This window comes from Rubrivivax sp. A210 (assembly GCF_904426505.1).
Lineage (GTDB): Bacteria > Pseudomonadota > Gammaproteobacteria > Burkholderiales > Burkholderiaceae_C > Rubrivivax.
Map to the genome: position 1 here is coordinate 55,524 of NZ_CAJGBN010000012.1, position 108,054 is coordinate 163,577.

General features: G+C 70.2%; 117 protein-coding genes, 2 tRNA genes, 1 pseudogene and 1 riboswitch (2 of these 121 running past the window's edge). Of the genes and pseudogenes, 57 read left to right on the forward strand and 63 right to left on the reverse strand.

Features of this window, described 5'->3' with window-relative positions; genetic code table 11:
* Both JMV16_RS08905 and JMV16_RS08910 read right to left on the reverse strand, forming a co-directional pair.
* A protein-coding gene (locus JMV16_RS08905; RefSeq protein WP_236580423.1) for an ABC transporter ATP-binding protein crosses the window boundary here: on the reverse strand, window positions 1–1,498 show its 5' portion. Its footprint begins 362 nt before the window's first position; 1,498 of the gene's 1,860 nt are visible here — the first part of the coding sequence; its start codon is at window positions 1,496–1,498; its stop codon lies off the left edge, out of view.
* A 355-nt stretch (window positions 1,499–1,853) separates the two neighbouring features.
* Window positions 1,854–3,410, reverse strand: a complete 1,557-nt coding sequence (locus JMV16_RS08910; RefSeq protein ID WP_201493901.1) for a UbiD family decarboxylase — start codon at window positions 3,408–3,410, stop codon at window positions 1,854–1,856.
* A 255-nt stretch (window positions 3,411–3,665) separates the two neighbouring features.
* On the opposite strand from JMV16_RS08910, the gene JMV16_RS08915 reads away from it, so the two are divergent.
* From JMV16_RS08915 to tolA, 21 genes are all read left to right on the forward strand, one after another.
* On the forward strand, window positions 3,666–4,526 hold the full coding sequence (locus tag JMV16_RS08915; protein WP_201493902.1) for a transglycosylase SLT domain-containing protein: 861 nt from the start codon (window positions 3,666–3,668) through the stop codon (window positions 4,524–4,526).
* A gap of 14 nt (window positions 4,527–4,540) precedes the next feature.
* Window positions 4,541–4,653: riboswitch (ZMP/ZTP riboswitch) on the forward strand.
* A gap of 80 nt (window positions 4,654–4,733) precedes the next feature.
* Window positions 4,734–5,984, forward strand: a complete 1,251-nt coding sequence (gene glyA, locus JMV16_RS08920) for a serine hydroxymethyltransferase (protein ID WP_201493903.1) — start codon at window positions 4,734–4,736, stop codon at window positions 5,982–5,984.
* A 13-nt stretch (window positions 5,985–5,997) separates the two neighbouring features.
* A complete protein-coding gene (gene nrdR / locus JMV16_RS08925) occupies window positions 5,998–6,441 on the forward strand; it encodes a transcriptional regulator NrdR (RefSeq protein WP_201493904.1) in 444 nt (147 codons plus the stop codon).
* A gap of 148 nt (window positions 6,442–6,589) precedes the next feature.
* The gene (locus tag JMV16_RS08930; protein WP_201493905.1) at window positions 6,590–7,141 is read left to right on the forward strand and encodes a GspH/FimT family pseudopilin; all 552 of its coding nucleotides are present in this window, start codon (window positions 6,590–6,592) and stop codon (window positions 7,139–7,141) included.
* Between the two features lie 118 nt (window positions 7,142–7,259).
* Entirely contained in the window at window positions 7,260–7,727 is a 468-nt protein-coding gene (locus tag JMV16_RS08935; RefSeq protein WP_201493906.1) for a type IV pilin protein, read from the forward strand.
* Window positions 7,728–7,729: 2 nt separating this feature from the next.
* Window positions 7,730–8,314 carry a Tfp pilus assembly protein FimT/FimU gene (locus tag JMV16_RS08940; RefSeq protein WP_201493907.1) on the forward strand — a complete coding sequence of 195 codons (585 nt, stop codon included), beginning with the start codon at window positions 7,730–7,732 and terminating at the stop codon, window positions 8,312–8,314.
* 32 nt (window positions 8,315–8,346) lie between these two features.
* Window positions 8,347–9,057: a PilW family protein gene (locus JMV16_RS08945; RefSeq protein ID WP_201493908.1), complete on the forward strand. Its 711-nt coding sequence runs from the start codon at window positions 8,347–8,349 to the stop codon at window positions 9,055–9,057.
* 13 nt (window positions 9,058–9,070) lie between these two features.
* On the forward strand, window positions 9,071–10,525 hold the full coding sequence (locus JMV16_RS08950; protein WP_201493909.1) for a PilX N-terminal domain-containing pilus assembly protein: 1,455 nt from the start codon (window positions 9,071–9,073) through the stop codon (window positions 10,523–10,525).
* A gap of 62 nt (window positions 10,526–10,587) precedes the next feature.
* Entirely contained in the window at window positions 10,588–11,790 is a 1,203-nt protein-coding gene (locus JMV16_RS08955) for a prepilin-type N-terminal cleavage/methylation domain-containing protein (RefSeq protein WP_201493910.1), read from the forward strand.
* Window positions 11,791–11,814: 24 nt separating this feature from the next.
* Entirely contained in the window at window positions 11,815–12,984 is a 1,170-nt protein-coding gene (gene ribD, locus JMV16_RS08960) for a bifunctional diaminohydroxyphosphoribosylaminopyrimidine deaminase/5-amino-6-(5-phosphoribosylamino)uracil reductase RibD (RefSeq protein ID WP_201493911.1), read from the forward strand.
* 121 nt (window positions 12,985–13,105) lie between these two features.
* A complete protein-coding gene (locus JMV16_RS08965) occupies window positions 13,106–13,912 on the forward strand; it encodes a PEP-CTERM sorting domain-containing protein (RefSeq protein WP_201493912.1) in 807 nt (268 codons plus the stop codon).
* Between the two features lie 83 nt (window positions 13,913–13,995).
* Window positions 13,996–15,093 carry a bifunctional 3,4-dihydroxy-2-butanone-4-phosphate synthase/GTP cyclohydrolase II gene (gene ribBA, locus JMV16_RS08970; RefSeq protein ID WP_201493913.1) on the forward strand — a complete coding sequence of 366 codons (1,098 nt, stop codon included), beginning with the start codon at window positions 13,996–13,998 and terminating at the stop codon, window positions 15,091–15,093.
* Between the two features lie 14 nt (window positions 15,094–15,107).
* Window positions 15,108–15,572: a 6,7-dimethyl-8-ribityllumazine synthase gene (gene ribH / locus JMV16_RS08975; protein ID WP_201493914.1), complete on the forward strand. Its 465-nt coding sequence runs from the start codon at window positions 15,108–15,110 to the stop codon at window positions 15,570–15,572.
* Window positions 15,569–16,084 carry a transcription antitermination factor NusB gene (gene nusB, locus JMV16_RS08980; RefSeq protein WP_201493915.1) on the forward strand — a complete coding sequence of 172 codons (516 nt, stop codon included), beginning with the start codon at window positions 15,569–15,571 and terminating at the stop codon, window positions 16,082–16,084. The genes ribH and nusB overlap by 4 nt, the downstream gene beginning before the upstream one ends.
* A 19-nt stretch (window positions 16,085–16,103) precedes the next feature.
* On the forward strand, window positions 16,104–17,306 hold the full coding sequence (locus JMV16_RS08985) for a pyridoxal phosphate-dependent aminotransferase (protein ID WP_201494392.1): 1,203 nt from the start codon (window positions 16,104–16,106) through the stop codon (window positions 17,304–17,306).
* A gap of 100 nt (window positions 17,307–17,406) precedes the next feature.
* Window positions 17,407–19,110, forward strand: coding sequence for a serine/threonine-protein kinase (locus tag JMV16_RS08990; protein ID WP_201493916.1), 1,704 nt, complete (start codon window positions 17,407–17,409; stop codon window positions 19,108–19,110).
* Window positions 19,107–19,499 (forward strand): TssQ family T6SS-associated lipoprotein, encoded by a 393-nt coding sequence (locus JMV16_RS08995; RefSeq protein WP_201493917.1) that lies wholly within the window; start codon window positions 19,107–19,109, stop codon window positions 19,497–19,499. Before JMV16_RS08990 ends, JMV16_RS08995 begins: the two co-directional genes overlap by 4 nt.
* Window positions 19,500–19,537: 38 nt before the next feature.
* Window positions 19,538–20,032 (forward strand): tol-pal system-associated acyl-CoA thioesterase, encoded by a 495-nt coding sequence (gene ybgC / locus JMV16_RS09000; RefSeq protein ID WP_201493918.1) that lies wholly within the window; start codon window positions 19,538–19,540, stop codon window positions 20,030–20,032.
* Window positions 20,029–20,739 (forward strand): protein TolQ, encoded by a 711-nt coding sequence (gene tolQ, locus JMV16_RS09005; protein WP_201493919.1) that lies wholly within the window; start codon window positions 20,029–20,031, stop codon window positions 20,737–20,739. The genes ybgC and tolQ overlap by 4 nt, the downstream gene beginning before the upstream one ends.
* A complete protein-coding gene (gene tolR, locus JMV16_RS09010; RefSeq protein ID WP_201493920.1) occupies window positions 20,739–21,167 on the forward strand; it encodes a protein TolR in 429 nt (142 codons plus the stop codon). Before tolQ ends, tolR begins: the two co-directional genes overlap by 1 nt.
* On the forward strand, window positions 21,160–22,032 hold the full coding sequence (gene tolA, locus JMV16_RS09015; protein WP_201493921.1) for a cell envelope integrity protein TolA: 873 nt from the start codon (window positions 21,160–21,162) through the stop codon (window positions 22,030–22,032). The genes tolR and tolA overlap by 8 nt, the downstream gene beginning before the upstream one ends.
* Window positions 22,033–22,059: 27 nt before the next feature.
* On the opposite strand, the gene JMV16_RS09020 is transcribed toward tolA, so the two are convergent.
* The 6 genes from JMV16_RS09020 to JMV16_RS09045 all read right to left on the reverse strand — a co-directional run bounded on the left by JMV16_RS09020 (window position 22,060) and on the right by JMV16_RS09045 (window position 27,424).
* Entirely contained in the window at window positions 22,060–22,941 is an 882-nt protein-coding gene (locus JMV16_RS09020; RefSeq protein ID WP_201493922.1) for a DUF4399 domain-containing protein, read from the reverse strand.
* 57 nt (window positions 22,942–22,998) lie between these two features.
* Window positions 22,999–23,457: a DoxX family protein gene (locus JMV16_RS09025; protein WP_201493923.1), complete on the reverse strand. Its 459-nt coding sequence runs from the start codon at window positions 23,455–23,457 to the stop codon at window positions 22,999–23,001.
* Complete coding sequence (locus tag JMV16_RS09030) at window positions 23,454–24,245, reverse strand: putative DNA-binding domain-containing protein (RefSeq protein ID WP_201493924.1); 792 nt, start codon at window positions 24,243–24,245, stop codon at window positions 23,454–23,456. The genes JMV16_RS09025 and JMV16_RS09030 overlap by 4 nt, the downstream gene beginning before the upstream one ends.
* The gene (locus JMV16_RS09035) at window positions 24,245–25,105 is read right to left on the reverse strand and encodes a DUF692 domain-containing protein (RefSeq protein ID WP_201493925.1); all 861 of its coding nucleotides are present in this window, start codon (window positions 25,103–25,105) and stop codon (window positions 24,245–24,247) included. The genes JMV16_RS09030 and JMV16_RS09035 overlap by 1 nt, the downstream gene beginning before the upstream one ends.
* A 38-nt stretch (window positions 25,106–25,143) precedes the next feature.
* The gene (locus JMV16_RS09040; RefSeq protein ID WP_201493926.1) at window positions 25,144–25,431 is read right to left on the reverse strand and encodes a DUF2282 domain-containing protein; all 288 of its coding nucleotides are present in this window, start codon (window positions 25,429–25,431) and stop codon (window positions 25,144–25,146) included.
* 160 nt (window positions 25,432–25,591) lie between these two features.
* Window positions 25,592–27,424 (reverse strand): ABCB family ABC transporter ATP-binding protein/permease, encoded by a 1,833-nt coding sequence (locus tag JMV16_RS09045; protein ID WP_201493927.1) that lies wholly within the window; start codon window positions 27,422–27,424, stop codon window positions 25,592–25,594.
* Window positions 27,425–27,529: 105 nt separating this feature from the next.
* On the opposite strand from JMV16_RS09045, the gene JMV16_RS09050 reads away from it, so the two are divergent.
* The gene (locus JMV16_RS09050) at window positions 27,530–27,949 is read left to right on the forward strand and encodes an acyl-CoA thioesterase (protein WP_411565019.1); all 420 of its coding nucleotides are present in this window, start codon (window positions 27,530–27,532) and stop codon (window positions 27,947–27,949) included.
* A 13-nt stretch (window positions 27,950–27,962) separates the two neighbouring features.
* Window positions 27,963–29,006 (forward strand): zinc ribbon domain-containing protein, encoded by a 1,044-nt coding sequence (locus JMV16_RS09055; protein ID WP_201493928.1) that lies wholly within the window; start codon window positions 27,963–27,965, stop codon window positions 29,004–29,006.
* 24 nt (window positions 29,007–29,030) lie between these two features.
* Here the strand turns inward: JMV16_RS09055 and JMV16_RS09060 are convergent, their stop codons facing one another.
* From JMV16_RS09060 to JMV16_RS09095, 8 genes are read right to left on the reverse strand one after another with little or no spacing between them, the layout of a single operon-like run.
* Window positions 29,031–29,867 (reverse strand): SDR family oxidoreductase, encoded by an 837-nt coding sequence (locus JMV16_RS09060; protein ID WP_201493929.1) that lies wholly within the window; start codon window positions 29,865–29,867, stop codon window positions 29,031–29,033.
* Window positions 29,864–30,610, reverse strand: a complete 747-nt coding sequence (locus tag JMV16_RS09065) for an SGNH/GDSL hydrolase family protein (protein WP_201493930.1) — start codon at window positions 30,608–30,610, stop codon at window positions 29,864–29,866. The genes JMV16_RS09060 and JMV16_RS09065 overlap by 4 nt, the downstream gene beginning before the upstream one ends.
* Window positions 30,610–31,383, reverse strand: coding sequence for an enoyl-CoA hydratase (locus tag JMV16_RS09070; protein ID WP_201493931.1), 774 nt, complete (start codon window positions 31,381–31,383; stop codon window positions 30,610–30,612). Before JMV16_RS09070 ends, JMV16_RS09065 begins: the two co-directional genes overlap by 1 nt.
* 25 nt (window positions 31,384–31,408) lie before the next feature.
* The gene (locus tag JMV16_RS09075) at window positions 31,409–32,608 is read right to left on the reverse strand and encodes an acetyl-CoA C-acyltransferase (RefSeq protein ID WP_201493932.1); all 1,200 of its coding nucleotides are present in this window, start codon (window positions 32,606–32,608) and stop codon (window positions 31,409–31,411) included.
* Window positions 32,609–32,622: 14 nt separating this feature from the next.
* The gene (locus JMV16_RS09080) at window positions 32,623–35,019 is read right to left on the reverse strand and encodes a 3-hydroxyacyl-CoA dehydrogenase/enoyl-CoA hydratase family protein (protein WP_201493933.1); all 2,397 of its coding nucleotides are present in this window, start codon (window positions 35,017–35,019) and stop codon (window positions 32,623–32,625) included.
* Between the two features lie 27 nt (window positions 35,020–35,046).
* Window positions 35,047–35,475 (reverse strand): DUF2147 domain-containing protein, encoded by a 429-nt coding sequence (locus tag JMV16_RS09085; protein ID WP_201493934.1) that lies wholly within the window; start codon window positions 35,473–35,475, stop codon window positions 35,047–35,049.
* Between the two features lie 43 nt (window positions 35,476–35,518).
* Window positions 35,519–37,309: an acyl-CoA dehydrogenase C-terminal domain-containing protein gene (locus JMV16_RS09090; protein ID WP_201493935.1), complete on the reverse strand. Its 1,791-nt coding sequence runs from the start codon at window positions 37,307–37,309 to the stop codon at window positions 35,519–35,521.
* A gap of 38 nt (window positions 37,310–37,347) precedes the next feature.
* A complete protein-coding gene (locus JMV16_RS09095) occupies window positions 37,348–38,073 on the reverse strand; it encodes a TetR/AcrR family transcriptional regulator (protein ID WP_201493936.1) in 726 nt (241 codons plus the stop codon).
* A gap of 196 nt (window positions 38,074–38,269) precedes the next feature.
* Here JMV16_RS09095 and JMV16_RS09100 point away from each other — a divergent pair, with 196 nt between their 5' ends.
* Window positions 38,270–38,827 (forward strand): HNH endonuclease, encoded by a 558-nt coding sequence (locus tag JMV16_RS09100; RefSeq protein ID WP_201493937.1) that lies wholly within the window; start codon window positions 38,270–38,272, stop codon window positions 38,825–38,827.
* Window positions 38,828–38,932: 105 nt separating this feature from the next.
* The gene (locus JMV16_RS09105; RefSeq protein ID WP_201493938.1) at window positions 38,933–39,424 is read left to right on the forward strand and encodes a glycine zipper 2TM domain-containing protein; all 492 of its coding nucleotides are present in this window, start codon (window positions 38,933–38,935) and stop codon (window positions 39,422–39,424) included.
* Between the two features lie 7 nt (window positions 39,425–39,431).
* Here JMV16_RS09105 and JMV16_RS09110 read toward each other — a convergent pair whose 3' ends face one another.
* From JMV16_RS09110 to hrcA, 3 genes are all read right to left on the reverse strand, one after another.
* Entirely contained in the window at window positions 39,432–40,994 is a 1,563-nt protein-coding gene (locus JMV16_RS09110; RefSeq protein ID WP_201493939.1) for a methyl-accepting chemotaxis protein, read from the reverse strand.
* A 268-nt stretch (window positions 40,995–41,262) separates the two neighbouring features.
* Window positions 41,263–41,339: transfer RNA gene (locus tag JMV16_RS09115), tRNA-Ile, on the reverse strand.
* A 37-nt stretch (window positions 41,340–41,376) separates the two neighbouring features.
* Entirely contained in the window at window positions 41,377–42,408 is a 1,032-nt protein-coding gene (gene hrcA / locus JMV16_RS09120; RefSeq protein ID WP_201493940.1) for a heat-inducible transcriptional repressor HrcA, read from the reverse strand.
* A 67-nt stretch (window positions 42,409–42,475) separates the two neighbouring features.
* Here hrcA and JMV16_RS09125 point away from each other — a divergent pair, with 67 nt between their 5' ends.
* The 4 genes from JMV16_RS09125 to JMV16_RS09140 are packed head-to-tail and all read left to right on the forward strand — an operon-like array spanning window position 42,476 to window position 46,566.
* Complete coding sequence (locus tag JMV16_RS09125; RefSeq protein WP_201493941.1) at window positions 42,476–43,351, forward strand: NAD kinase; 876 nt, start codon at window positions 42,476–42,478, stop codon at window positions 43,349–43,351.
* A 2-nt stretch (window positions 43,352–43,353) separates the two neighbouring features.
* Window positions 43,354–45,012: a DNA repair protein RecN gene (gene recN / locus JMV16_RS09130; RefSeq protein ID WP_201493942.1), complete on the forward strand. Its 1,659-nt coding sequence runs from the start codon at window positions 43,354–43,356 to the stop codon at window positions 45,010–45,012.
* On the forward strand, window positions 45,009–45,908 hold the full coding sequence (gene rapZ / locus JMV16_RS09135; protein ID WP_236580425.1) for an RNase adapter RapZ: 900 nt from the start codon (window positions 45,009–45,011) through the stop codon (window positions 45,906–45,908). The genes recN and rapZ overlap by 4 nt, the downstream gene beginning before the upstream one ends.
* Window positions 45,909–45,912: 4 nt before the next feature.
* Complete coding sequence (locus tag JMV16_RS09140) at window positions 45,913–46,566, forward strand: LON peptidase substrate-binding domain-containing protein (protein ID WP_236580426.1); 654 nt, start codon at window positions 45,913–45,915, stop codon at window positions 46,564–46,566.
* Here the strand turns inward: JMV16_RS09140 and mutY are convergent, their stop codons facing one another.
* The 3 genes from mutY to mutM all read right to left on the reverse strand — a co-directional run bounded on the left by mutY (window position 46,567) and on the right by mutM (window position 50,559).
* Window positions 46,567–47,625, reverse strand: a complete 1,059-nt coding sequence (gene mutY, locus JMV16_RS09145; protein WP_201493944.1) for an A/G-specific adenine glycosylase — start codon at window positions 47,623–47,625, stop codon at window positions 46,567–46,569. It lies immediately after the preceding gene.
* Entirely contained in the window at window positions 47,622–49,613 is a 1,992-nt protein-coding gene (locus JMV16_RS09150) for a dynamin family protein (RefSeq protein ID WP_201493945.1), read from the reverse strand. Before JMV16_RS09150 ends, mutY begins: the two co-directional genes overlap by 4 nt.
* 100 nt (window positions 49,614–49,713) lie before the next feature.
* Window positions 49,714–50,559, reverse strand: a complete 846-nt coding sequence (gene mutM, locus JMV16_RS09155) for a bifunctional DNA-formamidopyrimidine glycosylase/DNA-(apurinic or apyrimidinic site) lyase (protein ID WP_201493946.1) — start codon at window positions 50,557–50,559, stop codon at window positions 49,714–49,716.
* A 44-nt stretch (window positions 50,560–50,603) separates the two neighbouring features.
* Between mutM and JMV16_RS09160 the strand changes: the two genes are divergently transcribed.
* The 6 genes from JMV16_RS09160 to JMV16_RS09185 all read left to right on the forward strand — a co-directional run bounded on the left by JMV16_RS09160 (window position 50,604) and on the right by JMV16_RS09185 (window position 55,743).
* Window positions 50,604–52,412 carry a tetratricopeptide repeat protein gene (locus JMV16_RS09160; protein WP_201493947.1) on the forward strand — a complete coding sequence of 603 codons (1,809 nt, stop codon included), beginning with the start codon at window positions 50,604–50,606 and terminating at the stop codon, window positions 52,410–52,412.
* A complete protein-coding gene (locus tag JMV16_RS09165; protein ID WP_236580427.1) occupies window positions 52,409–52,933 on the forward strand; it encodes an outer membrane lipoprotein LolB in 525 nt (174 codons plus the stop codon). The genes JMV16_RS09160 and JMV16_RS09165 overlap by 4 nt, the downstream gene beginning before the upstream one ends.
* Window positions 52,934–52,937: 4 nt before the next feature.
* Window positions 52,938–53,855 carry a 4-(cytidine 5'-diphospho)-2-C-methyl-D-erythritol kinase gene (ispE, locus tag JMV16_RS09170; protein ID WP_201493948.1) on the forward strand — a complete coding sequence of 306 codons (918 nt, stop codon included), beginning with the start codon at window positions 52,938–52,940 and terminating at the stop codon, window positions 53,853–53,855.
* Between the two features lie 39 nt (window positions 53,856–53,894).
* A tRNA-Gln gene (locus JMV16_RS09175) sits at window positions 53,895–53,971 on the forward strand.
* A 59-nt stretch (window positions 53,972–54,030) separates the two neighbouring features.
* Window positions 54,031–54,993: a ribose-phosphate pyrophosphokinase gene (locus JMV16_RS09180; protein WP_310737083.1), complete on the forward strand. Its 963-nt coding sequence runs from the start codon at window positions 54,031–54,033 to the stop codon at window positions 54,991–54,993.
* Between the two features lie 99 nt (window positions 54,994–55,092).
* Window positions 55,093–55,743, forward strand: a complete 651-nt coding sequence (locus JMV16_RS09185; RefSeq protein WP_201493949.1) for a 50S ribosomal protein L25/general stress protein Ctc — start codon at window positions 55,093–55,095, stop codon at window positions 55,741–55,743.
* Window positions 55,744–55,784: 41 nt separating this feature from the next.
* On the opposite strand, the gene JMV16_RS09190 is transcribed toward JMV16_RS09185, so the two are convergent.
* The 6 genes from JMV16_RS09190 to JMV16_RS09215 are packed head-to-tail and all read right to left on the reverse strand — an operon-like array spanning window position 55,785 to window position 61,159.
* Window positions 55,785–56,822, reverse strand: a complete 1,038-nt coding sequence (locus tag JMV16_RS09190; RefSeq protein ID WP_201493950.1) for a VWA domain-containing protein — start codon at window positions 56,820–56,822, stop codon at window positions 55,785–55,787.
* A complete protein-coding gene (locus JMV16_RS09195; RefSeq protein ID WP_201493951.1) occupies window positions 56,819–57,385 on the reverse strand; it encodes an MxaK protein in 567 nt (188 codons plus the stop codon). Before JMV16_RS09195 ends, JMV16_RS09190 begins: the two co-directional genes overlap by 4 nt.
* The gene (locus tag JMV16_RS09200) at window positions 57,382–58,416 is read right to left on the reverse strand and encodes a vWA domain-containing protein (protein WP_201493952.1); all 1,035 of its coding nucleotides are present in this window, start codon (window positions 58,414–58,416) and stop codon (window positions 57,382–57,384) included. The genes JMV16_RS09195 and JMV16_RS09200 overlap by 4 nt, the downstream gene beginning before the upstream one ends.
* A complete protein-coding gene (locus tag JMV16_RS09205) occupies window positions 58,413–59,288 on the reverse strand; it encodes a hypothetical protein (protein WP_201493953.1) in 876 nt (291 codons plus the stop codon). The genes JMV16_RS09200 and JMV16_RS09205 overlap by 4 nt, the downstream gene beginning before the upstream one ends.
* Window positions 59,289–59,291: 3 nt before the next feature.
* On the reverse strand, window positions 59,292–60,140 hold the full coding sequence (locus JMV16_RS09210; protein ID WP_201493954.1) for a DUF58 domain-containing protein: 849 nt from the start codon (window positions 60,138–60,140) through the stop codon (window positions 59,292–59,294).
* Entirely contained in the window at window positions 60,137–61,159 is a 1,023-nt protein-coding gene (locus tag JMV16_RS09215; RefSeq protein WP_201493955.1) for an AAA family ATPase, read from the reverse strand. Before JMV16_RS09215 ends, JMV16_RS09210 begins: the two co-directional genes overlap by 4 nt.
* Before the next feature lie 650 nt (window positions 61,160–61,809).
* Between JMV16_RS09215 and JMV16_RS09220 the strand changes: the two genes are divergently transcribed.
* The 15 genes from JMV16_RS09220 (at window position 61,810) to JMV16_RS09290 (ending at window position 73,991) form a co-directional block, all read left to right on the forward strand.
* Complete coding sequence (locus tag JMV16_RS09220) at window positions 61,810–63,552, forward strand: methanol/ethanol family PQQ-dependent dehydrogenase (RefSeq protein ID WP_411565028.1); 1,743 nt, start codon at window positions 61,810–61,812, stop codon at window positions 63,550–63,552.
* Window positions 63,553–63,670: 118 nt separating this feature from the next.
* Window positions 63,671–64,075 (forward strand): c-type cytochrome, encoded by a 405-nt coding sequence (locus JMV16_RS09225; RefSeq protein WP_201493957.1) that lies wholly within the window; start codon window positions 63,671–63,673, stop codon window positions 64,073–64,075.
* Window positions 64,072–64,938, forward strand: coding sequence for a substrate-binding domain-containing protein (locus JMV16_RS09230; RefSeq protein WP_201493958.1), 867 nt, complete (start codon window positions 64,072–64,074; stop codon window positions 64,936–64,938). The genes JMV16_RS09225 and JMV16_RS09230 overlap by 4 nt, the downstream gene beginning before the upstream one ends.
* A 13-nt stretch (window positions 64,939–64,951) precedes the next feature.
* On the forward strand, window positions 64,952–65,974 hold the full coding sequence (locus tag JMV16_RS09235) for a serine protease (protein ID WP_201493959.1): 1,023 nt from the start codon (window positions 64,952–64,954) through the stop codon (window positions 65,972–65,974).
* An 11-nt stretch (window positions 65,975–65,985) separates the two neighbouring features.
* Window positions 65,986–66,714, forward strand: coding sequence for a hypothetical protein (locus JMV16_RS09240; protein WP_236580428.1), 729 nt, complete (start codon window positions 65,986–65,988; stop codon window positions 66,712–66,714).
* Window positions 66,715–66,743: 29 nt separating this feature from the next.
* A complete protein-coding gene (locus JMV16_RS09245; RefSeq protein WP_201493960.1) occupies window positions 66,744–67,118 on the forward strand; it encodes a hypothetical protein in 375 nt (124 codons plus the stop codon).
* Window positions 67,119–67,123: 5 nt separating this feature from the next.
* Entirely contained in the window at window positions 67,124–68,068 is a 945-nt protein-coding gene (locus JMV16_RS09250) for a quinoprotein relay system zinc metallohydrolase 2 (RefSeq protein WP_201493961.1), read from the forward strand.
* A gap of 5 nt (window positions 68,069–68,073) precedes the next feature.
* Window positions 68,074–68,922, forward strand: a complete 849-nt coding sequence (locus JMV16_RS09255; protein ID WP_236580429.1) for a quinoprotein dehydrogenase-associated SoxYZ-like carrier — start codon at window positions 68,074–68,076, stop codon at window positions 68,920–68,922.
* The gene (locus JMV16_RS09260; RefSeq protein WP_201493962.1) at window positions 68,922–69,899 is read left to right on the forward strand and encodes a YncE family protein; all 978 of its coding nucleotides are present in this window, start codon (window positions 68,922–68,924) and stop codon (window positions 69,897–69,899) included. Before JMV16_RS09255 ends, JMV16_RS09260 begins: the two co-directional genes overlap by 1 nt.
* 24 nt (window positions 69,900–69,923) lie before the next feature.
* Window positions 69,924–70,445, forward strand: a complete 522-nt coding sequence (locus JMV16_RS09265; RefSeq protein WP_201493963.1) for an SRPBCC family protein — start codon at window positions 69,924–69,926, stop codon at window positions 70,443–70,445.
* A gap of 7 nt (window positions 70,446–70,452) precedes the next feature.
* The gene (locus tag JMV16_RS09270) at window positions 70,453–71,439 is read left to right on the forward strand and encodes an MBL fold metallo-hydrolase (RefSeq protein WP_201493964.1); all 987 of its coding nucleotides are present in this window, start codon (window positions 70,453–70,455) and stop codon (window positions 71,437–71,439) included.
* Window positions 71,436–72,260 carry a quinoprotein dehydrogenase-associated SoxYZ-like carrier gene (locus tag JMV16_RS09275; protein WP_201493965.1) on the forward strand — a complete coding sequence of 275 codons (825 nt, stop codon included), beginning with the start codon at window positions 71,436–71,438 and terminating at the stop codon, window positions 72,258–72,260. The genes JMV16_RS09270 and JMV16_RS09275 overlap by 4 nt, the downstream gene beginning before the upstream one ends.
* Before the next feature lies 1 nt (window position 72,261).
* A complete protein-coding gene (locus tag JMV16_RS09280; RefSeq protein ID WP_201493966.1) occupies window positions 72,262–72,798 on the forward strand; it encodes a thioredoxin family protein in 537 nt (178 codons plus the stop codon).
* A gap of 11 nt (window positions 72,799–72,809) precedes the next feature.
* Window positions 72,810–73,172, forward strand: a complete 363-nt coding sequence (locus tag JMV16_RS09285) for a hypothetical protein (RefSeq protein ID WP_201493967.1) — start codon at window positions 72,810–72,812, stop codon at window positions 73,170–73,172.
* Between the two features lie 192 nt (window positions 73,173–73,364).
* Window positions 73,365–73,991, forward strand: a complete 627-nt coding sequence (locus JMV16_RS09290) for a M48 family metalloprotease (protein WP_201493968.1) — start codon at window positions 73,365–73,367, stop codon at window positions 73,989–73,991.
* Between the two features lie 9 nt (window positions 73,992–74,000).
* Here JMV16_RS09290 and fae (JMV16_RS09295) read toward each other — a convergent pair whose 3' ends face one another.
* The 6 genes from fae (JMV16_RS09295) to JMV16_RS09320 all read right to left on the reverse strand — a co-directional run bounded on the left by fae (JMV16_RS09295) (window position 74,001) and on the right by JMV16_RS09320 (window position 80,086).
* The gene (gene fae / locus JMV16_RS09295; protein ID WP_201493969.1) at window positions 74,001–74,534 is read right to left on the reverse strand and encodes a formaldehyde-activating enzyme; all 534 of its coding nucleotides are present in this window, start codon (window positions 74,532–74,534) and stop codon (window positions 74,001–74,003) included.
* Window positions 74,535–74,570: 36 nt separating this feature from the next.
* Entirely contained in the window at window positions 74,571–75,383 is an 813-nt protein-coding gene (locus JMV16_RS09300; protein WP_201493970.1) for a formylmethanofuran dehydrogenase subunit C, read from the reverse strand.
* Complete coding sequence (fhcD, locus tag JMV16_RS09305) at window positions 75,380–76,288, reverse strand: formylmethanofuran--tetrahydromethanopterin N-formyltransferase (protein ID WP_201493971.1); 909 nt, start codon at window positions 76,286–76,288, stop codon at window positions 75,380–75,382. Before fhcD ends, JMV16_RS09300 begins: the two co-directional genes overlap by 4 nt.
* Window positions 76,285–77,952 (reverse strand): formylmethanofuran dehydrogenase subunit A, encoded by a 1,668-nt coding sequence (locus JMV16_RS09310; RefSeq protein WP_201493972.1) that lies wholly within the window; start codon window positions 77,950–77,952, stop codon window positions 76,285–76,287. Before JMV16_RS09310 ends, fhcD begins: the two co-directional genes overlap by 4 nt.
* Window positions 77,949–79,133, reverse strand: a complete 1,185-nt coding sequence (locus tag JMV16_RS09315; RefSeq protein WP_201493973.1) for a formylmethanofuran dehydrogenase — start codon at window positions 79,131–79,133, stop codon at window positions 77,949–77,951. The genes JMV16_RS09310 and JMV16_RS09315 overlap by 4 nt, the downstream gene beginning before the upstream one ends.
* Window positions 79,134–79,348: 215 nt before the next feature.
* Window positions 79,349–80,086: a HisA/HisF-related TIM barrel protein gene (locus tag JMV16_RS09320; RefSeq protein ID WP_236580430.1), complete on the reverse strand. Its 738-nt coding sequence runs from the start codon at window positions 80,084–80,086 to the stop codon at window positions 79,349–79,351.
* A 68-nt stretch (window positions 80,087–80,154) separates the two neighbouring features.
* On the opposite strand from JMV16_RS09320, the gene JMV16_RS09325 reads away from it, so the two are divergent.
* Window positions 80,155–81,225, forward strand: a complete 1,071-nt coding sequence (locus JMV16_RS09325) for a hydantoinase/oxoprolinase family protein (RefSeq protein WP_201493974.1) — start codon at window positions 80,155–80,157, stop codon at window positions 81,223–81,225.
* Window positions 81,225–81,824, forward strand: a complete 600-nt coding sequence (locus tag JMV16_RS09330) for an aspartate kinase (protein WP_201493975.1) — start codon at window positions 81,225–81,227, stop codon at window positions 81,822–81,824. The genes JMV16_RS09325 and JMV16_RS09330 overlap by 1 nt, the downstream gene beginning before the upstream one ends.
* Here JMV16_RS09330 and JMV16_RS09335 read toward each other — a convergent pair whose 3' ends face one another.
* From JMV16_RS09335 to JMV16_RS09355, 5 genes are read right to left on the reverse strand one after another with little or no spacing between them, the layout of a single operon-like run.
* Entirely contained in the window at window positions 81,825–82,541 is a 717-nt protein-coding gene (locus JMV16_RS09335) for a (5-formylfuran-3-yl)methyl phosphate synthase (RefSeq protein WP_236580467.1), read from the reverse strand.
* Window positions 82,542–82,543: 2 nt separating this feature from the next.
* Window positions 82,544–83,113 (reverse strand): DUF447 domain-containing protein, encoded by a 570-nt coding sequence (locus tag JMV16_RS09340; RefSeq protein WP_201493977.1) that lies wholly within the window; start codon window positions 83,111–83,113, stop codon window positions 82,544–82,546.
* Window positions 83,106–84,530: a DUF6513 domain-containing protein gene (locus JMV16_RS09345; protein WP_201493978.1), complete on the reverse strand. Its 1,425-nt coding sequence runs from the start codon at window positions 84,528–84,530 to the stop codon at window positions 83,106–83,108. Before JMV16_RS09345 ends, JMV16_RS09340 begins: the two co-directional genes overlap by 8 nt.
* Entirely contained in the window at window positions 84,509–85,093 is a 585-nt protein-coding gene (locus JMV16_RS09350; RefSeq protein WP_201494400.1) for a flavoprotein, read from the reverse strand. Before JMV16_RS09350 ends, JMV16_RS09345 begins: the two co-directional genes overlap by 22 nt.
* Window positions 85,083–87,083, reverse strand: a complete 2,001-nt coding sequence (locus tag JMV16_RS09355) for a sigma-54-dependent Fis family transcriptional regulator (RefSeq protein ID WP_201493979.1) — start codon at window positions 87,081–87,083, stop codon at window positions 85,083–85,085. The genes JMV16_RS09350 and JMV16_RS09355 overlap by 11 nt, the downstream gene beginning before the upstream one ends.
* Window positions 87,084–87,316: 233 nt before the next feature.
* Between JMV16_RS09355 and JMV16_RS09360 the strand changes: the two genes are divergently transcribed.
* Window positions 87,317–87,790: a dihydroneopterin aldolase gene (locus JMV16_RS09360; RefSeq protein WP_201493980.1), complete on the forward strand. Its 474-nt coding sequence runs from the start codon at window positions 87,317–87,319 to the stop codon at window positions 87,788–87,790.
* An 83-nt stretch (window positions 87,791–87,873) separates the two neighbouring features.
* Here the strand turns inward: JMV16_RS09360 and fae (JMV16_RS09365) are convergent, their stop codons facing one another.
* From fae (JMV16_RS09365) to JMV16_RS09400, 8 genes are all read right to left on the reverse strand, one after another.
* Window positions 87,874–88,383 carry a formaldehyde-activating enzyme gene (gene fae, locus JMV16_RS09365; protein ID WP_201493981.1) on the reverse strand — a complete coding sequence of 170 codons (510 nt, stop codon included), beginning with the start codon at window positions 88,381–88,383 and terminating at the stop codon, window positions 87,874–87,876.
* A gap of 110 nt (window positions 88,384–88,493) precedes the next feature.
* The gene (locus JMV16_RS09370; RefSeq protein WP_201493982.1) at window positions 88,494–89,366 is read right to left on the reverse strand and encodes a triphosphoribosyl-dephospho-CoA synthase; all 873 of its coding nucleotides are present in this window, start codon (window positions 89,364–89,366) and stop codon (window positions 88,494–88,496) included.
* Window positions 89,367–89,373: 7 nt separating this feature from the next.
* Complete coding sequence (locus JMV16_RS09375; RefSeq protein ID WP_201493983.1) at window positions 89,374–90,306, reverse strand: RimK family alpha-L-glutamate ligase; 933 nt, start codon at window positions 90,304–90,306, stop codon at window positions 89,374–89,376.
* A 7-nt stretch (window positions 90,307–90,313) separates the two neighbouring features.
* Window positions 90,314–91,306, reverse strand: a complete 993-nt coding sequence (gene mch, locus JMV16_RS09380) for a methenyltetrahydromethanopterin cyclohydrolase (protein ID WP_201493984.1) — start codon at window positions 91,304–91,306, stop codon at window positions 90,314–90,316.
* The gene (locus tag JMV16_RS09385) at window positions 91,303–92,439 is read right to left on the reverse strand and encodes an ATP-grasp domain-containing protein (protein WP_201493985.1); all 1,137 of its coding nucleotides are present in this window, start codon (window positions 92,437–92,439) and stop codon (window positions 91,303–91,305) included. The genes mch and JMV16_RS09385 overlap by 4 nt, the downstream gene beginning before the upstream one ends.
* A 12-nt stretch (window positions 92,440–92,451) precedes the next feature.
* On the reverse strand, window positions 92,452–93,354 hold the full coding sequence (locus JMV16_RS09390; RefSeq protein WP_201493986.1) for an NAD(P)-dependent methylenetetrahydromethanopterin dehydrogenase: 903 nt from the start codon (window positions 93,352–93,354) through the stop codon (window positions 92,452–92,454).
* Between the two features lie 32 nt (window positions 93,355–93,386).
* Window positions 93,387–94,415, reverse strand: coding sequence for a beta-ribofuranosylaminobenzene 5'-phosphate synthase family protein (locus JMV16_RS09395; RefSeq protein ID WP_201493987.1), 1,029 nt, complete (start codon window positions 94,413–94,415; stop codon window positions 93,387–93,389).
* Between the two features lie 148 nt (window positions 94,416–94,563).
* Window positions 94,564–94,953 carry a 4a-hydroxytetrahydrobiopterin dehydratase gene (locus JMV16_RS09400; RefSeq protein WP_201493988.1) on the reverse strand — a complete coding sequence of 130 codons (390 nt, stop codon included), beginning with the start codon at window positions 94,951–94,953 and terminating at the stop codon, window positions 94,564–94,566.
* A gap of 85 nt (window positions 94,954–95,038) precedes the next feature.
* Here JMV16_RS09400 and folP point away from each other — a divergent pair, with 85 nt between their 5' ends.
* The 3 genes from folP (at window position 95,039) to JMV16_RS09415 (ending at window position 97,016) form a co-directional block, all read left to right on the forward strand.
* Window positions 95,039–95,827, forward strand: coding sequence for a dihydropteroate synthase (folP, locus tag JMV16_RS09405; protein WP_201493989.1), 789 nt, complete (start codon window positions 95,039–95,041; stop codon window positions 95,825–95,827).
* A gap of 89 nt (window positions 95,828–95,916) precedes the next feature.
* Entirely contained in the window at window positions 95,917–96,582 is a 666-nt protein-coding gene (gene pth, locus JMV16_RS09410) for an aminoacyl-tRNA hydrolase (protein WP_201493990.1), read from the forward strand.
* Entirely contained in the window at window positions 96,579–97,016 is a 438-nt protein-coding gene (locus JMV16_RS09415; RefSeq protein ID WP_201493991.1) for a hypothetical protein, read from the forward strand. The genes pth and JMV16_RS09415 overlap by 4 nt, the downstream gene beginning before the upstream one ends.
* Here JMV16_RS09415 and JMV16_RS09420 read toward each other — a convergent pair.
* Genes JMV16_RS09420 through hisF form a run of 4 tightly spaced genes read right to left on the reverse strand, consistent with a single transcriptional unit; the run spans window position 96,916 to window position 99,121 of the window.
* Entirely contained in the window at window positions 96,916–97,197 is a 282-nt protein-coding gene (locus JMV16_RS09420) for a YfhL family 4Fe-4S dicluster ferredoxin (RefSeq protein WP_201493992.1), read from the reverse strand. The genes JMV16_RS09415 and JMV16_RS09420 overlap by 101 nt on opposite strands.
* Before the next feature lie 5 nt (window positions 97,198–97,202).
* On the reverse strand, window positions 97,203–97,712 hold the full coding sequence (gene coaD / locus JMV16_RS09425; RefSeq protein ID WP_201493993.1) for a pantetheine-phosphate adenylyltransferase: 510 nt from the start codon (window positions 97,710–97,712) through the stop codon (window positions 97,203–97,205).
* Between the two features lie 48 nt (window positions 97,713–97,760).
* Window positions 97,761–98,366, reverse strand: a complete 606-nt coding sequence (rsmD, locus tag JMV16_RS09430) for a 16S rRNA (guanine(966)-N(2))-methyltransferase RsmD (protein ID WP_411565020.1) — start codon at window positions 98,364–98,366, stop codon at window positions 97,761–97,763.
* On the reverse strand, window positions 98,363–99,121 hold the full coding sequence (gene hisF / locus JMV16_RS09435) for an imidazole glycerol phosphate synthase subunit HisF (RefSeq protein WP_201493994.1): 759 nt from the start codon (window positions 99,119–99,121) through the stop codon (window positions 98,363–98,365). The genes rsmD and hisF overlap by 4 nt, the downstream gene beginning before the upstream one ends.
* Window positions 99,122–99,274: 153 nt before the next feature.
* On the opposite strand from hisF, the gene JMV16_RS24180 reads away from it, so the two are divergent.
* The gene (locus tag JMV16_RS24180) at window positions 99,275–99,841 is read left to right on the forward strand and encodes a CHRD domain-containing protein (RefSeq protein ID WP_236580431.1); all 567 of its coding nucleotides are present in this window, start codon (window positions 99,275–99,277) and stop codon (window positions 99,839–99,841) included.
* Window positions 99,842–99,881: 40 nt separating this feature from the next.
* On the opposite strand, the gene hisA is transcribed toward JMV16_RS24180, so the two are convergent.
* From hisA to JMV16_RS09495, 12 genes and pseudogenes are all read right to left on the reverse strand, one after another.
* Window positions 99,882–100,622, reverse strand: coding sequence for a 1-(5-phosphoribosyl)-5-[(5-phosphoribosylamino)methylideneamino]imidazole-4-carboxamide isomerase (hisA, locus tag JMV16_RS09445; RefSeq protein WP_201493995.1), 741 nt, complete (start codon window positions 100,620–100,622; stop codon window positions 99,882–99,884).
* 69 nt (window positions 100,623–100,691) lie between these two features.
* A complete protein-coding gene (gene hisH, locus JMV16_RS09450; RefSeq protein ID WP_201493996.1) occupies window positions 100,692–101,333 on the reverse strand; it encodes an imidazole glycerol phosphate synthase subunit HisH in 642 nt (213 codons plus the stop codon).
* A gap of 2 nt (window positions 101,334–101,335) precedes the next feature.
* Window positions 101,336–101,932, reverse strand: a complete 597-nt coding sequence (gene hisB / locus JMV16_RS09455) for an imidazoleglycerol-phosphate dehydratase HisB (RefSeq protein WP_201493997.1) — start codon at window positions 101,930–101,932, stop codon at window positions 101,336–101,338.
* Window positions 101,929–103,014, reverse strand: a complete 1,086-nt coding sequence (hisC, locus tag JMV16_RS09460) for a histidinol-phosphate transaminase (RefSeq protein WP_201493998.1) — start codon at window positions 103,012–103,014, stop codon at window positions 101,929–101,931. The genes hisB and hisC overlap by 4 nt, the downstream gene beginning before the upstream one ends.
* Window positions 103,011–103,463, reverse strand: a complete 453-nt coding sequence (locus JMV16_RS09465; RefSeq protein ID WP_201493999.1) for a PIN domain-containing protein — start codon at window positions 103,461–103,463, stop codon at window positions 103,011–103,013. Before JMV16_RS09465 ends, hisC begins: the two co-directional genes overlap by 4 nt.
* Window positions 103,435–103,674 carry a CopG family transcriptional regulator gene (locus JMV16_RS09470; protein ID WP_201494000.1) on the reverse strand — a complete coding sequence of 80 codons (240 nt, stop codon included), beginning with the start codon at window positions 103,672–103,674 and terminating at the stop codon, window positions 103,435–103,437. Before JMV16_RS09470 ends, JMV16_RS09465 begins: the two co-directional genes overlap by 29 nt.
* A 64-nt stretch (window positions 103,675–103,738) precedes the next feature.
* Window positions 103,739–104,212, reverse strand: coding sequence for a GNAT family N-acetyltransferase (locus JMV16_RS24185; RefSeq protein WP_236580469.1), 474 nt, complete (start codon window positions 104,210–104,212; stop codon window positions 103,739–103,741).
* Window positions 104,213–104,224: 12 nt separating this feature from the next.
* Window positions 104,225–105,529: pseudogene (gene hisD, locus JMV16_RS09475) on the reverse strand (histidinol dehydrogenase); the annotation flags it as partial.
* Complete coding sequence (hisG, locus tag JMV16_RS09480; protein WP_201494002.1) at window positions 105,526–106,188, reverse strand: ATP phosphoribosyltransferase; 663 nt, start codon at window positions 106,186–106,188, stop codon at window positions 105,526–105,528. The pseudogene hisD and the gene hisG, both read right to left, overlap by 4 nt.
* A gap of 76 nt (window positions 106,189–106,264) precedes the next feature.
* Complete coding sequence (locus tag JMV16_RS09485) at window positions 106,265–106,537, reverse strand: BolA family protein (RefSeq protein ID WP_201494003.1); 273 nt, start codon at window positions 106,535–106,537, stop codon at window positions 106,265–106,267.
* A gap of 35 nt (window positions 106,538–106,572) precedes the next feature.
* A complete protein-coding gene (locus JMV16_RS09490; protein WP_201494004.1) occupies window positions 106,573–107,340 on the reverse strand; it encodes an ABC transporter permease in 768 nt (255 codons plus the stop codon).
* Window positions 107,337–108,054, reverse strand: the 3' portion of a protein-coding gene (locus JMV16_RS09495; protein WP_201494005.1) for an ABC transporter ATP-binding protein. Its footprint extends 212 nt past the window's final position; only the last 718 of its 930 coding nucleotides appear in the window; the start codon falls outside the window, past its right edge — the gene reads right to left on this strand; it ends in the stop codon at window positions 107,337–107,339. The genes JMV16_RS09490 and JMV16_RS09495 overlap by 4 nt, the downstream gene beginning before the upstream one ends.

Below are 108,054 nucleotides of genomic sequence, written 5' to 3' on the forward strand. Positions count from 1 at the left end.
CGCCGCGCTCGCCCACATGGGCGTCGTAGCCGCACCGGCCCTTGGGGTCGACCAGGCCGGCGATAAAGCCGTGCGCCTCGGCGCGCTCGGCCGCGCGCAGCATCTCGGCCTCGCCGGCATCGGGGCGGCCGTAGACGATGTTGTCGCGCACCGAGCGGTGCAGCAGCGAGGTGTCCTGCGTCACCATGCCGATCTGGCGGCGCAGGCTTTCCTGGGTCGCGCTGGCGATGTCCTGGCCGTCGACCAGGATGCGGCCCGCCTCCAGGTCATGCAGGCGCAGCAGCAGGTTGACCACCGTGCTCTTGCCGGCGCCCGAGCGGCCGACCAGGCCTATCTTCTCGCCCGGGTGGATGGTGAGGTCGAGCCCGTCGACGACGCGCTTGCCGCCGCCGTAGCCGAAGCCCACGCCCTCGAAGCGCACTTCGCCGCGCGTCACCTTCAGCGGCTGGGCATCGAGGCGGTCGAGCACGGTGCGGGCGCGCGACAGCGTGCCGATGCCGTCCTGCACCGTGCCGATGTGCTCGAACAGCGTCGCCATCTCCCACATCACCCAGTGCGATATGCCGTTCAAGCGGAATGCCATGGCCGAGGCCGCGGCCACCGCGCCCACGCCGACCGCGCCCTCGGTCCACAGCTGCAGCGCGGTGACGGCGGTGGCGGCGATGAGGCCGACGCTGAGCAACTGATTGATGGTCTCGAAGGCCGTCACCAAACGCATCTGGGTGTAGCCGGTGGCGGCGAACTCGGTCATGGCGGCGCGCGCAAACTGGGCCTCGCGCTGGGCGTGCGAGAACAGCTTGACGGTGGCGATGTTGGTGTAGGCGTCGGTCACGCGGCCGGTCATCAGCGAGCGCGCGTCGGCCTGCTGCTGCGCCACCGCGCCCAGGCGCGGCACGAAGTACCACAGCGTGGCGACGTAGGCCACCAGCCAGCCCAGGTAGGGCAACATCAGCCAGGCGTCGAAGGCGCCGACCACGGCCACCATGGTGCCGAAATAGATCAGCACATAGGCCAGCATGTCGACGAAGACCAGCCAGGTGTCGCGCACCGCCAGCGCCGTCTGCATCACCTTGGTGGCGATGCGGCCGGCGAACTCGTCCTGATAGAAGGCCATGCTCTGCTCGAGCATCAGGCGGTGGAAGTTCCAGCGCAGCCGCATCGGGAAGTTGACGAAGAGACCCTGGTACTTGAGCAGCCCCAGCAGCAGCGCCGCCACCACGCTGGCGGCCAGCGTCAGGGCCAGCCACGCCAGCGTGCCGCCGTGTACGTGCCAGAAATCGGCCGGCTTCACGGCGGCCAGCGTGTCGACGACGTGGGCCATCATGCCGAAGAGCAGGGCCTCGAAGGCACCGAAGGCGGCGCAGGACAGCAGCACCAGCAGCAGCAGGCCGCGCATGCCGCGCGAGCAGTGCCAGAGAAAGGCCGCCAGGCCGCGCGGCGGCGTGGCGGGCGGCGCATCCGGATAGGGATGCACCCGTCGTTCGAAGCGCTGGAACAAGATCTTCCCCTGAACGCGCCCGGTGGGGCGCTGGTGGCCCGGCCCCGCGTTGTGTGCCGGGCGGGCGAATGGCCTCTGGCGGGCCGATGAAGGCGCGGATTATCGGGGCCGCTGCCGGGCGCCGCCTGCACGGGATTGGGGAGGGCCCAAAAGCGAAACCCCTCCGGACCCGAAGGCGCCGGAGGGGCGGGCAGCCGAGGCTGCCTATGGGGCTCCGGAGGTAGGGGGTCCGGGGCCCCTGACGCGCAGGGTCTGCGCCGTCGTGGGTACCTGCAAGCAGGCAAGGCCAGCATAGGCCGATCACGCCACCGCGGCAAGCCTTGCGTGTGCGGAATGCACGGCCTTTCCCGCTGTTTCAGCCGGGCTTCAGCAGGCCCGCCACCAGGGCTTCAACACGCCGCTCCACCGCCGCCTCCATCGCGATGGGACGGCCCCATTCGCGCGCCGTCTCGCCCGGCCACTTGTGCGTGGCGTCCAATCCCATCTTGCCGCCCAGGCCGCTCACCGGCGAGGCGAAGTCGAGGTAGTCGATGGGCGTGTTCTCCACCAGCAGGGTGTCGCGCACCGGGTCCATGCGCGTGGTGATGGCCCACACCACTTCCTTCCAGTCGCGGATGTCGATGTCGTCGTCGGTGACGACGATGAACTTGGTGTACATGAACTGGCGCAGAAAGCTCCACAGGCCGAACATCACGCGCTTGGCGTGGCCGGGGTAGGCCTTGCGGATGGAGATCACCGCCATGCGGTAGCTGCAGCCCTCGGGCGGCAGGTAGAAATCGACAATCTCGGGAAACTGCTTTTGCAGGATGGGCACGAAGACTTCGTTGAGCGCCACGCCCAGGACCGCCGGCTCATCGGGCGGCTTGCCGGTGTGGGTGGAGTGGTAGATGGCGTCGCGCCGCTGCGTCAGCCGCGAAAGGCGGAAGACCGGAAACCAGTCCTGCTCGTTGTAATAGCCGGTGTGGTCGCCGAAGGGGCCCTCGAGCGCGTGCAGGTAGCCGCCCTGCTCGCGCAGCTTGACGCCCATCTCCGATTCGCCCACAAAGCCTGCCGGCGCGGTGGGGATGTGGCCCTCGAGCACGATTTCCGCGCTGGCCGGCACCTGCAGCTTCCAGCCCTCTTCGCCCACCGCTGACTCGACCACCTCGGAGCGGCTGCCGCGCAGCAGGCCGGCGAACTGGTACTCCGACAGCGTGTCGGGCACCGGCGTCACGGCCCCCAGGATGGTGGCCGGGTCGGCGCCCAGCGCCACCGCGATGGGAAAGGGCCGGCCCGGGTTGGCGCGCGCAAAGTCGCGGAAATCGAGCGCGCCGCCACGGTGGGCCAGCCAGCGCATGATGACTTCGCGCCGCCCTATCACCTGCTGGCGGTAGATGCCCAGGTTCTGGCGTCGCCGCGGCTGCGCCACCGCCTGCGGCCCGCGCGTCACGACAAGCCCCCAAGTGATGAGCGGCCCGGCGTCGCCCGGCCAGCAGGTCTGCACAGGCAGCCGGCCAAGATCGATGGCCTCGCCCTCCAGCACCTCTTCCTGGCAGGGCGCGCGGCGCTGCAGGGCCGGCTTCATGTCCCACAGCGCCTTGGCCATCTGCAACAGCCGGCCGGCGTCCTTCAGGCCCTTGGGCGGCTCGGGCTCCTTGAGGCCGGCCAGCACCCTGCCGACGTCACGCAGCTCGGCCAGCGACTCGGCCCCCATGCCCAGGGCCACGCGGCGCGGCGTGCCGAAAAGATTGATGAGGCAGGGAGTGTGGAATCCGACCGGATTCGCACACAGCACGGCCGGGCCACCGGCGCGAAGCACTTTGTCACCGATTGCGGTGAGTTCGAAGCGTGGCGACACCGGATCGACCAGCTTTCGCAACTCTCCCAGGGCCTCGAGCTGGCCCATGAAGTCTCGAAGGTCCCTGTATTTCATCGTTGTTTGTTATTAGAGAGGCGTTTTATATGCTTGACCGTGTCGTTAAACGCTTCCTAGAATCCGCCCAGTCCTGAAACCACAGGGTTTACCCGTGACGACGCCCTTGGGATGGTGTGTCGCCAGGTAACCGCCCCGGGCAGGGGTCTGCATCGCGTTCAAGGCCTGCACCCTGCGATTGATTATTACCGTGGCCCCGTAGCGCGCCCCTCAGGCGCAGCAGCGGCGAGCCGCGGTTCATCAGGAGAGAACACGATGCACGTCCTGGACATGCTGCACCGGGCATGGCAAGCCACGGCCCGATCGCTGAAGGTCTTCACCGAAGACGTCGGACGCGGCCTGCTCGAAGTCAGCCACAACACGCTGGCGCTGGTCGGCCTGGCCGCCATCGCGGTGCTGGTCTTCACGCTCGGCCGCGCCGACATCCGGCACGAGGCCGAGGTGCTGGCCCTGCAATGGCTGCAGACGCGCCACGAGGCGCGCGAGCAGGATTCCGGCAATGTGCTGGCCGCGGTGTCCGAGCCCGATGCGGTGGCCCGCGCCACCGCCGTGCCGCTGGCCGACCTGCCGCGGCCACAGGCCACGCTGGCGAACTGGATCGCCCGCCGCTACAAGGTGGCACCCGAGCCGGTGGCGGCCCTGGTGCAGGAAAGCTTTGCCATCGGCCAGCGCGCCGGGCTCGACCCGACGCTGATCCTGGCCATCATTGCCGTCGAATCCAGCTTCAACCCCTTCGCCCAGAGCCCCGTCGGCGCCCAGGGCCTGATGCAGGTGATGACGCGCGTCCACGACGACAAGTACGAGGCTTTCGGCGGCAACCACGCCGCTTTCGACCCCATCAGCAATCTGCGCGTCGGCGTCCAGGTGCTCAAGGACTGCATCGCCCGCGCCGGCAGCGTGCAGGAAGGCTTGCGCTACTACGTGGGCGCCGCCTTGCAGGACGGCGACGGCGGCTATGCCGGCCGTGTGATGGCCGAGCAGCGCCACATGCGCGGCGTGGCCGACGGTCAGCGCGTGCCCGTCAATGCCAGCAATGTGCCGGCCACGCCGCCGGCCGGCGAGCCGGTGGCGCAGGCGCCGCTGGGCCCCCTGGCCCTGCTGGCCTCGGCGCGCTGAGCGGGCGCTACACTCGCGGTCCGCGCGACTGGCGATAGGGGCCCTGCCCCCGAGGTGGAAGACCACCGGGAAGCGCGGGCCACGGCCCCTCGCGCCGCGGCATCCGCCGTTCGCCTGGGCAGCCCTCGACCGTGCCGCGCACCGCCCCAGCCATCGGGGCCGCCGGCACTCGATGGCCCTTCATCCCCACACAGGAAGAGGACTGCCATGTTCGACCGTTCCACATCCACCGTCGCCAGCGTCGACCCCGAGGTCTGGGCCGCCATCCAGGCCGAGAACCGCCGCCAGGAAGATCACATCGAGCTCATCGCGAGCGAGAACTACACCAGCCCGGCCGTCATGGCCGCGCAGGGCTCGCAGCTCACCAACAAGTACGCCGAGGGCTATCCGGGCCGGCGCTACTACGGCGGCTGCGAGAACGTCGACGTCGTCGAGACCCTGGCCATCGAGCGCCTGAAGCAGCTGTTCGGTGCCGGCCACGCCAATGTGCAGGCCAATTCCGGCTCGCAGGCCAACCAGGCCGTGTTCTTCGGCCTGCTCGAGCCCGGCGACACCATCATGGGCATGAGCCTGTCCGAGGGCGGCCACCTGACCCACGGCATGGCGCTCAACATGAGCGGCAAGTGGTTCAAGGTGGTGAGCTACGGGCTCGACGCCAACGAGGCCATCGACTACGACGCCATGGAGCGCCTGGCCCACGAGCACAAGCCCCGCCTCATCATTGCCGGCGCCAGCGCCTATGCGCTGCGCATCGACTTCGAGCGCTTTGCGCGCGTGGCCAAGGCCGTCGGCGCCGTTTTCATGGTCGACATGGCGCACTACGCCGGCCTCATCGCCGCCGGCGTCTACCCCAACCCGATGCCGCACGCCGACGTCGTGACCAGCACCACGCACAAGAGCCTGCGCGGCCCGCGCGGCGGCATCGTGCTGGCCAATGACGAGGCCATCGCCAAGAAGATCAACAGCGCCATCTTCCCCGGCATCCAGGGCGGGCCGCTGATGCATGTGATCGCCGCCAAGGCCGTGGCCTTCAAGGAGGCGCTGGCGCCCGAGTTCAAGGCCTACCAGCAGCAGGTGGTGGCGAATGCCCGCGTGCTGGCCGAGACGCTGATCTCACGCGGCCTGCGCATCGTGAGCGGCCGCACCGAAAGCCATGTGATGCTGGTCGACCTGCGCCCCAAGGGCCTGACCGGCAAGGAGGCCGAGGCCATCCTGGGCGAGGCCCACATGACCTGCAACAAGAACGGCATCCCGAATGACCCGCAAAAGCCCATGGTGACCAGCGGCATCCGCCTGGGCACGCCGGCGATGACGACGCGCGGCTTCAAGGAAGAGCAGGCGCGCATGACCGCCCACCTGATCGCCGATGTCCTGGACAACCCCAGGGACGCCGCCCACATCGCCGCGGTGCGCGAACGCGTCGCGGCGCTGACGCGCGACTTCCCGGTCTACCGCTAAGGGCCGACGGCGGATGCGCTGCCCCTTCTGCAGCCACCAGGAAACGCAGGTCGTCGAGACGCGCGAGTCCGACGAGGGCGATGTCATCCGCCGCCGCCGCCGCTGCCTGGGTTGCGACAAGCGCTTCACCACCTATGAGCGCAGCGAGATCGCGCTGCCGGCGGTGGTCAAGAAGGACGGCGCGCGGGTCGAGTTCGACCCCGCCAAGCTGCGCGCCAGCATGATCCTGGCGCTGCGCAAGCGGCCGGTGAGCATCGAACAGGTGGATGCGGCCATCGAGCGCATCCAGGACAAGTTGCTCGCCACCGGCGCACGCGAAGTACCCAGCGCCCGCCTGGGCGAACTCGTGATGCGCGAACTCAAGCGCATCGACAAGGTGGCCTACGTGCGCTTCGCCTCGGTCTACCGCGAGTTCGAGGACGTCGACGCCTTCCGGCAGTTGATCCGCGACATCTGAGCCCGCCTTCCCCCACCCCATACCCCCGCCCGGGGGACGGGGGGATAGAGGGGCGGGGGCACCCACCAGCCGCCCCCGCGGCGGGATCGCGCCGGCGGCCACTCATTCCTAAAGTGCAGGGCATCGCAACGCCACCGGAGCCCGCACCATGAGGACCGCCACCACTGCCCGCCCCCTCCACCACCAGGCCGGCGTGACCCTGGTCGAAAGCCTGATCGGGCTGGCCATCGCCGCGGTGCTGGCCGGCACCACCGCCCCCGGCTTCGTCTCGGCACTGGAACGGCGCCAGCTCGAAGGTGCCGCGGCCCAACTGGAAACCGACATCCAGCTCGCCCGCAGCGAGGCGGTGATGGCCAACCGTGGCCTGCGCGTCAGCTTCGAGAGCGAGGCCACGGGCAGCTGCTACGTCGTCCACAGCGGCGACGCCGGCGATTGCCGCTGCAGCGGCAACGAGCAGCCGGTGTGCTCGGGCACGGCTCGCGCCTGGCGCAGCGCCAGCTTTGCCAGCGGCTCGCCGGTGCAATTGCGTTCGAATGTGCGCTCGATGTTCGTCGACGCCGACAAGGGCACGGTTTCGCCCACCGCCACGCTGCAGTTGCAGGGACGCAGCGGCCTGGCGCTGAACGTGGTCGTCAACATCATGGGCCGTGCCCGCCAATGCACGCCGACGCCGCCACTGGCCGGCCTGCGCGCCTGCTGATCGGCAGTATCACCCCCCCTCGACCGTGGGGGGCACCCTCGAATGGCTGACGAATGGCCGACGGACGCCGACGGGCGGTTTGCCGCGTGACGCAGCCCGCACCCAGAATCCAAACCCAATGAACACCCTGACCCGCGCCCGATCCAAGCCGCAAGGCCGCGGCTTCACGCTCATCGAGCTGCTGGTGGCGGTGGCCATCGTCGCCATCCTGGCGGCAGTCGCCCTGCCCACCTTCATCGATTCGGTGCGCAAGGGCCGACGCTCCGACGCCTTTGCGGCCATCGCGGCCATCCAGCAGGCGCAGGAACGCTGGCGCGCCAACAACCCGAGCTACAACAGCAGCCTCGGCAGCCCGCCCTCTGGATTGAACATCAGCGAGCCCGCCAACTACGGCCTGGCAATCACCGATGCCGCAGCCAATGGCTATGTCATCACGGCCACGGGCCGCGCGGCGCAGGCCTCTGACAGAAACTGCAAGCTGCTCAGTCTGCGCATGCTGGACGGAAACATCACCTACGCCGCCTGCGAGAACTGCACCTTCACCACCGCCAGCTACACCGCCACCAACACCTGCTGGAGCCGTTGACCGTGTCCAAGCCCCCAGCCACAGGCCTGACGATGATCGAGTTGATGGTGGTGGTGGCCATCGTCGCCCTGCTGGCCATGGTCGCGGCACCCTCGTTCAAGCGCTTCATCGACGTGCAGCGGCTGCGCAGCATCAACGCCCAGCTCATCACCGACATCCAGTTCGTGCGCGCCGAAGCGGCGAGCCGCAATCTCAAGGTCACGATGATGTTCGACGCCCCCAGCGGCGGCCAGACCTGCTACGCCCTGCTGACCGGCGACCACACGGTCTGCGACTGCAACCGCGCGCCGGGAACCGCGTGCAGCGTCGCCTCGGTGCGCGAGATCCGCACCGTGCAGGTTCCGCTCGACTCGTCCATCAGCCTCGGATTCCCCAGCGGCCAGACCGCGCGCCACATGAGATTCGACCCCGCCACGGGCCGCCTCGAGACCGCCGTCTCCGACACCTTCATCGAGCCCACGGGCCCGTTCAGGATCGTCGTCGGCCACCCGACGGTGGGCAGCTTCATCACTTCGGTCGAGGTGACCGGCCGCCCGACGACCTGCTCGCCCAGTGGCCAGATTTCCGGAGTCCCGGCATGTCCTTGAGCCCAAGACAGTGCGGAGCGCCCCGCGCCGCCATGCGAGGCTTCTCGCTGGTCGAGTTGATGGTGGGCATCGCCGTCGGCATGTTCGTCGTCGCGGCGGCGTCCCTGATGGCCACCAGCCAGCTCACCGACAACCGCCGCCTGCTGCTCGAAACGCAGTTGCAGCAGGACTTGCGCGCCTCGGCCGACATCATCGCCCGCGAACTGCGGCGCTCGGGCTACTGGGCCACGGCGCGCGCCGGCGTGCCGCCGCCAGGCGGTGGCACGATTGGCGTCAACCCCTACACCCCGTTGACCCCCGATGCCGCCAACTCCAAGGTCAGCTACAACTACCGGCGCGGATCGGGCGCCGAGTCTTTCGGCTTCCGCCTCAGCAACGGCACCCTGCAATCCTGCCAGTCGGACTACGACACCGGCGGCTGCTCGGCCGGCTGGCAGGATCTGACCGACAGAGCCACCATCCGCATTCTGGACAACGGCTTTTCCATTGCCACCGTGCGATCCAGTGATCGCGCCCAGGCGGCCAATGGCAACGCCATCATCATCCCCTGCCCCCAGCTCTGCGGCGACGGCACCACGGCCTGCTGGCCACGCGTCAGCGTGCGCGAACTGGTGATCACGATCACCGGGGAGTCGGTGACTGACTCCTCGGTAAGGCGCACGCTGGAACTATCGGTACGCCCGCGCAATGACCGCATCGAACTGTCCAACGAGGCGGGTTCCGGCCAGGCCTGCCCGGGCTGAGAAGGCACTCATCATGCGCAAGCATTCCCCCACCCCGACGGCCGCCAGACAGGGCGGCGCCGCCACGCTCATTGTGGTGATGCTGCTGTTCTTCATCATGAGCATGGTCGCGGCCTACACCAGCCGCAACCTCATCTTCGAACAGCGCACCTCAGCCAATCAGTACCGCTCCTCGCAGGCCTTCGAGAGCGCTGAAGCTGGGATGGAATGGGCACTCGCCCAGCTCAATGCCGGCCGCACCACCAATGCCTGCGTGCCCAGCACCAACGACGGCAGCGCCACCGACCAGAGCTTTGCGCAGCGCTACCTCACCATCGACCGCGGCACCGGCGTGATCACGCCTCGGGCGGTCTCGGGCGGCGGCGCGGTGCAGCCGCGCTGCGTCTTCAACAGCATCGCCACCGACCCGGCCGACTGGAACTGGAGCTGTGCCTGCCCGGTGGCCGGTACGCCGACGACCGCCCTTGCCGCCCCCGGCGGCGCCGGCCCGGCCCCGGCCTTCCTGATGCGCTTCAGGCGTTCGCCCTCGGTGACCGGCCGCAATGACCTGATCCAGCTCGAGGTCAACAGCTGCACCCGGCTCGACGACGCCTGCCTGACCTTCCCCATCGATGACCGTGGCGGCACCGGCGACGGCGTGGCCGCCACCAGCGTCATCCTGGCGCTGCGTGGCGCGGTAACGCGGGCGCCCACCGGCGCACTCAGCGTGGCTGGCGCACTCAGCTTTGCCCCCGGATCCACCGCCACTTTGGCCCTGACCAACCAGGACAACACGGTCGGCGGCGTGACACTGCACACCGCAGCTTCGGCGGCCTCTGCCGCCACCGTGGTGGCCGCCATCGCCAAAACCGGCGTCCCCGGCGTGCCGCCCGACAGCACCGTGGTGGCGGGAGACCCCGCCCTGCAGCCCGCCAGCGTGGCCGTTTCCGGCCGCAATCCGGCGCCCAGCACGGCCGAGCGTGTATTCGCCCTCTATTTCGGCGTCTTCCCCGACGTCTATCTCGGCCAGCCCGGCATGGTCGAAGTCGATTGCAGTTCCGACTGCGCCGCCGCGGCCGTCAACCTGGCGCTGTCGCGAAACCCGGGCCGGGCCATCCGCGTGCGAGGCAGTGCCACGGCAACCACCGTCACCACGCTGACCCTGGACGTCAACGTTGGCACGGCGGCGGTTGCAGGGCCTCCGGCCGTACTCCCCATCCCGGCGCTGCTCATCCTTGATCCCAACGTGAACCTGGCCTTCTCGAACGGCGTCACGCTGGTGGGCATGGTCTACGGCCGCCGGCCCGGCTGGACCTGGACCGTCACCGGCGGCGCCACCATCCAGGGCGCGGCCGTGGCCGAGACCGATCTCGCCGTGGGCGGCACCGGCGCCATGTCCGTCGTCTACAACAAGGACGCCCTCACCGCCCTGCGCGTGGCCTACGGCACCTTCGTGCGCGTGCCCGGCAGTTGGAAGGACTTCCAATGAACGCCGCACCCGCCCGCGCGAGCGGCAATGGCAAACGGCCCCGATCCGGCCAGGAGATCGGCATGTGGGCACACAGGCAACGCGGTGTCTCGCTGATCGAGGCGCTGGTCGCCTTCGCCATCATGGCTTTCGGCATGATGGCCGTGATCGGCATGCAGGGCACCATGCGCGGCAATTCCGACCTCGCGCGCCAGCGCGCCGAGGCGGTGCGGCTCGCCCAGGACGCAGTCGAGGAATGGCGCGGCTTCACCATCGTCGAGCCGCCGGCCGGCGTGGCCTCGGGCGCGACGACGACCAACCGCATGCGCTACCAAGCTGTCGACGGCAGTGGCAGCCGCACGGTCACCGGCACCAACGCCACCTACACCATCAGCCGGCGCGCCCTCGCCAGGACCATCGTGGCAGGCACGGTGACGCCCGAGGCGCGCGGCCTGCTCGTCGAAGTGAGCTGGGTCGACCGCAGCAACCAGACCCAGACGGTGAGGTTGAGTTCGGCCGTCGCCGGGCTGGCGCCGGATCTCTCGGCGTCGCTGGTTCTGGCGACAGCCACCGATCCCGCGGTGGCACCGCAGCACCGCAATCGCGCCATCCCGCGCAGCGCCGTGCCGGTGCCGGTGTCCGTCTGCACAGGCTGCAGCGGCTATGTGCCGCCCGGCCAGAGTGGCAGCATCCGCGACGCCTGGATGTTCAACAACCTCACGGCCGAAATCACGGTGTGCTCCACCACGGCCACCACCACGGCCGACCTCACCAGCGGCAGCACCACCACCTGCGGCACCAGTCGGGCCCTGCTGCTCAGTGGTTTCGTGACCAGGGCCCCGAACGGCGCGCCGGCGACCGACAGCGCCGACGACCCTGGCGCAACCTGGTCCGGCAGCAACACGCCCTTCTTCACGATGAGCGTGCGCCGCACCAGCCCGACGCCGGCGGACAGCTTCGACTGCTTCCTCGATGCGCCGCTGGCGACCAGCAATGCCGTGCCCTATGTCTGCGCCATTCCGCTGCCGACCGGCTCATCCAACTGGAGCGGCCGTGTCGAATTTGGCGATACCGGTGGGTTCCGGGAACTTGCCAATGACCTCAGTGACAACGATTCCAACCAATTCAAGGTCTGCCGGTATTCACCGCCGACACCTGCCAGCTATACCAACGTGGCCACGGCGCAGATCAACCAGAACTTCCTCGTCATCCAGGCCGGCAGCAGCGGTACCCCCTTCTCCTGCCCCGGCGGCACCCCGGCCACCGTGGCCCACGATCCGGACTGAAGCGGCCCCGCCAGACCGCGGCGCATGGCCCTGACCGAACTCGACCGCCAGCGCCTGCACGAGGCCCTGGACCTGGCCCGCGGCTCCTTCGGCCTCACCGAGCCCAACCCGCGCGTCGGCTGCATCATCGGCCTGGACAACGGCGAGGTGCTGGGCCGCGGCGCCACCCAGGCCGCCGGTCAGGCCCATGCCGAGGTGATGGCGTTGCGCGAGGCCGCTGCCGCCGGAGCGGCCCTGAACGGCGCCACCGCCTGGGTCACGCTCGAACCCTGCGCCCACCATGGGCGCACGCCACCCTGCTGCGATGCCCTCATCGCGGCCGGCATCGCGCGCTGTGTGGTCGCCCTCGGCGACCCCTTTCCCGCTGTCGCCGGAGGTGGCCTGCGGCGCCTGCGCGAAGCCGGCGTCGCGGTTGAACTGGTCGACGACGCCACCATCATCGAGCAGGCTACCGACATCAACATCGGCTTTCTCACCCGCATCAAGCGGGGAACTCCCTGGGTTCGACTAAAGGTCGCGGCATCACTGGATGGCCGCACGGCACTCGCCAACGGGCGCAGCCAGTGGATCACCGGTGCCGCCGCACGCGCCGACGGCCATGCCTGGCGCCGCAGGGCATCGGCGGTCCTCACCGGCGTGGGCACCGTGCTGGCAGACGACCCCCGCCTCGATGTGCGCGCCGTGGCCACCGTGTACCAACCGCTGCGCATCGTGCTTGATACGCAATTGCGCACACCGCCCACGGCCGCGCTGCTGCGCCCGCCCGGCCGCGCCATCATCGTCGCCGCGGCCGGCCAGTCTGCGCGCGCCGACGCCCTGCGCGCGGTCGGCGCCGAAGTCTGGGACGAAGCCGCGGCCCGGCCCGATCTGACCGCCCTGCTGCGCCGGCTGGGCCAGCAAGGCATCAACGAACTGCACATCGAAGCCGGCCCCACGCTCAGCGGCGCCTGGCTCGAGACCGGCCTGGTTGACGAGTTGCTGGTGTACCTCGCGCCCAGCCTGCTCGGGCCTGGCCGGCCCTTTGCGACACTGGCCGAACGCAGCACCCTGCCGACGGCGCCGGACTACCGCTGGCAGTCCGTCCAGACTGTGGGACAAGATCTGCGCCTGCTCATGCGCCGTGACGCAATTGACAGCCCGTTACCAGTCGCCGGGGGCCTGCCCGCATCCCCGGGTGAGACAGTGCGTCGGTAGACTTTACACACCCCCCCTAGTTTCCACCAACCATGGCGGCAAGGCCTTGATTGAAAATGGTTTTTCATGGGTGGCCCGGCACTTGCATCTTGCATGACAAACCGATCCAGAGGTTCTGAGCATGTTCTTCAAGAAAATCATTGTTACGGCAGCCTCCGTGCTGGCGTTTGGGGTGCCGGCCCATGCGGCACTCATCACCACTCCTGGCCCCAACGCAGAAACGTTCTTCGAGTACGACCCCGGCCCGATCCCGGCCCTGAGCGTCGGCACCCTCGTCCCGCTCACCCGCAACGCCTTCATGGCCCGGCTCTCGTCCAGCGTCGGTTCCTACGGTTTCGAAGACAACAGCAACGGCGACTCGGCCATCCCGCCCGACTCGATCTCGGTCGATTTCAACAACGGCGTCAACGGCACCGGCACCAACCTCATCACCGCCACCATCTCCGGTGGCGGCACGGTGCGCGGCCAGTCCTCCGTCGGCCGTTTCAACACCACGACCGTTGGCACGCGTTTCCTTGAGGTCCAGTCCGGCACTTCCGACTTCGCGATCACCTTCAACAGCGCCATCTCGGCCTTCGGCTTCTACGGCACGGACATCGGCGACTTCGAAGGCAGCCTGAGCGTCTTTCTGCGCAACACGAGCGGCGTCGAAGAGGAATACCTCATCAACCAGGGCGCCGACCCGCGCAACAACGGTTCGGTGCTGTTCTGGGGCTTCGCGAGCGTGAACAACGCCTACACCCGCATCCGCTTTGCAACCAGCAGCCCGGGCCAGGCCGACTTCTTCGGCTTCGACGACTTCGTCGTGGCCGACCGCAGCCAGGTGCTGGCACCCGCCCCGTCGCTGCCCAACCGCACCCCCGAGCCCGCCTCGCTGGCCCTGGTCGGCCTGGCCCTCTTCGGCGCCGCCGCCGCCCGCCGCCGCTGACAGCCTGCGTTCCGGCTTCTCGGCCCCCACGGCCGGCCCTCGGGCCGGCCGTTGCCATTCGGGGCGCCGCCTACAATCCCCTGATGCCGATATCACCCGTTCCCGAGCTGGTGGCCGAACTCGCCGCCGGCCGCATGGTCATCCTGGTCGACGAAGAAGATCGCGAGAACGAGGGTGACCTCGTGCTGGCCGCCGAGCACGTCACGCCGGCCGCCGTCAACTTCATGGCCCGCCATGCGCGCGGCCTGATCTGCCTGACGCTCACGCGCGAGCGCTGCGAGCGCCTGCAACTGCCGCCCATGGCCACGCGCAACGGCAGTTCGCACGGCACGGCCTTCACGGTGTCCATCGAGGCCGCCACGGGTGTCAGCACCGGCATCTCGGCCGCCGACCGCGCTCGCACCATACAGGCCGCGGTGGCCCGTGACGCCACGCCGGCCGATCTGGTCCAGCCCGGCCACATCTTCCCGCTGCAAGCCCAGGACGGCGGTGTGCTGATGCGCGCCGGCCACACCGAGGCCGGTTGCGACCTCGCCGGCATGGCCGGCCTGATGCCGGCGGCCGTGATCTGCGAGATCATGAAGGACGACGGCACCATGGCCCGGCTGCCCGACTTGGAGATCTTTGCGCGCGAGCACGGCCTCAAGATCGGCACCATCGCCGACCTCATCGGCCACCGCAGCCGCCACGAAACGCTGATCGAGCGCGTTGGCGCCCGCCGCCTGCCCACGCCCATGGGCGAGTTCGACTGCGTCGCCTACCGCGACAAGGGCGGCGGCATCCACATGGCACTGTCGCATGGCCGCTGGACCACCGCCGACGAGGTGCCCGTGCGCGTACACGAGCCTTTCACCGCACTCGACCTGCTGGACACCACCGGCGCCGGCCACTCCTGGCCGCTCACCGCGGCGCTGGCCAGCCTGCATGCCGGGCCCTGCGGCGTGGCCGTGCTGCTCAACTGCGCCCATGACGCGGCGACGCTGCTGCCGCAACTGGCCGCGGCCTGTCCCGCGCCCGCGGCCACGCGGCCCCAGATGGACCTGCGCACCTACGGCGTGGGCGCGCAAATCCTGCGCGAGCTGGGCGTGCGCCGCATGCGCCTGCTGGGCAGCCCGCGGCGCATGCCCAGCATGACCGGCTACGGGCTGGAAATCACCGGTTTCGTCGCAGCTGCGGCCTGAAGGGAAGACGTTCCATGCAAGATGCCGACAAGGGGCAGGCAGGCGAGTTGATCGGCGAGGGTTTGCGCGTCGGCATCGTCTGCGCCCGTTTCAACGAGCCCATCACCAGCCGGCTGGCCCAGGCCTGCCTGGCCGAACTCGACCGCCTCGACGTCGAGTCGGGCGACATCCGCCATATCACGGTGCCCGGCGCGCTCGAGATTCCGCTCGCGCTCGAGGCCATGGCGCGCTCGGGCGATTTCGACGCCCTCATCGCGCTGGGCTGCATCATCCGTGGCGAAACCTACCACTTCGAGCTGGTGGCCAATGAAAGCGGCGCCGGCGTCAGCCGCGTCGGGCTCGACCACCTGATTCCCGTCGCCAACGCCATCCTCACGGTCGAGAACGAGAGCCAGGCCTGGGCGCGCGCCGAGGAAAAGGGCCGCGACGCCGCACGCGTGGCGGTCGAGATGGCCAATCTGCTGGACGAGCTGTCTTGAGCGACGACCCGACGCCCACCCCCGCCGAGCCTGCCAATGCTGTCGCCAAGCCTGCCGCCAAGGCGGCGCGGCCCAGCAAGCCGAAATCGGCACGCCGCCGTTCGCGCGAGCTGGCGCTGCAGGGCCTGTACCAGTGGCTGCTGTCGGGCGAAAGCGCCGCCGCCGTGGGCGCCCACATCAGCGAGCAGGACGGCTTCGACAAGTGCGACCGCGCCCACTTTGACGCCCTTCTGCATGGCTGCATCGAGCAGGCCTCGGCACTGGATGCGGCGCTGGCCCGCCACGTCGACCGCAAGACCTCGCAGCTCTCGCCGGTGGAACACGCCGTGCTGCTGATCGGCGCCTACGAGCTGGCCAACTGCCTCGAGATCCCCTACCGCGTCGCCATCAACGAGGCGGTGGAGCTGGCCAAATCGTTCGGCGGCACCGACGGCCACAAATACGTCAATGGCGTGCTCGACCGCTGTGCCGGCGACCTGCGCCGCGACGAGGCGCGGCCGGCCCGCGCCTGACGAGAGCGGGCGCGCGATGATCCGCACCGCGCGCCGGCTCGAGCACATCGAGCCCTTCTATGTGATGGAGTGCGCCAAGGCGGCCGCCGCCCTGGCCGCCAGCCCCGCCTGCGATCCGGCTCAGGGCGGCGAGCCTATGATCTTCCTCAACATCGGCGAGCCCGATTTCACCGCCGCGCCGGCCGTGGTGGCCGCGGCCCAGCGCTGCCTGGAGGCCGGGGCGACACAGTACACGCCGGCCATCGGGCTGGCCGCGCTGCGCGAGCGCCTGTCGCGGTGGTACGCGCAGCGCTTCGGGCTGGATATTGACCCGGCGCGCATCGTCATCACCGCCGGCGCCTCGGCCGCGCTGCAACTCGTCACCTCGGCGCTGTTCGAGGCCGGCGACGAGGTGCTGATGCCCGATCCCAGCTACCCCTGCAACCGCCATTTCGTCGCCGCCACCGGCGCGCAGGCGCGGCTGCTGCCTGCCGGGCCGGGCCAGCGCTGGCAGCTCAGCGCGGCCGAAGTCGCCGCGCACTGGGGCCCCGCCACCCGCGGCGTGCTGCTGGCCTCGCCCGGCAATCCCACCGGCACCTCCATCGCGCCGGCCGAGATGGCGGCCATCGCCGAGGTCGTGCGCGGGCACGGCGGCGTGACGCTGATCGACGAGATCTACCTCGGCCTGGCCCAGGACGAGGCCTACGGCGGCAGCGCGCTGGCGCTGGGCGACGACATCATCAGCATCAACAGCTTCAGCAAGTACTTCGGCATGACCGGCTGGCGCCTGGGCTGGGTCGTGCTGCCGCGGCAACTGGTGGGCGCGGTCGAGCGCCTGGCGCAAAACCTCTACATCTGCGCCAGCGCACTCGCCCAACATGCAGCCCTGGCCTGCTTCGAGCCGGAGTCTCTGGCCCTCTACGAAGCCCGCCGCGCCGAGTTCAAACGCCGCCGCGACTACATCGTGCCGGCACTCGGCGCCCTGGGCCTGCCGGTGCCGGTGCTGCCCGACGGCGCCTTCTACGCCTGGTTCGACTGCTCGGCCTACAACGCCAGCAGCTGGGATTTTTGTTTCGAGATGATGCAAAAGGCCCATGTGGCGCTGACCCCGGGCCGTGATTTCGGCCCTGCGTTTGCCGATAAGCAGGTGCGGCTGTCGTTTGCCAGCGGCATGGATCAGCTGCAGCAGGCGGTGGCCCGCCTGTCACGCGAGTTGCGCCCGGCGCCGTCGGCCCCGCGCTGACCCTCCCTGCCAACCCTCCGGAGTGCCGCCCGAAGTGCCGCAAGAAGCGCTCCCAAATTGCAACGCCTCACCGCTTGCAATGCCCTTAAGCTGACAGGCTGTGGTTTACAAGCTCTTCCAGCGTCACGGCCGCCCCGACGGGGCGCCGAGCGAATTCGCGGCCACCGTCGCCTCATTGCCCGACGAAGGCATGGGCGCGGCCGAATTCCTGAGCGATTCGCTGCCCGCACCGGCCTCGCTGCCGCCCGCCGTGCCTTCCGATTTCGGCGGCGACAGCGTACCCGCCGGCATGGACAGCGAGCTCGAACAGAGCCCGACGCTCGGCTTCATCGGGCGCTACCGTATCAAGAACGCCCTCGGTCGCGGCGGCCTGGGCCAGGTTCACGAGGCCTGGGATCCGCTGCTGTCTCGCGCGGTGGCCGTCAAGACGCTGCAGTTCGACCTCGACACGCCCTCTCGCGACGAACTGGACGAGTTGATCGAAGCCGAGGCCCGCGCCGCCGCCGGCCTGAACCACCCCCACATCGTCACCATCTACGACGCCGGCCGCTCCGAGCAGGGCATCTATATCGCGATGGAGCGCCTGCACGGCCGCGACCTGCGCCGCGCCCTGGCCAATGGCTGGCGCCCGACGCCGGGTGAGGCGGCCCTGCTCGTGCGCCGGGTCGCCGACGCCCTGGCCTATGCCCACGCACGCGCCGTCGTTCACTGCGACATCAAGCCGGCCAACATCTTCATCAACACCCACGGCAAGCCCAAGTTGCTCGACTTCGGCATTGCACGCGTGGCCCACGGCGCGGCGCGGCCGGCGCTGGACGGCATGGTTGCCGGCTCGCCCCACTACCTGGCACCCGAGCAGCTGCGCGGCGCCGAGGTCGACGCGCGCACCGATGTCCATGCCCTCGGTGTCGTGCTGTACGAGATGCTCACCGGCCGCAAGGCCTTCCACGGCGACACGCTCGAGCAGATCACCATTGCCGTGCTCACCAACCACCCGGCACCCGCCCACGAGGTGAGGCCCGGCGTGCCGCCGACGCTGTCGCGCATCGCCTCCAAGGCGATGGCGCGCGACCCCGAGGCCCGCTTCCAGACCGCGATGGAGATGGCCAACGAGTTGCGGGGCTGGATCCATCGCAATACCGCGCAGCCGGTTGCCGAACCCCTGCCCTCGGCAGCCATGTCGCTGGAAGGCGCGCCCGGCTCGCCGCGACGCCAACAGCGCGCCCGCCAGCGGGCACGCCAGCGTCAGATGCAGATGGCCGCCGTCGCCAGCTGCGTGCTGCTGATCCTGGGCGGGCTGGCCCTGGCCTTCCACGACTCCCTGCCCGAGCCGCCGGCCGCGCCGGCACCCGCACCCGCAGTGGCGGTGGTACCGGCTCCTGCAACGGCGGTGCACGCTGTCGCGGCAGCGCCGGCCGAGGCAGCCGCGGCCCTGACTGCCGAGCCCCCGCCGGCCGCCACGGGCAACGTCGCGACCGAGCCAGCCGCTGCCACCGCCACCAAGCCCCTTCCCCGACCCCGCGCGGCGCCGGCCACCGCGGCGCGCACGCTGGCGGCGGCGGCGCCCGTTCCGACCTCGGCCGCACCAGCCGCCAGGGGCACGCTGAACCTGGCCATCAGCCCCTGGGGCCAGGTGGAGGTTGACGGCCGTGCCGCCGGCATCGCACCGCCGCTGGCCCACCTGAGCCTGCCCGAGGGCACGCACACCATCACCGTGCGCAATGCCGATTTCCCGCCCCACACCGCCACCGTGCAGGTCAGCGCCGACCAACCCTTCACCCTCAGACACCGCTTCGGGCCATGAACCGCCTCACCGCAATCTCCGCCCTGTTCGCGCTGGCCTGCGCCGGCTGCGCCACGCCACCGGCGGCGCCGCCTGCGGGCGGGCTGTCCGACCTGCTCGAGCGCCCGGCCGAGCGCGCCCTGTACGAAGGCATGCGTGCCTACGACGACGGCCAGTACCCGGCGGCCGAGAAGTCGCTGCGCCGCGCCCTGGGCGAAGGCCTGGCGAGCCCGCGCGACCGCGCCAACGCCTACAAGCTGATTGCCTTCATCGCCTGCACCAGCGAGCGCCTCGGCGAATGCGAGGCCGCCTTCATGGCGGCGCGCACCGTCTACCCGGCCTTCGTGCTCAGCCGTTCCGAGGCCGGCCATCCGCTGTGGGGGCCGGTGTATCGCCGCGTTGCACCTTGAACGCGCCGGGATGAGCCAGCCGGCATAATCCCGCGCCGATGTCGACCCCGCCCAACGCAGCCCCGCACGCGTCTCACGCCCCGTTCAGCCTGGCCCTGCGCGTCTACTGGGAAGACACCGACGCCGGCGGCGTGGTCTTCTACGCCAACTACCTGAGGTTCTTCGAGCGCGCCCGCACCGAGTGGCTGCGCCACCTGGGCACAGGCCAGCAGGCGCTGCGCGAAAGCACCGGCGCGCTCTTCGTGGTGAGCGAGACGCGCGTGCGCTACTTGGCGCCGGCGCGGCTGGACGACGAGTTGCAGGTCGATGTGCGGCTGCTGCGCGCCGGCAGCGCCTCGATGACGGTGGCGCAGCAGGCGCGGCGCGGCGATCTGCTGCTGGCCGACGGCGAGATCCGCATCGCTTGCGTCGACGAAGGAACCTTCCGCCCACGCCGTATTCCGAACCAGGTTCTCGCCACCTTGCCGTCGATAGCGCCGGTGGCCCGCCGCCTGCCCGACACGGCACCCCCAACCCCGACCGGCACCCCATGACGCAAGAACTTTCCATCACTGCCCTGGTGCTGCAGGCCAGCCTGGTCGTGCAGCTCGTCATGGCCGGGCTGATGTTCACCTCGCTGATGAGCTGGACGGTGATCTTCGGCAAGGTCTTCGGCCTGCGCCGCGTGCGTGGCAGCAACGACGAGTTCGAGCGCGAGTTCTGGTCCGGCCGCAGCCTCACCGAACTGAGCCAGGCCGCCGGCCAGAAGACCGACAGCGCGCCCATGGAACGCATCTTCGCCAGCGGCATGCGCGAGTTCCTGAAACTGCGCGAGAAGCGCCTGGATGCCGGCGCCCAGCTCGACGGCGCACGCCGCGCCATGCGCGCCAGCTACCAGCGCGAGCTGGACGTGATCGAGAGCAACCTCAGCTTCCTGGCCAGCGTCGGCTCGGTCAGCCCCTACGTCGGCCTGTTCGGCACTGTGTGGGGGATCATGCATGCCTTCGTGGGCCTTTCGAACATGCAGCAGGTGACGCTGGCCACGGTGGCGCCGGGCATCGCCGAGGCGCTGGTGGCCACGGCCATCGGCCTCTTCGCCGCCATTCCGGCGGTGGTGGCCTACAACCGCTTTGCGCGCGACATCGACCGCATCGCCATCCAGCTCGAAACCTTCATCGAGGAGTTCAGCAACATCCTGCAGCGCAACGCCGGCCAGACGGGCGCCACCACCACCATCGCGGGCCAGCAGGGAGGCCGCTGATGCCTGCCGTCGCCCAGCGCGGCCAGCGTGGCCGGCGTTCGATGAACGAGATCAACATGGTCCCCTTCATCGACGTGATGCTGGTGTTGCTGATCATCTTCATGGTCACCGCGCCGCTCATCACCACCGGCGTCGTCGACCTGCCCTCGGTGGGCAAGAGCCGGCAGCGGCCTCAGAAGGTGGTCGAGATCATCGTCGGCAGTGACGAGAAGCTGCGCCTGCGTGTCGACCAGAAGGAGCCCGAAGGCGCGGCGCTCGGCCAGCTCGCGGCGCGCGTGAAGGCGCTGCAGGCGGGCGAGGCCGAGGTGCCGGTGGTCATCAGTGCCGACAAGAGCGTGCGCTACGAGACCGTGGTGCGCGTGATGGACACGCTGCAGCGCGCCGGCGTGCGCCGTGTCGGGCTTTCGGTCAAGCAGGCCGGTGGCTGAACTCGCCCTCGCCCACGACGCGCTGCTGCCGCGCAAGCCGGGCGGCCAGGGCGCGGGCGCAGCGCTGTCGCTTCTGGTGCATGCCGGCCTGGTGGTGGCGCTGACGCTGTCCATCGACTGGCGCAGCAAGACGCCCGAGGTGTTCTCGGCTGAGTTGTGGGCGGCAGTGCCGCAATCGGCACCACCCCCTGCGCCCGAGCCGCCACCACCGCTGGCACCTGTGGCGCCGCCGCGGACCGCGGCGCCGCCCACGCCCGATGCCGACATTGCCCTCGAACGCGAGCGCGAGCGCGAACGCCAGCGCAAGATCGAGGTGCGCAAGGCAGTCGAGGAGGCGCGCCAGAAGGTCGAGGATGCGCGCAAGCTGGCAGAGGCAGAGAAGGCCGAGAAGAAGCTGGCCGCCGAGCAGAAGAAGGCGGCTGAACAGAAGAAGCTGGCCGAGGCGAAAAAGGCCGAGGCCGAGCAAGAGGCGCGCGAGGCCAAGGCCGAGGACGAACGCCTCGCCAAGCTGCGCGAGGACAACCTCAAGCGCATGATGGGCGAGGTGGGCGGCAGCAGCGGAGGCAAGCCTGGCGCCACGGCGGCGCAGAACGCAGGGCCCAGCGCCACCTACGCCGGACAGGTGATAAGGGCCGTGCGGCCCAACATCGTCTTCACCGGCACCGTATCGGGCCGCGCGGCGGCCGAGGTCGAGGTCACGGCGGCACCGGGCGGCACCATCATCTCGCGCCGCCTCGTCAAGAGCAGCGGCTTCAAGGACTGGGACGAGGCCGTGCTGCGCGCCATCGACCGCACGCCGGCGCTGCCGCGCGATACCGACGGCCGCGTGCCGCAATCGCTGGTCATTGCCTTCACGCGCGATTGACGCATGGCGCGGCTGTCGCCGTGCCGCCTAGTAGCGCTCCTGCGAGACGACGTCGATATTGAGCATCACCGGCGGCGCCATGTCCTTGCTGTGCGCGTCGTCGGACATGCGCACCCTCAGCACATAGGGCCCGGGCGAGAGGAAGAGATTGGCCTGGGTGGCGCCGTTTTCGAGATCGACGAGCTGAGTGGCGCGGCCCTTGGCCATGATCTCGAGCTGAAAGTGCCCGTTGGCCGGCCCGCCATTGCCGCGCGGCGCCACGCCCAGGCCATCGGCGGCCAGCCGCACATTGAAGGGGCTGACGACCGCCTCGCCGTCACGCAGATTGGCCACCAGGATGCGTGGCCCCGGCGGCCGCGGGCGTGACAGCTCGTCGTTGTACCAGGCCTCGCAGCCGGCCTCGATGGCAGCACCCCCGGCCTTGCGCGGGCCCGCCACCTGCACCGTGATCTCGGGGCTGTAGACGAAGAAGGGGCGATGCTCGTGGTCGGCGAAGAGCAGGCGCAGCGTGTGGCGGCCGGGCGGCAGGTCGAGCACGGTGCCGGTCTGGCCCTTGCCGAAATGGCGGTGCCGGTCATTGAAGGGAATGGCCTCGCCGACGTTGATCGGCAGCGGCGTGTCGACCAGCAGGTGGTGGTGGCCGGCCTTGGCATGCTTGGTACCGGCCGGCACCACGCCCATGCCACGGATCGCGAAATCGATCTGAAAAGGCGAATAGACCGTCTGGCCATCGCGAAGATTGGAAAAGTCCACGGCGGTGGGCTCGGTCAGCTTGACGCGTGTGCGCTCGCGCGTGTGCTGCAGCCAACAGGCCCGCTCACGTTCGTCCCTGGGCAGCGGCTCGGCCTGCGCCGCAGTCAACAAGCCCATGGCCGCGGCAGCCCAGAACAGACGGGCAGTCGGTCTCATCGTTCCCCCTGAAATCAGCGCTACATTTTGTCACTGACCAGGGGCTGTTCGGCCCATTCAGCCCCAGCGGCGCCAGCAGAGCGTGTCAAGTGACCAGCGGCCGGGGCCCCAGAGCAACAGCGCAATTAGCAGGCTGCCCCAGAACTGGTGCTGCTGCAGCGCCGCCGGCGCGATCTCGGCCAGGCTGAGCACGGCCACGACATTCACCACCGACAGCCCCAGCGCCGCGAAGCGCCCGCCCAGGCCCAGCACCAGCAGCACCGGCAGCAGCAGCTCCCCCGCGGTGCCGGCCCAGGCCGCCAGCTCCGGCGGCAGCAGGGGGACGTGGTACTCGTCGGCGAAGAGCGCGAGCGTGGTTTCCCAGTCGCGGATCTTGGTCAGGCCCGACAGAAAGAAGACCTGGGCGACATAGAGCCGCGCCGCCAGCTGGGCCGGCGGCTGCAGCGCTTCGAGGGCGCGCGTGACGCTGTTTGCCAGCGTGAAGAGGGTGCGCGGGCGCACGGTGCTGATGATCATGTTGGCAAATCCTCGGCGCCGGCCAGCCAGCCTTGCTGCAGCGCGCCTATCAACCAGGGTTCGAAGGAAAAGCCGGCCCCGGCACCGGCCAGCGCCGCGGCCAGCGGCGTGCCAGCCAGCACGGCGCGGGTGAAGGCGAGGTCCAATGCGGCGACGGCGCCCGCGCGCACGCGCCAGCCCTCGCGCCAGACCAGGGCCGCCTCGGCGCGGCCCTCGGCAAAGGCGGCACGCACAGGCACAAAGCGCTCGGCGTCGCTGCTGCGGTGGGCCTGCCAGATCGTCAACACCGGGTGGGCGCTGGCGACCAGCGCGGTGCCGGGGCGCGCCAGCAGGCGCAGGCGGTCGGGGTCGGTGTCGGCCAGGCGCTCCAGCCCCTGCACGCCCGGCTCGCTGTCGGCTGCCGACTGCGCCAGGTGCAGCGCCCATTCCAGCCGCGCCAGGTCGGCCAGGTAGGGCTCGCTGGCGAGCTGGGCATCGCCCTCGACGAAGGCCGGCAGTCCATCGCCCCAGGCAGCGACATCGCCGCGCTCGGGCGGCTGGTCTTGCCAGAAGATGCGCGCCAGCGCCGCGAAGGATTCTTCGCCCAGCAGCTGCTGCACGGTGGGATAGGCGGCGGCCAGCGCACGTTCGGCCAGCGCGCCGGCATTGGCCTGGTAGGCCTGCAGGCCGCGCGTGAAGCGCTCGCCGTCGCGCGTCCAGCCGGCCAGCACGCCGGGCCGGGCGTCGCGCCAGATGGCGCGCAGCATCATCTGCTGGCGCAGCGCCTCGCGCTCGTGGGCCGGCTTCATCATGCCGGCTCCAGCGCCGCCTGCTGCAGCAAGGCCTCGCCGCGGGCCGCCTCGTCCAGCAGCACTTCCAGCGGCGGCAGGTCGGTGTCCCACTCGATCAACGTCGGCCGCGGGCCCATGCGTCGCAGCGTGTGGGCGAAGACCTCCCACACCGGGGCGTGGACACGGCTGCCGTGGTCATCGATGACCAGGCCGCCGGTGTCGTGGTAGCCGGCGAGGTGGATCTCGCCCACCGCATCGGCGTTGATGGCGTCGACCCAGCGGCAGGCTACCTCGACCGCGCCGCGCTCGCCGACGCCGGTGTTGAGCGCGTTGACGACCAGGTTGTTGACATCCAGCAGCAGGCCGCAGCCGCTGCGCCGCACCAGGCGGTTGAAGAACTCGGGCTCAGCGATGGCGTCGTCGGCCCAGTGCAGGTAGGCCGAGAGGTTCTCGACCAGGATGGGACGGCCCAGGCGTTCCTGCACGCGCTGGACGTTGGCCACCATGATGTCCAGCGCGGCCCCGGTGAAGGCCACCGGCAGCAGATCGCTGCCGTGCAGCACCGGCCCGCCGCTCTTGCGCGGGGCGCGGGCAAAGGAGGCATGGTCGCTGACGCGCACCGGATCGATGCGCTCGACCAGCGCCGCCAGGCGCTCAAGGTGCCAGTCGTCGAGGCCGGCGGCCGAGCCCAGCGCCAGGCCGACGCCGTGCAGGCTGAGCGGCCAGCGCTCGCGCGCCGCCTGCAGCACGCCGAGCGCCGCGCCACCTTCGGCGAAGAAGTTCTCGGAATGCACCTCGACAAAGGCCAGCGGCGGCGGCGCGGCCAGCAGCGCCTCGTGGTGAGGCTGGCGCAGGCCAATGCCGCAATAGCGCTTCATCGCTTGCCGCCGCTGGGTGCCACTGGCTGCCGACGAAATCAGGACTTCTTGGCCTTGACCTTGGCCTTGGCTTCCTCGGCCGTGAGGCCCTTCATCTCCTTGCAGCTGCCCTTGGCGACGTACTTCCAGTCGTCGGCGGAGGCATCGACCTTGGTCTGGCCGGCGCAGGAGTGCGAGCCCGAGAGGTTGGCGCAGTCGTTCTGGCCGGCCTTGGCAATGCCGTAGCACTTTTCCTTGCCCTTGTCGTCGGCGGCGGCAACGCGGCCGACGAGGCCCAAGGCAAGCACCGAGGCCAGGGCCGAGGTGAGGACGAGCTTCTGATTCATGTCTGCAACTCCTTGAAGAGGGGTGTGGTGAGGGATCGCTGTGCGCCGCCCGACGGGTGATGCCGGGGCCGACCTGCATGGGTCGCGGCGGCGGGCGGATTCTTACAGGCTGCCGCGCGGCTGTCCCGGCAAGCCTGCACGGCCCGCCGGGGACTGGGGCTCAATCGTCTGCGCGGCCTTGCCCGTGGCCGCTTTGCTGCAGCCGCCACATGCGGGCATAGCGCCCGTCGCGCGCCAGCAGTTCGGCGTGGGCGCCGCGCTCGACCACGCGGCCGGCCTCAAGCACGACGATTTCGTGGGCGTCGACCACGGTGGACAGGCGGTGGGCGATCACCAGGGCCGTCTTGCCCTGCGAGACGCTGCGCAGCTCGGCCTGGATGGCGCGTTCGTTGGCCGAATCCAGCGCCGAGGTGGCCTCGTCGAAGATCAGGATGGGCGGGTTCTTGAGCAGGGTGCGCGCGATGGCCACGCGCTGCTTCTCGCCGCCCGAGAGCTTGAGCCCGCGCTCGCCCACCAGGGTTTCGTAGCCCTTGGGCGTGGCGGCGATGAAATCGTGGATGTGGGCCGCACGGGCGGCGGCCACGACCTCCTCGTGCGTCGCCCCCGGCCGGCCATAGGCGATGTTGTATTCGACCGTGTCGTTGAAGAGCACGGTGTCCTGCGGCACGATGCCGATGGCGCTGCGCAGGCTGGCCTGGGTGACCTCGCGCAGCTCCTGGCCGTCGATGCGGATGGCGCCGGCGCCGATGTCGTAGAAGCGGTAGAGCAGCCGCGCCAGCGTGCTCTTGCCGGCGCCCGAGGGCCCGACCACGGCCACCGTCTTGCCGGCCGGCACGACGAAGCTCACGTCGTGCAGGATGGGCCGCGCCGGGTCGTAGGCGAAGCTCACGTTCTCGAAGCGCAGCTCGCCGCGCGCCACCTGCAGCGGCTGGGCGCCGGGGCTGTCGTCGACCTCGCGGTTGCGGTCCAGCAGCGTGAACATCTTGTCCAGGTCGGTCAGCGACTGCTTGATCTCGCGGTAGATCACGCCCAGGAAGTTGAGCGGAATGTAGAGCTGGATCATGAAGGCGTTGACCATCACCAGGTCGCCCAACGTCATGCGGCCGGCCACCACGCCCTCGGTGGCGCGCCAGAGCATGGCCACCAGGGCGACGGCGATGATGAGCTGCTGGCCGGTGTTCAGCAGGCTCAGCGTGCTCTGGCTCTTGAGGCTGGCGCGGCGCAGCTTCTCCAGGTTCTCGTCGTAGCGGCGGGCCTCGAAGTCCTCGTTGTTGAAGTACTTCACCGTCTCGTAGTTGAGCAGCGAATCGATGGCGCGCGAATGCGCGGTCGAGTCGATCTCGTTCATCTGGCGGCGGAACTGGGTGCGCCACTCGGTCACGCTGATGGTGAAGACGATGTACAGCACCAGCGCGGCGATGGTGATCCAGGCGAACCAGGCGTCGAACTTCACCGCCAGCAGCGTCAGCACCATCGTCACCTCGATGAGGGTGGGGAAGATGCTGTAGAGCGAGTAGGAGATCAGCGAATGCACGGCGCGCGTGCCGCGCTCGATGTCACGCGTCATGCCGCCGGTCTGGCGTTCGAGGTGAAAGCGCAGGCTCAGGGCGTGCAGGTGGCGGAAGACCTGCAGGCTGATGCTGCGCGCCGTGCCTTCGGTGGCCTTGGCGAAGATCAGCTCGCGCAGCTCGGTGAACAGCGTCGTGCTCAGGCGCAGCGCGCCATAGGCCAGCACCAGGCCGGCCGGCACCACCAGCACCGCCATAGCGTCGCCCGGCTTGAAGGCCAGCGCGTCGACCAGGCCCTTGAGCAGCAGCGGCACGCCGACATTGGCCACCTTGGCCGCCACCAGAAAGGCCAGCGCGCTGCCCACGCGCCAGCGGTAGCGCCAGAGATAGGGCAGCAGCCGGGACAGCGTGGCCCAGTCGGAACGCGGTGCGGCGGGGCCCGCCGTCGGCGCGGGCAGGGGCAGCGCGTGGCCGCTTCTTCGCATGGTGTCTTCCTGGTTCGGGGGCGCGCCCTGCCGCTACAGTGGCGGCAGGGGCGTCCCGCCGATTGTGGCCGCGCCCACCCCAGCCCCGCAGATGAGGTCCGCCCCATGGAAGACAAGCCCGTCCCCCAGCCCCCGATGGCACCGCACAAGCTCGCCGACGACAGCGTGCTGGTGCTGCGCGTGATGCCGCTGCCGGCCGACGTCAATGCCAACGGCGACATCTTCGGCGGCTGGATCATGGCCCAGGTCGACCTCGCCGGCGCCGTCCTGCCCTCGCGCCTGGCCAAGGGCCGCATCGCCACCGTCGCGGTCAACGAATTCATCTTCAAGCAGCCGGTGAGCCTGGGTGACCTGCTGAGCTTCTATGCCCGCATCACGCGCGTCGGCCGCACCAGCATCGGCGTCCACGTCGAGGTCTATGCCGAGCGCAACCCGGCCGACCTGCAGGTGGTGAAGGTGACCGAGGCCGACCTGACCTACGTCGCCATCGACAGCCAGGGCCAGCCGCGGCCGCTGGCGCTCTGAGCGGCCGCCGGCCATGTTCAAGTTCCTGCGCGCGCCCGAGCGCCTGTACGCGGCGGCGATGTGGCTGCTGTCGTTCGTCTTCGCCGGCTTCCTGATCGGCCTGGGCGGCAAGCTGGTGGCCGACCTGCCGCGGCTGGAGGACACGCTCAGCATCGAGCAGTTCACCGACCCGACCGTGCTGCGGCGCACGCGCGACGAGATCCGGGCCCTGCTCAAGACCCAGACCGCCACTGCCGAGGCACTGGCCCGCGCCCAGCTCGAGGCCCAGGCCGCGGCCAATGCCTACCAGTCGGCCCACAAGGCCTATGGCAACTGGATCGCCACCCGCACTGCCACCACCGATCCGCGCCAGGACCCCGAGGTGCTGCAACGCACGCGCGATCTCGACGGGCTGCAGGCCCACGCGCGCCAGGCCGAGGCCGGCGTCGAGCGCCTGGACCGCGAGGCGCTGGACGCCCGCCAGGCCTTGGCCGCGCGCCAGCGCACCGAGCAGGACTTGCTGAACGCCGCCCGCGGCGCCTACGAGCACGAGCGGCAGTGGCAGGAGCTGCGCGTCTTCGGCATTCGGCTGGCGCTGACTTTGCCGCTGCTGGCCATTGCCGGCTGGCTGGTGGCGCGCAAGCGCAAGAGCGAGTACTGGCCGCTGATGCGCGGCTTCGTGCTGTTCGCGGCCTTCGCCTTCTTCGTCGAGCTCGTGCCCTACCTGCCCAGCTATGGCGGCTATGTGCGCTATGGCGTGGGCATCGCGCTCACCGCGCTGGCCGGCCACTATGTCGTCAGGGGCATGCGCGGCTATCTGGCGCGGCGGCGCCAGGTCGAGCAGCAGAGCGAGGCCCAGCGCCGCCAGGCCCTCACCCACGAGGCCGCGATCAAGCAGATGGCCGCCGGCCTGTGCCCGGCCTGCGAGCGGCCGATACTGGGCGCCGGCGAGGTGGCGGCCGACTTCTGCGTCCATTGCGGGCTCAAGCTCTTCGCACCCTGCGGCGCCTGCCAGACGCGGCGCAATGTCTTCTTCCGCTACTGCCCCAAGTGCGGCGAGGCGGGCGCGACGAGTTGAGACCCGCGCTTCAGCCCAAGGATCTCAATCGACGAAGAAATCGGGGATGAAGTTCTTCGTGCCGGGCACCACGGCGTAGCGGTCGAAGTCGGTCACGCCATGCTGCGCCAGCAGCGTGTCGTCGATGAAGAAGTTGCCGGTGGTGCTGCGTGCGTCGCTGGTGAGGATCAGGTAGGCGGCATCGGCCAGGATTTCGGGCTTGCGGCAGAGATTCAGGTCGATGCCCGGGATCATCTGGAGCGCCGCGGTGGCGATGGCCGTGCGCGGCCACAGGCTGTTGACGGCGATGCCGTGGGGGCGGAACTCGCCGGCATGGCCCAGCGTGCACTGGCTCATGCCGTACTTGGCCATGGTGTAGGCCACATGGCCCTTGAACCAGTGCTCCTTCATGCTGAGCGGCGGGCTCATGTTCAGCACATGCGGGTTGCGCCCCGCATGGGCGCTCTTGATCAGCTCGGGCAGGCAGGCCTGGGTGCAGGCATAGGTGCCGCGCACATTGACGCCGAACATCAGGTCGAAGCGCTTCATCGGCGTGGCCGCCGTCGGCGTGAGGCTGATCGCGCTGGCGTTGTTGACGAGGATGTCGATGCCGCCGAAGCGTTCGACCGCGGCGCGCACCGCGCTGGAGACGGCCTCCTCGTCGCGGATGTCGGTCTGCACTGCCAGTGCCTGGCCGCCGGCGGCCTGCACCTCGGCGGCGGCGCTGGCCAGCGTGCCCGGCAGCCTGGGGTTGGGCTCCACCGTCTTGGCCAGCAACACCAGGTTGGCGCCATCGGCGGCCGCGCGCTTGGCGATGGCCAGGCCTATGCCCCGGCTGGCACCGGTGATGACGAGGGTCTTGCCCTGGAGGGTTCGGCTCATGGGGGTGTCTCCTGGTGAGGCTTTGATTTCAGCAGCGGCCACACCTGCTGCCGGATGTGCAGGGCGATGGCGTGGGCGGTCTGGCGGTAGACCGGCTCGCCGGGGTGGAAGCCGTCGTCGGCCAGCACGCCGCGGTTCAGCGGCAGTTCGACCTCGGGCCGCGAGACATCGGCGCGTGTGGCCACCCAGCGCGCCAGTGCGCGGTCGTGCCGGCGGGCGTCGGCGCCGGCAATCCAGCGCAGCGGCTGCGGCAGGCCGGTGAGCAGATGCACCGGCGGCAGCGGTGCGAACACCACATGCACGGCACCCAGCGCATTGCGCAGATGGTTGGCCAGGGCCTCGCGCGCCGCCACCGCATGGTGCGAAGGCACCTGGTCGACGACATCGTTGACGCCGGTGACGACGACGGCAATGTCGCAGGGCGCCAGCGGTTCGCACTGCAAGAGGTTCAGCGTCTGGGCGCTGGTGAGGCCGGCGCGCGCCAGCAGCCGCCATTCGACGCGGGCGCCGCAGGCCCGCGCCAGTTGCTGCGCCAGCCGCGGCGCCAGGGCCTGGTGCTGGCTGGCCACGCCCACGCCGGCGGCCGACGAATCGCCGGCCACCAGCAGCCGCAGCAGCGGCCCCTGGCCGACGTGGCCCTGACGCGCGCCGGCAGCCTCGGGCAGGCGCGGCAGGCGGTGGCGCGTGCGCAGGGCCTGCGCCAGCAGCAGCGGCGAGAGCAGCAGCTTGGCGGCCAGCGACATCAGAACTTGCTGAAGTCGGGCTTGCGCTTCTGGAAGAAGGCCTGGAAGGCCTCGGTGGCCTCGGGGCTGCGCAGGCGGCGCGCGAAGATCGCGCCTTCGGTGGCGATGATGGTCAGCATCAGCTCGCGCTGCGGCGCGCGCAGCAATTGCTTGGATTCGCGCACGGCGCCCGGCGGCAGGCCGTTGAAGCGCTCGGCGACGCGGCGCGCATGGTTCACCACCTCGCCGGCCGGCAGCACCGCGTTGGCGATGCCGCAGTCCACCGCCTGCTCGGGCGTGAAGGGGTCGCCCAGCAGCAGCTTCTCGGCCGCGCGGCGGTGGCCCATCAGCTGGGGCACGAGCAGGCTGGACGCGAACTCGGGCACCAGGCCCAGCGAGACGAAGGGCATGGCCAGGCGCGCCTCGTCGCTGACATAGACGAAGTCGCAGTGCAGCAGCATGGTCGTGCCGATGCCGATGGCCGCGCCGGTGACGGCGGCCACCACCGGCTTGTCGCAATCGAGCAGCGCGCGCATGAACTGGAACACCGGCGAATCCATCGCCTCGCTGCCCTGGCCGGGCGCGCGCTTCATGAAGTCCTCGATGTCGTTGCCCGAGGTGAAGACCCCCGGCTGGCCGGTGATCAGCACCGCGCGCACCGCGGCATCGGCCGTGGCCGCGCGCAGGGCGTCGGTCATGGCCTGGTACATCGCCACGGTGAGCGCGTTCTTCTTCTCGGGGCGCGCGATCTCTATCGTCGCGACGCCGTTGAGGGTGGCGGTCTTGATGCTCATGCGGTCTCCTTCAATGCAGTCCCGTTCAGACAGCCTCGATGATGCCCGCGGCGCCCTGGCCCATGCCCACGCACATCGTCACCATGCCGTGCTTCAGCTTGTGGCGGCGCAGCGCGTGTACCACGGTGGCGGCGCGGATGGCGCCGGTGGCGCCCAGCGGGTGGCCCAGGGCGATGGCGCCCCCCATCGGGTTGACCTTGGCCGGGTCGAGCCCGAGGCTGTTGATGACGGCCAGCGACTGCGCGGCAAAGGCCTCGTTCAGCTCGATCCAGCCCAGGTCGGCCAGGCTCAGGCCGGCGCTGCGCAGCGCGGCCGGGATGGCCTCGATAGGGCCTATGCCCATGATCTCGGGCGGCACGCCGCGCACGGCAAAGCTGACGAAGCGCGCCAGCGGCGTGAGGCCGAAGGTCTTGACCGCCTTCTCGCTGGCCAGGATCAGCGCGCCGGCGCCGTCGCTGGTCTGGCTGCTGTTGCCGGCGGTGACGCTGCCCTTGGCGGCAAAGACGGGCTTGAGCTTCGCAAGCCCTTCGAGCGAGGTGTCGGGCCGCGGCCCTTCGTCGATGGCCACGGTGCGCGCCTTGACGTTGACGCCGCCACCAGTGAGATCCGGCGTGCGCGCCACCACCTGCACCGGCGTCATCTCGTCGGCAAAGGCGCCGGCCGCGATGGCAGCCACCGCGCGCTGGTGCGACTGCAGCGCGAAGGCATCCTGGGCCTCGCGGCCCACCTTCCACTGCGCCGCCACCTTCTCGGCCGTGAGGCCCATGCCGTAGGCGATGCCGAGGTTCTCGTCGCGGGCAAAGACCTCGGGGTTGAAGCTGGGCTTGTTGCCGCCCATGGGCACCAGGCTCATGCTCTCGGCGCCGCCGGCGATCATCACATCGGCCTCGCCGACGCGGATGCGGTCGGCCGCCATCGCCAACGCACTCAGGCCGCTGGCGCAGAAGCGGTTGACGGTGATGCCGCCCACCGAGTGCGGCAGGCCTGCCAGCACCATGGCCACGCGCGCCATGTTCATGCCCTGCTCGCCCTCGGGGAAGCTGCAGCCGATGATGGCGTCTTCGATGGCCTTGGGGTCCAGCGTCGGCACCTGGGCCAGCGCGTGCTTGACGGCCGCCACCAGCAGGTCGTCGGGCCGCGTGTTGCGAAAGTAGCCGCGGCCGCTGCGGCCTATGGGCGTGCGCGTGGCGGCAATGATGTAGGCGTCTTGAACTTGCTTGCTCATGTTCTGCTCTTCCTTCAATTCCGAACGGGCTTGCCCGTCTGCAGCATCCCCATGATCCGTTCCTGGGTCTTGGGATGTTCCAGCAGCGAACAGAAGCGCTCGCGCTCCAGCGCCATCAGGTAGTCCTCGGTCACCAGGCTGCCGGCGTCGACATCGCCGCCGCAGACGACCTCGGCGATCAGCGTCGCGAGGTGGAAGTCATGGGCGCTGATGAAGCCGCCGTCGCGCATATTGGCGAGTTGCCCCTTGATGGTGGCGATCGCATTGCGGCCGGCCACCGCGAAGGGCTTGCGTTGCGGCGGACGCCAGCCGCTGTCGGCCATCGCCCGCGCCTGGGCCAGGGCGACGAAGAGCAGTTCGTCCTTGTGCGGCACGACGATGTCACCCTCGACCAGGTAGCCCAGCTTGCGCGATTCCGGTGCGCTCGTGCCCACCTTGGCCATGGCCGCGTTGGTGAAGCCGTCGCTGGCGAACTTGAGGATGTCGACGTTGGCATTCGCCGCCGTGGCCATCTCGGCGGCACGCCGCGCGATGTAGGTGAGGCCGCCGCCGGCCGGGATCAGGCCCACGCCCACCTCAACCAGGCCGACATAGCTTTCCATCGCCGCGACGCGGCGCGCGCAATGCACGGCCAGCTCGCAGCCGCCGCCCAGCGCCAGGCCACGAACCGCTGCCACCACCGGCACCTGGGCATAGCGCAGGCGCAGGAACATGTCCTGCAGCTTCTTGACCTCGGGCGCAATGCCCTTGGCGCCGCTCTTCATGAACACCGGCATCAGCGCCTCGAGATTGGCACCGGCCGAGAACACGTCATCGGGCGACCAGATCACCAGGCCCTTGTAGCCGGCCTCGGCGGCGTCCAGGGCCTTGCCCAGGCCTTCGATGACGGCCGGGCTGATGAGGTGGAGCTTGGCCGTGATGCTGGCGATCAGCACCTCGCCGTCCAGCGTCCAGGCGCGCAACTCTTCGTTGCGCCAGACCTCGGTGCCGGCCTTGAGCGGATCTTTCGCGCCACTGCCGAGCACGGCCTCGGGGAAGTACTGGCGGCAGTACACCGCCAGCTCGCTGCGCGGCACGAAGGCCTGGCGCGACGGGCTCCACGAGCCCTCAACCGCGTGTACGCCGCCGCGCTCGGCCACCGGGCCCTCGAACACCCAGGCCGGCAGCGGCGCGGTGGACAGTGCCTTGCCGGCCTCGATGTCGGCCTTCACCCAGCCGGCCACCTGCAGCCAGCCGGCGTCCTGCCAGAGCTCGAACGGGCCTTGTTTCATGCCGAAGCCCCAGCGCATCGCGAAGTCGACATCGCGCGCCGTCTCGGCAATGCTTTCCAGGTGCACGGCGGCATAGTGGAAGGCGTCGCGCAAGATGGCCCACAGGAAAGCGGCCTGCGGGTTGCTGCTCTCGCGCAGCAGCTTCAGGCGCTCGGCTGCCGGCTTCTTGAGCATGCGCTCGACGAGGGGTTCGGCCTTGCCGCCACCGGCCACGTAGTCAGCTTTGGCAGGGTCCAGGCGCAGGATGTCGCGGCCCACCTTCTTGTAGAAGCCGGCGCCGGCCTTCTGGCCCAGCGCGCCCTTGGCAATCAGCGCGCCCAGCACCGGCGGCGTGGCATAGCTCGCGTAGAACGGGTCGTCGGCCAGGTTGTCCTGCAGCGTCTTGATGACATGGGCCATGGTGTCCAGGCCCACCACGTCGGCGGTGCGGAAGGTGCCGCTGCTGGCGCGGCCCAGCTTCTTGCCGGTGAGGTCGTCAACGACGTCATAGGGCAGGCCGAAGGTATCGGCCTCCTTGATCGTCGCCAGCATGCCGGCGATGCCGACACGGTTGGCGATGAAGTTGGGCGTGTCCTTGGCGCGCACCACGGCCTTGCCCAGCGCACTGGTGGCAAAGGTCTCGAGCTGGTCCAGCACCTCGGGCCGGGTGTCCGGCGTGGCGATCAGTTCCAGCAGCGCCATGTAGCGCGGCGGATTGAAGAAATGCACGCCGCAGAAGCGCGGGCGGATCGATTCGGGCAGCACTGCGGCCAGTTTCGTGATCGACAGGCCCGAGGTGTTGCTGGCGACGATGGCGTGCGGGGCCAGGGCCGGCGCGATCTTCTCGTAGAGCGCGAGCTTCCAGTCCATGCGCTCGGCAATGGCCTCGATCACCAGGTCGCAGCCGGCCAGCAGGTGCAGGTGGTCCTCGTAATTGGCCTGCTCGATCAGGGTCGCATCCTCGGCCAAGCCCAGCGGCGCCGGCTTGAGCTTCTTCAGGCCGTCCACCGCCTTCGTGACGATGCCGTTCTTGGGCCCATCTTTCGCCGGCAGGTCGAACAGCACGACCGGCACCTTGCAGTTGACCAGGTGGGCGGCGATCTGCGCGCCCATCACGCCGGCGCCGAGCACGGCCACCTTGCGGACGAGGAATCGATTCATGGGGTCTCCGGAAAAAAGGGGGGTGACTTACTCGACGCGCTGCCAGGTCTGGTTGCGGTAGAGAAAGCCGATGAAGCCGCGCACCTCGAGCGTCTTGCCGCCATCCTTGGGCGTGAGGCGCACCTTGTAGGTCTTGCCGTTGTTGGGGTCGAGGATGGTGCCGCCGTCCCAATAGGGCTCGTCGGCGTTCTTCTTCACGCCTTCGACGATGACCATGCCCTGCACCGGCTGGTCCTTGCGTGCGTCGCTGCACTTGTCGCAGCGGGCGTCCTGGCGCGCCGGGTCGAGCAGCTTTTCGATCTTGCCGGCAAGCACGCCGCCCGATTCGCTGATGCGCACCAGGGACTTCTCCTGCTTGGTGTCGTCGTCGATGGTCTTCCACAGGCCCACCGGCGTGGCCTGGGCGAAGGCGGCGCCGGCGGTGACCAGCAGGGCGATGGCAATCATGGTCTTCATGCGGGTTGTCTCCTTGGGTGGTTCTTGTCGGGGTGGGCGCACTCTAGAACAGCGCCTCTTCCATCGCCAGCAATGGGGCCGCGCCACTGCGCGCGCTGCGGATGAGGCCGGCGGTCTCGGGCAGCAGCTTGGCGAAGTAGAAGCGCGCGGTGTGCAGCTTGGCGGTGTAGAAGGGGTCGCCGCTGTCCTTCTTTTCCAACGCCACCCTGGCCATGCGGGCCCAGAAATAGGCGAACACCAGGTGGCCGCAGATGCGCAGGTAGTCCACCGCCGCCGCGCCCACCTCGTCGGCATTGCCCATGGCCTTCATGCCGAGTTCGGTGGTCAGTTTCGTCACCTTGTCGCCGAGGTCGGCCAGCGGGTTGACGAACTCCTGCATCGCCTCGTTCGTGCCCTCTTCGTCGACAAACTCGGCAATCAGCTTGCCGAAGCGGCGCAGCCGCGCGCCGCTGTCGCCCAGCACCTTGCGGCCCAGCAGGTCCAGGCCCTGGATGCCGTTCGTACCCTCGTAGATCATGTTGATGCGCGCGTCGCGCACCAGTTGCTCCATACCGTTGCTGCGGATGTAGCCGTGGCCGCCAAAGACCTGCAGGCACTGGCTGGTGGCGATCCAGGCGTTGTCGGTGAGGAAGGCCTTGACGATGGGCGTGAGCAGCGCCACCTGGTCGGCCGCGGCCTTGCGCTCGTCCTCGTCGGCGCCGCAGGTCTCCTTGTCGAGCAGCAGCGCGCAGTAGACGGCCAGCGCGCGGCCTCCCTCGGCATAGGCACGCGCCGTCAGCAACATGCGGCGCACGTCGGGGTGGACGATGATGGCGTCGGCCGCCTGCTGCGGGCTCTTGGGGCCGGTGAGGCTGCGCATCTGGATGCGCTCCTTGGCATAGGCCACGGCGTTCTGGTAAGCCACCTCGGTGAGGCCCAGGCCCTGATTGCCCACGCCCAGGCGGGCCGCGTTCATCATCACGAACATCGCCGCCAGGCCCTTGTTGGGCTGGCCCACCAGGCTGCCGACGGCGCCGTCCAGATTGATCTGGCAGGTGGAACTGCCGTGGATGCCCATCTTGTCTTCGAGGGCGGTGCAGAAGATGGGATTGCGCGTGCCCAGGCTGCCATCGGCATTGACCAGGAACTTGGGCACGACGAAAAGGCTGATGCCCTTGTTGCCGGCCGGCGCGTCGGGCAGGCGGGCCAGCACCAGGTGCACGATATTGGCGGCCAGGTCGTGCTCGCCGGCGCTGATGAAGATCTTCTCCCCGGTGAGGCGGTAGCTGCCGTCGGGCAGGGGCTCGGCCTTGCTGCGCAGCAGGCCGAGGTCGGTGCCGCAATGCGGCTCGGTCAGGCACATGGTGCCGGTCCACTCGCCGCTGCTCAGGCGCGGCAGGTAGGTCGCCTTCAGTTCCTCGCTGCCATGGGTGTGCAGCGCGGCATAGGCACCGTGCGAGAGGCCGGGGTACATGGTCCAGGCCTGGTTGGCCGAGTTGAGCATCTCGTAGAAGCACTGGTTCAGCACCAGCGGCAGGCCCTGGCCGCCGTAAGCCGGGTCGGTGCTGAGTGCCGGCCAGCCGCCGGCCACGTATTGCGCATAGGCGGCCTTGAAGCCGGCCGGCGGACGCACTTCGTGGCTGGCCTTGTCCAGCGTGCAGCCCTCGGCGTCGCCGCTGATGTTGAGCGGAAAGATCACCTCGGCGGCGAACTTGCCGCCCTCTTCGAGCACAGCGTTGATGGTGTCGGCGTCGATCTCGGCATGGGGCGGCAGCAGCCGAAGTTCGTCGCTGACCTGAAACAGCTCATGCAGCACGAACTGCAGGTCGCGCAAGGGCGGTTGGTAGATGGCCATGGTGGGCTCCGTCGGTATGGGGTGATGGGGTCGGCGGCTCAGCGGCGAAGGCGCGGCCGGCTGCTGCGGGGCGGCGGCGGCACCTCCACCCGTGCCGCCTCTCGAGCCTCAACGCGAGCCTCCACGCGGTAGTGCGCCAGCGTGCGCTCGAAGCCGGCGCGTGCGCGGTCCAGCGCGCCCGGCTGGCGCAGAAAGCGGGCGTCGTGGTGTACGGCCAGGATCAGCCCGTGCAGTTCGAACAGCATCTGCAGCGGGTCGGTGTCGGTGCGCAGATGGCCCTGCTGCACCGCCTGCTCGATGGCGCGGGCCAGCGCCGCGTGCCAGGCGCGCACCATCGAAGCCAGCGCGTCGCGCACCGGGCCCGGGCGGTCGTCGAACTCGACCGCGCCGCTGATGTAGATGCAGCCCGAGTCGATTTCCACCGAGACGCGGCGTATCCAGCGCTCGAACAGCGCCGCCAGCCGCGGCAGGCCGCGCGGCTCGCGGATGGCGGGGAAGAAGACCTCGTCCTCGAAACGGGCGTGGTACTCGCGCACCACCGAGATCTGCAATTCCTCGCGCGATCCGAAGTGGGCGAAGACGCCCGACTTGCTCATGCCCGTGACCTCCGCCAGCGCGCCTATCGACAGGCCCTCCAGCCCCATGTGCGAGGCCAGGGCCAGGGCCGCGTCCAGAATCACGGCGCGCGTCTGCTGGCCCTTGTGCAGGCTGCGGGACGCGCTGCGCGGAGTCTCTGGTACGGAGGTTTCGGATGGGTCGGTCACGGAACGGACACAAAATCGAACGGTCGTTCTATTTTGCAGTCTCTGCCGCCGCGCCGGGGGCCGCCAGGGCCCGAATTTCTAGGGCAAGCCTTCTAGACTTGGCAGAAGTTAGGGCGAGTTAAGGGTAAACCCCTGCAAGAAGCACATTTCTTGCCCGCGATTGAAGCCTGACATCTTGATCGATTACCCTAGAGGCATGGACGTCTTGCAGCTTGACATTTCCGGTCGGCCGCAGGCGTGGATCTCGCCCCGCGAGGCGGCCGTGCTCTACGCCAGCGACGCCGTCGCATGGACGCTGGGCCTGGCCTTCCAGGTGCTGCGCGGCGGCACCCAGCGCGCCACCGGCCTGCAGTCGCGCATCGAGGTTCACCCCATCGTGGCCGTGCGCGGCGCCGTGCCCAGCCGCGCCTGGCGCACCGTGCCGGCGCTGTCCAACCCCAAGCTCTTTGCGCGCGACCGCCGCTTCTGTGCCTATTGCGGCGACCAGTTCAGCTATGACGAGTTGACGCGCGAGCACATCGTGCCGGTCTCGCGCGGCGGCGTCGACAGCTGGATGAACTGCATCACCGCCTGCCGCGCCTGCAATGGCCGCAAGGGCAGCCGCCTGCCCGAAGAGGCGCGCATGGCGCTGCTCTACCTGCCCTATGTACCCAGCCTGCACGAGGACATGATCCTGCGCGGCCGCCGCATCGTGGCCGACCAGATGGACTTCCTGCTCGCCTCGGTGCCGCGCAGCTCGCGCCTGCACGGCTAGGCCGCTGCAGCGCATCATCAGGCCCTCCTTCTTTACGCGCCGCCAGGGAACTCGCTCCCCATTCGCCGCGTCAACCCTGAAGAAACTCCCTGGAGACCCCGCATCATGAAGCGCACGCTCATCGCCCTGGGCCTGGTCGGCGCCCTCGCCGCCTGCACCACCACCAGCCCCGACGTCGTCAGCCGCAACGAGGCCCAGCGCCTGTCCACCGTGGTCGATGCCGTCGTGCTGACAACGCGGCCGGTGGTCGTCGACGGCGCGCAAAGCGGCATTGGGGGCGTTGCCGGCACCGTGGTCGGCGGCATCGCCGGTTCCAACGTGGGCGGGCGCCGCGAATCGGCGGTGGTGGGCATCATCGGCGCCGTGGTCGGTGGCGTGGTCGGCAATGCCACCGAGCGCGCGGCCACGCGCGAAGAGGCCGTCGAGATCCTGGTGCAGCTGCGCAATGGCGACCGCCGCTCGGTGGTGCAGGCCAAGGCCAGCGAAACCTTTGCACCCGGCGACCCGGTTCTGCTGATCAGTACCGGCGGCAAGGTGCGGGTAGCACGCGCGCCGGTGTTCGCGCCGGCAGCCGCCAGCGCGCCCGGCAACAGCTAGGCAGCGCCTAAGCCCGAGCGCCCTCCGCCAGGCGGAAGGTCTGCACCAGCCGCGCCAGCTGCGCGGCGTGTTCGCTCAGGCTGGCAGCGGCGGCGCTGCTTTGCTCCACCAGCGCGGCATTCTGCTGCGTCACCTCGTCGAGCTGGCCGATGGCGGCGTCAACCTGGCCCACGCCCTGGCTTTGCTCGGTGATGGCGCCGGTGATCTGGCGCACCAGCTGGCCTATGGCCTGGACCTCCTCGACGGTGGCCGTCACCTCGTGCCGCGCCGCGTCGGTCTGTTTCGCGCCGGCATCGACGCGCTCGAGGCTGCCCTGGATGAGCGACTTGATCTCTCGCGCCGCCGCCGCCGAGCGCTGGGCCAGGTTGCGCACCTCGGTGGCAACAACCGCGAAACCGCGCCCCTGCTCGCCAGCCCGCGCCGCCTCGACGGCGGCGTTCAGCGCCAGGATGTTGGTCTGGAAGGCGATGCCGTCGATAACGCCGATGATGTCGGCCACCTTGCGCGACGACTCCGAGATCTGCCCCATCGTCGCCACCAGTTCGGCTACCGCCTCGCCGCCCCGTCGTGCTGCGGCCACGCCGCGCTCGGCCAGGGCATCAGCCTGCTGCGCCGTCTCGCTGCTGGCGCGCAGGCCCGCCGTCAACTCGTCCATCGAGGCGGCCGTCTGCTCCAGATTGGCCGCCTGCTCCTCGGTGCGCTGGCTCAGGTCGGCCGAGCCGGTGGCAATCTCTGACGAGCCGGTGGCGATGCCGTCGCTGCTCTGGCGCACCTGGGCCACCAGCCGCGACAGCGCACCCACCATGTCTTTCAGGGACTGCAGCAGTTCGCCGGCCTCGTCGCGCGAATTGACCTCGATGGACACACTGAGGTCGCCGGCTGCCACCGTGTGCGCCACCGCCACGGCGCGCTTGATGGGCTCGATCACCGAGCGTTCGATGCCCAGCGCCAGCACGACGCCGAACATCGCCGCCAGGGCCGCCAGCACCGCCATTGTCAGGCGGCCGGAATCGGCAGCACCGCGCACGCTGGCCACCGCATCGCGCATCTTGCGGCCCTGGGTGGTGACGAGTTGGTCCACCGCCTTGAAATAGGCGGCCTGCAGCGGTCTGACCTCGTCGATCAGCGTGCGCGTGGCCTTGGCGGCCTCGTCGCCCTGAGCCAGCGCGATGGCCTTGTTCATCGCCGCGTCGTAGGGCGAGAGCGTCGACTTCACCGCGCCCAGCAGCTTGTGGCCTTCGTCGTCGAGATCGCCGCGTGCCAGGGCGTCAAGCAGTTCGGTATTGCGAGCGCGCATCTTCTCGATGCGTTCGAGTTCCGACTTTCGCCCGCTGGCGTCGGTCAGCAACAGGATGTTGCGCACGCCGCGCGCAACGACATTCAGGTTGTCCTTGATCTCGCTCAGTTGCTCGACCTTGAGCAATTGGTCACCGCTCAGCCGCGCAACCGCCGCTTCGATGTGCGAGAGCTTGAAGTAGGCCGCCACGGCCATGCCGATCGCGATGATGATCATCAGGCCGAAGCCGAGAGTCAGTCGCGACCCGATCTTCCAATTGCCGAATGCCGACATGGCCGCGCCCCGTCTTTCTTGCCGATGCAGTGATCAGACTTTCGGCAGCGCGCGGGAAAACCTGAGGTAAACCCCGATCAAGCAGCGGTGTTCACGGTCATGCGGAGCGGACGGCCCAGAGGCTGGCTATGCCGCGGCGCGCATCTCTGGGCTGGCGGGCTGCAGAAACTCGCCCTCGGTTTCGGCGGCGCAGTCTGCGACCGGCACCGGGCGTCTTCAACGGCGTAGCGGCGTCCGCACAGCCTTCAGCCATTGCCAGGAGATTCCCTGGTAGGCCGTGTTGGACTTGAACCAACGACCAAAGGATTATGAGTCCTCTGCTCTGACCAACTGAGCTAACGGCCCAGGGAAGCCGGCATTCTAGGCGGGGCGCCGGGGCCGCTCAGGGCTTGCCGGAAAGCGCGTTGCCCACCAGGCGGGCGGTGATGTCGACGATCTGGATCATGCGGTCGTAGGCCATGCGGGTGGGGCCTATCACGCCCAGGGTGCCGACCACGCGGCCGTCGACCTCATAGGGCGCGGTGACGACCGAGAGTTCCTCGAAGGGCACGACGTGGCTCTCGCCGCCGATGTAGATGCGCACGCCCTCGGCGCGGCTGCTCACGTCCAGCAGGCGCATCAGTTCGGTCTTCTGCTCGAAGACATCGAAGAGGCGGCGCAGGCTGCTCATGTCGCTGCCGTAGTCCTGCATCGTGAGCAGGTTGCGTTCGCCCGAGACGACGACGTTGTCGCTGCTCTCGGCCAGCACCTCGGTGCCGGCCTGCACCGCCGCCTGCATCAACAGTGCGATCTCGCCGCGCAGCGCGTCGATCTCGCGCTTGAGCCGCTCTCGCACCTCTTCCACGCTGAGGCCGGCATAGTGCATGTTGAGGTAGTTGGTGGCCTCCACCAACTCGGCGCCGCTGTAGTCGCGTGCGGTGAAGATGACGCGGTTCTGCACGTCGCCGTCGGGCGCCACCAAAATCACCAGCACGCGCTTTTCGCCCAGTCGCAGGAACTCGATATGGTGAAAGACGCTGGCCTTGCGCGGCGCCGACACGACGCCGACGAAATGCGACAGGCTGGATAGCAGCGAGGCCGCCTGCGCGATGACGCGCTGGGGCTGGTCGGGGTGCAGTTGCTCGCGCGCCGCCGCCACCTCGGCCGGAACCGACGCCAGATCCAGCGGCCGCGCCGTGAGCATGGTGTCGACGAAAAGCCGGTAGCCTCGCGCCGTGGGAATGCGGCCGGCGCTGGTGTGGGGGCTGGCGATCAGGCCCAGCTCCTCGAGGTCGGCCATCACGTTGCGGATGGTGGCCGGAGAGAGGTCCAGCCCCGAGGTGCGCGACAGCGTGCGCGAGCCGACGGGCGTGCCATCGGCGATGTAGCGCTCCACCAGCGCCTTCAGCAGCGTGCGGGCACGGTCATCGAGCATGGACGTGATTGTAGGGAGGCGCACCGCCGGCCCTGGGTGGGCCGGGCCCTATGGTGTAATGCTTCGCATGCCGTCGGGGTTCCGTCATGCTGCGATCGTGGGTAAATATCAAGCGCGTGGCATCCGCCCGCTGCTCGAGGAAATCGCCCATTTCCTGATCGATCAGGGCCTCGATGTCTCGTTCGAGCGCGAGACCGCCAACGCCACCGGCGTCACCGATTTCGATTCCCTCACCACCGAGGAATTGGGCCGCCAGTGCGACATCGCGGTGGTGGTGGGCGGTGACGGCACGATGCTGGGCATTGCCCGCGAGCTGGCGCGCTGGAAGATGCCGCTGGTGGGCATCAACCAGGGGCGCCTGGGCTTCATCACCGACATCCCCATCGGCCAGTACAAGGACGCGCTGGTGCCGATGATTGCCGGCGACTATGAAGAAGAGCAGCGCTCCATGCTCGAGAGCGAAGTCTGGCGCGACGGCGAGAAGCTGTTCGAGGCGCTCTCGCTCAACGATGTGGTGGTGAGCCGCGGCGCCACCGTGAGCATGGTCGAGCTGCGTGTCGATGTGGACGACGACTTCGTCGCCAATATGCGTGCCGACGGCCTCATCGTCGCCACCCCCACTGGCGCCACCGCCTACGCGCTGTCGGCCGGCGGCCCCATCCTGCACCCGGGCATCGGCGGCTGGGTGCTGCTGCCCATCGCCTCGCACACGCTGTCCAACCGCCCCATCGTGCTGCCCGACAGCGGCGAGGTGCGCATCCGCATCGTCGCAGGCAAGGACGTGTCGGCCAATTTCGACATGCACAACCTGGCCAGCCTGATGATCGGCGACCAGATCCGTGTGCACCGCTCGGCCTTCACGGTGCGCTTCCTGCACCCGCGCGGCTGGAGCTACTACGCGACCTTGCGCCGCAAGCTGCGCTGGTACGAAGGCGTGGTCTAGCCATGCTGCGCCGGCTCACGCTGCGGGATGTGGTCATCGTCGCCGAGCTCGAGGTCGATCTCGGCGCCGGCTTCACCGTGCTGACCGGCGAGACCGGGGCCGGCAAGTCCATCCTGGTCGACGCCCTGCAGCTGGCCCTGGGAAATCGCGCCGACGCCGGCCTGGTGCGCGAGGGCGCGGCGCGCGCCGAGGTCAGCGCCGAGTTCGATACCCCGCCGGCACTGCGCCCCTGGCTGGACGAGGCTGGCTTCGCCGCCGACGAGACGCTGCTGCTGCGGCGCGCCGTCGATGCGCAAGGCAAGAGCCGCGCCTGGATCAACGGCAGCCCGGCCACCCTGGCGCAGCTGCGCGAGGCGTCCGAACACCTGGTCGAAATCCACGGCCAGCACGCCTGGCAGAGCCTGACGCGGCCCCTCGCCGTGCGCGCCCTGCTCGACGCCCAGGCCGGCGCCGACACCGCAGCGCTGGCCGCCGCCTGGCAGGCCTGGCGCCAGGCCACCGCGCGGTTGGAGGACGCGCGAGGCCGCCAGGAGACGCTGGCGCGCGAGCGCGAGCGGCTGGCCTGGCAGATTGCTGAACTCGACAAGCTCGCCCCCGCCACCGGCGAGTGGGAGCAGATCAACGCCGAGCACCAGCGGCTGGCCCACGGCCAGGCCCTGCTGGACGGGGCCCGCGCCGCGCGGCTGGCGGTGTCGGAAGACGACGACGCTGCCACCGTGAAGCTGGCGCGCGCCATCGATGCGCTCGAAGCGGTGCAGGCCTATGACGCCGAGCTGGGCACGGTGGCCGAAGTGCTGCGCGCTGCCCAGGCCCAGGCCGAGGACGCGGCGCACAGCCTGCACGCCTACCTGGGCCGGCGCGAACCCGACCCCGAACGCCTGGACGCGCTCGACCAGCGGCTGGGCCAGTGGGTGGCGCTGGCGCGGCGCTACCGGCGCCAGCCAGCCGAGCTGCCGGCCCTGCTGGAAGGCTGGCGCTCCGAGCTGGCCGGCATCGAGGCCTCGGCCGACCTGGCGGCACTGGAAGCCGCTGCGGCACGCGCCGAAGCCGCCTGGCGCAAGGAGGCCGAGGTGCTGTCACGGCTGCGCCGCAAGGCCGCACCCCGGCTGGCCGCCGCCGTCACCCAGGCCATGCAGCAGCTGGGCATGGCCGGCGGCCGTTTCGAGGTGGCGCTGCTGCCGCAAGACACGCCCCAGGCCTTTGGCCTGGAAGCCGCCGAATTCCGCGTCGCCGGCCACGCCGGCAGCACGCCTCGCGCGCTGGCCAAGGTCGCCTCGGGCGGCGAGCTGTCGCGCCTGGCCCTGGCTATCGCGGTGACGACGTCAGGCGGCGGCGCGGCGCAGACATCGACGCTGATCTTCGACGAGATCGACGCCGGCGTCGGCGGCACCGTGGCCGACAGCGTGGGCCGGCTGATGAAGCAGCTCGGCGGCTCGAGCCAGGTGCTGGCCGTCACCCACCTGGCCCAGGTGGCCGCCTGCGCCGACCACCACTTCCTCGTCAGCAAGGCGCTGCGCGGACGCCAGACGGTGTCGGACGTGCGCGCGGTCGAGGGCGAGGCCCGCGTCGGCGAGATCGCGCGCATGCTGGGCGGCGAGACGCTGTCGGGCACGGCCCACGCCCAGGCCCTGCTCGGCACCCGTTCGGACGGCTGTCGATGAGCGAGTGGATGGCCCTCGACGGCCCGCACCGCGACGAGGTCATCCTCGTCACCGGCATCTCGGGCTCGGGCAAGTCGGTGGCCCTGCATGCGTTGGAAGACGCCGGCTATTTCTGCGTCGACAACCTGCCGCCGGAGCTGCTGCGCGACTTCATCCGCCTCGAGCACGAGCGCTTTGCCCACCGCGTGGCGGCCGCCGTGGACGTGCGCACGGCGAACTCGCTGCCGGTGCTGGTGCCGCTCATCGACGAGCTGCGCAGCGAGGGCGTGCGCATCCGGCCCATCTTCCTCGACGCCAGCACCGACGCCCTGGTGCGCCGCTTTTCCGAGACGCGGCGCCCGCATCCTCTCACCACCCAGCCGGCCGGCGAAGACGCCTCCCGCGCGCTGATCGACGCCATCGAGCTGGAACGCGCGCTGCTGGCCGACCTGCGCGAGGTCTCCACCGTGATCGACACCAGCCAGTTGCGCCCGGCGCTGCTGCGCAGCTGGGTGCGCTCGCTGGTGGGTGCGCGCGACGCCGCGTTGACCCTGGTCTTCGAATCCTTCGCCTTCAAGCACGGCGTGCCGCTGGACGCCGACTTCGTGTTCGACGTGCGCGTGCTGCCCAATCCGTACTACGTGCGCGAACTGCGCCCGCTGACCGGCCGCGATGCGCCGGTGGCCGCCTTCCTCGAGGCCCAGCCCGAGGTGCGCGAGATGCTGGCCCAGATCGAGCAGTTCCTGACGCGCTGGCTGCCCTCCTTCGAGGACGACCAACGCAGCTACCTCACGGTGGCCATAGGCTGCACCGGCGGCCAGCACCGCTCGGTCTACAGCGTCGAATGGCTGGCGCGCCGCTTCGAGGGCCGCCATGCGACCCTGGTGCGCCACCGCGAACTGGACGCCAAGGGCTGAAGGCTTGAGAGGCAATCCCAAGCGCGCCAAGGGCGCCGCACCGGCTGCCGGTTGGCCCGACCCGCTGCCGCTGTTTCCGCTGCGCCTGGTGCTGTTTCCTGGCGCGCTGCTGGGGCTCAAGGTCTTCGAGGCGCGCTACCTCGACCTCGTCGCCGACTGCCTGCGCACGCGGCAACCCTTTGGCGTGGTCTGCCTGCAGGCCGGCGCCGAGGTCGGCGGCCAGGCGGTGGCGCTCGAAGCCACCGGCACCCTGGCCCACATCGAAGAGGCCGACGCCGAGCAGGCCGGCATCCTGCGCCTGCGCTGCCACGGCGGCCAACGCTTCCGCCTGCGCGGGCAGGCGCAGCGGCGCGACAACGGCCTCTGGGTGGCGCCGGTCGAGCCCCTGGCCGACGACCCGCCGCGCCTGCCCGGCGTGGCCATGCTGGCCACGGTCACCGCGCTGGCCGAGGCCATACGCAAGCTGCGCGGCCTCCAGCGCACGCCCTTTGCAGAGCCCTACCGGCTGGACGACGCCGGCTGGGTGGCCAACCGCTGGTGCGAGCTGCTGCCGGTGCCGCTGGCGGCCAAGCAGAAGCTGATGGAGCTGGAAGACCCGGTGCTGAGGCTGAGCCTGGTGGACGGCTTCCTGCGCGACAAGAAGGTCGTGGTCGGCTGATCAGTCAGCCGCGCTTTCGAGCAGGCGCCGGATCGGCGCCGCCAGGCCCAGGGCCAGGGCCTCGTCGCGCGTCACCCAGCGGCCGTCGCCCAGCGCGGCCGGTGCCGCAGCGCGCGCCGGCCACTGCCATTGCAGCGGTGCCAGCGTCCAGTCGAAATGGGTCAGCGCGTGCTGCAGCTCGGGTAACCACTCGCCCTGGCCGGGCCAGCCGGCAACGGCCGCCGCCAGAGCCTCGGATGACTCGTACTGCGGCAGGCTCCAAAGCCCGGCCCAGACCCCCGGCGCCGGGCGTTGCACCAGCCAGACCCGCCCGCCGCGGCGCAGCCACAGCAGCGCGTGGCGACGCTGGCCGCGCTTGAGCCGGCGCGACTTGAGGGGCAGCCGCTCGGGGCTGCCACTGGCGTGCGCGACGCAGTCCGCGGCCAGCGGGCAGCGCTCGCAATCCGGCCGCCGCGCGCTGCAGACGCTGGCGCCCAGGTCCATCAGGCCTTGGGTGTAAGCCACCATCTGCGGCGCTGGTGGCAGCAGCGCCTGGGCGCGATCCCACAGCCGGCGCTGTTCAACGGCGCTGGCCAGGTCGCCCTCGAAGCCAAGTGCCCGTGCCAGCACGCGCTTGACGTTGCCGTCGAGGATGGCCACGCGCTCGTCGAAGCAGAAGGCGGCGATGGCGGCGGCTGTCGATTCGCCGATGCCGGGCAGTTGCGCCAGGCCGTCGCGTGTGGCCGGAAAGGCGCCGCCGTGCTCGGCCACCACGACTTGGGCGCAGCGGTGGAGGTTGCGCGCCCGGCTGTAGTAGCCCAGTCCGCTCCACAGGGCCAGCACCTCGTCCAGCGGCGCCGCCGCCAGCGCCCGCACATCGGGGAAACGCTGCAGGAAGCGCGCGTAATAGCTGCGCACCGTGGCCACCTGGGTCTGCTGCAGCATGACCTCGGACAGCCAGACACGGAAAGGGTCGCGCGTACCCTGCCAAGGCAGGTCGTGGCGGCCGTGATGGCGCTGCCAGGCCACCACGCGGGTGGCGATGTCGGGGGCGCGGTGCGGCGCCGAGGCCCGGCTCACGCGGCGTTGCGCACCGCGGCCACGCGGGGGGCCACGGCGGAATCGTCGGCCTCCCAGGCCATGTCGCGCGCATTGGCAATGGCATCGGCGGCGATGGCATCGAGGCGGCCCTGCAACTGGCGCAGATGGTCGTCCTGGGCCTGCACCTCGGCGATGCGCAACTCAAGCCCGCCGGCCGCCGCCTGCACGCGCTTGAGCGCATCGCGCCGGCGCGAGAAGCTCTTGCGCCGCTCGCGCAACTGCATCTCGACCTGGCCTTGCGCAGCCTTGCTCCACATCTCCAACTCGCCGGCGGCGTTCTCGAACACCACGCGCAGCTTGGACAGCAGCATGCGCCGGAACTGCTCGGCAAAGCCCGGCGCCGCCATGCGCCAGGCCTGGCTGAAGCCGAGGTAGCGGCCATAGCTCTGCTCGATGAGCTCGATCTCGCCGCGGAAGCTGTGCAGCGAGGGCACGGGGCCCAGCGCGAAGGCGAAGCCGAACTCGGTGTTGAGCTGCACGAAACTCGCCTCGAGCATCTGCCGCATTTCCTCGGCCTGGTGGGCGGCGTTGTCGAGCGCGGCGCCCAGACGCTTCATCAGCGTCTCGAAGACGCCGCGGCCGCCCAGGATGAAGGGGCGCGAGCCCAGCGACGAATGCATGGCCGCCACCTCGGTGCGCAGCACGTCGCTGGAAAGCAGCGCCAGCAGCGTGCGCAGGATCTTGGCCTGCACCGCGCGCAAGGCCGCCAGGCGCGACATGCAGCGCTCGAAATCGGCGACCTCGTTGTCGACACGCTCGATCATCATGCGCAGCTTGGTCGCACTCTTGCCGCGCAGCCCGCGCAGCTCGAGCAATTGCTCGGCCTGCTGGCGGCGGCGGTCGGTCAGCCGCCGGCTGGCGCCGTGGCGCAACTGCTCCACCACACCCACCACCGAATGCACCAGCAGCTCTTGACGATGCGGCAGCAGGTCGGCCGCCAGCGCTTCTTCCAGCGCCGGCAGGCGGCTGGCCACCAGCCCCGCAGCATGGCCTTCGAGCCGCGCCGTGAGCGCATCGCGCGCCGAGAGCGCGAACACGCGCGACAGCGGCACGCCCAGCGTCAGCGCCGCGCCTTCGCGCTGGTGCTCGATCTGCGCCTGGACCTGGTCAGGCGTGAGCAATGGATCGAAGAGCGCATCAATCTTGTTGAGCACGACAAAGCGCTCGAGGCTGGTCTGGCTCAGGTGCTCGCGCCAGATCGTCAGGTCGGATTTGCTGACCCCGGTGTCGGCCGCCAGCACGAAGACCACCGCATGGGCCGAGGGCAGCAGGCCCAGCGTCAGCTCGGGCTCGGCGCCGATGGCATTGAGGCCCGGCGTGTCGATGATGACCAGGCCGCGCTGCAGCAGTGGGTGGGGGTAGTTGATGACGGCGTGGCGCCAGGCCGGCACCTCGACACTGCCATCGGCGCCCTGGGGCGGGTTGTCGTCGGGCTGGGACTCGTCCCAGAAACCCAGCGCCGTGGCCTGCTGCACGCTGACGCGCTGGGTGCGGGTCACCGCGGTCAGGGCCTGCACCAGGGTCTGGGGCTCGGCCGGGTCCAGCGGCACCACATGCCAGTGCTCGGGCCGCGGCCTCAGTTCAGCCAGCGCCAGCCCGCGCAGCCGCGTTTCAATGGGCAGCAGCATCAGCTGCGGCGCCATCTCGCGCTCGTAGCGCAGCTCCACCGGGCACATCGTGGTGCGGCCCGGCGTGGCCGGCAGCACGCGGCCTCCGGCATCGGCGAAGAAGATGGCGTTGATCAGCTCCGACTTGCCTCGCGAGAACTCGGCCACGAAGGCGACGGTCAGGGTCTCGGCAGAGAGGCGGTCGCGCAGCGCGGCCAGCGACGCGGTATCGGCATCGTCGAGCAAGTCCTGCTCCTGCAGCGCGCGGCCGAGCTGCACGACATGGCGATCGAGCGAAGCACGCCAGGAGGCCAGGGCTTCCAGGCTCTGGGCGATACGGCTCGGGGTCGGGCTGGGCATGGCTTAATCCGCAGGGAATCTCCGCGGGGGTCCGCAGCGTTCCATCCTAGCGCAGCGGCACCGACCCGCTTTGCGTGAAATTCGCCGCATTCCGTTTCTGTTACCTGCGCTGACAACCCGCACAGAAATAGGTCGAGCGTTGCGCCTGCACGCGGCGTTGCACGGTGCCCCCGCAGCGCAAACAGGGCAGGCCCGCGCGGCCATAGACCGCGGCCACGGCCTGGAAGGTGCCGGCCGCACCATGCACATCGCTGAAGTCGCGCAACGTCGAACCGCCCAGTTCCAGCGCGCGTGCCAGGGTGGCGCGCAGCGCCGCCAGCAGGCGCGCAGCACGCGGCCGGCTGATGCGGTCGGCGCGCAGGGCCGGGTGGATGGCGGCGGCATGCAAGGCCTCGCAGGCGTAGATGTTGCCGGCGCCGACGACGACCTCGCCCGCCAGCAACACGGCCTTGATCGGCGCGCTGCGCAGCTGCAGCGCAGCGTGAAAACCCGCATCGGTGAGCGCGGCGTCGAAGGGCTCGGGGCCCAGCCGCGCCAGCAGGGTGGCCGCAGGCGGCACATCGAGGGCGGCCGACCACAGCACGGCACCGAAGCGCCGCGGGTCGTTCAGGCGCAGCGTGCCGCGGTCGGTGACAAGATCGAAATGGTCGTGCGGCCCGGGCGGCGGCGGCGCGTCCAGCAGCGCCAGCGAGCCCGACATGCCCAGGTGCAGCAGCAGCCCGCCATCGCTGGCCGCGTCGGCATGCAGGAGCGGCAGCCACAGGTACTTGCCGCGCCGCGCGACCTCACCCACGACCGCGCCCACCGCCGCGCCAGCAAGGGCCTGCGGCTCGCGTCCCAGCGGCCAGCGCAGCGGCTTGCCCAGGCGCAGCGCCAGCACCTTCGCGCCCAGCAGGGGCCCGGCGATGCCCCTGCGCGTGACCTCGACTTCGGGGAGTTCGGGCATGAGGCCATTATGTGAGAATGCCTTTTCATCCCAGGGGAGCCTTGATGTCCCAACGCCGCTGCTGGCGCTTTGCGCTGGCCTTCTTGACCGCGGCGCCCGCCCTGCTCGCGCTGCCCGCGGCGCAGGCCCAGCGCGTCGGCGCCCCTGCCAAGCCCGACGCCGCGGCGCCCGCTGCCAATTCGGTCCTCAACGACCAGTTGCTCTACCAGATGCTGGTGGGCGAGATGTCGCTCAACCAGGGCGACGCCGCCACGGCCTACGAATGGCTGCTCGACGCCGCGCGCCGCTCGCGCGACGACGGCCTGTACCGCCGCGTCGTCGACATTGCGCTGCAGGCGCGTGCCGGCGAACAGGCGCTCAATGCCACCAAGGCCTGGCGCCAGATGCTGCCGGCCTCGGTGGACGCGGTGCGCATGCAGGTGCAGGTGTTGCTGCTGCTCAACCGCGCCGACGCCCTGCCCGAGCCGCTGAAGGCGCTGCTCGCCATCACGTCGGCCGCCGAGCGCCCCGGCCTCATTGGCGCCCTGCCCCGCTTCCTGCAGCGCAGCAGTGATCCGGCCCAGATCGCGCGCCTGCTCGAGGCTGCGTTCGAACCCTATCGTGCCGCGCCCGAGACCCGTGTCGCCGTGCGCCTGTCCCTGGGCCGCGCCTGGCTCGAAGCGCGCGACCCGGCACGCGCACTCGAACTGGCGCGCGAGGCGCAGTCGCTGGACCCGGCCGCCCCCGGCGTCGCGCTGCTGGCACTGGAACTGGTGCGCGAGCGCCCCCAGGCCGAAGCCCTGGCGCTCGACTACCTGGCTCGCGACGACGCCGAGCCAGCGCTGCGCATGGCCTATGTGCGCCTGCTCACCAGCGCCCAGCGCTATGCCGATGCGGCGGCCCAGTTGCAAGTGGCCACCCGCCGCCAACCCGAAGTGGCCGCTCCCTACCTGTCGCTGGGCGCCATCCACCTCGAACTCAAGCAGTTCAAGGAGGGCGAGGCGGCGCTGCTGCGCTACCTCGACCTGGCCCAGCGCCAGCCGGCAGCCGAAACTCCGTCAGCCGCCGAGGGCGATGACGATGACGACGGCGCTCACCGCCCCGAGAACGGCGCCGTGCAGGCATGGCTGATGTTGTCGCAGGCGGCACAGGACCGCGGCGACTACAAGGCAGCCGAATCCTGGCTGGCCAAGGTCGACGACCCGCAGCGCGCGCTCGAGGTGCAGAGCCGGCGTGCCTCCATCCTGGCGCGCCAGGGCAAGCTTGCGCAGGCGCGCGAGCTGATCCAGCGCGTGCCCGAGCGGCGCGGCGACGACGCCCGCGCCAAGCTGGTGGCCGAAGCCGCGGTGCTGCGCGATGTCAAGCGCTGGCGCGAGGCCTACGACGTGCTGGCCAGCGCCTCGCAGCGCTTCATCGACGACGCCGACCTCATCTACGAGCAGGCCATGATGGCCGAGAAGCTCGAGAAGCTCGACGACATGGAGCGCCTGCTGCGCCGCGTCATCGCCATCAAGCCCGACAACGCCCACGCCCACAATGCGCTGGGCTACTCGCTGGCCGACCGCCGGCAGCGCCTGCCCGAGGCGCGTGAGCTGGTGCAGCGCGCGCTCGAGCTGGCGCCCGGCGACCCCTTCATCACCGACAGCCTGGGCTGGGTCGAGTTCCGCCTCGGCAACCACGCCGAAGCCGTGCGCCTGCTGCGCTCGGCCTACAAGGCGCGGCCCGACACCGAGATCGCGGCCCACCTGGGCGAGGTGCTGTGGGCCACAGGCGAACGCGAGGAAGCGCGCCGCGTCTGGCGCGAGGCCAACAGCCGCGACGCCACCAACGACGTGCTGCGCGAGACCCTGGCCCGCCTGCACGTCGACCTGTGATCGGCCGCAGCGGCGCGCCGCTCATCACGGCGGCTCTGCTCGCGGCCTGCGCCAGCACGCCCCCCACCCCGCAGCCGGGCTGGACCAGCGGCCGCATGAGCGTGCGCATCGAGGCCAGCGAGGATGCCGGCCCGCGCAGCGTCGGCAGTGCCTTCGAGTTGCGCGGCGGCGCCAGCAGCGGCGAGTTGCGCCTGTCCACCCCGCTGGGCACGCGCATGGCCACGGCGCGCTGGGCGCCGGGCGAGGCGCTGCTCACCACCAGCGACGGCGAGCGCCGCTTCGCCAGCCTGGAAGTGCTGTCGCGCGAGGCCCTCGGCGAGGCCCTGCCACTGGCCGCCCTGGCCGACTGGCTGGCCGGCCGGCCCTGGCCCGACGCGCCGCACCGTGCCGTGGATGCGGGCTTTGAACAACTGGGCTGGCGCGTCAGCCTGGCGCGCCTTGCCGAAGGCTGGATCGAGGCCCGCCGCGAAGCGGCGCCGGCGGTGGTGGTGCGCGTCAAGCTCGATCCCCGGGAGCCCTGAAGCCATGGCCTTGCGCACCCTCTACGATGTGCCGGCACCGGCCAAGCTCAACCTCTTCCTGCACGTCATCGGGCGCCGCGCCGATGGCTACCATCTGCTGCAGTCGCCCTTTGTGCTCATAGACTGGGCCGACACCCTGCACTTCGAGCGCCGCGACGACGGCCTTCTCGCCCGCCACGACCTGGGCGACCCGTTGCCGCAGGAAGACTTGTGCCTGCGCGCCGCACGCGCGTTGCAGGCCATCAGCGGCAGCACGCTGGGCGCCGACATCTCGATTGCCAAGTGCGTGCCCGCCGGGGCCGGCATGGGCGGCGGCAGCTCCGACGCGGCGACCACGCTGCTGGCGCTGAACCGCCTCTGGGGCCTGGGCCTGCCGCGCCAGCGCCTGGCCGAGATCGGCCTGACCCTGGGCGCCGACGTGCCCTTCTTCATAGCCGGCCACAACGCCTTCGTCGAAGGCATCGGCGAGCGCCTGACCCCGCTTGCGTTGCCGCAGCGCGACTACGCCGTCGTCAAGCCGGCCGCTTCGCTGCCCACCGCAGAAATTTTCAGCCACCCCATGCTGCGGCGCGACACCGAACCCGCTATACTCTTGGGCTCACTCGACGACGCAGGAATTTCGGTTCTGCCCGCGGAGTGGGATGCAGGAGAAGGTGGCGCGTTTTTTGGCCGCAACGACCTGCAACCCCCCGCCGAAGACCGATGTCCCGAGGTGGCGCAAGCCGCGCAATGGTTGGAGTCTCGATACGGCAACAGCCGCATGACAGGCTCGGGCAGCGCGGTCTTCGCAAGCGTTGTCGAGAGAAACGGCATGTCCGGCCCGCCCAGGGCGACATTTCCGGCGGGCGAGTTGCCGCCGGGTTGGGTGGGAAGGTTGTGTCGCAGCCTGCCGCTGCATCCGCTGTTCGGATGGGCGGGCTGAAACGGTTTTTGGGCAGTGGCCTCGTGCCACGGCCTGTGTAGGGGAGTCGCCAAGTTGGTCAAGGCATCGGATTTTGATTCCGACATGCGAGGGTTCGAGTCCTTCCTCCCCTGCCAAACATCTTTTGACGCCGCGGTCGGCTTCTGACCCGGCGCCGCCCTCGCGGAGACACCAAGTGCTGTTCAACACCCTGCTGTTCACCGGCAATGCCAACCCGGTGCTGGCGCAGGAGATCGCGTCCAACCTGGGCGTCGAACTCGGCCAGGCAGCGGTTGGCCGCTTCTCCGATGGCGAGGTCACCGTCGAGCTGCGCCAGAACGTGCGCGCCCGCGATGTCTTCGTGATGCAGCCCACCTGCTCGCCGACCAACGAGAACCTGATGGAGTTGCTCATCATGGTCGATGCGCTCAAGCGTGCCAGCGCACGCCGCATCACCGCGGTGATCCCCTACTTCGGCTACGCCCGTCAAGACCGCCGGCCGCGCAGCACGCGCGTGCCCATCAGCGCCAAGGTGGTGGCCAACCTGCTCGAGACCGTGGGCGTCGAGCGCGTGCTGACCATGGACCTGCACGCCGACCAGATCCAGGGCTTCTTCGACATCCCGGTCGACAACATCTACGCCAGCCCGGTGCTGCTGTCCGACCTCAAGAGCCGCGACTACCCCAACCTGGTGGTGATCTCGCCCGACGTCGGCGGCGTGGTGCGCGCCCGTGCGCTGGCCAAGCAGCTGGGCTGCGACCTCGCCATCATCGACAAGCGCCGCGCGGCGGCCAATGTCTCCGAGGTGATGCACGTCATCGGCGAGATCGAGGGCCGCAACTGCGTGATCATGGACGACATGATCGACACCGCCGGCACCCTGGTGAAGGCGGCCGAGGTGCTGAAGGCGCGCGGCGCACTCAGCGTGTACGCCTACTGCACCCACCCGGTGTTCTCGGGCCCTGCGGTCGAGCGCATCAAGTCATCGCAGATCGACGAGGTGGTGATCACCAACACCATCCCGCTGTCGGACGCCGCACGCGCCTGCGGCAAGATCCGCCAGCTCTCGGTGGCCTTCCTTTTCGCCGAGACCATCCGCCGCATCAGCGACGGCGAATCGGTGACCTCGCTCTTCGCCGAGCAGAACAGCAATTTCTGAATCGGGCGAGGCTCCCCACGGAGTCCTTGTCCTTCCTGCGGGCCCGTCCCGCATTTCCCGGGCAGCCTGGTCGCGGGCGCCCCAACTGTTGGAGCACACATGAAATTCACCGCTTACGAGCGTACGCTGCAGGGGACCGGAGCGAGCCGCCGCCTGCGCAACGCCGCCAAGGTGCCGGGCATCGTCTACGGCGCGGGCACGCCTTCGATGATCGAGCTCGATCACAACGCGCTCTTCTTCGCGCTCAAGAAGGAAGCCTTCCACTCGTCCATCCTCGAGATGGAACTGGCCGGCAAGACCGAGAAGGTACTGCTGCGCGACTTCCAGATGCACGCCTGGAAGCCGGTGGTGATGCACGTCGACTTCCAGCGCATCGACGAGACCACCAAGCTGCGCAAGAAGGTGCCGCTGCACTTCTCGGGTGAAGATCTGTCGCCGGCCGTCAAGACCGACCACTGCCTGGTCAGCCATGTGCGCACCGACCTCGAGATCGAATGCCTGGCCTCGCAGCTGCCCGAGTTCGTGACCATCGACCTATCGGGCCTGGTCAAGAACCAGAGCCTGCACGCCAGCGACCTGAAGCTGCCCGAGGGCATCAAGGCCGTCAAGCACGGCACGCTGAACCCGGTGATCGTCGCCGTCACCGTGCCCAAGATCGAGGAAGAGGCCGCACCCGCCGTGGTGGTGACCGCACCTGAGAAGGGCAAGGGCGCGAAGCCCAAGAAGAACGAGAAGCAGAACCAGAAGTAAGCCGGCCGGGCGGCCTGTCCGCCCGCCTTGCACCTTCTCGATCAGGCCGGCCGGGGCTCAGCCCTCGCCGGCCTTTTCCATGGCCGCCAGGGCCATCGCAGCCGGCGCCAGCGCTTGCCGCCACGGTAGCGGGTCAGCAGCAGCACCAGGGCCAGCAAGCCCAGCGCGACGCGGACATCGGCGCGCGCAGGCACGGGGCGGGCCAGGGCCGGGGCGGTGAGCGCGGCCACCAGTGCCTCGGTCGTGGCCAGGCGCTGGAAGCCCAGGCCCTGCTCGCCGGCCAGCAGGCGCAGATAGGGTTCGCGCAGGCCCGACAAGTGCTCCGTTCCCGGCGTGGCCCCGAGCGCGCTCGCGGAAGTGCCACCGCCGCCCTCGTCCACCATGCGCTCGCCGCCCACGCTGGCGCCGCGCCCCTGGCTGCGCGGGTCGGTCTGGGCCACGTCGTCGCCGCGCCAATAGCCCAGCGGCCGGCCCTGGGGATCGGTCTTGGGGATGGGCGAGGGCTTGATCTCGCCCACGCCCAGGATGAAGCCGCGCGCCTCGCCCGGCTTGTCGTCGAAGGCCGGGCGATGACGGCGGTTGAGCGGCGGCGACTCGTGGCCGTCGGTGATGAAGACCAGGGCCGGCTGGCGCGGCAGCTGCTTGGCGACGACGAGGGCGCTGTGCAGGCCCTTGGCGATTTCGCTGCCGCCCACCCAGGCCATGCGGCCGTCGATGCCGTCCAGGGTGGTGCGCAGCTCGCCCAGGTGGGTGCAGACCTCCACCGGCGCCAGCAGCAGGAAGCTGCGGTATTCGGTGAACACGGCCCAGCCCAGCTTCGAACCGCAAGGCAGGCCCAGCAGGGCCAGGCGCAGGTGGTGCTTGGCCGCGGCCAGGCGGGACGCGGGCCGGCCGTCGAGCTGCTGGTCGGCCACGTTCATGCTCTGCGTGATGTCGAGCACGACCACATGCTCGAACAAGTCGCGTTGCAGCGGCACCTCGGGCCGCAAGAAGCTGGCGGCCAGGGCCAGGGCGGCGCCGACGAGCAGGCCGCGCTCGCCGCGCAGGGCGGCCAGGGCCGGGGCGAGCTTGCGCTTCAAGGCAGCCCCAGGGTCTGGGCGCGCATCGTCGTGGCGGCGCGTTCGGCGGCGCGAGGCTCGGCCATCGGCTCGAGGTCTTCCTCCACCGGATCGGGCTGCAGGCGCTGGGCGCGTGCGAGGTTGTAGCGGGCGTCCCAATGCTGGGGATTGAGTCGCAGCAGCTCGCGATAGCCCTCCTTGGCCAGCTCGAGCAGCGCGATGGCCTGGCCGGGCTGGGCGCTCTCGCGCAGGGCCAAGGCCTGGCGCAACAGCAGGTTGGCGCCGTTGTAGCGTGCCGCCTGGCCCAGGGCGCCCTCGTCGCCCTGCAGCGCGCGGTAGTGGTTGAGCGTGGCCTCGTCGGCGACCTGGGCGGCGCTGGCCGCGCCGTGCGCCGCGCTGGCGGCCAGGGCATGGGCGCGTGCGAAGCGCAGCTCGGGCCGCGCAGAAGAGGCATCTGGTCGGCCTTCGGCGATCTGCCGGTTCCAGCCCTGCAGCTGCCACAGCCAGGCGGCATCGACAAGCAGGGCCAGCAGCAGCAGCGCAGCCAGGGCCCAGACGGCGCGGGTGAGGCTGCGCTTGATCAAGACCTGATCTCCGCCAGTTGCGCCGCCAGCAGCAGCAGCACCGCGGCCAGCGCCACACCATAGGCCCAGGGCGCGAGATCTCGCCGCGGCAGGGTATCGAAATAGGTGATGGGCAGGTTCTCCAGCCGGTCGACATCGGCGATGGCCTTTTGCAGCGCGTCAGTGCTCTCGGCCTCGTAGGCGCGGTAGGGCACGCCCAGCGAGCCGAAATAGCGGTGCAGGAAATACTCGGGCACGGCGTCGACATTGCTCGGCGGCTCGTCGCTGCCGGCCATCAGGCCCGGGCTGCGCGGCGAGCGGATGTAGAGCCAGTAGATCGCCACCCGCACCCGGCGCGCCAGCTCGGCGATGCGCTCGCGCGCATCGACATCGAGGGTGTCGCCGCCGTCGGATACCAGCATCAGGATGCGCGAGCCGGTGTAGGGCCGGTCGACGAAGTAGTCCAGCGCGGCCTGCAGGGCGAACGCGATATTGGTTTCCGACAGGCCGCGGCCGATGTCGCCGGCGCTGATGGCGGCCTGTATGGCCTCGGGCTTCTGGGTGAAGCCGAGCACGCGTATCGGCAGCGTGCTGAAGGCGATCATGCCGAAGCGGTCATCCGGGCGGCGGGCGGTGAATTCCGCCAGCAGGCGCCGCGCCACCTTGCCCTTGGATTCGCGCGCCTCGGCGGCACGCAGCGTCGAGTAGTAGGCCAGCGCCTCCGGCCCCGTGCCCTTGACCGGCGGGGGGGTGCGAGAGCCGGCAAAGCTCTCGTCCATGCTGCGGCTGCGATCAAGCACCAGCACGATCTCGGCGCCGCGGCCGACGCGCTCCACCGCCACCTCGGGTCGATGCGGCCCGGCGAGGGCGATCAGCAGCGCCACCACCGCCACCACGGCCGCGGCACGCAATGCCAGGTCCAGCCCGTCGGAGAGGCGGTCGCGAGGCAGCGTCGCGGCCCAGGCGTTCGCCCGCGCCAGGCCCGGCTCGGCCCACAGCGGCCACAGCGCCAGCGGCAGCAGCAACAGCCACAGTGGCGAGTCGAAGCTCATGCGCTGCCTCGCTCCAGGTTGCGGCAGCGGCGACCCAGTTCCAGCAGCCAGGCTCGGCTGTCGTCGCCCCATTGGCCGGCAAAGAAGCCGGCTTCCGAACGCCGGAAGAAATCAGTCAGATCAGGACGCAGCGGGGCAAAGTGCGGATGGCGGTGCAGGAAGGGCTCCAGTCCGGCTGCAAACAAGGCCTCGCCGGCAGTCGCATTGAGGGCCCGGTGGATCTCTTCGAAGGCCCTGCGCTGTCCGCCGACGTCGGGCGTCATCACCGCCAACATCAGCGGTCGCCAGGCCCTGCCAAAGGGCCGCGAGCGCCGCGCCAGCCAGGGCAGGCCGACATAGACGTGCAGCAAGTAGATCGCCGCCAGCGCCAGCAGCGCGGCATAGGCAGACAGCCGCTGCTGCGCCGGCCCCAGGTCGAACAGCGGCGGCGGCGCATCGGGCCGCATGTCACCCAGGCCGGTGCGGGGCGAGATCTCGGCCGGCAGCAGCGGCGCCACCGTCACCGGCCAGGCATCGATGCGCAGGCCGCGCTCGCCGCCGGGGCCGTGGAAGCGGAGCTTGAGCGGCGGTGCTTCCAGCGTGTACACGTCGCGCGGCGCCAGGAATACCTGGTACTCCAGCAGCAACTCGGGGCCGCCCTGCCAGCGCAGGCGGCGCAGTTCCAGCGCCTGGCCCGGCCGCCGCACCGGCGGCAGCGATTCCGGATCGAGCACCCAGCCCGGCGGCACGTCCACCGTCACCCGGCGCTGCAACACATCGCCCACCAGGTAGCCGAAGGCGCGCGGCTCGACGACGCTGGCCGAAGGCCCGACCTGGGCCTGGACGGCCGCGGCCGCGACCAAGGCCAGCCACCCGGTGCAGCAGGCCTTCATCGCTCAGCCGAGAAAGTGGCGGGTGAGGGCGTCGGCGTCATAGCCCTCCTCGATGAACAGAGGCGACAGGCGCCGCGCCGCAAAGAGCTGAAGCAGTGCCTCGCGCCGCTCGAGCAGCGCCTGGCGCCAGCGCTCGCGCAGCGCCGGCCGCCACCAGACCAGGCGACGGCGCCCGCTTTCGGGGTCGAACACGCGCGCCAGGCCGCGCGGCGGACCCAGCTCGAACTCCTGCGCGTCCCACAGCACCACCGGCACCACTTCGTGGGCCGAGAGGCTGGCCAGCACGTCGCGCACCATCTCCAGCGGCAGATGGAAATCGGACACCAGGAAGACCAGGCCGCGGCGGTGGCCGAGCCAGCGCCAGGCTTGCAGCAGGCCTTGGGCGCTGCCGGCATCGGCATCCGCCCCTTGCCAGTCACGCAGCGCCCGCGCAATGCCATGGCCGGCGCCGCGGGCACGCGTGGGCAGTTGCAGCCAGTCGGGGCGCACGCGGGCGTCGCAGCCTATGAAGCCAAAGCTGTCGCCGCTGCGCCAGGCCGAGAGTGCCAGGCTGTCCACCAGGTCAGCCAGCACCTCGGGCTTGCGCCGCCGGCCCGCGTAGACCATCGAAGCCGAGAGATCGGCCATCACCCACACGGGCACCGCCCGGCGCTGGCTGTTCAGGCGCACGCGCCAGTCGCCGAAGGGGTCGCGCAGGCTGGCGTGCAGATCCAGCCGGCGCGGGTCGGGCGCGTCCAGCAGGCTGGCGTGGCCGCGGAACTCGAGGCCGCTGTCGCCGCGCCGGCTGCGGTGGCGGCCCGGGGTCTGCCCCAGCACCGGGCCGCCGACGCGGTACCAGGCTTCCTTGATCACGGCGCGGACACCCGCGCGAGAATGGCCTTCACCAGGGCCGCGGTGATCTCCTGGCGGCGCATCTCATACACCGGCTGCAGGCACAGGCGGTGGGCCACGGCCTCGTGGAAGAGGGCCTGCAGGTCCGCGGGCGTGGCGTGGTCGCGGCCATCCAACCAGGCCGCCACGCGCGCCGCGCGCAGCAGCATGCTCATGCCGCGCGGGCTGGCGCCGGCCAGCATCAGCTGATCCATTTCGACCTCGGGCAGGCGGATGCCGAAGGCCCCCGGCTCGGCGGTGGCCCGCCACAGTTCGAGCGCGTAGTTCTGCAGCGTGGTCGAGGTCTGCACGCTGCGCTGGATCTGCGCGGCCACGGCATTCAACTCGGTGTGGGCCAGCACGCCGCCGGCCAGTTCAGCCACCAGGCGATCGGCATCGTGGAATCGAGGATCGAACATGAGCGCTCGCCGTTCGTCGTCGCCGGCCGGCGGGTCGATGGTGATCTCAAGCATGAAGCGGTCACGCGCCGCTGAAGAAATCTCAAAGGTCTCCTCACGCTCGACACGGTTGCGGTCGGCAAAGACCAGCAGGTGCGGAAAGCGCAACTCGCGGTTGAAGGCCGAGACACTGCGCTCGGCCATCACGCGCAGCAGCAGCGAGTGCACCTGCGGGCGTGCGCGGTTGATCTCGTTGAAGAAGAAGATGGCGAGGTCTTCGCCATGGCAGATCAGCGGGCCCGGGTCTACTGCGGGCCGGCCATCGGCGCCGATGTGGGTGTAGTACAGCAGGTCATTGGGCATCAGATCGATGGTGCCCTCGGCGCGCGCAAAGGCGCCGCCCAGCACATGCGCAAAGGCGCGCAGCAACGTGGTCTTGCCGACACCCACGTCGCCCTGCAGCAGCACATGGCCGCGTGCGAACACGGCGGTACACACCAGTCGTATCGCACGCGCCTGGCCCAGCACGGCGCGGCCGACCTCGGATTCCAGGGCCAGGGCGCGGTGGCGCCAGTCTTGCAGCAATGCGTCAGCGCGGTCCATGCCACTCCGATGGTCTGCGGGCCGCCCCGGCGGCACCCGTCGAGCGCAGTCTGTCACGCCCATGGAACAAGCGAGGCGGCCCCACGCCGCCCCGGGGCGGAAAAAGCAAGTCCCGAGCCCCGGCGCCCGCAAACCCCAAGAGGTCCGATGCGGCCCGGCAGGCGCCACGCACCCGCGCCGCCGCACAGTTGCGCAGGCGCTGGAACACTCTGCGCCAAATCTTGGGGATGCAGCCGATACAAGGCCGGAACGTGACGCCATGCACGTTAGCGACGGGCCTTCGAGGCCTTGCCGCGGCCTCCGGACTTTCCCGCAATCCAGCCCTCCATGAGCGAGGGCGGGCACACCATCGGCCGCTTTCAGGCCCCGAATCTCCAGGGTTTTGCCTAGGTTTCGCCGACCCGGAAGGGCCCGACGATGGCCCGCAGCGACAGGTGCGGCGATGCAAGCGCCCAATGCCGCTGACGACGGGCACGGTTGTTGCACCCTGCGACACCGTCCACTCGAGCGACGACGGGATTAGGTGGCACCGGTCGCGCGTATCCAGACCACCAAAAAGCAAGGAGACACTGATGAATCTTTTCCGGCGATCGAGCGGCAGCTTCGCACGTCGACTCGGGCTCGCGCTCTTGGCGGTGCCGGCATTGGCGATGGCCAATGCCGACGTCGAAAAGCACATCGCGAACCCCAAGAACTGGGCCACGCAGGCTGGTGACATGTTCAACCAGCGCTACACCCAGCTCAAGCAGATCAACAAGAGCAACGTCGGCAAGATGCAGGTCGCCTGGACCTTCTCGACCGGCGTGCTGCGCGGCCACGAGGGCTCGCCCCTGGTGGTCGACGGCGTGATGTACCTGCACTCGCCCTTCCCGAACAAGGTTTTCGCGGTCGACCTCGACACGCAGAAGATCCTCTGGAAGTACGAACCGCGCCAGGATCCGGCCGTGATCCCGCAGATGTGCTGCGACACCGTCAACCGTGGCCTGGCCTATGCCGAAGGCAAGGTCATCCTGCAGCAGGCCGACAGCAACCTGATCGCCCTCGACTCCAAGTCGGGCAAGCTGATCTGGAGCGTGAAGAACGGCGACCCCAAGCTGGGCGCCGTCAACACCAACGCGCCGCACGTCTTCAAGGACAAGGTCATCACCGGCATCAGCGGTGGCGAGTGGGGCGTGCGCGGCTTCCTGGCTGCCTACAACCTGAAGGACGGCAAGCTGGCCTGGAAGGGCTACAGCGTCGGCCCCGACAGCGAGATGCTGATCGACCCGGCCAAGACCACCACCTGGACCGACGGCGCCGTCAAGCCCGTGGGCCCGGACTCGTCGCTCAAGACCTGGAAGGGCGACCAGTGGAAGATCGGCGGCGGCACCACCTGGGGCTGGTACAGCTACGACAAGGCGCTGAACGCGGTGTTCTACGGAACCGGCAACCCGTCGACCTGGAACCCGGCTCAACGCCCCGGCGACAACAAGTGGTCCATGTCCATCTGGTCGCGTGACGTCGACACCGGCAAGGTCAACTGGGTCTACCAGATGACCCCCTTCGACGAGTGGGACTTCGACGGCATCAACGAAATGATCCTGGCCGACATCGACGTCAAGGGCAAGCCCACCAAGGCGCTGGTCCACTTCGACCGCAACGGCTTCGGCTACACGCTGGACCGCACCAACGGCGCGCTGCTGGTGGCCGAGAAGTACGACCCGAAGGTCAACTGGGCCACCCACGTCGACATGAAGAGCGGCCGGCCGCAAGTGGTGTCCAAGTACTCCACCGCGCAGAACGGGGCTGACGTCAACACCAAGGGCATCTGCCCGGCCGCCCTGGGCAGCAAGGACCAGCAGCCGGCATCCTTCGACCCCGAGACCAAGCTCTTCTACGTGCCGACCAACCACGTCTGCATGGACTACGAGCCGTTCAAGGTCGAGTACACCGCGGGCCAGCCGTACGTCGGCGCCACGCTGTCGATGTACCCGGCGCCGGGCAGCCACGGCGGCATGGGCAACTTCATCACCTGGAACGCCGGCACCGGCAAGATCGTGCAGAGCAAGGCCGAGAAGTTCTCGGTGTGGAGCGGCTCGCTCAACACCGCGGGCGGCCTGTCCTGCTACGGCACGCTCGAGGGCTACCTGAAGTGCGTGGACAAGAACGACATCTCCAAGGAGCTGTTCAAGTTCAAGACGCCGTCCGGCATCATCGGCAACGTCTTCTCCTACGAGCACAAGGGCAAGCAGTACATCGGCGTGTTCTCGGGCATCGGTGGCTGGGCCGGCATCGGCATGGCCGCGGGCCTGGAGAAGGACACCGACGGCCTGGGCGCCGTGGGTGGCTACCGCGAGCTGAACCAGTACACGGAACTCGGTGGCTCGCTGACGGTTTTCGCTCTGCCGAACTGAGACCCGTCGCGATGAATCCTTGATCACCCTAAGGTGATCTTTCGTAGGGGGGACGGCGCTGCTGAGGCTGCCTTCCCCCCTGTTTCGTTGCACCCGTGACTTTGGATACCGCCTCATCATGATTTTTCGAACGTCCGCGCTGGTCCTGCTGGCCACCGTCTGCGCCCTCGCGCAAGCGCAATCCACCCCGCCCGCCGACGCGGCGCCGCTGTACACGGTGCAAGACGGCTACAAGGTCGACGCCGACACGATGAAGGGCTTCCGCGCCTGGCGCGCTGCCGCCTGCGACCGCTGCCACGGCGCCAACCAGGAAGGCATGGTCGGCCCCTCGCTGCTGGCCAGCATGAAGGTGCTGACCAAGGAAGAGTTCATCAAGACCGTGCGCGACGGCCGGCTCGAGAAGGGCATGGTCAGCTTTGCCGGCAGCCCGCAGGTGATGGACAACATCGACCGCCTCTACGCCTACCTCAAGGGCCGCTCCGACGGCGCCATCACGCGCGCCAAGGTCGAAGAAATCAAATGATTCCCGCCCTGTCTTCGTTCGGGTGGGCCGCTGTTGCCGCCACGCTGGGCCTGTTGTCCCAGCCGGCCCTGGCGCAGGACGCGCCCGCGCCGCGTACGGCGCTGCGCGTATGCCAGGACCCGAACAATCTGCCGTTCTCCAACACCGAGAAGCAGGGCCTCGAGAACCGCATTGCCGAGGTCTTTGGCAAGGCGCTCGGGCTGCCGGTCACCTATTACTCGTTTCCGCAGCGCATGGCCTTCATCCGCAACACGCTGCGCTTCAAGCTGCCGGGCCAGGACTACCCCTGCGACATCGTGATGGGCGTGCCGGCCGGCTTCGACCAGGTTTCGGTCACCAAGCCCTATTACCGTTCAACCTATGCGCTGGTGTACGCCAAGGGCAAGGGCATGGATCAGGTCGCCAGTGCCGATGACTTTCTGCGCCTCGACGCGGCCAGGCTCAAGTCGCTGCGCATCGGCATCCATGACCGCTCGCCCGCTTCGGCCTGGCTGGTCAAGCACCAGCTGGTCGACCAGGGCGTGCCTTATTCGATGCTCAATGCCGACCCCGACCAATACCCGGGCGAGATCATCGAGAAAGACCTGGCCAGCGGCAAGATCGACGCGGCCATCGTCTGGGGGCCCATCGCAGGCTTCTTCGCCCAGCGCGTCAAGCAGACCCCGCTGGCCGTGGTGCCGCTGAAGTCCGAGCCCGGTGTCAAGTTCGACTACCCGATGGCGATGGGCGTGCGCTATGGCGAGCGCGAATGGAAGCAGCAGATCGAGGGCCTTCTCGAATCGCGCCGTACCGAGATCCAGGCCATCCTGCGCGAGTTCGGCGTGCCCCTGGTTGACGAATCCTTCGAAGCGCGAAAGGAATGACGGCGGCCTCGCGATGAAGTTCGCCCTCCTCTTGCTGGGGGCGCTGCTGGGGGCGCTGCCGGCGGGGGCCGCCCAGGCAGCGCCGGACCGGGCCGCCGCCATCCGCCTGAGCGCCAGCGTGCTCAAGATCGAGGTGCAGCGGGTCCAGGGTGGCTATGCCCTGGGCTCGGCGGTGGCGGTGGCACCCGGCGTGGTGGTCACCAACTGCCATGTCACGCGCGAGGCTTTGCAGATTTCGGTCGTGCGCGGAGGCCAGCGCTGGCGCGTCGACGCCCAGGCCAGCGATGCTGGCCACGACCTCTGTGCGCTGCGCGTGCCGGGCCTGCAGGCCGACAGCGTGGTCTTGGGTCGCAGCAACGAGCTGAAGCCCGGGCAGTCGGTGCTGGCACTGGGCTACACCGGCGGGGTCGAACTTCAACGCAGCGAAGGCGACATCGTCGCGCTGCACCGGCTGGATGGTGCCCAGGTCATCCAGGTGCGCAACGGCTTCAACTCCGGCGCCAGCGGCGGCGGGCTGTTCGACGACACCATGCGCCTGGTCGGCATCCTGACCTTCCGCCTGCGTGGCGGGCAAGCCCACTACTACGCGGCGCCGGTGGAGTGGCTTCAGCCCTTGATCGCAGCAGACGGTGACTTTCGCGCCGTGGCGCCGCTGGCCGCCACTGCGGCAGCCTTCTGGCAGGTGCCGGCGGCGACGCAACCCGTCTTCCTGCGCGCTGCCGCGCTGGAGCGCGAGCGCCGCTGGGAAGAGCTTGAAGCCCTGGCCTTCAACTGGACCCGCAGCGATGCCCGCGACCCCCAGGCCTGGTACCTGCACGGCCTGGCGCTGCGCGGCCTGCAGCGCCCGGGCGAGGCGCAGCGCGCACTCGAACAATCGCTGGCGCTGGACGCCGGACTGCAGGAAGCCTGGTTCCAGCTCGGCATGCTCAACATCGAACAGGGCCGACTCGAGCCCGCGCGGCAGGCACGCGACAGGCTGGAAGCACTGAACCCTGAACTGGCGGCCACTCTGGCGCGTGTGCTGGTGCCGCAATGAACGGATCAACGATGCCTCTGATTTCCGCCCGCGTTCTGATGCCGGCCCTGCTGTCGGCCCTGCTCCTGGGTGCCGGCCTGGCCGCCCGGGCCGCCGATGCGCCCGCCCCCGCCGCGCCCAGCGGCGCGCAGGACTTTTCGCGAGCCGAGCGCCTGCTCTTCATGACGCCGCAGTTGCGCGGCATCAAGCCACCCACGAAGCTGCGCTACCGCTTCCGCCGCAGCGGCTCGCTCGAGGCCGGCTTCGAGGACAGCGTGGACCTGGTGCTCACGCGTGCCCCAGCCGGCGGATGCTGCGCCGCGCGCACCGACTTCCTGAGCGGCGAGCGCCGCCTCAACCTGCCCGACATGCCCGAGGCCGAGGGCAACCCGGTGACGCTGTACTTCCTGGAGCGTGACGTGCGCGAGATGCAGCGCCTGACGCGTGGCTCGCAGGCCCACTTCCGCAAGCAGATCCGCATGGTGGCGTACAACGGCGCCACGGTGCGCGACATCGCCTGGCACTACCGCGGCAAGACGGTGGCGGCCCAGGAGGTGACGCTCAAGCCCTATCTCGACGACCCCAACCGGCCGCGCTTCGAGGCCCATGCGCGCAAGGAGTACCGCTTCGTCCTCTCTGATGCCGTTCCCGGCGGCCTGATCGCCATTCGCACGCGCACGCCCGGCGTCGAGGACAAGGCGCCGCTGCTGGTCGAGGAACTCGAGCTCGAAGGCAGCGAACCGGCACCGGCCGCCCCCTGATGCAACCCGCCATCCACGAGCTCACGCCCATGAAATCCCCCGCCCTCGCCCTGGCCGCTGCGCTGCTGGCTGCCCTCGCCGCCCTGCCTGCGCGAGCCAACGACTTCCCCACCGTCGACCGTGTGCTCTACGTGCAGGAGTGCATGTCGGCCCATCCTGGGCCCAAGTTCGAGATGGTCAACAAGTGTTCCTGCGCGCTCGACGCCATCGCCCGCGACGTCAAGTTCGAGGACTACGTGGAGATGGTCACCGTCGTCAAGGCGATGTCCATAGGCGGCGAGCGCGGCAGCAATATCCGCGACGCCGAGCCGCTGAAGGTGTACCTGAAGCGCCACCGCGAGCTGCAGGCCAAGGTCGAGCAGGGCTGCTTCCTCAGCGCCGCCAACCCAACAGGCCCGCGCTGACCGCCATGCTCGCCCGGTCCGCCGCTCTGCTCATGGCCACGCTGTGCGCGGCCGGCGCTTGCCTGGCGCAGGCCGAGGCCGCACTGGCCGTCACCGAGCTCGCACCGGGCGTCTTCCTGCACCAGGGGAAGGTGGCCGACTGGACGCCGGCCAGCAGCGGCGATGTCGCCAACATGGGCTTCGTCGTCGGCAAGCGCTGCGTCGCCGTCATCGACACCGGCGGCACGCCGGCCCTGGGCCGGGCGCTGCGCGCAGCGGTGGCGCGCACCACGCCGCTGCCGGTGTGCTGGGTCATCAACACCCACGCCCATCCCGACCACCTGCTGGGCAATGGCGCCTTCACCACGGCTGGCACAGACGGCGCGCCGGCGCCGCAGTTCGTCGGCCACACGCGCTTGCTGGCGGCACTGGGCGCACGCGAACGCTATTTCCGCAATGCGCTGCAGCGCGACTTCCAGTTCACGCCCGCGCCCGGCGACATCGTCTACCCCACCGTGCTCGTCGAGCGCCGGCTTGAGCTCGACCTCGGCCAGCGCGTGCTGCAGCTCGATGCCTGGCCCACAGCCCACACCGACAATGACCTCACGGTCTACGACCCGGCCAGCCGCACGCTCTTCCTGGGCGACCTGCTCTTTGCCGACCACATCCCGGTGGTTGACGGCAGCCTCAAGGGCTGGCTGGCGGCGCTGGTGGCTTTGCGCGGCTTCGACGTGGCTCGCGCCGTGCCCGGCCATGGCGCGCCGGCCACCGCCTGGCCGGCCGCGCTGGGCAACCAGACTCGCTACCTCGACACCCTGCTGGCCGACACCCGCAAGGCCCTGGCCGACGGCCAGACGCTGGCGCAGACGGTGCAGCGCCTGGGCGCCCTGCCCACCTCGCCCTGGCGTCTGGCCGAGACCTTCCACCGCCGCAACATCACGGCGGCCTATGCCGAACTCGAATGGGAGTAGCGACGATGGACACCAGATATCCCAGCTTGGCGCGCCGGTCCCTGCTGCTGGCCCCGGTCATGTCGACGATCCTGGCCGCCTTTGCAGGCACTGCCGCCGCTCAGCTCAAGACCGGCGACAACCCCGAGGCCAGCGAGAACTGGCGCAAGGTGCGCGCCAGCCTCTACGCCGGGCGCGAGATCCGCTCGGCACCCGAAGCGCTGCTGACGCTGGATCTGCCGGCGCGCGCCGAGGATGCCGCCGTCGTGCCGCTGGCCATACGCACCGGCGGCACGGCGGCGCAGCGCATCAAGCGGCTGACGCTGATCATCGACAACAACCCCTCGCCCATCGCCGCCATCTTCGATTTCGGCCGCGACAGCGCGCGTGCCGACATCGAGACCCGCGTGCGCATCGACGAATACACCCATGTGCGTGCCGTCGCCGAGATGGACAGCGGCGAACTGCTGATGGCGGTGCGCTTCGTCAAGGCCTCGGGCGGCTGCTCGGCGCCGCCGGGCAAGGACCCGCAGGCCGCGCTGGCCAGCCTGGGCCGCATGCGGCTGCGCGTGGACGGCGCTGTCAGGCGAGAACAGCCGGTGCTGGCCCAGGTGATGATCAGCCACCCCAATGCCTCGGGCCTGGCGATGGATCAGGCGACGCGCCAGTACACGCCCGCCCACTATGTGCGCCAGCTGGTGGTCAGCTACGCCGGCGAGCCGGTGGTGACGGCCGACCTCGACATCTCGATCAGCGAGAACCCGAACTTCCGCTTCTACTTCGTGCCGCGCGGCGACGGCGTGCTCAAGGCCGAGGTGATGGATTCGCGCGAGCTGCGCTTCGAGAGCGGCATCGCGCTGGTGGCGGCGCCCTGATGCACAGCCTCCGCGCGGCCCTGTGCACAGCCCTGGCCCTGGCGGCCCTGGCGGTGCCGGCCTGCGCGGCGCCCTTTGCCTACATCACCAACCAGGGCAGCCACGATGTCTCGGTGATCGACCTCGCCAGCGAGCGCGTCGTCGCCACCGTACCCGTGGGCCGCTCGCCGGCCGGCGTGGCCGCGGCCAGCCGCATAGCCCGCGTCTTCGTCTCCAACCCCGACAGCAAGACGCTGTCGGTGATCGACATGCGCAGCCAGCGCGTGGTCGACACCTGGCCGGCCGGCAGCGGCCCGGTGGGCATCGCCGCCTCGGCCGACGGCCAGTGGCTGTACGTCGCCGACTGGTACGCCAACCGCCTGCTCATCTATGCCACCGCAGGCGCGGGCCGGGCCGAACCGGCCATCGCGCTGGGCCAGGCGCCGGCCGGCGTGGCGGTACATGACAACGGCCGCCTCGTCTTCGTGGCCGAGCGCGACGACGACAGCGTGGCCGTGATCGACACCCGCGAGCGCCGCGTGCGCGCCCGCGTGCGCGTCGGCAGCCACCCCTTCGCGCTGCTGCACGACGCGGCGCGCGAGCGCTTGTATGCGCTCAACGTGCAGAGCAATGACGTGAGCGTGGTCGACACGCGCGACGCTGACCGCCCGGCCGTCATCGCCACGGTCGCCGTCGGCAAGGCGCCCTATGGCGCGGCGCTGGCCATGGCCGGCAGCCTGCTCTACATCACCAACCAGCACGAGGACAGCGTGAGCGTGATCGACACCGCCACGTTGCGCCTGCTGCGCACCCTGCCCGGATTTGCTTACCCCGAGGGCGTGGCGGCGCACGGCGACAAGGTCTATGTCGTGAACTGGATGGACGACAACGTGAGCGTGCTCGACGCCGCCAGCGGACGCACGCTGGCCCAAGTGGCCACCGGCAGCAACAGCCGCGGCTTCGGCGCCTTCATCGGCGCGCCCGAAGCCACCCCCTGAGACCGAGAAAAGGAGCAAGCTGCAATGAAGAGAAGAACCCTGCTGGCCGCCTGGCCGGCCCTGCTGGCGGCGCCGGCGCTGGCCCACGGCCCCACGCGCCAGAAGGTGAGCGAGAAGATCAGCATCGCCGCCCCGGCCGACGCCGTGTGGGCGCGCATCCGCAACTTCGACGCGCTCAAGGACTGGCACCCGGCGGTCGCCGACAGCCCGGCCGACAAGGGCAACACGGAAGGCTCGGTACGCCGCCTCAAGCTCAAAGGCGGCGGCGAGCTGACCGAGACGCTGGAGAGCTTCAACGAGGCGCAGAAGAAATACAGCTACCGCGCCAAGGATGGCGGCGCCCTGCCCGTCACCAACTACACCTCGACGATCCAGGTCACGGCCCAGGGCGACAAGGCCGAGGTCGAGTGGCGCGGCGCCTTCTACCGCGGCCACCCCGGCAATGAGCCGCCGCCCGACCAGAACGACGACGCCGCGGTGCGCGCCATCACCGGGGTCTACCGCAGCGGTCTGGCCAATCTCAAGGCCTTGATCGAAGGAAAGTAGGCCCGCCATGTCGCCCACCGCCGCCCACCTCCTGCCCCGTCGCGCCGTCCTGGCGGCACTGGCGGCGGCGCCGTGGGCGCCCTGGGCTGGCGCCGCACGCGCGGCCGAGGCGGCGCCGGCGGCCATCGAGATCGAGTCGGGCGTCTACATGCTGCCGGGTGCCCGAGGCCAGCCCACGCCCGAGAACCGCGGCCGCATCGGCAACAGCGGCTTCATCGTCGGCAGCCGCGGCGTGATGGCCATCGACGCCGGCATCTCCCTGCGCCAGGGCGAGGCGCTGCTGGCCGCCATCGCCGAGGTCACGCCCAAGCCGGTGAAGCTGCTGGTGCTGACGCATGCGCGGCAGGAATTCCTCTTTGGCGCCGCCGCCTTCCAGGCGCGCGGGATTCCCGTGCAGATGCAGCGCCAGACCGCCGGGCTGATGGCCTCGCGCTGCGAGGGTTGCCTGAAGACGCTCAGGCGCGAACTGGGCGAGGACGAGATGCGCGGCACCGCCGTGCCGCGGCCCGACGTGCTGTTCGACGAAACCACGGTGATCGAGACCCTGGGCCGGCCGGTGCTGCTGCAGACCCAGGGCCACAGCAGCGGCCCGGGCGACATCGCCGTGCTCGATGTGCGCACGCGCAGCCTCTTCGGCGGTGGCCTGCTCGACCAGGGCCGCATCCCTGATATCCAGGACAGCCGGCTCGACGGCTGGCACCTGGCCCTGGCCGGCCTGCGCACGCTCAGGCCCGAGGTCATCGTTCCCGGCCACGGCGCGGCCAGCGCGCCCGAGCTGATCGACACCGTCGAGCGCTATCTGCTGCGGCTGGAGCGGCGCGAAGCGGCCCTCCTGACCAGCGGCACGGCGCTCAGCGAAGTGCCCGACGCCAGCGAACTGGCCGAATACCGTGGCTGGGACCAGTACGACACCATCCACCGACGCAACGCGTCCATCCTGTTCCTGCGCCTGGAACGCGAGCAACTGGTGGGCGCCAAGGGAGGCCAGCCATGACATTCATCGACAAGATCCTTCTCGCCTGCGCGCTGGCGCTGGCAGCCGCAGGCGTGGCAGCGGCCCCCGGCGGCCTGCCTTCGGCCGCCCATGGCGACAGTTCGCCCGAATGGGAGACGCTGCGCAAGCGCCTCTTCGCAGGCCGGCCCATAGAGTCCGACCCCGCCGCCAGCCGCGTGCAGATCATCGTGCCGCTGCGCGCCGCCTATGGTGCATCGGTGCCGGTCAAGATCATCTCCAAGCTGCCACAGACGCCGGCGCTCTTTGTGAAGCGGCTGTGGATCCTGGTCGACAAGAACCCGTCGCCGCTGGCGGCCACGCTGGAGCTGACGCCCGAACTGGGTCAGGCCGATTTCGAGACCCGGCTGCGCGTCGACGAGTACAGCCATGTGCGCGTCGTCACCGAGCTGTCCGATGGCCAGCTGCACATGGACTCGCGCTACGTCAAGACCTCGGGCGGCTGCTCGGCACCACCCAACCGCGAAGCGCCCGAGCTGATAGGCCGCACCCTGTTCAAGCTGCCCCAAGGCGTGAAGCCGAATGCGCCGACGCTGGCCGACGTGACCGTGATCCACCCCAACGACACCGGCTTCGAGCTCAACAACCAGACGGTGATGTACATCCCGTCCTACTTCGTGCGCAGCATCAGCGTCAGCTACGGCCCACGCAAGCTCTTCGACGCCGACCTCGATTTCTCGGTCAGCGAGAATCCGACGCTGCGCTTCAACTTCCTTCCCAGGGGCCCGGGCGAGCTTCGCGCCGAGGTCGAGGACACGCAGAGCAAGCGCTTCGTCGGGCGGCTTGCGGTGGCGGTCGATTGAGATGAAGCGGCTGGCCTGCCTTGCTGGCATCGTGGCGGCAGTCTTCGGCCTCGCGGCGGCAGCGCCCGCAACGGCCGCCCTGCCCGCCGCCTACCAGGCCATCGTGGTCATGCCCCAGGGCCTGCCCGAACGCGCCGAGTTCGACCTCGGCCCGGCGCTGCAGCGCGCCCGGAGCGAAAACAAGCGCCTTTATGTCTACCTGGGCGCCAGCGACTGCCCCTTCTGCCGCCGCTACGAGGCCTTTCTGGACAAGAACGCCGCCGCCCTGCGCCCCCACTTCGCGGCGCAATACATCGTGGTCGACCTGCGCAGCGCGCTCTCGGTGCAGGCGCCGCGCCTGTTCTTCCGCGCCGGCAAGGGCCTGCGCGCCTACGGTGACTTCATGCGCGAGATTGGCGACGAGCGCGAGCGCCAGCTCGTCTATCCCAGCGTCTGGCTGTTCGACGGCCAGGCCAGGCCGCTGATGCAGATGCCGGCCGGCACCGGCACCTTCGAGACCGTCGAAGAGCAGCTGGAAATACTCAATCTGGTGCAGTAAGGCGAACGACCATGAAGCCTGTCCATCGCCTTGCCCTGGCGCTGCTGCCGGCCCTTGCGAGCGTCGGCACCAACGCAGCCGACGCGCCCTGGCCGGTGGTCGGCCAGCAAGGCCTGACGCGCATCGTCATCGTGCCGGTGGCGCAGGCCCGCGACCGCGACGCCTACCTGCGGCAAATCCAGCAGCTGTGCGAGCCCGAGCGCACCTGCTTCCTCAATTTCTACACCAACAGCAGCGGCGCGGCGCTGGAATCGCCTCTGCCCGACGCCATCGCACGCGAGGCCACCGCCGTCTATCGACGCTCGGCCAAGCAAGGCGCAGAGGCCCTGCGCTGGAGCTGCCGCATGCAGAACGAGGAACCGGGCTGCTTCTAGCGACTGGGGCCGCACTGGCCTCTCGCGCGCACTGCAAGCCGGCATCGGCGCCCGACCAAGGTGCAGACGCCGCACGGCCGTCGCACCCAAGATCAAGTCCCACCCATTCATGCGGGTTAACCCTCGGCTTGGCACGCCAGTTGCGAGCCCCGCCGCACCGGCCCACCCCAGGGCGGGTCAAGGGAGCGGGCGATGCGGCGTTTCTTATTTTGTTGGATGGCCCTGAGCCTGCTGGCCGGCACCCCGGCCCGGGCCGAGGAAGACATCGTCGACGTGCTGCGGCGCTCGCACGATTTGAAGCTCGCCAATCTGGCGCCGGCCGAGGGCGAACGCGTCCAGATCGTGCGCGCCAGCTTCGAGCGCCTGCTGCAGGCCCTGCCGCCCGACCGCGCCTGCGATCTGCAGGTGATCCGCGGCACGCTGATGGCCGAGACCCTGCACGGCCACGTCATCGTCGCCAACCAGTCGCTGGCCGACCTGCCCGAGGGCACGCGGCTCTTCGTGCTGGCCCACGAACTGGCCCATGTGCGCCTGCAGCACTGGCCGGCGATGGTGCAGGTCTACCAGCGCTGGATACCCGGCGCCGTGACCCCCGATCTGACTGACCCGGTGGCCGCGCCCCTGGGCCGCGAGGCCTCGGCCCTGGCCCATCAACAGGAATTCGCCGCCGACACCTGGGCCGCCCGCGCGCTGCGCAGCATGGGCCTGCCACAGGACGATTTGCTGGCGGTGTTCCGCAACCTCGGCGCCACGCCCGCGACGCCCACGCATCCCAGCACCGTGCAGCGACTGGCCTCGCTGCGGGCGCTTTCTCCCTGACCCGATGGATCAGGACCAGTCGTCCATGTCGTGCTTGATCTTGTGGCGGTTGGCGATCAGCTCGTCCACCGTCGGCTCGTTGGCCAGCGCACGCTGGAGGGCCAGCTTGGTGGCCTCGTAGTTGGTGCGGTACATGTCCTTCTTGTCGAGGTTCGGATCCTTGGCGCAGCGCGGGTCTATCCAGACCAGGCTGATGATGCACAGCTCGTTGGCCAGGTCCTTGGGGATGATGCCCTCGATCAGGCAATCGACCACGGCGTCGGCCGTGGCGCTCTGCACCACGCCGCCGAAGAGGTCGATGTTGGCGGCATCCTTCAGCGTCACCTTGGGCACCAGCATGGTGGCCGGGCGCACGAGCTGGTTGCAGGCGCGGATGGCGAACATCGCCGTGTGGCCCTTGCTCTGCGCCATCATGTTGGCGAAGGCCTGGCCCACCGGGCCGTCCGTGCGGCCGATCAGGATTTCGGGCATCGCGTCGGTGTACTGGCCTTCCTTGGCCAGCACCGTGGCCTCACCGGCGTGGAAGATGTAGTTCTGGCTCATGGCCGCATGTCCTTCTGGAGGGTTCGGGGAAGAAATTCAGAGCGCGAGTATCAGCTCGCCCTTGCCCAGCGCCGCCAGGTCGCCCAGCTGGCGTTGCACGCGGCGCGCCGGCAGGCCGGCGAAGATACCCCCATGGCGGGCGAGGTCGCGCGCCAGCAACTGCCAGAACACCAGGGCCTCGGCGCCCGCGGGCACGAAGGTGGGCGGCACTTCGGGCGCCGGGCCGGCAAAGACCACGCTGCCGCGTCGCATGCCATAGCCCACATGGACGCCGGCACGCCCGGCGAGCGCGATCGTGCCGGCCACCATGCGCGAGGCAAGAAAGTCGCCGGCATCGCCAAAGATGACCGCCGTGCCGCGCCGCATGCGGTCGCCGAAACGCTGGCCGACACTGCCGCGCACGATGAAGCTGCCACCGCGCATGCCGTCCATGCTGCCGGGCAGGCTGGCGGCGGCGAAATCACCGACATCGCCGTCCACCTGCAGCGAGCCGCCGGCCATCTCGCAGCCGGCCAGCAGGCCCGCGCTGCCGCGTACCAGCAGCGTGCCGGCCGTCATGCAGCCGCCGGCCTGGTCGCCCACGCCGCCTTCGACGACGACCTGCCCGCCGTCCAGTTGCCAGGCCAGGCGGTCGCAGCGCGAGCAATCGCCTTCGAAGACCAGCCGGTCGCTGTCTTCACCGATGACGCTCACGTCGAAGAATTCGGCCAGCGGCAGCGTCCGGTTGCCCTGGGCGACCGGCAGGCGCTCGATATCGGCTGCCGCCAGCGGCGCCAGCGCGGCCGGCGTGAGGCCGCGCAGATCCAATCTCAGCCCCGGCACCTGGCGCAGTCTCAGCGTGACGCTCATGCCGCGGCCTCCAGCAGCTGGCGCAGGTGGAAGTGGAAAGGCCCCAGCTTGCCGCCGTAATTGCCGGCCGAGATGCGCTGCAGGCCACCCTCGGCGCCGATGGCGATGCCAGCGTCGAGCCCGGCGCGCATCGCGGCCGCCACATCGGCAGCGGTCAGGCCGTCGATCACGATCTCCATCACGCAGCGCGTGGCCGGCGTCAGCTCGCTCTTGGGCGACAGGCCCAGCAGGCCGGGGCAGAAAGCGTCGTTGGTGGAGGCCATCAGCGCCGGGTACTTGCTGCCCACCTTGGAGCCCGAGCGCACCACCCCACCGGGGAAGGGCATGATGACATTGGGCAGCTTCTGCATGGCCCGCACCGCGGCCTCGGCGACAGCCAGGGCGCTGTCGGTGTCGCGCGCCAGCAGCAACAGGTTGCCGCCGCCCACGGCCTTGGTCACGGCCGTCGTCTCCTGGGCCAGGAACTCACCGTCCATCACCGGCACGCGCCAGTAGCGCACGCCGGCAATGACTTTGGAAATCTGCCAGCCGTCGCCGAAGAAGCGCAGGTTCTTGCCCAGCGCCACCGCCTCGCCTTCAGAGATGCCGGCAAAGACCGCGGTGGTCGGGCAAGTCAGCACACACTGACCGACACGGCGCTCGATCTGCTTGGCCAGTTCCTTGCCCGACATCGAGAAGATCAGGATGGCGACGCCGGGCCGGCCGTCGGGGGTTTCGTCGACGCCCAACTCGCGCTCGATGCCGGCCTCGCAGCCGCAGGCGATGACCGAGGTCGCGAAGCCGGTGGCGGCCACCGCGGCGTGCCGCGCCCAGGTCGGGTTATGGGCGGTGATGACGATGCGCGTGGCCTTCATCGGGAAGGCTTCGGCGAAGGTGTCGTCGATGGCGACGCCATTGCGGATCACGCTTGCGGCTCCTGGAAGCAGGCCGTGGGCAGCAGGCGGCCACCGCGGCAGCAACTGCACAGCTCGTCGTGGCCGATGGCGACGTGGTCGAAATTGACCTGTCCGTGGTCGGCGAAATGCCGGCGCAGGCGCCTTTCTATGCCGTGGTCGTACTCGGGCGCTATGAAGTGGGTGCCACCCACCGGCACGGCCGTGATCTGCCCGTCGCGCGCAACCAGCACGCCGTCCTTGTAGACCAGGCCCGGCCGGGCGAACATGGCCTCGACGTCGGCCTGCTCGCGGTAGACCACGATGTCGGCCGCCGCGCCCACGCCCAGGTGGCCGCGGTCGGCCAAGCCCAGCAGACGGGCCGGAGCCGAGCGCGTCATGATGGCGATCTCGGTCAGCGTCAGCTCGCGGGTGATGCTGCGCAGAGCCGCATTCGCGGCCACGTCGGGATGCAGCTTGGCCAGTTGCTCCTCGCGGAAGCTGCGGTCCATCAGCAGGCGGATCAGGTGCGGGTAGCTGGTGAAGGGGCCGCCATTGGGGTGGTCGGTGGTCAGCACCACGCGCCAGGGGTCGCGCACGAGCAGGAAGATCTCGAGCCCTATGGCCCATTGCAGCGCGTTGACATAGCTCTGCTCGCGGTAGCGGAAGGGCACGACGCCGCAGCCGGCATCGCATTCGATGTCGGCGCCTATCCACTTGCGCGGCTGGGCCAGGCCACTCTGCGCGTACTGGCGCATGGTGTCGCCCGAGGCGGTGACCGTCTGGCCAAACATGATCTGACCGACGTCGATGCTGATGTTGGGACTGGCGTTCACCGCCTCGGCCAGCTGCAGCGCCGCCGACGAAAACTTCTTCGGCCCTTCCTTGCCGTAGGCGTGGAACTGGATGTGCGTCAGGTGGGCCGGCAGGCCCTCGAGCGCGGCAATGGTCTGCAACGTCGACTCGATATTGCCGGCCACGCCCAGGTTGCTGCCGTGGATGTGCAGCGGGTGCGGCACGCCCAGCTCGCGCAAGGCGCGCGCCAGCGTCTGCAGCACCTGGCGCGGCGTCACCTGCCAGTGCGTGTGCTGCTCGTCGACATCGAGCTTGCGCTGGTTGAACTTGAAGGCCGAGATGCCGGCCGGGTTGACGACCTTGACGCCCATCGCCTTGCTGGCGTTGATGGTCCAGGCGGCGTAGTCGCGCACGAGCTGGAAGTCTTCGCCGCGCGCCAGCATCTCGAGGAAGATCTCGTCATTGCCCAGCAACACGTAGGCGCCGTGGTCGAGCACCGGCACGTCACCCATCTCCATGTGGGCGTGGCGGGCGTTGGCCGGCAGCATGGCCGGCTCGAAGGCCGCCGTGTAGCCCATCTCGACATAGCGGTAGCCGATGGCCAGCGTGCCCGGCGTGCAGCCGCCGCAGGAGGCCAGTTCCAGCGGCCCGGGCTTGACGACGCTGCGGCCGCGGTGCTCTTCGGGCAGCAGCATGCGCGCCAGGTTGACCTTGCCACCGCCGATGTGGGTGTGCATGTCGATGCCGCCGGCCATGATGATGCAGCCGCCGGCGTCTATCTCCTCGTCGACGCGGGCCAGCGGCGCGACGATGCGGCCGTCGCTGACATAGACGTCACGCACCTCGTCGACGCCGTGGCTGGGGTCGATGACGCGGCCTCCGCGCAGGCAAAGCGTCTTCATGCCGCCTGCTCCGTCTTCAAGGCCTGCAAGGCCGCCAGCAGGCGCTGCAGCACTTCGGCCACCGTCGGCAGCGGCTCGGGCCGCACCGCGTGCAGCGGGATCATCACGACGCCGTCGGTGCGGAAGAGATGGCCGGCGCTGCCTATGCCGGGCGTGGCGACCGGGATGAAGACGCCGGCCCGGTCCGTCGCCGTGGCCGGGTGGCCCAGCACGATGGTGGGCAGTGCGGTCGCTGGCGGCGCCGCCTCGGTGCCGAAGCTGGCAATCCACAGCAGCAGGTCGACGCCACCGTCGTCCAGCAGGCGCTGGGCGTCGAAGCGCAGCGGCTCGTGTTCCAACCCATGGGGCCCGGCGCGCGAGCGCAGCGGCAGGCCGGAGAGCCAGGCAAAGACCTGGTTGACGGTGGCCGCGCCGTCGCCGCCGCCCAGTGCCAGGCTCGCCGCACGCGTCTTGCGGTTGAGCGTGGCAACCACGCGCTGCAAGGCCTCGACGATGAGCTCGCCCTGCGCCGGCAACCGGCCCGGCTCGTAGACCAGCACCGCGTAGCGCGCCGCCAGCAAACGCGCGGCCAGCGCCTGCAGTTCGGCCGGCGCGCCATCCACCGCGCGGCCTTCGACCAGGGCCGCCAGCCGTGCCGCGGCCGTGAAGGGGTCGCCGCTTTCGGCAATGACGACGATGCGCTCGTCATCGGGCGCGAGGCCGACGCGGCGCGCGAACTCGGGCAGGCGCGGCGCTGGCGCGCCGCCGAAGAAGACCACCAGGTCGGCGCGCGTCTTCACCTCGGCCAGCGTGGTGTTGAAGACGCCGCGATCCTGCAGCGCGCGCAGTCCCATCGTGAGGCCGCGGCCCTGGGCCGGGTCGCTGATGGCGCCGGTGGCGCAGGCCAGGCCATACAGCGCCCGCGCGCCGGCAACATCGGTGCCCAGGCCGCCGAACAGCGGCTGGCGGCTCGCCGCCAGCTGGCGCGCGGCGCTGTCCACGGCCTCGTCCAGAGTGCAGGCGCGGCCGGCTGCGCGGGGGCTGGCGGAGGCCGCACCAAAGCGGGCCAGCGCCGCCCGTGCGCGCGGGCAGTCGCTGTCCACCAGGGTCAATGCGCCATCCGGCTGTGCATGGCTGACGCCGAAGCCATCGCACAGCAGCGGACAGAAGGGGCAGCTCCAGGGCCGGATGGGTTCGCTCATCGCGGCAGATCAACGCAAGCCATGTGCCATTGCCGAACCGGGGCGAACCCGGGCGATAGGGGCGCCCAAACGGGCGCCAGGCGCCCAGATGTGCCACAGAGTGTGGCGCTTTCGGTCGCCGGGGCCGTCGGCAAAGGCTTCCAGGGGCATGGCACGAAACATGATGCAGATGTGCGCATGTTGCGGCCCCCAGCCCCCCAGCCCCGCGCCATCGCTCAGCGTGGCCGACGCGGCTGTCGCGGCAGTTGGCCGTCATGCAGCGCACTGGCCACCAGCCAGGCCTCGGCGCCGGCCGCGGCTGCCTGGGCCAGGTCGGCCGCGCTGCGCACCCCACCCGCACCCACCAGCCTGGCCTGGGGCGCCAGCCGGCGCAGCGCGGCCATGGTCTCGAGATCGGGGCCGGCGCCCGAGCCCACGCGCTCCAACGTCATCACGATCACGCGCTGGGGCCAGAGTTCGGGCGCGTCCCAGCAACCGGCGGTGTCCAGGCGCTGGCCGTCGCGGCGGTCCAGCGAAAGCGCAGCGCGGTCGCGGCCCAGCGAGGTGGCGGCAAAGGCCTCTTCCAATGCCCGGCGGGAACGCAGCGATTCGCTGGCCAGCACCGGCACCACACGCGCCGCCTGCGGCCCCAGCGCGGCCAGCAGGGCCTGGGCGGCGGCGGCATCGGCAAAGCCTGCGTCCAGCCACAGCTCGGTATCCGGCAGGCCCGCCAGCAGCGCCTGCAAGGCCGCCTGCTGGGCCACACCGCCCATCAGCGCGTCGAGGTCGGCCACATACAGACGGCCGGCGTCACAGTGCTCGCAAAGAATGGTCGCCACTTCGAGGGGCTCACTGCTGCCGCACAACTGCGACACGACGGGCTTGTACGAGCGGCGGTCGCCGCGCACGGCACGCACCACCCGGCCTTGCAACAGGTCGATGACGGGGATGAGCTGGATGTCCTGGTGGGCCATGGGCCGTGACGGAACGGCAGCGCGTACTGCGCGACAAAACCAGTATCGCACCGGCACGGAGCCCCGACGTGCAGCGGCCTGAGGTCTACGGCTGGGACATCGGTGGCGCCCACGTCAAGGCCTGCCGGCTGCAGGGCGGCGTGGTTGTCGATGCCGTCGAATGGGCCTGCCCGTTGTGGCAGGGCGAGGCACATCTGGCGCGCGTTCTCGAAGCCGCCCGCAACCGCTGGCCGGGCTGGCGCGAGGCACGGCATGCGGTGACCATGACTGGCGAAATGGTCGACCTCTTCGAGCACCGCGAGGCCGGCGTGCAGCGCATCGCCGAACTGCTGGACCAGGGCCTCGACGCCGCCGCGCCGCTGCAGCTTTACGCCGCCGAGGCCGGCTGGTGTGCGCCCGAGCAAGTGGCACCGCACTGGGAGGCCATCGCCTCGGCCAACTGGCTGGCCACGGCCCACCACGCCGCGGCGGCGCTGGCGCCGGCGGCCGGCGTGCTGGTCGACATCGGCAGCACCACCACCGATCTCATTGCCTTCGGCGATGGGCGGGTGCTCAACACCGGCCGCAGCGACGCCGAGCGCCTGGCCAGCGGCGAACTCGCCTACCAGGGCGTGGTGCGCACGCCGCTGTGTGCGCTGGGTCCGCGCATCGCCTGGCGCGGGCGGCTGCTGAATGTGATGAACGAGTTCTTTGCGACCACCGCCGATGTCTACCGCCTGAGCGGCGAACTGGACCCGGCGCATGACCTGCATCCCGCCGCGGACAACGGCACCAAGGACGCCGCGGGCAGCCGCCGACGGCTGGCGCGCATGATCGGCCTCGATGCGCGCGAGGCCACGGCCGACGAGTGGCAGCTCTTCGCCCGCGCCTGGCGTGTACGCCAGACCGAGGAATTGCGCGGCCAGTTTGAACGCGTCGTCACCGAGCGCGGCCTGGGCGCCGGCGCCACCGTGGTCGCCGCCGGCTGTGGTGATTTCCTCGTGCCCGAGTTGCTGGCGCCCACCGCCCTCACCCGCTGCGTCGGCTACGCCAGCGCGGTGGCACGGCTGGCGCCCGACGGCGGCGCGCTGGCGCGCTGGACCCAGGTCTGTGCGCCTGCCGTGGCCGTGGCCAGCCTGCTGGATAGTGAGCAAGCCTGATGTGGGTGGTGAAGATAGGCGGAAGCCTCTGCGACGACCCGCTGCTGCCGCAGTGGCTGGACCTGCTGGCCACCCTGGGTGGTGGCCGCGTCACCGTGGTCAGCGGTGGCGCCGGCTTTGCCGACGAGGTGAGGCGCGCGCAGCGGCGCTGGCGCTTCGACGACCTCGCCGCCCACAACATGGCGGTGCTGGCGATGGTGCAGTTCGCCTACCTGATGCGCGCCCTCGAGCCGCAACTGCACGCAGCCGCCTGCGAGGCCGACATCCGCCGCGTGCTCAAGGCCGGACGCACCGCGCTGTGGGTGCCCTTCGAGCTGCAGCGCGACGCACCCGACGCCGACACCCACTGGGGCCACACCTCGGACAGCATCGCGCTGGACCTGGCCCGCCACCTGAATGCCGAGCGCCTGGTGCTGGTGAAGTCATGCCCCGTCGACCCGGCGGCCAGCCTCGATCAGCTGGGTGAACTGGGCATCGTCGACGCGCAGTTCGCGACGCGCTCGCGCCAGGCCGACTTTCCCATCGAGGTGCTGCCGCGCGAGAACCTCGAACGCATGCGCGGCCTTCTGCTGGGCACCGTCCACCCGCAAGGCGGTTGATCAGGCCGCAGCCGCGGGCCCGTGAAGGGCCGCGGACAGGTCGCTCAGACGCTGGCCATCGAGCGCCTCGCCGCGCCCGCCCACGCAGACGGCTGAGCGAAAGCCGGCGAAATCGGGCGCCAACGCACGCAGCACCGGCAGATGCGGCAGCCGCAACGCACCGGCCAGGCCGGCCAGCTTGCCGCAAGCACGCACCGCGGCCAGAAAGCGCTGCAGTTCGGCCTCGGCCATCACGTCGAAGAGGCTGCCGGCGAGCTTGTCGGCCGTGTCGACCATCAGCGCCGGAAAGCCGGCGGCACAGGCCTGGTCGACGCGCTCGAAGTCGAGCCCGCGGTCGGCGATGAAGACCGGCACCACGGCGTGCGGGCATGTGGCCAGGGCTTGGATCAGCGCGGCGGCAGCCGGCGCGCGCTCGACGCCGACCTTGACGTAGTCGACGCCGCAGGCCGCAACCGCATCCACCCGGGCCAGGATGGCCGCCAGGTCATGCGCCGGCAGATCGCCGATGGTGGCGCTCACCGGCAACCGGCTGCCCTGGCCGCGCAGCGGCAACTCGCTGCCTTCGCCGCGCAACGCCGCCACCACCGCGGCGATGGTCGCCACCGGCAGCCCGCCCAGGGCGCCGTCGCGCGGCTCCTTGAGGTCGATGAAATCGGCGCCGCCGCCGGCGGCCAGCAAGGCCTCGGCCACCGTGCGCACGCTCACCAGCATCTTCATCGTCACAATGGCTGTCCTTGGTGGCGGTTCACGGCCTCGCGCAACCAGGCCCAGGCCTCGTGCTCGGCGGCGCCCGCCGTCTTGTCGATGGCGGTCTGCAGATAGGCCATCTCGGTGGCCACCTTGTCCGGTGGCAGCATGCGCAGCCGGCTGACCAGGATGGCGCCCTCCAACACCGCGGCCTGGGCACGGTTCAAGCCTATGAAGGGCGCATGGCTGGCCTCGTGGATGCGCGCCATCTCCAGCACCGGGCGCTGGTCGTCGTCGGCGCGCTCCCTCAGCTCCAGCTCGACATGGCCCAGCGCTGCCTGCAGGCGCATGCCGGCAATGCGTTCGGCCGGCAGCAGCGGCCAGCTGCGGCGCCCGGTGACGCAGCCGGCGAAGATGCGTGCGTCGGTGATCAGGTTGAGCACGGCGCAGCCCGTGGCGACGATGTTGTCCAGCGTGGTCGAGGGCTTGAAGGGCATCAGCACCACGCGCTCGCCGCGGTAGCGCACGCCCATGGGCGCCAGATGCGGCTGGCCGGCGGGCGAGACCGTGGTGACCACGGCCTCGAATATCTGGTCATTCATCGGCGAGCTTCTTTTCGGCAGCCGGCGCAGGGCCGGCCGCAGCGGAACGGGTGGTGCCCGGCGCGCACCAGGCCGCCAAGTCTTGCGCGGCGCGCGGATCGGCGCAGCCCCAGTCCAGCGGCTGGTCTTGCACATAGCGCTTGCCCAGGCGCCAGGCGATCTCGGCGTGGGCCAGCTCCACGCCCATGTAGAAGGCGTGGCCGGCGTCGTGTTCCAGCCCCAGCCGCGGCCACAGCTCGAAGGCGCCCTGGCCCAGGCGCAGGCCGTCGCGGTTGTAGACGTGCAGGCCCTGGGCCGAGACCTGGACGCGGAAGTTCGGGTCGCGCACCTGGGCTGCGGTCTCGGTAATCTCTTCGGGCGTGTCGGGAAAGGGGTGGCGGGCGTGTACCGTCGCCAGCTGGCTGCTCAGGCCCTTGGGCAACACCTGCTGGCGCTGGGCCGCATGCATGATGCGGCGCGCCCAATCGGCCTCGCGCACCGCCCGCCGCGCGTGCGGGCTGACCTGGGTGGTGAGCACGGCGCTCACGCCCAGCTCGGCGCAGATGCCGAACAGCAGTGCATTGATGCCGCTGGTGTCGGCCTCGGTCAGCTCGGTGAGATTGCCCACGCCCATCATGATGGCCAGCTCGGGGAACAGCTCGCGCAGGCGCTGGTAGCGCACGATGGAGGCGGTGAAGCCGAAGGGAATGGGGTCGAGGATGGCGTCGGCCAGGAAGGGCCGGCCACGCCTGAGCAGGGCCTCCACCGCCTTGTGCAGCGAGGCCTCGTCGTCTGGCGTGCGGCCTATCAGCACTGGCGTGGCCGCCACCTCGTCGGCCAGCCACAGCGTGTCGGGCGTCAGGCTCAGCAGGTAGTCGGCGCCGGCGCGGCCGCCGCGCAGCAGCTCGCCGCTGTCCATCGAATCGACGCTGACCTTCAGGCCCAGGGCCTTGAGCGCCTGCACCGCCTCGGCCAGGTGGCCGAAGGGCGTGTCGGGCAGGCAGCCGAGGTCGATCACGTCGGCGCCCTCGGCCACGAAAAGCCGGGCGCGGTCGACGATGGCTTCCACCGTGAGCCGGGGCGCGTCGACGATTTCGGCAAAGATCGTCACCGCGTGCTCGTTCAGCATCGCGGGCTGGGCGGCGCGCTTGAAGAACTGCGGCAAGTCCTTCAGTTCCTCGGGCCCGCGCTCCACCGGCAGGCCGTAGTGCTGCGACAGCGCCGCGAGATCGCCGCGGCAGCGGCCCGGCACGATGATGCGGTCGGCCTGCACCGGCGGCGCGACGCGGCGGCGTATCAGGTCGGCCGTCATCAGCGCCGCCACCTGCACGCCGATCTCGCGCGCCTCCCAGGTGAAGGGCGGTGGCTGCAGGCCGGCTAGCACGCGCTCCAGGCTGGGCAGCGCCAGCCGGCCGGTCAGGAAGACGATGTGTTCCATGACAGGCCCAGCGCATTCAGGCGGGCGTCGAGCGCGGCCTCGAGTTCGTCGCAGGAGCAGACGACCTGGCAGAAATCGATCTCGCGCAGGCGGTCCACATTGGCCAGTTCGATGCGCCGCGGCCTCAGCGTGACCCAGTCGTGGGGCGACTTGGTCACCACCACCGGCTCGGTGTCGCAGGCGAACACGATGCCCGGGATGCCCAGCTTGCCCGCCTGGGCGAACATATTGGTCGGCAGCGAATCGCTGATGCCGAAGGCGCACTTGGCCACCGTGTTGCTGGTGGCCGGTGCCACCACCACCGTGTGGTAATCGCCGCCATAGAGCGTGCCCACCGGCACGCCGCTGGCCGTCTTGTCGCGAAAGATGCGAAAGCGCGGCCGCAGCGATTCGAGGCTGAGCTTGTAGATCTCGAGGACTTCCTCGCCGGCAGCCGACAGGAAGAGGTCGACATCGGGCAGCCGGGCCGCCAGGGCCAGGGCTTCGTCGAGAAAGTGGCCCGATCCCGTGACGCACCAGGCAAAGCGCGGTGCGTCGCTGCGGCCTGCGCCTTCACTCGGGATGGGAGACCTCGATGTGCAGCTTGTGGAGCTTGCGGTACAGCGTATTGCGGCTGACGTCGAGCGCCTTGGCGACGTTGCTCACGTTCCAGCGGTACTGCTCGAGCATCTTGACCAGCACCGTGCGCTCGTTGGCCTGGATGGGGTTGAGGCGCAGCTCGGGCGCGGCCTCGGCCTGGCCTTCGGGCTCGGGATCGAACTTCACCGGCGTTGCCGGCGCACGCGCCGGCGCGGCCGAAGGCCCCAGCGAAGGAAAGTGGGCGCAACTGATGGTGGCGCCGTCGGCCAGCGCCGCCGCGTTGCGCAGCACATGCTTGAGCTGGCGCAGGTTGCCGGGCCAGGGATGGGCCATCAGCGCCTGCTCGGCCTCGGGGCTGAGCACGGCATCGGCGCCGCCCTCGGAGGCCAGCATCGCGCGGATGACCTCGCGGCGGTCGCTGCGCTCGCGCAATGGCGGCAGCTGCAGCTCGATGCCGGCGAGGCGGAAGTAGAGGTCTTCGCGGAAGCGGCCCTGCTCCACCAGCGTCGGCAGGTGCTGGTGGCTGGCGCTGATGAGCTGGAAGTCGACGTTGTGCGTTTCCTCGGTGCCCAGTGGCGTGACCTGGCGCTCGTCGAGCACGCGCAGCAGGCGCGCCTGCAACTCCAGCGGCATGTCGGCGATCTCGTCGAGAAAGAGCGTGCCGCCATCGGCCTGCAGGATCTTGCCGCGCCGGCCCACGCGCTGTGCGCCGGTGAAGGCCCCGGCGCGGTAGCCGAAGAGCTCGGACTCGATCAGCGCCTCGGGCAGGCTGGCGCAATTGACAGCGATGAAGTTGCCCGCCGCATTGGGGCTGGCATGGTGGACGGCGCGAGCGAAGACCTCCTTGCCCGAGCCGGTCTCGCCGCACAGCAGCACCGGCGACTGGCGCGCGATGAGCCGGCGCGCCGTCTCGAGGTGGGAGACCAGGCGCGGATCCTTGAACGTGCCCTCGGTGGCCGGGGCGCGCAGCGGCGCCGGCCGTGCGCGGGCCGGGCCGGAGGACGCACCGGGCGCCGTCGTCGCGATCTGCACCGCCGGCGCCGATTCGGAGGCCGGGCGCCGCGCCACCGCAAAGAAGCGCAGCGCCGCATTGGCGCGGTAGGTCACGACCGGGTGGTAGGACGACGAGGTGCTGCGCTGCAGCATGTCGGGCAGCGAGGTCTGGAACAGGTCTTCGATGCGGCGCGAGCGGATGTCGGCCATCGAGGTGAGGCCGAGCTGGAACAGCGCGCTGCGGTTGGCAGCCAGGATGCGGCCGTCCTCGGCCACTGCCAGCTTGCCCTCGTGCAGGGTGTAGACAAATTCCGGCCGGCTGTGGAAGTGCAGCGGATGGGCGTTGCGGAACTGCTTGTCGATGAGGCGGTTCTCGATCATGCGCGCCGTCATGCCCAGCAGCACCAGCAGATGCTGCTGCATCAGGCTGGAATGGCTGGTGACGTCGAGCACGCCGGTGATCTCTCCCGCGGGGTCGTAGATGGGCACGGCCGAGCAGGTAAGGCGGGTGAGCCGGCTGAAGAAATGGTCTTCGCGCCGTATCGACACCGGGGCGCCGGCGGCCAGGCAGGTGCCCATGCCATTGGTGCCGGCCTCGTTTTCGCCCCATACGCCGCCGCAGCGCAGGCCCAGCGTCGCGGCCTCGGCCGCGAAATCGGGCGCCGCCACCATGTGCAGGATGACACCGTCGGTGTCGGTCAGCACCACGGCCGAATCGGTGTCGGCGAGTTGCTGGTACAGCGTGGTCATCTCGTAGCGCGCGCACTCGATGACGTCGGCGCGGCGCGCGCAACGCGTCTCGAGCGCCACGCGCTCGATGACCGAGGGCTCGCCCGGCTGGTCGGGGTGGAGCTTGTAGTCATTGAGGCAGCGCCGCCAGGAGCGCGCGACGACATCGCTGTCGGGCTCGATCAGGCCGTGGCGCACGACGTCCAGAATGCGGTCGGCGTGTTGCTCGCCGCCACGCAGCATCACGGCCATGAGACCTCCAGGGCCTGGGACTCGTTCGAGGGGATGTGTTGCACTGCGGGATTCTCGTCCATGACCCGGCCCGCCGCACCCGGTGAAATTCCGGGGTGTCCGCGCCAGCGGACAGGCAAGCTTACAAAGCGCCGCGCTCCTGTCACACTCCGGCGCGCAACTTGCAACCGCGGGCCGGACGGCGTGCCTCGCCCCACACCCTACAGCCCCCACCCCAGGAATTTGGACAGCACATGGTCAGCAGGCCTCTCACGGACCCCAACCCCACGACAGCGGCGCTGGACTGGATCTTCATCGAGGGCCTGCGCGCCCAGACGGTGATCGGCATTCACGATTCAGAACTGCACCGGCCGCAGCCGCTGGTAATAGACCTGCACGCTGGCGTGGCCCGCTCGCGCGCCTGCGACAGCGACCGCATCGCCGACACCATCGACTACTCGGTGGTACGCGAACGCCTGCTGCGCCTGCTGGCCGAGCACAAGCTGCAGTTGCTCGAGGCCCTGGCGGAGACGATGGCCGACATCCTGATCGAGGAATTCGGCGCCGCCTGCGTGCGCGTGAAGGTGGTCAAGCCGAAGAAGTTCGACGACCTGGAGGCGGTGGGGGTGCAGATCGAGCGGCATGCCGCGCCGCGCCCGCCGCTGGCGGGACGCGGCGCGACGGTGCTGCAGTTGCTGGCCAGCGGCATGGTGCCCGGCCAGTCCTGAAACGCAAGCGGGCCGCGCCCCGGGGGGCGGCGGCCCGCAAGCCTTGCCCGCGCCGCCAGCGGCCACGGGCAGGCAGCCGGCGCTCAGTTCGCGGCGAACGGGTGGGCCGCGGAGCCCTTCTTGGCCACGACTTCGGCGGCGGTCGGCGAGCCGGTGACGGCGCGCTTGATCGACTCGCGGACGGCCTGGTAGTTGTAGTCCTGGATCTTCTTGTCATCGGCGGCCAGCCAATGGATGAAGACGCCGACGCAGATGAAGAGGTTGTCGGCCTCGTCGGCCGGGATGGTGCCATCTTCCACCGAGTCGGCAACGGCCATCGCCACCGCGCGCTGGGCCGGGCCGAACATCTGCACCGCCTGCTTGGCACCCTTGATCGTGACCTTGTTGAACATCACGGTCGCGGGCTTGGTGAGCAGGTTGGGCGCCACCACCGCCAGCAGCGAGGTGAAACCGTCCTTGTTGTTGGTCAGCGCGTTCGCGAAGGCGCTTTCCGCCGGCGAGCCACGCGGGCCGATGATGAGGTCGATGTGGGCAACCTCGTTGCCGTCGCCGACCAGCGACTCGCCGACCATCATGCGATCAATCTTTGCCATATTCGCTTATCTCCTAAGGAAGGTGATCTTGTGTCCGTCACAACGCCGGCCAAGAGACCGACGTGTAGGCGGAGATATCACTTTCCGTGCCATTGCAGGCGCGGTGGCGCCTAGGGAGAACCCGCTAGGCCTCGCAGCAGCAGGCCGGTGACCGTCAGATCGGCCGTGGTGCCAGGGTTGACCCCGCGCCGCTTGAGGTCGGCGTCCCAGGCCAGGAAGTCGGCATCGGCATCGAGGGCGACGCCGTCCCCCAGTGCCAGGCACCAGGCCTGCGCAGAGCGCATGACATTCTGTGCCACCGCCAGGCCGTGCTTCCTAACAATGTGTGAATCCGGATCGCGGCTCAGCAGACGAAGGTACAGGCTCTGCACCGCGCCCACGGTGGCCGCATCACACGCCATGCCGACGGGTGCCTCGCCCGGCATCCATCCACGCGGCAGGACCGTCTCCAGCAGCTCGAAAAGGGCGCCATAGCCGTCGCGGTAGTGGCGCGCGATGAGGTCGCGCTCGGCCGCCAGCGCCATCGCCGCGCGCAGGTCCAGGCTGGGCGGTTCGTTCACGTCCTGGCTGCGGGCCCGGCCCAGGCCGCCTGGCTTGGCCTGGGCGATGCCGCGGTAGGCGGCCCGTGCGTCGGCCACCGTCAGCCCGGCCAGCACAGCCGCTATGGCCTCGCGCAAGGTCGCCGCCGTCGCATGGCCGGGCAGGCGCTCGGCCGCCAGCGCCACGGGTGCGGCCAGCAGCACGATGCCCAGGTTGGTGTTGCAGCCGGCCGCGGCCCAGCTGGCGGCCACCGCAGCCTCGATGCGCGCGCCCACGCCCTGCCCCGGCTTGAACAGCGGCCCGGCCGCGGCCTCGGCGCTGGCCAGGAACTGGCCCGCCTCCATGCCATGGCCGGACGCGGCCCAGCAGACATTGCCGGGCTTGCGCACCGCCACGTCCAGTGCGCAGGCGCGCACAAAGGCCTCGCGGGCCACGGCCTTCATGCAAACCTCATGCGCAGTGTTCGGCGCGCATGCGCGCCAGCTTGCGGTCCAGCAGGTCGTCGACCAGGGCCTGGGCGATGTTGAAACCGCACACCCGCTGCAGGCCTTGCCAGGCGGCGACGCCGTTGACCTCGATGACCTGGATACCGGCCGCAGCAGGCATCAGATCCACGCCCGCATAGTCCAGCCCCAAGGCCGCCGCCGCGCGCTCGGCCAGTTCGGCCAGGGCCGGCGTGACCTCGGCCGCCAGCGGGCGCGCGCCCTGGGCCAGGTTGTGTACCCAGTGCTCGCTGACGCGCCGCATCGCGGTGACGGCGCGCCCGCCCACTACCAGCACGCGCCAGTCGAAGCCGGGTGACTGCAGGGGCGGCACATAGCGCTGCAGATAGGCCACGCCGCCGTAGTTCCCAGTTTCAGCGCCGTCCAGCGCCGGCAGCGGCTTGAAGACGCCGTCGACCTGGCCCACGAGCTGCAGGCCCTTGCCCTGGGAGCCGAACATGGGCTTGAGCACCAGGGCGCGCCCCTGCGCCGCCTCGCGCATCACCAGGCGCCGCGCCTGCGCCGGCGATTCGCTGACCCAGGTGACCGGCGACGGAATGCCACCGGCGCGCAGCAGCAGGCTGGTCATGGCCTTGTCGACGCTGCGCTCGATGGCGCGGGCGTCGTTGTAGACCGGCACGCCCAGCTCGCGCAGCGCGTGCAGCACGCCCAGGCGCTTGGTGATCTGCTCCAGCGTGCCGCCGGCGATGCCGCGCACCAGGGCCGCCGCCGGCAGCTCGCGGCCGAAGCCGGGGATGACCAGGCCGTGCCAATGGGCGCCGGTGTCGACATGGCAGTCGGCCAGGTCGATGCAGCGCCCGCTGACGCCGCGTCGGCGCAGCGCCGCCTGCAGCTGGCGCGTGTGCCAGCCGGTCTCGTCGGCAAAGATCGCGACCTTCATGCGGCCATCAGGCTTCCTGCAGCCACAGGCCCTGCAGCAGGCCCATGTCCAGCGCGCCGGCGTGCCAGGTATTGCCGCTGTCGAGGTTGCTCACCCAGACCTCGGCCGGCGCGAACAGCGCCGGGTCTATCTTGTAGAAGTCGTAGCCGGCGCCGCTGAAGATTTCGGCGAAGGAGCGCCCGTAGTCGCTGGAATTGCGCGAAGGCAGGCGGCGCGCCAGATCGCGCGCCGCGGCGTCGTCGCCGCGCACGGCCAACTGGACGCGGCCACCGTAGAGGATGGCGTCGTTGGTGCGACCCATCGCGGTGACGCCATCAGGGCTGGGCGCCGGCAGCGGCGCCGTGGCCGTGCCGCCGACGATGTGGGCGAGCGCAAAGCCCAGTTCATGCGCCTTGTGCAGCGCCACCTCGAGCACGCGCCCGACCACCTGGGTCGTGCCGGCCAGGCTGGAGGTGGGCGTGACGATGAGGGTCAGCCGGGCCGGCTCCAGGCCGCAGTCGCGCAGGATCTTGTCGACGATGACCGTCGGCGGCAGGCGGTCGACCTCGAGCACGAGCACGCCGTCCGCCGCCGCGTCGCGGTAGGCCAGCTCGCCGAACAGCGTCTCTTTCGCAGCCAGCGCGCGAGCCGGGCCCGAGCCGAGCGAGAAGAACTTCTTGCCGCCGGTCTCTTCCTTGCTGGCCGCCAGGCTCCAGCCGGCGTACTGGCTGCCCAGGCAGGCCAGCACCGGCTGGGCGCTGCGCACCTCGATCCAGGTCGGCCACAGGCCGGCGGCGGCGCCGATCTGGCCGGCGCTGCGCAGGCCCACCTGGCCCAGGCCGCCCATGCAGATCTCGGCGATCAGCACACCGGCCTGCACGCTGCCGCGCGCCGCGATGCCGGCGTCGACGACGGTGACGCCGCGTTCATCGAGTTGCACGGCGATGCCCAGCGGCCCGGCCTCGGCCAGCAGGCGTTGGACCAGGGGCCGCGCCAGGGTGTTGACACTCAACAGGCTCATGTACAGGTCTCCAGGGATTTGAGCAGGGCCTCGCGGCTCTCGTGCAGGCGGGCCAGCACCTCGGCGGCATTGCTGCCGCGGGCGCCGACGCTGCACAGGGGTTGATCGACTTCGAAACGCTGACCGGCGCAGGGCAGATCGTGGACCTCGGGCCAGTCTTGCAGCCAGTGCGCCGCCTCGGCGTCCAGGCGCAGCGGCCGATTGGCGAACACGATCTCGTTGCCGTACACGCCGGCAGCTGCCGCTGCCGAGGCCGGCGGCTTGGGCAGTTCACCCTGCAGGCAGGCGCGGACATGGGCGCGCATGGGCCGCCAGTCGGCGTACAGATCCATGCTGGCAGGCGGGCGCGGGTTGACCTCGAGCACCGCCAGCCTATCGCCGTCGAGCATGAAGTCCAGGCTGGCGAGGCCGCGCAGGCCGTAGGCGGCGGCCAGCGTGTCGACGATGTGCTGCAGGTGCTGCGCGACGACGGCATCCAGCGCCAGCGGCCCGACGATGCCGCTATAGACGTGGGGTCGGCCGGCTATGCGGCGCGCGATCTGGCGGTTGAAGCCCAGCAGTACCGCGGCCTGCCCGTTGGCGACGAAGGTGGCCGACATGGCCAGCCCAGGCACTGCACGCTGCCAGTAATGGTGGGGTGGCAGCGGCTCGCGCACCAGGCTCTTGGTCGCCTCGCGCACATGCCAGCCACCGCAGCCATGGCCATCCTTGAGCAGCCAGCCGGCGGGCTCGGGCGGCGGCACCAGCGCGATCTCGGGATGCACTATGCCGTGGGCGTCGAGCCCGGCAAAGAAGGCCGGAGCGTCGCGCAGCCGCGCCACCGCGTCGGGCGCGCTGCCCAGCAGCGGCAGCAGCGCCGCACCCCGCGCCAGCAGTGCCGGCCGGCCTTCGAAGCCGCTGCCCGCGACCCAACCCTCGACCTCGCCCTGGCGCGCCAGCAAGGCCAGGGCTTCGAGCGTACGCGCCTCGTCGATCTGCAGGCCCATGCCGCTGCCTATGCCCATCCAGCGCGAGGCGGCGGCGCAGGTGTCGACATCGCCGAAGAGGTCGAGCGCGACGACTTCAAAGCCGTCGCGCGCCGCCGCCTCGGCCATCCAGCGCGCCGTGAGGCCGGCCACGGCGATGGCGCCCATGGAATGGCGGGCTCAGCCGGCGGCCAGCACTTCGCGCGCCATCGCAAAGGCCTCGGCGAAGGACAGCAGCTGCGGCTTCTCGGCCTGGATCATGCGCAGCAGCAGGCGGTGCTGGGTCTGGTACTTGACATTGCCCACGGCCAGTGCGCCTATGCCCAGGGCCTGGGTGCCGGCCACCGGCTTGCCGTCGTCCATCACGCCGACGCCGGCAATGCCCTCGGGCGGCACGGCATTGATGTCGGCCGCCACCGCGAGGCGATTGGCATGGCCCAGGTCTTCGGCGCTCAGCACCTGCACGCCGGCAGCGGCGCAGGCCAGCACGATCTCGGTGTCGGCGATGGAGGCGCGCACGGCGGCGCGGTCGGCGCCCGAGGCGCCATGCAGCGTGACGCCGAAGCGCCGGCCGGTGGCCTGCGCCGCCTGCTCGGCGGCGTCGGCGCCGGCACGGCTGGACAGGAACACCTCGGCGCCGGCCTGGGCCGCCAGCACGCCGGCGATGCGACCCACCGGCCCGGTGCCGCCCAGCACGACCACGCGCTTTCCCTGCAGGCCGGCGCCGCTGGCGCGTTTCAGCGCCGCCTCGACGCAGGCCACCATGGCCGCGGCCGTGGTGTAGGCGCCGCTGGGGTCGGCCATGGCCGAGACGACGAAGGGCTTGACCATGGAAGCGCGGCAGCGTTCCAGCATGTCGGCCGCCAGCAGCGCGTCGCGCCCGCCGACGAAGATGCCGGTGCGCGCCACGCCCTTGGGGCCGCGCGAGAAGATCGCATCCTGGGTCAGCGCCGCCACGCCGTCGAGGGCGAGGTCGCAGTAGGGCACGATGATCTGGTAGCCGGCGTCGGCCGCCATGTTGACGTCGAAGGGGCTGGCCTGCCGCGTGGGCGAAAACATGTGCAGGATGTAGGGACGTTCCATGGAACCTCGCAGGTCGAAAGAGGAATCGGGATTCAGCGCAGACTGAGGCGGGCGCCCCGGTTGCGGCCTCGCACCAGCTGCAGCTGCAGCGAGGCCGGCACCAGGCCGGCGGCGCGCGCCACGTCGACGGCGGACTGGGCCGCGGCCAGGCTGGGCAGGACGGCAAAGCCGGTCGGGCCCCAGGAGCTCTGGCCCGTGGCCGCGCCTTGGGGCGAGGCCACGGCCAGGGCCTGGACCAGGCGGCCGACAGCGGCGCTGGTATAGGCCGAGCCGCCCTGGGCCGGGGCGAAGTGCTCGCCGACGATCTGCTGCACGCGGCTCACACCGGCGGCGAAGGCGGCGAAGTCAACGCTGGCCGCGCCGGGCAGCACGCGCATCAGCACCTGGTGGCAGATCTCGGCGGCGCGCTCCTGCGGCAAGGGGTCCAGGCGGGCAATGGCCTGCTTCTCGCGGCTGCCGGAAAGGCCCCGCATCGACGTGTCCTGCACCACGGCCACGCACCAGGCCGGCGGAAAGGCCAGGCGCGACAGCAACGGCGCCGGCGTGCCGTCGGCGCCCGGCCCGCCGTCGAGCAGCAGGCCGCCATGGTCGAAGCCGGCGATGCCCACGCCCGAGCGCAGGCCGCGGCCCAGCCAGGCGGCCAGGGTCTTGCTGTCGACCTCCAGCCCCTGCCAGTGCGCGAAGGCGCGGCCTATGGCCAGGGCCAGCTGGGTGCCCGAGCCGAAGCCGGCATGGGCCGGCAGCACCTGGCGCAGGCGCAGTTGCAGCGGCTGGCGGCGGCCTGTGTGCTGGCGCAGGCGTTCGATGTGGGCGCGCGCCCGCTCGACCTCGGCCTGGGCCTCGGGCGTGTCGGCCAACACGGCATCAACCGGCGCCGCGGCGATCTCGACCACGGTCTCGTAGCCTTCGATGGTCAGGCCCAGGCTGCCGAAGGGCCGGCCCAGCGTGCCTGCCGGATCGAGAAAGCCGAGATGCAGGCGCGCCGGGGCCTGCAACGTCACGGCGCCGGCGTCGGAGGCCAGTGCGTCGTGCGCAGGAAGATCGTCGGCGAGGCTGAGCATGCAGTGCGAGGGCGGGCGCGGGGTGAGCGCACTGGGAAGCAAGCATTGTTCCGCACCCGCTGCACCCCCATCACCGGGGACCGATCACCCAGGACGGCAGCCCGCCGCGCCGTCCGCAGGACACAGTGTCCCAATCGCCCAGGCTTACTCAGTCGTACTTCAGGTACTTGAAGCGCGGGTCGTCGGGCGTGCCTTCCAGCGCCGCGCCCGCCTCGGCGCCGGGCCGCCACATCACCACCTCCTCGATCTTGCGCGCGAGTTCGAAATCCTTGTCGGTGACGCCCTTGGCCGCGTGGTTGCTGAGCTTGACGACGACGAAGGCGTAGGAGACGTTGAGATCGGGGTGGTGCCAGGCCGCCTCGGCCAGGTGGCCGACCGTGTTGACGACCATCAGCGTGGCCTTCCAGCCGCTGGTCTTGTACTTGCGGCGTATCCAGCCGTCTTCCAGGTACCAATGCGGCAACTCGTCCTTGAGCCTGGCCTCGATGTCCTCCGCGCTGTAGACCGTGTCTGCCGTGGGCTTGCGCCATTTCGCCATCTCGCTCTCCTGCTGATCTCGCCACATGAAGCCGGGGACAATGCCACATGCACGCCAGCTACAGCCGCCCCGGCCCGCAAAGGCCATGAAGCGCCCTCTCCTGATGGGCATCGTCAACGTCACGCCCGATTCCTTCTCGGGCGACGGCCAGCTGGGCGAGGCCGCCGTGGCCGCGGCGCGGCGCCTGGTCGAGGCCGGCGTGGACATCCTGGACCTCGGCGCCGAATCAACCCGCCCCAACGGCGTCGCGCTGGCGCCCGACGAAGAATGGCAGCGGCTCGCGCCGGTGCTGGCCGCGCTGGCGGGGCAGGCCTGGCACGGCCGCGTACACCTGAGCGTGGACACCCGTCACGCCGGCACCGCCGCGCGGGCGCTCAACGCCGGCGTCGACATCATCAATGACGTGAGCGGCCTGGCCGACCCGGAGCTGCGCGAGGTGCTGGCCGCGCAGCGCTGCGATGTCGTCGTGATGCACGCGCTGTCGGTGCCGGTCGACCCGGCCCTGACGCTGCCGCCGGACTGCGATGTCGTCGCCGAAATCCTGGCCTGGAAGGCCGCGGTCACGCAGACGGCGCAGGAGGCCGGCATCGCTGCCGAACGCCTGGTCTACGACCCGGGCCTGGGCTTCGGCAAGACGGCACGGCAGTCGCTGGAGCTGATCCTGTCTGCCGAGCGCCTGGTGGCCAGCGGTGGTCGCTGGCTGGTGGGCCATTCGCGCAAGTCTTTCCTGAAGCTCTTCACTTCCGAGCCGCCGGCGCGGCGCGACGAGTTGACGCTGGCCTTCTCGGCCGCCCTCGCCCACGCCGGCGTGCAGTTGCTGCGCGTCCACGAGGTGGCCCGCCACAAGGCCTTGCTCGACGAACTGAGCCGCTGACCACCCGAAGGCGGGGGGGCCGGCCTCCCTCTTCGCCTCGCCCCTCGGTGTGGGGGCCGCACGGAGCCCGGCTGCCGATAATGGCTGCCATGATTCGACTCTTCGTCGGCCTGGGCAACCCGGGCGCTGATTACGAGGCCACGCGCCACAACGCCGGCTTCTGGTGGGTGGACGCGCTGGCCGACAAGCTGGGCGCCCGCCTGGTGCCCGAACGCAGCTGGCAGGCCTTGGCCGCACGCGTCAACCGCGCCGGCGCCGAGCCGGTGTGGCTGCTCCAGCCCATGACTTTCATGAACCGCTCGGGCTTCTCGGTGGCGGCGCTCGCGCGCTTCTTCAAGATCGAGCCGGCGCAGATCCTGGTCGTACACGACGAGCTCGACCTGCTGCCGGGCCAGGCCAAGCTCAAGTTCGGCGGCAGCGCCGCCGGCCACAACGGCCTGAAAGACATCCACGGCCAGCTCGGCACGCAGGATTTCTGGCGGCTGCGCCTGGGCATAGGCCATCCCGGCATCAAGGCCGAGGTCGTCAACTACGTGCTCAAGCGTCCTTCGCCCGACCACCGCGAGGCCATCGCGAAAGCCATCGAGCAATCGCTGGGCGCCAGTGATCGCCTGCTGGCCGGCGAGATGGAAAAGGCCCTGGCCCTGGTCCACGCCCAGCCGCCGCGGCCCAAGCCGCCGCGCCGGCCCGATCCGGCCGCGCCCTCGTCGGGTGCCCCGCCCTCCCCGTCCACCCCGCCCGGAGACAAACCATGAAGCGCATCGCCCTTGCCGCCGCAACACTGGCCGTGACACTGGCCGCCGGCGGCGCGCTGGCGCAGACAGTCTGGCGCTGCGGCGCCGAAGGCCGCAGTTACAGCGACACGCCCTGCCCCGGCGGCCAGGCGCTGGCCCTGGCCGATGACAGCCGCAGCCCCGAGCAGATGGCGGCGGCGCGCGAAGTGGCGGCGCGCGAGAAGCGCCTGGCCGAGCGCATGGTGGCGGAGCGCGAGCATCGCGAACGCCTGCTCGAACGCGAGCACAGGCTGGCTGCCGTGGCCGCGGCACGGGCGCAGCGGGTTGCTGCGATCAAAGCCGCCAAGGCCGCCGTCAAGCCTGGGGCGCCGGCGCCGAAGGCGCAAAAGCCTGCGCCTGCAGACGATGGAACTTGGCGAGCAGTTGCGCCGGCGTCTCGACGTGATCGGGGTTGACCGGGATGCAGCTCACCGGGCACAGCTGTACGCACTGCGGGGTGTCGAAATGGCCCACGCATTCGGTGCAGCGCCCGGGGTCGATCTCGTAGATTTCGGCGCCCATGCTGATGGCGTCGTTCGGGCACTCCGGCTCGCAGACATCGCAATTGATGCACTCGTCGGTGATCCAGAGGGCCATGGAAATCAGGCCTCCGCAGGCGCCTGGGTCAGCCGTTCCTTGAGGCGCCGCAGCACGGTGGGCGCGACGAACTTCGAGACATCGCCACCCAGGGTGGCGATTTCGCGCACAAAGGTGCCGCTGACGAACTGGAACTGGTCCGACGGCGTCATGAACACGGTCTCGACATCGGGCATCAGCTGGCGGTTCATGCCCGCCATCTGGAACTCGTATTCGAAGTCACTGACGGCGCGCAGGCCACGCACCACGACCTTGCCACCGGCTTCGACGACGAAATCGCGCAGCAGGCCGCGAAACGGCGTGACCTCGACATTGCCATAGGGCACGGCGATCTCGCGGGCGATTTCCAGCCGCTCGGCAATGGTGAACATGGTGCGCTTGTGGTGGCCGGCGGCGACGGCCAGGATGAGGCGGTCGAACAGGCGCGAGGCGCGGCGCATCAGGTCTTCGTGGCCCAGGGTCATGGGGTCGAAGGTGCCGGGGTAGATGGCGGTGAGCGGGGCGCGGTGGTTCATTCACTCTCCTGCAGGGCTATCCGGCGCGGCCGCAGTGTAGTCCCGCGCTCAAACCCGCCGCCACAGCGTGGCATGCACGGCGCCGGCGCGCAGCTGTCGCCAGGGCTCCAGGCCCGGCAGGCTTTCGGGCGGTGGCGCGCCGGTTTCCAGGTAGACGAAGCCGCCCTCGGCCACCAACGGCGCGGCCAGCGCCGCGGCCGGCAGGGCCAGCTCGGCATCGAAGGGCGGATCCAGCAGCACCAGCTCCCAGCGCGCCGGCGTCGCCGCGGCCATCCAGCCCATGGCGTCGGTGCGCTGCACGCGCAGCGTGGCGGCACCCAGGCGCTGCCGGCTGGCCTCCAGGCTGGCCACGAGCGCGGCATCGCGCTCGAGCAGCAGCACTTCGGCCGCGCCGCGCGAGGCGGCCTCGAAGCCCAGCGCGCCACTGCCGGCAAAGGCATCGAGCACGCGCCAGCCGGTCAGATCCTGGCCCAGCCAGTTGAACAGCGTCTCGCGCACGCGGTCGGGCGTGGGCCGCAGGCCGGGGCGGTCGGCCACCGGCAGCTTGCTGCGCTTCCACTGGCCGCCGATCAGGCGCACCTCGCGCGGCAGCACATTGGGCGGCCGTGGCGGCCGCGGCTTGCCGCCGGGCCAGGTCTCGCGCGGCTTGGTCAAAGCCGCACCGCGATGCCGGCCTCGGCCATCAGCGCCTTGGCCTGGCCCACCGTGTATTCGCCGTAGTGGAAGATGCTGGCCGCCAGCACCGCGTCGGCACCGCCGATGCGGATGCCGTCGGCCAGGTGCTGCAGCGTGCCGACGCCGCCCGAGGCGATCACCGGCACCGGCACGGCGTCGGCAACGGCGCGCGTGAGGGCGAGGTCGAAGCCGGCCTTGGTGCCGTCGCGGTCCATGCTGGTGAGCAGGATCTCGCCCGCACCCAGCTCGGCCATGCGCGTGGCCCAGGCCACGGCGTCGAGCCCGGTGTTCTTGCGCCCGCCGTGGGTGTAGACATCCCAGCCGCCACCCGGCCGCGCCTTGGCGTCGATGGCAACCACGATGCACTGGGCGCCGTATTTGTCGGAGGCATCGCGGATGAGCCGGGGCTCGGCCACCGCAGCCGAGTTGAAGCTCACCTTGTCGGCCCCGGCATTGAGCAGGCGCCGCACGTCGGCCACGCTGCGCACGCCGCCGCCCACGGTGAGCGGGATGAAGACCTGCGAGGCCACGGCCTCGATGATGGGCAGGATGAGGTCGCGGCCGTCGCTGGTGGCGGTGATGTCGAGAAAGGTCAGCTCGTCGGCGCCCTGCTCGTTGTAGCGGGCGGCGATCTCCACCGGGTCGCCGGCATCGCGCAATTCGACGAAGTTGACGCCCTTGACGACGCGGCCGCCGGTGACATCCAGACAGGGAATGATGCGTTTGGCGAGCATGGTGGGCCGGATCGGGAGGAACCCAGATTATCCCTGCCCCTACAACGAAGGTCCGTCCCGGGGAATACGCGGACGCCGCCTTGCGTAAGCCGGGGCTGAGGGACGCCCATTTCCCCCTCGAGGAGCCGAAGAATGCGATTCAACCGATCACTCTTGACCGCTGCTGCCCTGCTTGCGCTGGCGGCGCCGGCCGTCGCGCATATCTCGATCTACGAGGCGCCGTTGCTGGGCAGCAGCGAGGTGCCCGCGGCGGCCACGCTGGGCTCGGGCTTCGGCCGCGTCACCATCGATTTCGACCTCGTCACGATGCGGGTCGAGGCCACGTTCGCCGGGCTGACCGGCAACACCACGAACTCGCACATCCATTGCTGCATTGCGCCGGGCGCCAATGTCCGCGTGGCGACGCAACTGCCCACCTTCACCGGCTTTCCTTCTGGCGTGAAGGCCGGCAGCTTCGACGGCACCTTCAACATGTCGCTGGCCAGCAGCTACAACCCCGACTTCATCACCGCCAACGGCGGCACCGTGGGCTCGGCCTTCAATGCGCTGGTCGCCGGCCTGGACGCCGGCCGCGCCTACCTGAACGTACACACGACCAGCTTCGGCGGCGGCGAGATCCGCGGCCTGCTGGTGCCGGTGCCTGAGCCCGAAACCTATGCGCTGATGCTGGCCGGACTGGCCGCCGTGGGCGCGCTGGCTCGGCGCCGCAAGGCCGGCTGATGCCGGCAGCGGGCGGCCACCACGCCGCCCGCGCGGCCGACTAGACCTTCAGCGCGTCGGCGCGCGCCTGCGCGGCGGCAAAGTCAAGGTCGCCGTTGTAGATGCTGCGGCCGCAGATCACGCCCTCGACGCCCTCGAACTCGACGGCGCAGAGCTTCTCGATGTCGGCCAGGCCCGCCAATCCGCCCGATGCAATGACCGGGATGGACAAAGCCTGCGCCAGCTTGACTGTGGCCTCGATGTTGATGCCGGTGAGCATGCCGTCGCGGCCGATGTCGGTGTAGATCACGCCCTCGACGCCGTAGTCCTCGAACTTCTTCGCCAGATCGACCACCTCGTGGCCGGTGAGCTTGCTCCAGCCATCGGTGGCGACGCGGCCGTCCTTGGCGTCCAGGCCGACGATGATGTGGCCGCCGAAGGCCGTGCAGGCATCTTTCAGGAAACCCGGGCTCTTGACCGCGGCAGTGCCGATGATGACGTAGCTCAGGCCGTCGTCGAGGTAGCGCTCGATGGTGTCGAGATCGCGGATGCCGCCGCCCAGCTGCACCGGGATCTCGTCGCCGACCTCGCGCAGGATGGCCTTGACCGCGGCCTCGTTGATGGGGCGGCCGGCGAAAGCGCCATTGAGGTCGACCAGGTGCAGGCGGCGTGCGCCCGCATCCAGCCAGCGGCGCGCCATGGCCGCAGGGTCTTCGCCGAAGGTGGTGGAGGCTTGCATGTCACCTTGTTGCAGGCGTACGCATTTGCCGTCCTTGAGATCGATGGCCGGTATCAGCAGCATGGCTCGGGCTGAGCTTGGTGGGGGTGGGGTGGAAGACGAAGAGGCGGCGGCAGCCGTAGGGCGGTGGGGCTAGGGCTTCCAGTGCAGGAAGTTGCGGTACAGGGCCAAGCCGTGCGCGGCGCTCTTCTCGGGGTGGAACTGCGTGGCAAAAATGTTATCCCGAGCCAGCGCGCAGGTAAAGCTCGCACCGTAGTCGGAGACGCCGGCCGTATCCCGGTCGTCGGCCGGGCAGGCATGGTAGCTGTGTACGAAGTAGAACCAGCTGCCATCGGGCACGCCGCTCCACAGTGCGTGAGGCCGCTGCTCGACGCGGTTCCAGCCCATCTGCGGCACCTTGTAGCGGCTGCCATCGGGCTGCAGCCGGCCCTCCAGCCGGAAACGCCGCACCTGGCCGGGGATCAGCGAGAGGCCCGGTGTGTCCTGCTCCTCACTGTGATCCAGCAGCATCTGCATGCCCACGCACACGCCCATCAGCGGCTTGTGGGCGGCCGCGTGAAGCACGGCCTCCTGCAGGCCGGAGTCGCGCAACTCGCGCATGCAGTCGCGCATCGCGCCCTGCCCCGGCAGCACGATGCGCTCGGCGGCGTAGACCTCGTCCGGCCGCTGGGTCACGATGACCTCGACGCCGCTGCCGGCGGCCACATGCATCACCGCCTGCGAGACCGAGCGCAGATTGCCCATGCCGTAATCGACGACCGCGACGGTGCCCATGGCTAGAGCGAACCCTTGGTGGACGGGATCACGCCGGCCGAGCGCGCGTCGGGCGTGAGCGCCATGCGCAGCGCGCGTGCAAAGGCCTTGAACACCGTCTCGCACTGGTGGTGGGCGTTCTGGCCCTTGAGGTTGTCGATGTGCAGCGTGACCAGCGCATGGTTGGCAAAGCCCTGGAAGAACTCGAAGGCGAGCTGGGTGTCGAAGCCGCCAATGCTGCCGGCGGTGAAGGGCACGGCCATGTGCAGGCCCGGGCGGCCCGAGAAATCGATCACCACCCGCGACAGCGCCTCGTCCAGCGGCACATAGGCGTGGCCGTAGCGGGTGATGCCCTTCTTGTCGCCCACCGCCTGCGCCACCGCCATGCCCAGCGTGATGCCGACGTCTTCGACCGTGTGGTGGCCGTCGATGTGCAGGTCGCCCGCGGCCTCGATCTCGAGGTCGACGAGGCCGTGGCGCGCGATCTGGTCGAGCATGTGGTCGAAGAAGCCGATGCCGGTGGCCAGGCGGGCCGTGCCGCGGCCGTCGAGATCGACCTTGACGCGGATCTTCGTCTCGTTGGTGTCGCGCCGGATCTCGGCTTGGCGGGGGGCGTTCATAGGCTTTCCTGCAGCGCGCTCAGCATCAGCGCATTCTCTTCGGGCCGGCCCACGGTGAGGCGCAGGCAGTGGGCCAGCAGCGGGTGCAGGCCAGCGATGTGCTTGACGAGCACGCCGCGCGCCTTCATGCCCTCGAAGGCGCGCTTCGAATCAGGCACGCGCACCAGGATCATATTGGCCTCGCTGGGATAGGGCGTGACCCCTGGCATCGCCTGCAGCACCGCCTGCAGACGCGTGCGCTCGGTACACAGCAGCGCCGCCTGGCGCGCGTACTCGTCGGCGTGCTCCAGCGCGAACAGCGCCGCCTCGGCATTGAGCACGCTCACGTTGTAGGGCGGACGCACCTTGTCGATCTCGTCGACCAGGGCCGCCGGCCCGCAGAGATAGCCCAGGCGCACGCCGGCGAGGCCGAACTTGGACAGCGTGCGCAGCACCAGCACATGATCGTGCGCCGCCATGCGCTGCAGCCAGCTGCGCGAGGCAAAGGGCTGGTAGGCCTCGTCGAAGACCACCAGGCCGTTCTGGCGGCCGACGGCGGCGACGATGCGTTCGATCACTGCGTCGTCCCACAGGTTGGCCGTGGGGTTGTTGGGGTAGGCGAGGTAGGTGATGGCCGGCCTGTGGGCATCGATGGCGGCCAGCATCGCGGCCTCGTCCAGCTCGAAATCCGGCCGCAGGGCTACGCCGACGAAGCGCAGGCCGCGCAGGCGCGCCGACATCTCGTACATCACGAAGCCCGGCAGTGGCGCCAGCACGGTGGCGCCGGGTACGTCGCAGGCCACCGCCAGCAGATCGATCAGCTCATCGGAACCATTGCCCAGCATCAGCCGGCAGCCGGCGGGCAGGCCGATGTGGGCAGAAAGTGCAGCGGCCAGCTCGGCCACGCGCTGCGCCGGGTAGCGGTTGATGGCGACACGGCCCAGGCGCTCGCCCAGTTCGCGCTGCAGCTCGGGCGGCAGCGTGAAAGGGTTCTCCATCGCGTCGAGCTTGACCAGGCCGGCGCTGGGCTGAATGGCGTAGGCGTGCATCGATTGCACGTCCTGGCGCAGGGTGGCTTGCAGGCGGGGGGCCAAGGTGCTCATGCGGGGGTGTCCAGGATCTCGGGGCCGAGCAGGAAGGGGTTGACGATGCGCAGGCGATCAACCATTTGCCCATGCTGCAGGTCTTCGGTCAGGAGCAGTGCGCACCCCATTTGCTGGGCAGCCGCGACCATCAGAGCATCCCAGTAGTGAAACTCGAAGCGGTCTTGCAGGGCCCAGGCGCGGTCCACCGTCGTTTCATCCACCTGCCAGGGCTGCCAGGCCCGGTAGCGTTGCACCAAGGCACGCGTGGCCGGCAAGCTCATGCCCGGCGCCGCCTTGCGCAGGTTGGCGTAGAACTCGTGCAAGACCTGAGTGCTGATGCGGCCGGTGCGGCGCCGCCAACACTGCGCCAGCCAGGCAGTCGCTGCGGCCCGCTTGCCGGGCTCGCGCAGATCCTGGGCGTAGAGCAGGACGTTGGTGTCAACGAAAGCGGTTGAGTCGTTCGGCATAGATGTCTTCGCGGCTCCCGTAGGGGCCCGTGAAAGGCAGGGGCTCGAACTCCAGCGCCTCGCGCATCGCCCGCTCGTAGGCGTCGTCGTGCCGCATCTTCTCGGCCAGCAACTCGCCCACCAGGCGCGAGACGCTGGTGTTGCGGCGCGCGGCCTCCATGCGGGCCCAGTCGGCGACGCTGTCTTCCATCGTGACGGTGACATTCTTCATGGCGAATCACGAAGTTCGTGATGCACGATTTTCGTGAAACACGAAGTTCGTGTCAATCCGCGCATCAAGACGCCAGATCGAGCCGCATCACGCGCTCGCCGTCGTCGACCTCGCCGGTGTAGACATAGCCCAGGCCGGCGTAGAAGGGGCCGGCGTGGCCGGGGCGCTCGACGTGCGAAAGGCCGACGCTGGCCACGCCCAGGCGACGCGCTTCCTCGACCACCCAGCTCATGGCCGCGCGGCCGATGCCGCGGCGCTGCTGGCGGGCGTCGACGAGCAGGCGCCAGACGATCAGCTGCGAGACCGGCCGGTCGGCGTCCTGGCGCGCGTCATACAGCAGCAGCAGGCCCGCCGCAGTGTCGCCGTCGTACAGCGCCAGCGGTCGGCCGGCCGGCTCATAGGCCACCTGGGCCAACGAGCGCGCCACCGGCGCGACGAGTTGCTGCTGACCGGATGCGACTTCCAGGCGCAGCAGTTCGTCGAGGTTGGCGGCGCTGACCTCGCGCACGTTGAAGGCCAGTGCCGGCGCCTGGCGCATGCCACCATGCGACAGGCGCAACTCGGCGGCGCGCGCATGGCCTTGCAGCCCCTCGCCGTAGGCCAGCTCGGCGGCGATGGGACCCAACACCTGGGCGCCGGCGGCGCTGACCTCGATCAGGCTGCTGCGCTTGACGAAGTCGTAGACGCCCAGCGGCGACGAGAAGCGCGCCGTGCCCGAGGTCGGCAGCACATGGTTGGGGCCCGCGCAGTAGTCGCCCAGGCTCTCGCTGGTGTAGGCGCCCAGGAAGATGGCGCCGGCGTGGCGCAGCAGCGGCTCCCACAGGCCGGGCTCGTGGGCGCTGACCTCCAGATGCTCGGGCGCGACGAGGTTGCTGATCTCGCAGGCCTCTTCCATGCTGCGCGTGAGGATCAACGCGCCGCGGCCTTCCAGGCTGGCGCGGATCACGTCACGGCGCGGCATGCCGGGCAGCAGGCGATCAATGGCCTCCTGCACCGCGGCGATGTAGGCGGCGTCGGGGCAGAGCAGGATGCTTTGGGCCAGCTCGTCGTGCTCGGCCTGGCTGAAGAGATCCATCGCCACCCAGTCGGCCGGCGTGCTGCCGTCGGCCAGCACCAGGATCTCGCTCGGCCCGGCGATCATGTCGATGCCGACCTGGCCGAAGACGCGGCGCTTGGCACTGGCCACATAGGCATTGCCGGGGCCGGTGATCTTGTCGACGCGCGGCACCGTGGCCGTGCCCCAGGCCAGCGCCGCCACGGCCTGCGCGCCACCCAGCGCGAAGACGCGCTGCACGCCGGCCGCGTGGGCCGCGGCCAGCACCAGCGGGTTGCGCTCGCCGCCCGGCGTGGGCACGACCATGATGATCTCGCCGACGCCGGCCACACGGGCGGGGATGGCATTCATCAGCACGCTGCTGGGATAGGCCGCCTTGCCGCCCGGCACGTAGATGCCCACGCGGTCCAGCGGCGTGACCTTCTGGCCCAGCAGGCTGCCGTCGCGGTCGCGGTAGCTCCAGCTGCGCGAGCTGGCATCGAGCTGCCTCTGGTGGTAGGCGTGTACGCGCTCGGCGGCGGCCTGCAGCGCGGCGCGGCGCGCCGGCGCCAGGCCCTCGAAGGCGGCGCGCAGCTCGTCGGCGCCGATTTCCAGCTCGGCCATGCTGCGGGCCTGAACGCCATCGAGGCGCGCGGTCAGTTCCAGCAGGGCGGCGTCGCCGCGCGCTCGCACGTCGTCGATGATGGCGGCCACGCGGCCCTCGATGGCGGCGTCGGTCTCTGCCGACCAGTGCTGCAGGCGCCGGAACTCGGCCTCGAAATCGGACTGCGCGGTGCTGAGGTGGCGGATGGCGACGCTCATGCCTTGTTTACCGCCGCCTCGAAGGCATCGATCAGCGCCCGGATGGGTTCGCGCTGCAGCTTGAGCGCGGCCGGGTTGACGACCAGGCGCGAGCTGATGTCCATGATGCGCTCGACCTCGAGCAGGTGGTTGGCCTTGAGCGTGCTGCCGGTGGAGACGAGGTCGACGATGGCGTCGGCCAGCCCGGTGAGCGGCGCCAGCTCCATCGAGCCGTAGAGCTTGATGAGGTCGACGTGTACGCCCTTGGCAGCAAAGTGCTGGCGCGCGCAGTGCGTGTACTTGGTGGCGACGCGGATGCGCGAGCCCTGGCGCACGGCGCTCTCGTAGTCGAAGTCCTCGCGCACGGCCACGCTGAGACGGCAGCGCGCGATCTTCAGGTCGAGCGGGCGGTAGAGCGCCACGCCGCTGCCGGCACTGGCATCGGCCGCGTGCTCGAGCAGCACATCGAGCCCGGCCACGCCGAGATCGGCGCCGCCATGCTCAACATAGGTGGGCACATCGGTGGCGCGCACCAGCACCACGCGCAGGTCGGGCCGGCTCGTGCCTATGATGAGCTTGCGGCTCTTTTCGGGGTCTTCGAGAACCTCGATGCCGGCCGCGCGCAGCAGCGGCAGCGAGTCGTCGAAGATGCGTCCCTTGGACAGTGCGAGCGTGATCATCGGGGGGCTTCCGGTACACGCAGGGCAGGCGGTGCGCGGGTGGCGCCGGACGGCCCCGCGGCACACCGCGGGGTGTTCAGTGATGGAGGTTCTTGTCCGGCGCCGAGGGGTCGGCGGCGTACTCGGCGGGCGTGAGCGTCTTCATCGAAAGCGCGTGGATCTGCTCGCGCATCCGGTCGCCCAGGGCGGCGTACACCAACTGGTGCCGGCGCACGCGGGCCAGGCCCTCGAAGGCGGTGGAGACGATGGTGGCAAAGAAGTGGCGCCCGTCGCCTTCGACTTCGCAGCGTTCACAAGGCAGGCCCGCGGCGATGAAATCGCGCACCTGCAGGGGGGTGGGTTCGGACATGGTGGCGCTATTGTCTCAGCTTGCCCGGGCCTTGTTCAGGAGCGCAGCTTGTAGCCCGTGGCCAGCAGGCGCAGCGCCACGCCCGCGGCGAGCACGAAGGCGGCGCCCACCACCGCCAGGCTGAGCCAGGGCGAGGCGTCGCTGACACCGAAGAAGCCACGCCGGAAGCCGTCGATCATGTAGAAGAAGGGGTTCAGGTGGCTGGCCGTCTGCCACACGGCCGGCAGCGACTTCACCGAGTAGAAGACGCCCGAGAGAAAGGTCATCGGCATGATGACGAAGTTCTGGAACGCAGCGAGCTGATCGAATTTCTCGGCCCAGAGGCCGGCCACCAGCCCCATCGAGCCCAGCATGCCCGCGCCCAGCGCGGCAAAGACCAGCATCCACCATGGTTCGGCCAGGCGCAGCGGCGCGAACCAGATCGTGACCAGGAAGACGCCGCCGCCCACCACCAGGCCGCGCACGATGGAGGCGCCGACATAGGCCAGGAACCAGGTCAGCGGCGACAGCGGCGTGACGAGCAGGAAGACCAGGTTGCCGGTGATCTTGCTCTGGATCAGCGAACTGCTGCTGTTGGCGAAGGCGTTCTGCAGCACGCTCATCATCACCAGGCCGGGAATCAGGAAGCTGGTGTAGCCGACGCCGGGGAAGGCCTCGACGCGGTCTTCCAGCACATGGCCGAAGATCAGGAGGTACATCACCGCGGTCAGCACCGGCGCGGCCACGGTCTGGAAGGCCACCTTCCAGAAGCGCAGCACCTCCTTGCGGAACAGGCTGCCGACTCCGGCCAGGCTCATGCTCATGCGTGAGCCCCTTCCTGCATGATCTCGAGGAAGACGTCCTCGAGGTCGGCGCGGCCGATCTCCAGGTCTTCGACCTTGACGCCGGCAGTGCGCAGCGTGGCCAGCAACGATTCGACCTCGGCCGCATCGCGCGCCTTGGCCTGCACGATGCGGCCGGTGACGCGCGCCTGGGCGGCGATGGCCGGCGGCAGCGCGCCATCGGTCTTGAAGCGCAGCATGGTGCTGGCACGGCCGGCCAGCAGGGCCGAGGTGCGGTCGAGCGCGACCACGCGGCCCTGCTTGAGCATGGCGATGCGCCCGCACAAGGCCTCGGCTTCTTCCAGGTAGTGCGTGGTGAGCAGCACCGTGTGGCCCTCGCGGTTGAGACGCGAGATGAACTGCCACAGCGTCTGGCGCAGTTCGACATCGACACCGGCGGTGGGCTCGTCGAGCACGATCACCGGCGGCCGGTGTACCAGGGCCTGGGCCACCAGCACGCGCCGCTTCATGCCGCCCGAGAGCTGGCGCATGTTGGCACCCGCCTTGTCGGCCAGGCCCAGGGCCGCCAGCAGCTCATCGATCCAGGCCTCGTTGTTCTTGACGCCGAAGTACCCACTCTGATTGCGCAGCGTCTCGCGCACGCTAAAAAAGGGGTCGAAGACCAGCTCTTGCGGCACGATGCCCAGCGACATGCGCGCCGCCGCGTAGTCGGCCACGACATCGTGGCCCATCACC

Excerpts from the sequence above, each read along its gene's own strand:
- JMV16_RS08910 (WP_201493901.1), bottom strand. The coding sequence starts at position 3,410 with ATGAAATACAGGGACCTTCGAGACTTCATGGGCCAGCTCGAGGCCCTG.
- JMV16_RS08915 (WP_201493902.1), top strand. The coding sequence starts at position 3,666 with ATGCACGTCCTGGACATGCTGCACCGGGCATGGCAAGCCACGGCCCGA.
- glyA (WP_201493903.1), top strand. The coding sequence starts at position 4,734 with ATGTTCGACCGTTCCACATCCACCGTCGCCAGCGTCGACCCCGAGGTC.
- nrdR (WP_201493904.1), top strand. The coding sequence starts at position 5,998 with ATGCGCTGCCCCTTCTGCAGCCACCAGGAAACGCAGGTCGTCGAGACG.
- JMV16_RS08930 (WP_201493905.1), top strand. The coding sequence starts at position 6,590 with ATGAGGACCGCCACCACTGCCCGCCCCCTCCACCACCAGGCCGGCGTG.
- JMV16_RS08935 (WP_201493906.1), top strand. The coding sequence starts at position 7,260 with ATGAACACCCTGACCCGCGCCCGATCCAAGCCGCAAGGCCGCGGCTTC.
- JMV16_RS08945 (WP_201493908.1), top strand. The coding sequence starts at position 8,347 with ATGCGAGGCTTCTCGCTGGTCGAGTTGATGGTGGGCATCGCCGTCGGC.
- JMV16_RS08950 (WP_201493909.1), top strand. The coding sequence starts at position 9,071 with ATGCGCAAGCATTCCCCCACCCCGACGGCCGCCAGACAGGGCGGCGCC.
- JMV16_RS08955 (WP_201493910.1), top strand. The coding sequence starts at position 10,588 with ATGTGGGCACACAGGCAACGCGGTGTCTCGCTGATCGAGGCGCTGGTC.
- ribD (WP_201493911.1), top strand. The coding sequence starts at position 11,815 with ATGGCCCTGACCGAACTCGACCGCCAGCGCCTGCACGAGGCCCTGGAC.
- JMV16_RS08965 (WP_201493912.1), top strand. The coding sequence starts at position 13,106 with ATGTTCTTCAAGAAAATCATTGTTACGGCAGCCTCCGTGCTGGCGTTT.
- ribBA (WP_201493913.1), top strand. The coding sequence starts at position 13,996 with ATGCCGATATCACCCGTTCCCGAGCTGGTGGCCGAACTCGCCGCCGGC.
- ribH (WP_201493914.1), top strand. The coding sequence starts at position 15,108 with ATGCAAGATGCCGACAAGGGGCAGGCAGGCGAGTTGATCGGCGAGGGT.
- JMV16_RS08995 (WP_201493917.1), top strand. The coding sequence starts at position 19,107 with ATGAACCGCCTCACCGCAATCTCCGCCCTGTTCGCGCTGGCCTGCGCC.
- ybgC (WP_201493918.1), top strand. The coding sequence starts at position 19,538 with ATGTCGACCCCGCCCAACGCAGCCCCGCACGCGTCTCACGCCCCGTTC.
- tolQ (WP_201493919.1), top strand. The coding sequence starts at position 20,029 with ATGACGCAAGAACTTTCCATCACTGCCCTGGTGCTGCAGGCCAGCCTG.
- tolR (WP_201493920.1), top strand. The coding sequence starts at position 20,739 with ATGCCTGCCGTCGCCCAGCGCGGCCAGCGTGGCCGGCGTTCGATGAAC.
- JMV16_RS09020 (WP_201493922.1), bottom strand. The coding sequence starts at position 22,941 with ATGAGACCGACTGCCCGTCTGTTCTGGGCTGCCGCGGCCATGGGCTTG.
- JMV16_RS09025 (WP_201493923.1), bottom strand. The coding sequence starts at position 23,457 with ATGATCATCAGCACCGTGCGCCCGCGCACCCTCTTCACGCTGGCAAAC.
- JMV16_RS09030 (WP_201493924.1), bottom strand. The coding sequence starts at position 24,245 with ATGAAGCCGGCCCACGAGCGCGAGGCGCTGCGCCAGCAGATGATGCTG.
- JMV16_RS09035 (WP_201493925.1), bottom strand. The coding sequence starts at position 25,105 with ATGAAGCGCTATTGCGGCATTGGCCTGCGCCAGCCTCACCACGAGGCG.
- JMV16_RS09040 (WP_201493926.1), bottom strand. The coding sequence starts at position 25,431 with ATGAATCAGAAGCTCGTCCTCACCTCGGCCCTGGCCTCGGTGCTTGCC.
- JMV16_RS09045 (WP_201493927.1), bottom strand. The coding sequence starts at position 27,424 with ATGCGAAGAAGCGGCCACGCGCTGCCCCTGCCCGCGCCGACGGCGGGC.
- JMV16_RS09050 (WP_411565019.1), top strand. The coding sequence starts at position 27,530 with ATGGAAGACAAGCCCGTCCCCCAGCCCCCGATGGCACCGCACAAGCTC.
- JMV16_RS09055 (WP_201493928.1), top strand. The coding sequence starts at position 27,963 with ATGTTCAAGTTCCTGCGCGCGCCCGAGCGCCTGTACGCGGCGGCGATG.
- JMV16_RS09060 (WP_201493929.1), bottom strand. The coding sequence starts at position 29,867 with ATGAGCCGAACCCTCCAGGGCAAGACCCTCGTCATCACCGGTGCCAGC.
- JMV16_RS09065 (WP_201493930.1), bottom strand. The coding sequence starts at position 30,610 with ATGTCGCTGGCCGCCAAGCTGCTGCTCTCGCCGCTGCTGCTGGCGCAG.
- JMV16_RS09070 (WP_201493931.1), bottom strand. The coding sequence starts at position 31,383 with ATGAGCATCAAGACCGCCACCCTCAACGGCGTCGCGACGATAGAGATC.
- JMV16_RS09075 (WP_201493932.1), bottom strand. The coding sequence starts at position 32,608 with ATGAGCAAGCAAGTTCAAGACGCCTACATCATTGCCGCCACGCGCACG.
- JMV16_RS09080 (WP_201493933.1), bottom strand. The coding sequence starts at position 35,019 with ATGAATCGATTCCTCGTCCGCAAGGTGGCCGTGCTCGGCGCCGGCGTG.
- JMV16_RS09085 (WP_201493934.1), bottom strand. The coding sequence starts at position 35,475 with ATGAAGACCATGATTGCCATCGCCCTGCTGGTCACCGCCGGCGCCGCC.
- JMV16_RS09090 (WP_201493935.1), bottom strand. The coding sequence starts at position 37,309 with ATGGCCATCTACCAACCGCCCTTGCGCGACCTGCAGTTCGTGCTGCAT.
- JMV16_RS09100 (WP_201493937.1), top strand. The coding sequence starts at position 38,270 with ATGGACGTCTTGCAGCTTGACATTTCCGGTCGGCCGCAGGCGTGGATC.
- JMV16_RS09105 (WP_201493938.1), top strand. The coding sequence starts at position 38,933 with ATGAAGCGCACGCTCATCGCCCTGGGCCTGGTCGGCGCCCTCGCCGCC.
- JMV16_RS09110 (WP_201493939.1), bottom strand. The coding sequence starts at position 40,994 with ATGTCGGCATTCGGCAATTGGAAGATCGGGTCGCGACTGACTCTCGGC.
- hrcA (WP_201493940.1), bottom strand. The coding sequence starts at position 42,408 with ATGCTCGATGACCGTGCCCGCACGCTGCTGAAGGCGCTGGTGGAGCGC.
- JMV16_RS09125 (WP_201493941.1), top strand. The coding sequence starts at position 42,476 with ATGCCGTCGGGGTTCCGTCATGCTGCGATCGTGGGTAAATATCAAGCG.
- recN (WP_201493942.1), top strand. The coding sequence starts at position 43,354 with ATGCTGCGCCGGCTCACGCTGCGGGATGTGGTCATCGTCGCCGAGCTC.
- rapZ (WP_236580425.1), top strand. The coding sequence starts at position 45,009 with ATGAGCGAGTGGATGGCCCTCGACGGCCCGCACCGCGACGAGGTCATC.
- JMV16_RS09150 (WP_201493945.1), bottom strand. The coding sequence starts at position 49,613 with ATGCCCAGCCCGACCCCGAGCCGTATCGCCCAGAGCCTGGAAGCCCTG.
- mutM (WP_201493946.1), bottom strand. The coding sequence starts at position 50,559 with ATGCCCGAACTCCCCGAAGTCGAGGTCACGCGCAGGGGCATCGCCGGG.
- JMV16_RS09160 (WP_201493947.1), top strand. The coding sequence starts at position 50,604 with ATGTCCCAACGCCGCTGCTGGCGCTTTGCGCTGGCCTTCTTGACCGCG.
- ispE (WP_201493948.1), top strand. The coding sequence starts at position 52,938 with ATGGCCTTGCGCACCCTCTACGATGTGCCGGCACCGGCCAAGCTCAAC.
- JMV16_RS09185 (WP_201493949.1), top strand. The coding sequence starts at position 55,093 with ATGAAATTCACCGCTTACGAGCGTACGCTGCAGGGGACCGGAGCGAGC.
- JMV16_RS09200 (WP_201493952.1), bottom strand. The coding sequence starts at position 58,416 with ATGAGCTTCGACTCGCCACTGTGGCTGTTGCTGCTGCCGCTGGCGCTG.
- JMV16_RS09205 (WP_201493953.1), bottom strand. The coding sequence starts at position 59,288 with ATGAAGGCCTGCTGCACCGGGTGGCTGGCCTTGGTCGCGGCCGCGGCC.
- JMV16_RS09215 (WP_201493955.1), bottom strand. The coding sequence starts at position 61,159 with ATGGACCGCGCTGACGCATTGCTGCAAGACTGGCGCCACCGCGCCCTG.
- JMV16_RS09220 (WP_411565028.1), top strand. The coding sequence starts at position 61,810 with ATGGCCAATGCCGACGTCGAAAAGCACATCGCGAACCCCAAGAACTGG.
- JMV16_RS09225 (WP_201493957.1), top strand. The coding sequence starts at position 63,671 with ATGATTTTTCGAACGTCCGCGCTGGTCCTGCTGGCCACCGTCTGCGCC.
- JMV16_RS09230 (WP_201493958.1), top strand. The coding sequence starts at position 64,072 with ATGATTCCCGCCCTGTCTTCGTTCGGGTGGGCCGCTGTTGCCGCCACG.
- JMV16_RS09235 (WP_201493959.1), top strand. The coding sequence starts at position 64,952 with ATGAAGTTCGCCCTCCTCTTGCTGGGGGCGCTGCTGGGGGCGCTGCCG.
- JMV16_RS09240 (WP_236580428.1), top strand. The coding sequence starts at position 65,986 with ATGCCTCTGATTTCCGCCCGCGTTCTGATGCCGGCCCTGCTGTCGGCC.
- JMV16_RS09245 (WP_201493960.1), top strand. The coding sequence starts at position 66,744 with ATGAAATCCCCCGCCCTCGCCCTGGCCGCTGCGCTGCTGGCTGCCCTC.
- JMV16_RS09250 (WP_201493961.1), top strand. The coding sequence starts at position 67,124 with ATGCTCGCCCGGTCCGCCGCTCTGCTCATGGCCACGCTGTGCGCGGCC.
- JMV16_RS09255 (WP_236580429.1), top strand. The coding sequence starts at position 68,074 with ATGGACACCAGATATCCCAGCTTGGCGCGCCGGTCCCTGCTGCTGGCC.
- JMV16_RS09260 (WP_201493962.1), top strand. The coding sequence starts at position 68,922 with ATGCACAGCCTCCGCGCGGCCCTGTGCACAGCCCTGGCCCTGGCGGCC.
- JMV16_RS09265 (WP_201493963.1), top strand. The coding sequence starts at position 69,924 with ATGAAGAGAAGAACCCTGCTGGCCGCCTGGCCGGCCCTGCTGGCGGCG.
- JMV16_RS09270 (WP_201493964.1), top strand. The coding sequence starts at position 70,453 with ATGTCGCCCACCGCCGCCCACCTCCTGCCCCGTCGCGCCGTCCTGGCG.
- JMV16_RS09275 (WP_201493965.1), top strand. The coding sequence starts at position 71,436 with ATGACATTCATCGACAAGATCCTTCTCGCCTGCGCGCTGGCGCTGGCA.
- JMV16_RS09280 (WP_201493966.1), top strand. The coding sequence starts at position 72,262 with ATGAAGCGGCTGGCCTGCCTTGCTGGCATCGTGGCGGCAGTCTTCGGC.
- JMV16_RS09285 (WP_201493967.1), top strand. The coding sequence starts at position 72,810 with ATGAAGCCTGTCCATCGCCTTGCCCTGGCGCTGCTGCCGGCCCTTGCG.
- JMV16_RS09290 (WP_201493968.1), top strand. The coding sequence starts at position 73,365 with ATGCGGCGTTTCTTATTTTGTTGGATGGCCCTGAGCCTGCTGGCCGGC.
- fae (WP_201493969.1), bottom strand. The coding sequence starts at position 74,534 with ATGAGCCAGAACTACATCTTCCACGCCGGTGAGGCCACGGTGCTGGCC.
- JMV16_RS09300 (WP_201493970.1), bottom strand. The coding sequence starts at position 75,383 with ATGAGCGTCACGCTGAGACTGCGCCAGGTGCCGGGGCTGAGATTGGAT.
- JMV16_RS09310 (WP_201493972.1), bottom strand. The coding sequence starts at position 77,952 with ATGAAGACGCTTTGCCTGCGCGGAGGCCGCGTCATCGACCCCAGCCAC.
- JMV16_RS09315 (WP_201493973.1), bottom strand. The coding sequence starts at position 79,133 with ATGAGCGAACCCATCCGGCCCTGGAGCTGCCCCTTCTGTCCGCTGCTG.
- JMV16_RS09320 (WP_236580430.1), bottom strand. The coding sequence starts at position 80,086 with ATGGCCCACCAGGACATCCAGCTCATCCCCGTCATCGACCTGTTGCAA.
- JMV16_RS09330 (WP_201493975.1), top strand. The coding sequence starts at position 81,225 with ATGTGGGTGGTGAAGATAGGCGGAAGCCTCTGCGACGACCCGCTGCTG.
- JMV16_RS09335 (WP_236580467.1), bottom strand. The coding sequence starts at position 82,541 with ATGAAGATGCTGGTGAGCGTGCGCACGGTGGCCGAGGCCTTGCTGGCC.
- JMV16_RS09340 (WP_201493977.1), bottom strand. The coding sequence starts at position 83,113 with ATGAATGACCAGATATTCGAGGCCGTGGTCACCACGGTCTCGCCCGCC.
- JMV16_RS09345 (WP_201493978.1), bottom strand. The coding sequence starts at position 84,530 with ATGGAACACATCGTCTTCCTGACCGGCCGGCTGGCGCTGCCCAGCCTG.
- JMV16_RS09355 (WP_201493979.1), bottom strand. The coding sequence starts at position 87,083 with ATGGCCGTGATGCTGCGTGGCGGCGAGCAACACGCCGACCGCATTCTG.
- JMV16_RS09360 (WP_201493980.1), top strand. The coding sequence starts at position 87,317 with ATGGTCAGCAGGCCTCTCACGGACCCCAACCCCACGACAGCGGCGCTG.
- fae (WP_201493981.1), bottom strand. The coding sequence starts at position 88,383 with ATGGCAAAGATTGATCGCATGATGGTCGGCGAGTCGCTGGTCGGCGAC.
- JMV16_RS09370 (WP_201493982.1), bottom strand. The coding sequence starts at position 89,366 with ATGAAGGCCGTGGCCCGCGAGGCCTTTGTGCGCGCCTGCGCACTGGAC.
- JMV16_RS09375 (WP_201493983.1), bottom strand. The coding sequence starts at position 90,306 with ATGAAGGTCGCGATCTTTGCCGACGAGACCGGCTGGCACACGCGCCAG.
- mch (WP_201493984.1), bottom strand. The coding sequence starts at position 91,306 with ATGAGCCTGTTGAGTGTCAACACCCTGGCGCGGCCCCTGGTCCAACGC.
- JMV16_RS09385 (WP_201493985.1), bottom strand. The coding sequence starts at position 92,439 with ATGGGCGCCATCGCCGTGGCCGGCCTCACGGCGCGCTGGATGGCCGAG.
- JMV16_RS09390 (WP_201493986.1), bottom strand. The coding sequence starts at position 93,354 with ATGGAACGTCCCTACATCCTGCACATGTTTTCGCCCACGCGGCAGGCC.
- JMV16_RS09395 (WP_201493987.1), bottom strand. The coding sequence starts at position 94,415 with ATGCTCAGCCTCGCCGACGATCTTCCTGCGCACGACGCACTGGCCTCC.
- JMV16_RS09400 (WP_201493988.1), bottom strand. The coding sequence starts at position 94,953 with ATGGCGAAATGGCGCAAGCCCACGGCAGACACGGTCTACAGCGCGGAG.
- folP (WP_201493989.1), top strand. The coding sequence starts at position 95,039 with ATGAAGCGCCCTCTCCTGATGGGCATCGTCAACGTCACGCCCGATTCC.
- pth (WP_201493990.1), top strand. The coding sequence starts at position 95,917 with ATGATTCGACTCTTCGTCGGCCTGGGCAACCCGGGCGCTGATTACGAG.
- JMV16_RS09415 (WP_201493991.1), top strand. The coding sequence starts at position 96,579 with ATGAAGCGCATCGCCCTTGCCGCCGCAACACTGGCCGTGACACTGGCC.
- JMV16_RS09420 (WP_201493992.1), bottom strand. The coding sequence starts at position 97,197 with ATGGCCCTCTGGATCACCGACGAGTGCATCAATTGCGATGTCTGCGAG.
- coaD (WP_201493993.1), bottom strand. The coding sequence starts at position 97,712 with ATGAACCACCGCGCCCCGCTCACCGCCATCTACCCCGGCACCTTCGAC.
- hisF (WP_201493994.1), bottom strand. The coding sequence starts at position 99,121 with ATGCTCGCCAAACGCATCATTCCCTGTCTGGATGTCACCGGCGGCCGC.
- hisA (WP_201493995.1), bottom strand. The coding sequence starts at position 100,622 with ATGCTGCTGATACCGGCCATCGATCTCAAGGACGGCAAATGCGTACGC.
- hisH (WP_201493996.1), bottom strand. The coding sequence starts at position 101,333 with ATGGGCACCGTCGCGGTCGTCGATTACGGCATGGGCAATCTGCGCTCG.
- hisB (WP_201493997.1), bottom strand. The coding sequence starts at position 101,932 with ATGAACGCCCCCCGCCAAGCCGAGATCCGGCGCGACACCAACGAGACG.
- hisC (WP_201493998.1), bottom strand. The coding sequence starts at position 103,014 with ATGAGCACCTTGGCCCCCCGCCTGCAAGCCACCCTGCGCCAGGACGTG.
- JMV16_RS09465 (WP_201493999.1), bottom strand. The coding sequence starts at position 103,463 with ATGCCGAACGACTCAACCGCTTTCGTTGACACCAACGTCCTGCTCTAC.
- JMV16_RS09470 (WP_201494000.1), bottom strand. The coding sequence starts at position 103,674 with ATGAAGAATGTCACCGTCACGATGGAAGACAGCGTCGCCGACTGGGCC.
- JMV16_RS24185 (WP_236580469.1), bottom strand. The coding sequence starts at position 104,212 with ATGCGCCAGGCGCCGGCACTGGCCTTCAACGTGCGCGAGGTCAGCGCC.
- hisG (WP_201494002.1), bottom strand. The coding sequence starts at position 106,188 with ATGATCACGCTCGCACTGTCCAAGGGACGCATCTTCGACGACTCGCTG.
- JMV16_RS09485 (WP_201494003.1), bottom strand. The coding sequence starts at position 106,537 with ATGTCCGAACCCACCCCCCTGCAGGTGCGCGATTTCATCGCCGCGGGC.
- JMV16_RS09490 (WP_201494004.1), bottom strand. The coding sequence starts at position 107,340 with ATGAGCATGAGCCTGGCCGGAGTCGGCAGCCTGTTCCGCAAGGAGGTG.